Origin of the sequence: Leptotrichia sp. oral taxon 847 (genome assembly GCF_001553645.1) — a bacterium.
Taxonomy (GTDB): domain Bacteria; phylum Fusobacteriota; class Fusobacteriia; order Fusobacteriales; family Leptotrichiaceae; genus Leptotrichia.
Map to the genome: position 1 here is coordinate 1 of NZ_CP014231.1, position 115343 is coordinate 115343.

111 protein-coding genes (1 of these 111 running past the window's edge) are annotated in these 115343 nt (G+C 28.2%); 83 read left to right on the plus strand and 28 right to left on the minus strand.

Going from position 1 to position 115343, the window contains the following annotated elements:
- The first annotated feature begins 214 nt into the window (after nucleotides 1-214).
- From AXF11_RS10355 to AXF11_RS10975, 7 genes are all read left to right on the plus strand, one after another.
- On the plus strand, nucleotides 215-1480 hold the full coding sequence (locus AXF11_RS10355) for a DUF4116 domain-containing protein (RefSeq protein ID WP_082729347.1): 1266 nt from the start codon (nucleotides 215-217) through the stop codon (nucleotides 1478-1480).
- A 13-nt stretch (nucleotides 1481-1493) separates the two neighbouring features.
- Nucleotides 1494-1868 carry a conjugal transfer protein TraD gene (locus AXF11_RS00010; RefSeq protein WP_068153924.1) on the plus strand — a complete coding sequence of 125 codons (375 nt, stop codon included), beginning with the start codon at nucleotides 1494-1496 and terminating at the stop codon, nucleotides 1866-1868.
- A 402-nt stretch (nucleotides 1869-2270) separates the two neighbouring features.
- A complete protein-coding gene (locus AXF11_RS00015; protein WP_197416829.1) occupies nucleotides 2271-3527 on the plus strand; it encodes a DUF4116 domain-containing protein in 1257 nt (418 codons plus the stop codon).
- A 45-nt stretch (nucleotides 3528-3572) separates the two neighbouring features.
- The gene (locus AXF11_RS00020) at nucleotides 3573-4349 is read left to right on the plus strand and encodes a transglycosylase SLT domain-containing protein (protein ID WP_068153926.1); all 777 of its coding nucleotides are present in this window, start codon (nucleotides 3573-3575) and stop codon (nucleotides 4347-4349) included.
- 62 nt (nucleotides 4350-4411) lie between these two features.
- Nucleotides 4412-4966, plus strand: coding sequence for a C40 family peptidase (locus AXF11_RS00025; RefSeq protein WP_068153927.1), 555 nt, complete (start codon nucleotides 4412-4414; stop codon nucleotides 4964-4966).
- Nucleotides 4967-5009: 43 nt separating this feature from the next.
- Nucleotides 5010-6074: a DNA topoisomerase gene (locus tag AXF11_RS10970; RefSeq protein WP_068153928.1), complete on the plus strand. Its 1065-nt coding sequence runs from the start codon at nucleotides 5010-5012 to the stop codon at nucleotides 6072-6074.
- A gap of 34 nt (nucleotides 6075-6108) precedes the next feature.
- A complete protein-coding gene (locus tag AXF11_RS10975) occupies nucleotides 6109-7062 on the plus strand; it encodes a DNA topoisomerase (RefSeq protein ID WP_068153929.1) in 954 nt (317 codons plus the stop codon).
- A 398-nt stretch (nucleotides 7063-7460) separates the two neighbouring features.
- Here AXF11_RS10975 and AXF11_RS00040 read toward each other — a convergent pair whose 3' ends face one another.
- Nucleotides 7461-7718 carry a SemiSWEET family transporter gene (locus AXF11_RS00040; RefSeq protein WP_068153930.1) on the minus strand — a complete coding sequence of 86 codons (258 nt, stop codon included), beginning with the start codon at nucleotides 7716-7718 and terminating at the stop codon, nucleotides 7461-7463.
- Nucleotides 7719-8576: 858 nt separating this feature from the next.
- On the opposite strand from AXF11_RS00040, the gene AXF11_RS00045 reads away from it, so the two are divergent.
- From AXF11_RS00045 to galU, 5 genes are all read left to right on the plus strand, one after another.
- A complete protein-coding gene (locus AXF11_RS00045) occupies nucleotides 8577-10304 on the plus strand; it encodes an ABC transporter ATP-binding protein (protein ID WP_068158057.1) in 1728 nt (575 codons plus the stop codon).
- On the plus strand, nucleotides 10304-12199 hold the full coding sequence (locus tag AXF11_RS00050) for an ABC transporter ATP-binding protein (RefSeq protein WP_068153931.1): 1896 nt from the start codon (nucleotides 10304-10306) through the stop codon (nucleotides 12197-12199). Before AXF11_RS00045 ends, AXF11_RS00050 begins: the two co-directional genes overlap by 1 nt.
- A 709-nt stretch (nucleotides 12200-12908) precedes the next feature.
- Nucleotides 12909-13529: a YdcF family protein gene (locus AXF11_RS00055; protein ID WP_068153932.1), complete on the plus strand. Its 621-nt coding sequence runs from the start codon at nucleotides 12909-12911 to the stop codon at nucleotides 13527-13529.
- A gap of 70 nt (nucleotides 13530-13599) precedes the next feature.
- Nucleotides 13600-14190, plus strand: coding sequence for a hypothetical protein (locus AXF11_RS00060; protein WP_231724712.1), 591 nt, complete (start codon nucleotides 13600-13602; stop codon nucleotides 14188-14190).
- A gap of 30 nt (nucleotides 14191-14220) precedes the next feature.
- Complete coding sequence (gene galU, locus AXF11_RS00065; RefSeq protein ID WP_068153933.1) at nucleotides 14221-15117, plus strand: UTP--glucose-1-phosphate uridylyltransferase GalU; 897 nt, start codon at nucleotides 14221-14223, stop codon at nucleotides 15115-15117.
- Between the two features lie 277 nt (nucleotides 15118-15394).
- On the opposite strand, the gene AXF11_RS00070 is transcribed toward galU, so the two are convergent.
- Nucleotides 15395-15940, minus strand: a complete 546-nt coding sequence (locus AXF11_RS00070; protein ID WP_068153934.1) for a C40 family peptidase — start codon at nucleotides 15938-15940, stop codon at nucleotides 15395-15397.
- A 373-nt stretch (nucleotides 15941-16313) separates the two neighbouring features.
- Here AXF11_RS00070 and lpxC point away from each other — a divergent pair, with 373 nt between their 5' ends.
- The 11 genes from lpxC (at nucleotide 16314) to metA (ending at nucleotide 26772) form a co-directional block, all read left to right on the plus strand.
- On the plus strand, nucleotides 16314-17159 hold the full coding sequence (lpxC, locus tag AXF11_RS00075) for a UDP-3-O-acyl-N-acetylglucosamine deacetylase (protein ID WP_068158061.1): 846 nt from the start codon (nucleotides 16314-16316) through the stop codon (nucleotides 17157-17159).
- Nucleotides 17160-17287: 128 nt separating this feature from the next.
- Complete coding sequence (gene fabZ / locus AXF11_RS00080) at nucleotides 17288-17713, plus strand: 3-hydroxyacyl-ACP dehydratase FabZ (RefSeq protein ID WP_068153935.1); 426 nt, start codon at nucleotides 17288-17290, stop codon at nucleotides 17711-17713.
- Nucleotides 17714-17744: 31 nt separating this feature from the next.
- Nucleotides 17745-18524: an acyl-ACP--UDP-N-acetylglucosamine O-acyltransferase gene (gene lpxA, locus AXF11_RS00085; RefSeq protein WP_068153936.1), complete on the plus strand. Its 780-nt coding sequence runs from the start codon at nucleotides 17745-17747 to the stop codon at nucleotides 18522-18524.
- Nucleotides 18525-18653: 129 nt separating this feature from the next.
- A complete protein-coding gene (locus AXF11_RS00090) occupies nucleotides 18654-19457 on the plus strand; it encodes an LpxI family protein (RefSeq protein ID WP_068153937.1) in 804 nt (267 codons plus the stop codon).
- Nucleotides 19458-19501: 44 nt separating this feature from the next.
- The gene (gene lpxB / locus AXF11_RS00095) at nucleotides 19502-20638 is read left to right on the plus strand and encodes a lipid-A-disaccharide synthase (RefSeq protein WP_068153938.1); all 1137 of its coding nucleotides are present in this window, start codon (nucleotides 19502-19504) and stop codon (nucleotides 20636-20638) included.
- A 24-nt stretch (nucleotides 20639-20662) separates the two neighbouring features.
- Nucleotides 20663-22081: an MATE family efflux transporter gene (locus AXF11_RS00100; protein WP_068153939.1), complete on the plus strand. Its 1419-nt coding sequence runs from the start codon at nucleotides 20663-20665 to the stop codon at nucleotides 22079-22081.
- Nucleotides 22082-22127: 46 nt separating this feature from the next.
- Nucleotides 22128-22760: a glycerol-3-phosphate 1-O-acyltransferase PlsY gene (plsY, locus tag AXF11_RS00105; protein ID WP_068153940.1), complete on the plus strand. Its 633-nt coding sequence runs from the start codon at nucleotides 22128-22130 to the stop codon at nucleotides 22758-22760.
- 9 nt (nucleotides 22761-22769) lie between these two features.
- The gene (locus tag AXF11_RS00110; protein WP_068153941.1) at nucleotides 22770-23804 is read left to right on the plus strand and encodes an NAD(P)H-dependent glycerol-3-phosphate dehydrogenase; all 1035 of its coding nucleotides are present in this window, start codon (nucleotides 22770-22772) and stop codon (nucleotides 23802-23804) included.
- A 30-nt stretch (nucleotides 23805-23834) separates the two neighbouring features.
- Complete coding sequence (locus AXF11_RS00115; protein ID WP_068153942.1) at nucleotides 23835-24659, plus strand: sigma-70 family RNA polymerase sigma factor; 825 nt, start codon at nucleotides 23835-23837, stop codon at nucleotides 24657-24659.
- Nucleotides 24660-24677: 18 nt separating this feature from the next.
- Nucleotides 24678-25805, plus strand: a complete 1128-nt coding sequence (gene dnaN / locus AXF11_RS00120; protein ID WP_068153943.1) for a DNA polymerase III subunit beta — start codon at nucleotides 24678-24680, stop codon at nucleotides 25803-25805.
- Nucleotides 25806-25848: 43 nt separating this feature from the next.
- A complete protein-coding gene (gene metA, locus AXF11_RS00125; protein WP_068153944.1) occupies nucleotides 25849-26772 on the plus strand; it encodes a homoserine O-acetyltransferase MetA in 924 nt (307 codons plus the stop codon).
- Between the two features lie 157 nt (nucleotides 26773-26929).
- Here metA and AXF11_RS00130 read toward each other — a convergent pair whose 3' ends face one another.
- Nucleotides 26930-27508, minus strand: a complete 579-nt coding sequence (locus tag AXF11_RS00130) for a YiiX/YebB-like N1pC/P60 family cysteine hydrolase (RefSeq protein WP_068153945.1) — start codon at nucleotides 27506-27508, stop codon at nucleotides 26930-26932.
- A 210-nt stretch (nucleotides 27509-27718) separates the two neighbouring features.
- Between AXF11_RS00130 and AXF11_RS00135 the strand changes: the two genes are divergently transcribed.
- From AXF11_RS00135 to AXF11_RS10505, 9 genes are all read left to right on the plus strand, one after another.
- Nucleotides 27719-28522, plus strand: a complete 804-nt coding sequence (locus AXF11_RS00135; RefSeq protein ID WP_068153946.1) for an Mrp/NBP35 family ATP-binding protein — start codon at nucleotides 27719-27721, stop codon at nucleotides 28520-28522.
- Nucleotides 28523-28576: 54 nt separating this feature from the next.
- The gene (locus AXF11_RS00140) at nucleotides 28577-29254 is read left to right on the plus strand and encodes a response regulator transcription factor (RefSeq protein ID WP_068153947.1); all 678 of its coding nucleotides are present in this window, start codon (nucleotides 28577-28579) and stop codon (nucleotides 29252-29254) included.
- Nucleotides 29255-29387: 133 nt separating this feature from the next.
- Nucleotides 29388-30026 carry a superoxide dismutase gene (locus tag AXF11_RS00145; RefSeq protein ID WP_068153948.1) on the plus strand — a complete coding sequence of 213 codons (639 nt, stop codon included), beginning with the start codon at nucleotides 29388-29390 and terminating at the stop codon, nucleotides 30024-30026.
- A 440-nt stretch (nucleotides 30027-30466) separates the two neighbouring features.
- Nucleotides 30467-31891 carry a ShlB/FhaC/HecB family hemolysin secretion/activation protein gene (locus tag AXF11_RS00150; RefSeq protein WP_250635733.1) on the plus strand — a complete coding sequence of 475 codons (1425 nt, stop codon included), beginning with the start codon at nucleotides 30467-30469 and terminating at the stop codon, nucleotides 31889-31891.
- A complete protein-coding gene (locus AXF11_RS10980; protein ID WP_250635734.1) occupies nucleotides 31869-32273 on the plus strand; it encodes a ShlB/FhaC/HecB family hemolysin secretion/activation protein in 405 nt (134 codons plus the stop codon). The genes AXF11_RS00150 and AXF11_RS10980 overlap by 23 nt, the downstream gene beginning before the upstream one ends.
- A gap of 130 nt (nucleotides 32274-32403) precedes the next feature.
- Nucleotides 32404-42063, plus strand: a complete 9660-nt coding sequence (locus tag AXF11_RS00155; RefSeq protein WP_231724714.1) for a two-partner secretion domain-containing protein — start codon at nucleotides 32404-32406, stop codon at nucleotides 42061-42063.
- Between the two features lie 16 nt (nucleotides 42064-42079).
- Nucleotides 42080-43174 carry a hypothetical protein gene (locus AXF11_RS00160; RefSeq protein ID WP_068153950.1) on the plus strand — a complete coding sequence of 365 codons (1095 nt, stop codon included), beginning with the start codon at nucleotides 42080-42082 and terminating at the stop codon, nucleotides 43172-43174.
- Between the two features lie 1099 nt (nucleotides 43175-44273).
- A complete protein-coding gene (locus tag AXF11_RS00165) occupies nucleotides 44274-44486 on the plus strand; it encodes a DUF1858 domain-containing protein (protein WP_068158065.1) in 213 nt (70 codons plus the stop codon).
- Nucleotides 44487-44610: 124 nt separating this feature from the next.
- Complete coding sequence (locus tag AXF11_RS10505; RefSeq protein ID WP_156440348.1) at nucleotides 44611-44781, plus strand: hypothetical protein; 171 nt, start codon at nucleotides 44611-44613, stop codon at nucleotides 44779-44781.
- Between the two features lie 217 nt (nucleotides 44782-44998).
- Here AXF11_RS10505 and htpX read toward each other — a convergent pair whose 3' ends face one another.
- The 3 genes from htpX to AXF11_RS00180 all read right to left on the minus strand — a co-directional run bounded on the left by htpX (nucleotide 44999) and on the right by AXF11_RS00180 (nucleotide 47796).
- Nucleotides 44999-45856, minus strand: coding sequence for a zinc metalloprotease HtpX (gene htpX / locus AXF11_RS00170; protein ID WP_082729349.1), 858 nt, complete (start codon nucleotides 45854-45856; stop codon nucleotides 44999-45001).
- A gap of 283 nt (nucleotides 45857-46139) precedes the next feature.
- The gene (locus AXF11_RS00175) at nucleotides 46140-47021 is read right to left on the minus strand and encodes a hypothetical protein (protein ID WP_068153951.1); all 882 of its coding nucleotides are present in this window, start codon (nucleotides 47019-47021) and stop codon (nucleotides 46140-46142) included.
- Nucleotides 47022-47040: 19 nt separating this feature from the next.
- Nucleotides 47041-47796: a tRNA threonylcarbamoyladenosine dehydratase gene (locus AXF11_RS00180; RefSeq protein ID WP_068153952.1), complete on the minus strand. Its 756-nt coding sequence runs from the start codon at nucleotides 47794-47796 to the stop codon at nucleotides 47041-47043.
- Between the two features lie 491 nt (nucleotides 47797-48287).
- On the opposite strand from AXF11_RS00180, the gene infC reads away from it, so the two are divergent.
- The 5 genes from infC to rsmA all read left to right on the plus strand — a co-directional run bounded on the left by infC (nucleotide 48288) and on the right by rsmA (nucleotide 50932).
- Entirely contained in the window at nucleotides 48288-48779 is a 492-nt protein-coding gene (infC, locus tag AXF11_RS00185; RefSeq protein WP_068153953.1) for a translation initiation factor IF-3, read from the plus strand.
- Between the two features lie 44 nt (nucleotides 48780-48823).
- Nucleotides 48824-49030 carry a 50S ribosomal protein L35 gene (gene rpmI / locus AXF11_RS00190; RefSeq protein WP_068153954.1) on the plus strand — a complete coding sequence of 69 codons (207 nt, stop codon included), beginning with the start codon at nucleotides 48824-48826 and terminating at the stop codon, nucleotides 49028-49030.
- A 55-nt stretch (nucleotides 49031-49085) separates the two neighbouring features.
- Entirely contained in the window at nucleotides 49086-49430 is a 345-nt protein-coding gene (gene rplT / locus AXF11_RS00195) for a 50S ribosomal protein L20 (protein WP_068153955.1), read from the plus strand.
- 104 nt (nucleotides 49431-49534) lie between these two features.
- Complete coding sequence (gene hpt / locus AXF11_RS00200; RefSeq protein ID WP_068153956.1) at nucleotides 49535-50089, plus strand: hypoxanthine phosphoribosyltransferase; 555 nt, start codon at nucleotides 49535-49537, stop codon at nucleotides 50087-50089.
- A 15-nt stretch (nucleotides 50090-50104) separates the two neighbouring features.
- Nucleotides 50105-50932: a 16S rRNA (adenine(1518)-N(6)/adenine(1519)-N(6))-dimethyltransferase RsmA gene (gene rsmA / locus AXF11_RS00205; protein WP_082729351.1), complete on the plus strand. Its 828-nt coding sequence runs from the start codon at nucleotides 50105-50107 to the stop codon at nucleotides 50930-50932.
- A 16-nt stretch (nucleotides 50933-50948) separates the two neighbouring features.
- Here the strand turns inward: rsmA and AXF11_RS00210 are convergent, their stop codons facing one another.
- The 5 genes from AXF11_RS00210 to AXF11_RS00230 form a co-directional block, all read right to left on the minus strand.
- Nucleotides 50949-51191: a DUF4911 domain-containing protein gene (locus tag AXF11_RS00210; protein WP_068153957.1), complete on the minus strand. Its 243-nt coding sequence runs from the start codon at nucleotides 51189-51191 to the stop codon at nucleotides 50949-50951.
- Between the two features lie 53 nt (nucleotides 51192-51244).
- Entirely contained in the window at nucleotides 51245-52141 is an 897-nt protein-coding gene (locus AXF11_RS00215; RefSeq protein ID WP_068153958.1) for a tRNA 2-thiocytidine biosynthesis TtcA family protein, read from the minus strand.
- 27 nt (nucleotides 52142-52168) lie between these two features.
- Nucleotides 52169-52519: a pheromone cAD1 o protein gene (locus AXF11_RS00220; protein ID WP_068153959.1), complete on the minus strand. Its 351-nt coding sequence runs from the start codon at nucleotides 52517-52519 to the stop codon at nucleotides 52169-52171.
- Nucleotides 52520-52625: 106 nt separating this feature from the next.
- Complete coding sequence (locus AXF11_RS00225; RefSeq protein WP_068153960.1) at nucleotides 52626-53537, minus strand: toxin-antitoxin system YwqK family antitoxin; 912 nt, start codon at nucleotides 53535-53537, stop codon at nucleotides 52626-52628.
- Between the two features lie 85 nt (nucleotides 53538-53622).
- On the minus strand, nucleotides 53623-54381 hold the full coding sequence (locus AXF11_RS00230) for a hypothetical protein (RefSeq protein WP_068153961.1): 759 nt from the start codon (nucleotides 54379-54381) through the stop codon (nucleotides 53623-53625).
- Between the two features lie 341 nt (nucleotides 54382-54722).
- Between AXF11_RS00230 and AXF11_RS00235 the strand changes: the two genes are divergently transcribed.
- From AXF11_RS00235 to AXF11_RS00400, 34 genes are all read left to right on the plus strand, one after another.
- Complete coding sequence (locus AXF11_RS00235; RefSeq protein WP_068153962.1) at nucleotides 54723-55646, plus strand: cell division protein FtsZ; 924 nt, start codon at nucleotides 54723-54725, stop codon at nucleotides 55644-55646.
- A 93-nt stretch (nucleotides 55647-55739) separates the two neighbouring features.
- Nucleotides 55740-56897, plus strand: a complete 1158-nt coding sequence (locus tag AXF11_RS00240; RefSeq protein WP_231724715.1) for an ATP phosphoribosyltransferase regulatory subunit — start codon at nucleotides 55740-55742, stop codon at nucleotides 56895-56897.
- 35 nt (nucleotides 56898-56932) lie between these two features.
- On the plus strand, nucleotides 56933-57556 hold the full coding sequence (hisG, locus tag AXF11_RS00245) for an ATP phosphoribosyltransferase (RefSeq protein ID WP_068153963.1): 624 nt from the start codon (nucleotides 56933-56935) through the stop codon (nucleotides 57554-57556).
- A gap of 120 nt (nucleotides 57557-57676) precedes the next feature.
- The gene (hisD, locus tag AXF11_RS00250; RefSeq protein WP_068153964.1) at nucleotides 57677-58957 is read left to right on the plus strand and encodes a histidinol dehydrogenase; all 1281 of its coding nucleotides are present in this window, start codon (nucleotides 57677-57679) and stop codon (nucleotides 58955-58957) included.
- Nucleotides 58958-59113: 156 nt separating this feature from the next.
- Nucleotides 59114-59842 (plus strand): hypothetical protein, encoded by a 729-nt coding sequence (locus AXF11_RS00255; protein WP_068153965.1) that lies wholly within the window; start codon nucleotides 59114-59116, stop codon nucleotides 59840-59842.
- 64 nt (nucleotides 59843-59906) lie between these two features.
- Nucleotides 59907-60980: a histidinol-phosphate transaminase gene (gene hisC / locus AXF11_RS00260; RefSeq protein ID WP_068153966.1), complete on the plus strand. Its 1074-nt coding sequence runs from the start codon at nucleotides 59907-59909 to the stop codon at nucleotides 60978-60980.
- A gap of 325 nt (nucleotides 60981-61305) precedes the next feature.
- Entirely contained in the window at nucleotides 61306-61515 is a 210-nt protein-coding gene (locus AXF11_RS00265) for a hypothetical protein (protein ID WP_068153967.1), read from the plus strand.
- An 823-nt stretch (nucleotides 61516-62338) separates the two neighbouring features.
- Nucleotides 62339-63013 carry a DNA alkylation repair protein gene (locus tag AXF11_RS00270; protein ID WP_068158076.1) on the plus strand — a complete coding sequence of 225 codons (675 nt, stop codon included), beginning with the start codon at nucleotides 62339-62341 and terminating at the stop codon, nucleotides 63011-63013.
- On the plus strand, nucleotides 63010-63600 hold the full coding sequence (hisB, locus tag AXF11_RS00275) for an imidazoleglycerol-phosphate dehydratase HisB (RefSeq protein ID WP_068153968.1): 591 nt from the start codon (nucleotides 63010-63012) through the stop codon (nucleotides 63598-63600). Before AXF11_RS00270 ends, hisB begins: the two co-directional genes overlap by 4 nt.
- A 238-nt stretch (nucleotides 63601-63838) precedes the next feature.
- Nucleotides 63839-64504: a hypothetical protein gene (locus AXF11_RS00280; protein WP_068153969.1), complete on the plus strand. Its 666-nt coding sequence runs from the start codon at nucleotides 63839-63841 to the stop codon at nucleotides 64502-64504.
- A gap of 399 nt (nucleotides 64505-64903) precedes the next feature.
- Nucleotides 64904-65188 carry a hypothetical protein gene (locus AXF11_RS00285; protein WP_068153970.1) on the plus strand — a complete coding sequence of 95 codons (285 nt, stop codon included), beginning with the start codon at nucleotides 64904-64906 and terminating at the stop codon, nucleotides 65186-65188.
- Between the two features lie 105 nt (nucleotides 65189-65293).
- On the plus strand, nucleotides 65294-65713 hold the full coding sequence (locus tag AXF11_RS00290; protein ID WP_156440349.1) for a hypothetical protein: 420 nt from the start codon (nucleotides 65294-65296) through the stop codon (nucleotides 65711-65713).
- A 42-nt stretch (nucleotides 65714-65755) separates the two neighbouring features.
- Entirely contained in the window at nucleotides 65756-68074 is a 2319-nt protein-coding gene (locus AXF11_RS00295; protein WP_068153972.1) for a phospholipase D-like domain-containing protein, read from the plus strand.
- A 219-nt stretch (nucleotides 68075-68293) separates the two neighbouring features.
- On the plus strand, nucleotides 68294-69148 hold the full coding sequence (locus AXF11_RS00300) for a histidinol-phosphatase HisJ (protein WP_068153973.1): 855 nt from the start codon (nucleotides 68294-68296) through the stop codon (nucleotides 69146-69148).
- Between the two features lie 128 nt (nucleotides 69149-69276).
- A complete protein-coding gene (locus tag AXF11_RS00305; protein ID WP_068153974.1) occupies nucleotides 69277-70035 on the plus strand; it encodes an SDR family NAD(P)-dependent oxidoreductase in 759 nt (252 codons plus the stop codon).
- 72 nt (nucleotides 70036-70107) lie between these two features.
- Complete coding sequence (locus AXF11_RS00310) at nucleotides 70108-71634, plus strand: bifunctional ADP-dependent NAD(P)H-hydrate dehydratase/NAD(P)H-hydrate epimerase (RefSeq protein ID WP_068153975.1); 1527 nt, start codon at nucleotides 70108-70110, stop codon at nucleotides 71632-71634.
- Nucleotides 71635-71746: 112 nt separating this feature from the next.
- Entirely contained in the window at nucleotides 71747-72751 is a 1005-nt protein-coding gene (locus AXF11_RS00315) for a bifunctional riboflavin kinase/FAD synthetase (protein WP_335338992.1), read from the plus strand.
- On the plus strand, nucleotides 72748-73461 hold the full coding sequence (locus AXF11_RS00320; RefSeq protein WP_068153976.1) for a segregation and condensation protein A: 714 nt from the start codon (nucleotides 72748-72750) through the stop codon (nucleotides 73459-73461). Before AXF11_RS00315 ends, AXF11_RS00320 begins: the two co-directional genes overlap by 4 nt.
- A gap of 104 nt (nucleotides 73462-73565) precedes the next feature.
- Complete coding sequence (murJ, locus tag AXF11_RS00325; RefSeq protein WP_068153977.1) at nucleotides 73566-75068, plus strand: murein biosynthesis integral membrane protein MurJ; 1503 nt, start codon at nucleotides 73566-73568, stop codon at nucleotides 75066-75068.
- A gap of 4 nt (nucleotides 75069-75072) precedes the next feature.
- Nucleotides 75073-75441 (plus strand): PBECR3 domain-containing polyvalent protein, encoded by a 369-nt coding sequence (locus tag AXF11_RS00330; protein WP_068153978.1) that lies wholly within the window; start codon nucleotides 75073-75075, stop codon nucleotides 75439-75441.
- Nucleotides 75442-75551: 110 nt separating this feature from the next.
- Nucleotides 75552-75932 carry a large conductance mechanosensitive channel protein MscL gene (gene mscL, locus AXF11_RS00335; protein WP_068153979.1) on the plus strand — a complete coding sequence of 127 codons (381 nt, stop codon included), beginning with the start codon at nucleotides 75552-75554 and terminating at the stop codon, nucleotides 75930-75932.
- A 120-nt stretch (nucleotides 75933-76052) separates the two neighbouring features.
- Nucleotides 76053-79115: a hemagglutinin repeat-containing protein gene (locus AXF11_RS00340; RefSeq protein WP_068153980.1), complete on the plus strand. Its 3063-nt coding sequence runs from the start codon at nucleotides 76053-76055 to the stop codon at nucleotides 79113-79115.
- A 27-nt stretch (nucleotides 79116-79142) separates the two neighbouring features.
- The gene (locus tag AXF11_RS00345) at nucleotides 79143-79550 is read left to right on the plus strand and encodes a hypothetical protein (protein ID WP_068153981.1); all 408 of its coding nucleotides are present in this window, start codon (nucleotides 79143-79145) and stop codon (nucleotides 79548-79550) included.
- Between the two features lie 279 nt (nucleotides 79551-79829).
- Nucleotides 79830-80732, plus strand: a complete 903-nt coding sequence (locus tag AXF11_RS00350) for a hypothetical protein (RefSeq protein WP_068153982.1) — start codon at nucleotides 79830-79832, stop codon at nucleotides 80730-80732.
- A gap of 26 nt (nucleotides 80733-80758) precedes the next feature.
- Nucleotides 80759-81151 carry a hypothetical protein gene (locus tag AXF11_RS00355; protein ID WP_068153983.1) on the plus strand — a complete coding sequence of 131 codons (393 nt, stop codon included), beginning with the start codon at nucleotides 80759-80761 and terminating at the stop codon, nucleotides 81149-81151.
- Nucleotides 81152-81316: 165 nt separating this feature from the next.
- A complete protein-coding gene (locus AXF11_RS00360) occupies nucleotides 81317-81505 on the plus strand; it encodes a hypothetical protein (RefSeq protein WP_156440350.1) in 189 nt (62 codons plus the stop codon).
- The gene (locus AXF11_RS00365) at nucleotides 81502-82059 is read left to right on the plus strand and encodes a hypothetical protein (RefSeq protein WP_068153985.1); all 558 of its coding nucleotides are present in this window, start codon (nucleotides 81502-81504) and stop codon (nucleotides 82057-82059) included. Before AXF11_RS00360 ends, AXF11_RS00365 begins: the two co-directional genes overlap by 4 nt.
- A gap of 406 nt (nucleotides 82060-82465) precedes the next feature.
- Complete coding sequence (locus tag AXF11_RS00370; protein ID WP_068153986.1) at nucleotides 82466-82756, plus strand: hypothetical protein; 291 nt, start codon at nucleotides 82466-82468, stop codon at nucleotides 82754-82756.
- A 100-nt stretch (nucleotides 82757-82856) separates the two neighbouring features.
- Nucleotides 82857-83291 carry a hypothetical protein gene (locus tag AXF11_RS00375; RefSeq protein ID WP_156440351.1) on the plus strand — a complete coding sequence of 145 codons (435 nt, stop codon included), beginning with the start codon at nucleotides 82857-82859 and terminating at the stop codon, nucleotides 83289-83291.
- Between the two features lie 136 nt (nucleotides 83292-83427).
- Entirely contained in the window at nucleotides 83428-83643 is a 216-nt protein-coding gene (locus tag AXF11_RS00380) for a hypothetical protein (protein WP_068153988.1), read from the plus strand.
- An 18-nt stretch (nucleotides 83644-83661) separates the two neighbouring features.
- On the plus strand, nucleotides 83662-84546 hold the full coding sequence (locus AXF11_RS00385; RefSeq protein WP_068153989.1) for an Imm49 family immunity protein: 885 nt from the start codon (nucleotides 83662-83664) through the stop codon (nucleotides 84544-84546).
- 180 nt (nucleotides 84547-84726) lie between these two features.
- Nucleotides 84727-86523, plus strand: a complete 1797-nt coding sequence (gene lepA, locus AXF11_RS00390) for a translation elongation factor 4 (RefSeq protein ID WP_068153990.1) — start codon at nucleotides 84727-84729, stop codon at nucleotides 86521-86523.
- 63 nt (nucleotides 86524-86586) lie between these two features.
- Nucleotides 86587-87204 (plus strand): 3'-5' exonuclease, encoded by a 618-nt coding sequence (locus tag AXF11_RS00395; protein ID WP_068153991.1) that lies wholly within the window; start codon nucleotides 86587-86589, stop codon nucleotides 87202-87204.
- Between the two features lie 28 nt (nucleotides 87205-87232).
- Nucleotides 87233-90304 carry a DUF3427 domain-containing protein gene (locus AXF11_RS00400; RefSeq protein ID WP_068153992.1) on the plus strand — a complete coding sequence of 1024 codons (3072 nt, stop codon included), beginning with the start codon at nucleotides 87233-87235 and terminating at the stop codon, nucleotides 90302-90304.
- A 140-nt stretch (nucleotides 90305-90444) separates the two neighbouring features.
- Here AXF11_RS00400 and AXF11_RS00405 read toward each other — a convergent pair whose 3' ends face one another.
- Nucleotides 90445-91656, minus strand: coding sequence for an IS256 family transposase (locus AXF11_RS00405; protein ID WP_068153993.1), 1212 nt, complete (start codon nucleotides 91654-91656; stop codon nucleotides 90445-90447).
- A gap of 131 nt (nucleotides 91657-91787) precedes the next feature.
- Nucleotides 91788-92831, minus strand: coding sequence for a hypothetical protein (locus tag AXF11_RS00410; RefSeq protein WP_068153994.1), 1044 nt, complete (start codon nucleotides 92829-92831; stop codon nucleotides 91788-91790).
- 224 nt (nucleotides 92832-93055) lie between these two features.
- On the opposite strand from AXF11_RS00410, the gene AXF11_RS00415 reads away from it, so the two are divergent.
- The 7 genes from AXF11_RS00415 to AXF11_RS00445 all read left to right on the plus strand — a co-directional run bounded on the left by AXF11_RS00415 (nucleotide 93056) and on the right by AXF11_RS00445 (nucleotide 100639).
- Nucleotides 93056-94141 (plus strand): tyrosine-type recombinase/integrase, encoded by a 1086-nt coding sequence (locus tag AXF11_RS00415; RefSeq protein WP_068153995.1) that lies wholly within the window; start codon nucleotides 93056-93058, stop codon nucleotides 94139-94141.
- A gap of 515 nt (nucleotides 94142-94656) precedes the next feature.
- Nucleotides 94657-96252 (plus strand): phosphoenolpyruvate carboxykinase (ATP), encoded by a 1596-nt coding sequence (gene pckA / locus AXF11_RS00420; RefSeq protein ID WP_068153996.1) that lies wholly within the window; start codon nucleotides 94657-94659, stop codon nucleotides 96250-96252.
- Nucleotides 96253-96384: 132 nt separating this feature from the next.
- Entirely contained in the window at nucleotides 96385-97779 is a 1395-nt protein-coding gene (locus tag AXF11_RS00425; protein ID WP_068153997.1) for an oxaloacetate decarboxylase subunit alpha, read from the plus strand.
- 113 nt (nucleotides 97780-97892) lie between these two features.
- Nucleotides 97893-98243: an OadG family protein gene (locus tag AXF11_RS00430; RefSeq protein WP_068153998.1), complete on the plus strand. Its 351-nt coding sequence runs from the start codon at nucleotides 97893-97895 to the stop codon at nucleotides 98241-98243.
- Nucleotides 98244-98271: 28 nt separating this feature from the next.
- The gene (locus tag AXF11_RS00435; protein ID WP_068153999.1) at nucleotides 98272-98658 is read left to right on the plus strand and encodes a biotin/lipoyl-containing protein; all 387 of its coding nucleotides are present in this window, start codon (nucleotides 98272-98274) and stop codon (nucleotides 98656-98658) included.
- Between the two features lie 96 nt (nucleotides 98659-98754).
- Nucleotides 98755-99873 (plus strand): sodium ion-translocating decarboxylase subunit beta, encoded by a 1119-nt coding sequence (locus tag AXF11_RS00440; protein WP_068154000.1) that lies wholly within the window; start codon nucleotides 98755-98757, stop codon nucleotides 99871-99873.
- Between the two features lie 19 nt (nucleotides 99874-99892).
- Nucleotides 99893-100639 carry a biotin--[acetyl-CoA-carboxylase] ligase gene (locus AXF11_RS00445; protein WP_068154001.1) on the plus strand — a complete coding sequence of 249 codons (747 nt, stop codon included), beginning with the start codon at nucleotides 99893-99895 and terminating at the stop codon, nucleotides 100637-100639.
- Between the two features lie 58 nt (nucleotides 100640-100697).
- On the opposite strand, the gene AXF11_RS00450 is transcribed toward AXF11_RS00445, so the two are convergent.
- Genes AXF11_RS00450 through AXF11_RS00465 form a run of 4 tightly spaced genes read right to left on the minus strand, consistent with a single transcriptional unit; the run spans nucleotide 100698 to nucleotide 102881 of the window.
- Nucleotides 100698-101513 (minus strand): YhfC family intramembrane metalloprotease, encoded by an 816-nt coding sequence (locus tag AXF11_RS00450; RefSeq protein WP_068154002.1) that lies wholly within the window; start codon nucleotides 101511-101513, stop codon nucleotides 100698-100700.
- 14 nt (nucleotides 101514-101527) lie between these two features.
- The gene (hisIE, locus tag AXF11_RS00455; RefSeq protein WP_068154003.1) at nucleotides 101528-102184 is read right to left on the minus strand and encodes a bifunctional phosphoribosyl-AMP cyclohydrolase/phosphoribosyl-ATP diphosphatase HisIE; all 657 of its coding nucleotides are present in this window, start codon (nucleotides 102182-102184) and stop codon (nucleotides 101528-101530) included.
- Nucleotides 102185-102187: 3 nt separating this feature from the next.
- Nucleotides 102188-102562 (minus strand): HepT-like ribonuclease domain-containing protein, encoded by a 375-nt coding sequence (locus tag AXF11_RS00460; protein ID WP_068154004.1) that lies wholly within the window; start codon nucleotides 102560-102562, stop codon nucleotides 102188-102190.
- Entirely contained in the window at nucleotides 102555-102881 is a 327-nt protein-coding gene (locus tag AXF11_RS00465; RefSeq protein ID WP_068154005.1) for a nucleotidyltransferase family protein, read from the minus strand. The genes AXF11_RS00460 and AXF11_RS00465 overlap by 8 nt, the downstream gene beginning before the upstream one ends.
- 98 nt (nucleotides 102882-102979) lie before the next feature.
- Between AXF11_RS00465 and AXF11_RS00470 the strand changes: the two genes are divergently transcribed.
- Nucleotides 102980-103237 (plus strand): type II toxin-antitoxin system Phd/YefM family antitoxin, encoded by a 258-nt coding sequence (locus tag AXF11_RS00470; protein WP_015769455.1) that lies wholly within the window; start codon nucleotides 102980-102982, stop codon nucleotides 103235-103237.
- Entirely contained in the window at nucleotides 103227-103559 is a 333-nt protein-coding gene (locus tag AXF11_RS00475) for a type II toxin-antitoxin system RelE/ParE family toxin (RefSeq protein WP_068154006.1), read from the plus strand. The genes AXF11_RS00470 and AXF11_RS00475 overlap by 11 nt, the downstream gene beginning before the upstream one ends.
- A 52-nt stretch (nucleotides 103560-103611) precedes the next feature.
- On the opposite strand, the gene hisF is transcribed toward AXF11_RS00475, so the two are convergent.
- The 5 genes from hisF to AXF11_RS00500 all read right to left on the minus strand — a co-directional run bounded on the left by hisF (nucleotide 103612) and on the right by AXF11_RS00500 (nucleotide 107331).
- The gene (gene hisF / locus AXF11_RS00480) at nucleotides 103612-104367 is read right to left on the minus strand and encodes an imidazole glycerol phosphate synthase subunit HisF (RefSeq protein WP_068154007.1); all 756 of its coding nucleotides are present in this window, start codon (nucleotides 104365-104367) and stop codon (nucleotides 103612-103614) included.
- 59 nt (nucleotides 104368-104426) lie between these two features.
- A complete protein-coding gene (gene hisA, locus AXF11_RS00485) occupies nucleotides 104427-105143 on the minus strand; it encodes a 1-(5-phosphoribosyl)-5-[(5-phosphoribosylamino)methylideneamino]imidazole-4-carboxamide isomerase (RefSeq protein WP_082729353.1) in 717 nt (238 codons plus the stop codon).
- A 119-nt stretch (nucleotides 105144-105262) separates the two neighbouring features.
- Nucleotides 105263-106117 carry a hypothetical protein gene (locus AXF11_RS00490; RefSeq protein WP_068154008.1) on the minus strand — a complete coding sequence of 285 codons (855 nt, stop codon included), beginning with the start codon at nucleotides 106115-106117 and terminating at the stop codon, nucleotides 105263-105265.
- An 84-nt stretch (nucleotides 106118-106201) separates the two neighbouring features.
- Nucleotides 106202-106831: an imidazole glycerol phosphate synthase subunit HisH gene (gene hisH, locus AXF11_RS00495; protein ID WP_068154009.1), complete on the minus strand. Its 630-nt coding sequence runs from the start codon at nucleotides 106829-106831 to the stop codon at nucleotides 106202-106204.
- A 17-nt stretch (nucleotides 106832-106848) separates the two neighbouring features.
- Nucleotides 106849-107331, minus strand: coding sequence for a MarR family winged helix-turn-helix transcriptional regulator (locus AXF11_RS00500; RefSeq protein WP_068154010.1), 483 nt, complete (start codon nucleotides 107329-107331; stop codon nucleotides 106849-106851).
- Nucleotides 107332-107563: 232 nt separating this feature from the next.
- Here AXF11_RS00500 and AXF11_RS10510 point away from each other — a divergent pair, with 232 nt between their 5' ends.
- Together AXF11_RS10510 and AXF11_RS00505 are read left to right on the plus strand one after the other, a co-directional pair.
- Nucleotides 107564-107737 (plus strand): hypothetical protein, encoded by a 174-nt coding sequence (locus AXF11_RS10510; RefSeq protein ID WP_156440352.1) that lies wholly within the window; start codon nucleotides 107564-107566, stop codon nucleotides 107735-107737.
- A 4-nt stretch (nucleotides 107738-107741) separates the two neighbouring features.
- Nucleotides 107742-107942 (plus strand): hypothetical protein, encoded by a 201-nt coding sequence (locus AXF11_RS00505; RefSeq protein WP_068154011.1) that lies wholly within the window; start codon nucleotides 107742-107744, stop codon nucleotides 107940-107942.
- 481 nt (nucleotides 107943-108423) lie between these two features.
- Here AXF11_RS00505 and AXF11_RS00510 read toward each other — a convergent pair whose 3' ends face one another.
- The 3 genes from AXF11_RS00510 to AXF11_RS00520 all read right to left on the minus strand — a co-directional run bounded on the left by AXF11_RS00510 (nucleotide 108424) and on the right by AXF11_RS00520 (nucleotide 111822).
- Nucleotides 108424-108918 carry a hypothetical protein gene (locus tag AXF11_RS00510; RefSeq protein WP_068154012.1) on the minus strand — a complete coding sequence of 165 codons (495 nt, stop codon included), beginning with the start codon at nucleotides 108916-108918 and terminating at the stop codon, nucleotides 108424-108426.
- Nucleotides 108919-109063: 145 nt separating this feature from the next.
- Nucleotides 109064-110581 carry a glutamate--tRNA ligase gene (gene gltX / locus AXF11_RS00515; RefSeq protein WP_068154013.1) on the minus strand — a complete coding sequence of 506 codons (1518 nt, stop codon included), beginning with the start codon at nucleotides 110579-110581 and terminating at the stop codon, nucleotides 109064-109066.
- A gap of 761 nt (nucleotides 110582-111342) precedes the next feature.
- Nucleotides 111343-111822 (minus strand): hypothetical protein, encoded by a 480-nt coding sequence (locus AXF11_RS00520; protein ID WP_068154014.1) that lies wholly within the window; start codon nucleotides 111820-111822, stop codon nucleotides 111343-111345.
- Between the two features lie 190 nt (nucleotides 111823-112012).
- On the opposite strand from AXF11_RS00520, the gene AXF11_RS00525 reads away from it, so the two are divergent.
- Nucleotides 112013-113224: an IS256 family transposase gene (locus AXF11_RS00525; protein WP_068153993.1), complete on the plus strand. Its 1212-nt coding sequence runs from the start codon at nucleotides 112013-112015 to the stop codon at nucleotides 113222-113224.
- 325 nt (nucleotides 113225-113549) lie between these two features.
- Here AXF11_RS00525 and AXF11_RS10990 read toward each other — a convergent pair whose 3' ends face one another.
- The 3 genes in view from AXF11_RS10990 to AXF11_RS00535 are tightly spaced (at most 54 nt apart) and all read right to left on the minus strand, a layout consistent with a single transcriptional unit that may run on beyond the window.
- Entirely contained in the window at nucleotides 113550-113678 is a 129-nt protein-coding gene (locus AXF11_RS10990) for a hypothetical protein (RefSeq protein ID WP_257720975.1), read from the minus strand.
- 54 nt (nucleotides 113679-113732) lie between these two features.
- Nucleotides 113733-114479: a hypothetical protein gene (locus tag AXF11_RS00530; RefSeq protein ID WP_231724716.1), complete on the minus strand. Its 747-nt coding sequence runs from the start codon at nucleotides 114477-114479 to the stop codon at nucleotides 113733-113735.
- Between the two features lie 26 nt (nucleotides 114480-114505).
- A protein-coding gene (locus AXF11_RS00535; protein WP_068154015.1) for an AAA family ATPase crosses the window boundary here: on the minus strand, nucleotides 114506-115343 show its 3' portion. 827 nt of this gene lie beyond the right edge of the window; only the last 838 of its 1665 coding nucleotides appear in the window; its start codon lies off the right edge, out of view — the gene reads right to left on this strand; its stop codon occupies nucleotides 114506-114508.

Here is a 115343-nt window from a genome sequence, read left to right on the forward strand (position 1 = left end):
TATTTTTTTGTTGATATAGAGCATTTAAAAAGGTCATTTTTCTTAAAAATGAAATTTTTTTATAAAATATAAAAATAGGAGATATTGTTATCAATATACAATTTGATGAGAAAACTTTGCCGTGATATTTGAAAAATGATATTAAAGCCTGGGTTAATAGAAATAAAGAAAATAAATTAATTTGGGATTGGAATCCAGATAGGAGTTGGAATTGATGAAAGAAAAAATAAATTTTGAAATTATAGATAAAAAATTAAATAAATATAAAGATGTAAAACTTAATCAGACTTTGCTAAAACAATTGAGAGAAGATTTGGTGTTAAAATGGACTTATAACAGTAATGCAATTGAAGGAAGTACATTTTCATTGGCTGAAACAAAAGTACTTTTGGAAGACGGAATAACTGTTGGTGGAAAGTCAATGAAAGAGCATTTGGAAGTTATTGGGCATTCAGAAGCAATTTATTATGTAGAAGATTTGGTAAAAAATAATACAAAATTATCTGAAAGAGAAATTAAAAATATTCATAGTCTAGTAACAAAAGGAATTGAAAATATAAATTCTGGGCAATATAGAACAGTTCCTGTTTATATAAGTGGAGCAGAACATATTCCACCACAACCATATATGGTAAGACCTGAAATGGAAAAACTGATGTCCTGGTATGAAAAAAATAATGAATTACATCCAATTGAAAAGGCTTCAATTTTACACGGAGAATTTGTAAAAACGCATCCGTTTGTTGACGGAAATGGAAGGACAGCCAGGTTACTTTTAAATTTGGAACTTATGAAAAATGGGTATCCACCGATAATTATTACAAAAGAAGATAGAACTAAGTATTATAGCACTTTAGAAAAAGGATCATTGACTGGAGATTGGAGTGAATTTACAAAATTTGTGAAAGAAAAATGTGAGCAAAGGATCGAATTTATAAATTCATTTAAGGAACAGGAAATTAATCCCCAAAATAAAAATTTACAAAATAAAGAAGAAAAACAACAACTTTTATTATCGGTCTCAAAAAACGGAATGCTTTTAAAAAGTCTTTCTGATAAATTTAAAGATGACAAAGAAGTCGTACTGCAAGCAGTAAAAAATAATGCCTTTGCTTTAGAATTTGCAAGCGATAGACTGAAAAATGATAAGGAAGTTGTAACAACAGCAGTTAAAAAAAATCCTCTGGTGCTTGTTTACTCTAACTTGAAAATGGATAAAGAATTTGTGAAAGAGCTATCTAAAGAGCATTCAAAAGTGTTGATGTACGCTGATAAAGAAGTAAAAAAAGAGATTGAAGCAGAAGAAAAAGATATAGATAGTGATTTAGATGGGCTTACAGATAAGGAAGAAATTTTACTTGGAACAAATGTGTATGTCCGTGATACTGACGGAGATGGCAAGACTGATAAGGAAGAAAAAATAAAAGGCAAAGATCCAAAAATTTCTGAAAAGGATGATAAAGAACGCTCTTTATTTTAAAAAGGATTAAATTATGGATAATAAAGAAAAAGAAATCTTGAAAAAAATAGATGAATTTAATAAACAAATTGAAGAGTGTAATAATGAAATTGAGAAAAGTAAAAAGAAAATAATATCTTTAAAACAAAAATATAGAAATCAATCAAACAAAAGTAGAAGAGAAAGAGCAAGACATCTAATCTTGGTTGGTGCGTTATTAGAAATCGCAGGAATAGATGAAGAAGATCCTGCAACTTTATTAGGATATTTTCTACAATATAAATATTCATCTGAAATAGATTTAGATAAATACCAGTTTCAGGGTTTTGAAGTTATGAAAAAACGAAATGAAGAAAAAGAAAAAAAAAGATTGCAAAGGAAATTAATGAAAAATAAGAATTCAAGATAAAAATCTAATAATTAGCATTAATAGTAGGATACAGAAAAAATGTTATAAAAATAAAAATAATACTTGAAAAAAATCAAAAAATTTAGTATAATATTGTCGACAAGTAGGAGTGTTTTACTCTTGGTTCGCACTATCCCATTGTTCAATGGATAAAAGTGTTGCTTTTAGCAGTTTTTAGGCAGACCTGACACAGGTGGTTTGTATGAACTCTTTTTTAAAAGGGTTTTTTTGGTAAGTTTTTACCCGTCAAATATGTGTTAAAACTGCAATATTTGAATAAAAGAAATCCAAATATATATTTTAAGACTAGATTTATTAAAAATCAGTCTTTTTTTTTGTAAATTTTTTAATATTATTATTGCAGGCTGAATGCCTGTATTTTTTTTAGAAAGAGAGGAAAATATGAGTAAAAATAATGAAAATGAAATTCAAGAAATTATAAAATGGTGGGGTGCCCATAGTCAAAAAATAATTAATATTGAAAGTAAAAATCATAGTTTTGATTTGAAAATTTTAAAAACTAGGCTACCACATTTATTAGGGCTACATTATATGAAAGAAGAACCTGAAAAGGTGACAGGAATTGAATTGATGAAAGAAATATATAATAAAAATTTAAAAAATAAAGATATTTTTAAAAGTATAAAAGAGAATCAAAATGATTTTATATTATTTAAAGTTAAAAATAGAGTTTTTAATTTTAAAAATTTTATGGAAAATTTAGAAAATGCAGAAATTGTGAAAAATACTTCTCAAAATATGCCTGAAATTAAACATTTTATCATTCTTCCACATAAAAATAATAAATATTTTATGTTGGGAGTAGGAAATAACGGAAAGGAAGACTATGTGGGTACATTTATTTTAGACAATGATAGATATTTCAAAGGAAGCAAAATAGAAAAAATAGAAAAAATATATAGATATAAAAATTCAAAAAGTAAGGATAAAATAGCATTTTCTTTCGACAATGAAAAATTGGAAAGTGAAAGAAATAAAATTTTAAAAAAAGTTAGACAAGATGGATGGGAACTGAAAAAACTAGATATTGGATATTCAAATGACAAAAAAATTGTAACAGAGGCTGTAAAACAGGATGGAATGGTATTATCAATTGTAAATAGTAATTTTCAAAAAGATAAGGAAACTGTTTTAAATGCAGTTAAAAATAATGGCTTGGCACTAAAATTTGCAAGTAAAGACATTAAAAGTAATAAAGAAACTGTGATGGAAGCAGTAAAACAAAATTTATCAGCACTACAATATGCAGGTGATAAATTGAAAAATGATAAAGAGTTTATTACTCAAATTATAGAAAAAAATCCAAATGAGTTTGTTTTACAATATGTTGGAGAAAATTTGAGAAATAATAAAGATATAGCCTTAAATTCTGTTAAAAACAACGGAATGCAACTAGCTTTTGTGAGTGATGATTTAAAAAAAGACAGGGAAGTCGTATTGGAAGCGGTAAAAGAAAATGGACTAGCATTAGAGTTTGCTGACGAAAATTTAAAAAAAGATGGACAAATTTTATTTGAAGCAGTAATTCAAAATCCTGAAGCAGTTGAATTTTCAAATATTAGGAAAAAAATTTTTAAAGTAGAAAATCAGGAGAATGATAAAGAAATAAAGAAAAATGAAAAAGATTTTGTTAAATAAAATTGAGGAATTAAATAAAAAGATAGCTTGGAAAGGTGTGAGAAAATGAAAAAAATAGTAATTTTATTAATCGTATTAGAATCTTTAATTATTGTCGGGGAAGGAGTAAAAAAGATTGGATTTGGAGAACAAAATTATAAAAGAGAAATTGGATTTGAAAAGCAAAGAAAAAAAGAAATTGAAATTCAAAAGGCGGAAGAATTAAAAACACAGCAATTATCTAAAGAAAATCAAGATAAAAATGAATATGTGCAAGAAAATACAAACGTAACAGATAATCAAATGTTTGAGGATGATACAGCATTTGTTTCTTCATTTCCTAATGGGGTAAGAAAAACTAAAATTGTAAGAAATATTGAAAAACCACAGATAAAAATGGGGAATTCAAAGTCAAGATTAATTAACTATATACGAACACAAAATAGTAGAATATCTGAAAATGAAATAAAAAGGATATTAAGAGCAGTTTTTGGATACAGTAAGCAATATAATATTAATCCATATTTGGTACTTGCTGTGATGAATACAGAAAGTCATTTTAATCATTCGACAGTGTCAAGTGCAGGAGCAAGAGGACTTATGCAATTGATGTCATTTAACTTTAGAGAATTTGGAGTGGACAATTCTGTTGAAGGAAACATAAAAGGTGGGGTTATGCACTTGAAAAGGGATTATAATAAAACAAAAGATGTTGTAAAAACTTTGGTTTGTTATAACGCAGGATGTGGAAGATTATCAAATAATGAATGGACGAGAATAAAAGAAACCCGCGAATATATTCCAAAAGTAGTAAAATATTATAATAGAATAAGAAATTTATAAAATACTTTCCCACACGTGGGAAAGTATAAATAAAAAAATGAAAATAAATTTAGGAGGAATTTATGAAAAAAGAATATATATTAATAATGTTATTGTTGTCATCAGTATCTTATTCAACAGGAAAAATTAGTTTTTCTGAACAAAGAAAAATAGAAAGAAGTAAAAATATGGAAAAAGAACAATTAGATGTGACAAATAATCTGGAATTGAATACTAGGATAATTTCAAATAATAAACCAAATAGAGAAAGCATAATTAGAGAAAATATTATTAACTTTGCTAAAAGACAATTAGGAAAGCCATATTATTACGGAGCTTCAGGAAATCAAAGATTTGATTGCTCAAGTTTCACCCAGTATGTTTATCATAGTGTGGGAATAGATGTACCTAGAGTTGCAGCAGAACAGGCACAATTTAAAACAAAATTAACACAAGGGATAAAAAAGGGGGATTTACTGTTTTTTGAAACTTTAGGAAAAGGAAGAATATCGCATGTTGGAATTTATATTGGAAATAGAAAGTTTATACATGCCAGTTCAAAAGCTGGTAAAGTAACCGTGTCTGAATTTTCTGGATTTTATGCAAATACATTTAAATGGGCAGTATCAGTGTTGTAATAAATAAAAAAATTTTGAAAAATTAATATTTATTGGGGGAAATATGAAAAAATTAATTATAGCGGAAAAACCTAGTTTAGCGATGAATGTAGTAAAAGCGCTGGGGAAATTTAAAAAAAATGATGGATATTTCGAAAATAATAAATATATTGTGTCTTTTGCATTTGGGCATCTATTTGAAGCAAAAGATGTAAAAGATTATGTTGAAGTTCAGTCGTGGGATGAAATTGAGTTGCCTTTTGTTCCTAGATTTTCTTTTAAAATAAAAGATGACAGTGGAGTTCAAAAACAATTTAAGATATTAGAAAAATTGATTGAAAGGAATGATGTTGATGAAATTGTCAATTGTGGCGATGCAGATAGAGAAGGACAACTTATTATTGATTTAATTATAAAATATACAAAAACCACCAAAAGAATTAAAAGATTGTGGCTTCCGGAACAGACTGAAGAATCAATTAGATGGGCTATGAATAATTTAGAAGATAACAGAAAATTTAAAAACTTATATAATGAAGGTCTTTCAAGAGTTTGTGTAGATTGGCTTCTTGGAATTAATTTAACAGTTTTATTGACAGTTAAAGCTGGTAATTTATTTAAGGCAGGAAGAGTATTAATTCCTGTTGTTAAATATATTTACGATAGAGATATGAAAATTAAAAATTTTGTTAAACAAAAATATTACAATTTGGAATCTAACACAAATAATATTAAATTAAGTTTAAACACCAAATATAAAAAAAATGAATTAGAAAACGCATTAGAAAAAGGTAAGGAGTTAAACAATTTTAAAGCAGTTGTAAAAACTATAGAAAATAGACAAATAAAAAAAAATCCACCAAAACTGTTTTCATTATCAAAATTACAAAGTAAATTGTCGAAAGAATTTAAAATGAATTTTGATAAATCATTGAAAATTATACAAAATTTATATGAAAGAGGTTATTTGACTTACCCAAGAACAAATACGGAATATTTAGCAGTGAATGAAAAAAATAGAGTAAAAGATATTTTGAAAAGTTTGGAAAATGATGAGCTGGAATTTAAAGATACAGCTATCTTTAATGATTCAAAAATAGAAAGCCATAGTGCAATAACAAACAACTAAAATTCCTAATAATTTATCTGAAGATGAAGAAATCGTGTATAAAATTGTAAAAAATAGATTTATGGCTAATTTTGCTAAAGAAAATACGATAGTTAACCAAATTAAAATTACAATTTGTGTTGGAAGTGAGAAGTTTTTATTAAAAGGTGAAAACGTGGAAAAAGCAGGATTTTTAAAATTTGAAAAAATTATATTTAAAAATAAATTACCAAAATTAACTCAAGGACAAGAATTCGATGTTAATTTTGAACCAATTGAAAAATTTACAACACCATCTGCAAAAGTAACTGAAGAAACTTTATCAAATTACCTTAAAAATCCTTTTAATAAAGAAGAAAAACAAGAATTTGAAGACGATGATCAAGCCTATAAATTAATGCTTGAAGGAATTGAAATTGGAACAGAAGCAACTAGGACAGGAATCGTTCAAAAGGCAATAAAAATTGGATATATAAGTTTGAAAAAACAGACATTTTCTATTGAACCAAAGGGAATAAGGTTTATTGAATTACTTGATAAATTTAACATTGACTTGTACAAAGAAAAAAATGTTGAATTTTCAAAAATGTTAAAACAAGTTTATAATCAAAAGATGACTTATAAAGAAATGTTGAAAAAAACCGTTGAAGAGTTAGAAAAAATTGTTGAAGCAAGTAAAATCGTTGAAGTTGAAAATTTTGTTGTACAAAAAGAAGTTATTGGAAAATGCCCAAAGTGTGGTTCAGATATTTTTGAAAATAATAAGAGCTATTATTGCAGTAATTACAAAAATGGCTGTAAAATATCACTTTGGAAAGAAAGTGAATATTTTGATCAAAAAATTAAAATTAGTAAGGCAAATGCTAAAGAATTGTTTGCTGGAAATAAAATTGTTGTAAAATTGAAAAGTAAACAAGGTAAAGATTATAAAGTTTATTTTACTGGTAAATTAAATGGAGACTATTTTAACTTAGTGAAAGGGGAGTTTGTGAATAAAAGGAAAAAGTAAATACGATTCTTACTAAAATTCAGTCGAAAAAATAAAAATTAGAAGAAATTTTAAGTTCAAAACATTGTCTTACGCATGAAAAAATTAGCTTGCAAAGAAAAAAATCATAGTATAAAATCTAAAAAATAAAAAAATTAAAAATAAATATGGGGGCAAAATGGGGGCAATATAATTTAAAAACGCATATTTTATTAAAAAAACATATGTTTAAAATATCACAAACCTTTAAAAATAACATATGATTAAAGAAAATAACTATAATATCAAAGCGGCTGTGTATTTGCAGCACTAGATCAGGGGATTGATTTAAATGAATATAAATATTAAAAATAAAAAAAACTCATTAATAAACGACTGATAATCATTTTAATGAGTTTAATTTTTTTAAATTAAATTATTTAAAATGCTGTAACTGTTGCAAGAAATCCAAAAATAACTCCTGGTAAATTTGCTGCTGATAACGGATAATCTTTTTTTTCTTTTAAAAGTCCATAACTTGTCCAAATAGCACAGTTAACTGTTGCAGCTAATGGTTGTAAGAAAAATGTTTTATGTCCATGTAAATTTCCCATTATTTGCGGAACATAAGATACATACATTATTACAGAAAGTAATGTTCCAAGCCATCCTAAAATTTTTAGATTTTTTTCAGTCATTTTTCTTCCTTCTTTCTTTAACACTCTAGTTTTTTATTTTTTCTATAATTATATAATTATAAAATGTTGAATATTTATCTTTATATTTTTATTTATTCAATGATTATACTACTTTTTATTTAAAAATTCAAGTAAATTTTTACATTTTGACAGAGTAAAATAGTTAGGGGTAAATAAAAAATCTTATTTTAAGTTTTTCATTCAATCCAGAAAGTTACTAAAATAACAATTTTTTTCTATTCCTTTTTTAAGCAGAAGTGCTCATCGCCGCACCCCTGCACCCCGGCAAGGCTCAAGTCATTTTTATGCACTGCCAAAAAACTCGCTTACGGCGGGGCAGTTTTGTCAGCACATAAAAATGCTCCGACGGTTTAAATTTTACTATTATACAAAAGGTGTCGTGATTTTTTTGGAGTAAAGACGACTGTTTGAGCACGTTTAGTGCGAGTTTCGGCTTTGCTTCAAAAAAATGCTTAGACGAGCGTGGGGATTATAAGGGGAAATGGCGGTCCTTTCCCCTTATGTAAAAAAATAAAAAAATAATATTAAACAAAATAACATCTTGTAATCAAAAATAAGCTAAAAAATTTGAAATTAAAAAATCTGCCCCTAAAATTTTTAAATCATCTTTACATTTTTGGTAAAATTAAAATCAAAATTTTTCTAAATAAAAGAAAAAAATTATAAAAGTATAACTTAATTCAAAGTAATAATATGATATAATAGCAAAATAATAAAAAAATTTTTAAATATAAAATTTTAAATTTTAGCAATAAAGGTTGCTAGTTTTTTTTATTTTAAGAAAAAATTTTTTTGGAAAGAATAAAGATTAAAAAGAGTAATTTGAAAGGGGAAAAAATGATAAAAACGTTATTTTCACATATTGGTGAGTATAAAAAAAGTACTTTGATTTCACCAATTTTTATTGTGATAGAAGTTATTATGGAAATGCTTATACCAACTCTAATGGCTTATATTATAGATTATGGGCTAAATAGAGGGGATATGAGTTTTACTTTGAAAGTTGGTGGATGCACGCTGGTTATTGCGTTGATTTCTCTTACAGCTGGAATTTTGGCGGGGAAATATGCATCTTATGCTTCAGCAGGATTTGCTAAAAATTTAAGACGAGCGATGTTTAGTAAAATACAGCAATATTCGTTTACAAATATTGATAAGTTTTCCACAGCTGGACTTATCACAAGATTTACAACCGATGTAAATAATATTCAAATGTCGTTTCAACTATTGATAAGAGCGTTTTGTAGAGCTCCAGTTATGCTTGTTGTAGCAATGTTTATGTCATTTTTAATAAGTCCGAGATTATCCGTTATATTTTTGGTTGCAGTTCTATTTTTAAGTTGTATTTTAGCGTTTATAATGTTTGGAGTTCACCCATATTTTTCTCGTGCGATTAGAAAATACGATGATTTAAACATAAATTTGCAAGAAAACATAAGCGGGATTAGAGTTGTAAAATCTTTTATCAGGGAAAAATATGAAACGAATAAATTTAAAAAAGCTACAAAGGAATTAAAAGAATTAATGCTAAAAGGGGAGCGCATGATAGTATTCATCGCACCAGCAATGCAGCTTACCGTATTTTCGTGTATCTTATTGCTATCTTGGTTAGGGGCAAAAATGATAGTTGTGGGAGATTTGACAACAGGACAGCTGACAAGTCTTTTTGCATATACAACTAATATTTTGATGAGTTTATTAATGATTGCGATGGTTATGGTAAATGTTGTTTTGTCAAGAGAATCAGGAGAGCGAATAGCTCTTGTATTAAATGAAGAGCCAAGTATAAAAAATCCAAAAAATCCTGTAAAAGAAATTAAAAATGGGGATATTGAATTTAAGAACGTAAATTTTAGTTACAGTAACAACCCAAAAGTATTAAATTTGGAAAATATTAATTTGAAGATAAATTCTGGACAGACAATAGGAATAATTGGTGGGACAGGAAGCTCAAAATCAGCACTTGTTCAGCTTATTCCAAGACTTTATGATGTGATAAGCGGAGAAGTTCTGGTAAGCGAAGAAAATGTTAAAAATTATGATATAAAAATACTTCGTGATAATGTGGCGATGGTTTTACAAAAAAATGTCCTGTTTTCTGGAACTATAAAGGAAAATCTTCGATGGGGAAATAAAGATGCAACGGATAGTCAAATTGAGCACGTGTGTAAATTGGCACAGGCAGATGAATTTATTCAGAGATTTCCTGATAAATATGATACTTTTATAGAACGTGGCGGAACGAATGTTTCTGGTGGACAAAGACAAAGGCTTTGTATTGCAAGAGCACTACTTAAAAACCCAAAAATATTAATTCTAGATGATTCTACGAGTGCTGTTGACACAAAAACGGATAAACTCATAAGAAATGCATTTAAAAATGAAATTCCACATATTACCAAAATAATTATCGGACAAAGAATTTCATCGATAATTGACTCTGATAAAATTATAGTTATGGATGAAGGAAAAATTGTAAACTTTGGAACACACGAAGAATTACTTAAATCAAGTCAAATTTATAGAGAAATTTACGAATCACAGACAGAAGGGGGTGCAAAATAATGAAAAAAATGGAAAAAAGTTCAAAAAGATCTCAAATAAAAGGTTTACTTAGACTTTTAAAATACATGTACGAACACAATAAAATTCAGACTATATTAGTTTTTATGTTCATTTTGCTAAGCACTCTTGGAATGGTTCGTGGAACGATGTTTACAAAACAGCTGATGGATAATTTTATCGTGCCAAGTATAAAAAGATACAGGTTATATGGAAACATTGATTATTCGTTGCTTTTAAATATTATTTTTAAAATGGTTATTGTGTATGGCTTTGCAGTTATTTGTACATATATTTATCAGTTAATGATGGTTTACATAGCACAAGGAACACTAAAAAATTTGAGAGACGATGTGTTTGTCAATATGGAAACTCTTCCAATAAAATTTTTTGATACGAATGCACATGGGGATATTATGAGTGTTTATTCGACAGATATTGACACTTTGCGTGCAATGATGGTGGAAAGTTTGTCACAAATGATTTCATCAATTGTTACAATTGTTGGAGTTTTGATTTCTATGTTTATTTTAAATGTCCCTCTTACTTTTTTTGTTATTTTTATGATAATTGTAATGATTTTTACAACAAAAGTAATTTCTAAAAAAAGTTCAAAAAATTATGTCGCTCAGCAAAAAAATATTGGTGTTGTAAATGGATATGTCGAAGAAATGATAGAAGGATTGCGTGTTGTGAAAGTTTTTTCACACGAAGAAGAGGCAAATCAAAATTTTGAAAAATATAATGAGGAATTATTTGAAAGTGCAAATAAAGCGATGAAATATGCTAATATATTAGGACCTGCGGTAGGAAATTTAGGGAATATCAATTTTGTGTTAACTGCGGTTATAGGTTCAATCATTGTTTATAACAACATTGAAGGATTTACTCTTGGTGGACTGGTTTCGTTTTTACAGTTTATAAAAGTAATTAATCAGCCAGTTGCTCAAATTGCACAGCAGTTGACTTCAGTTATACTGGCAGCAGCTGGGTCACAAAGAGTATTTGACTTATTAGATCAGATTTCTGAAGAAGATAAAGGTTACGTAAAATTGGTAAATGCAAATATTGATGAAGATGCAAATATTACAGAAGTGGAAGAACATACTGGAAAATGGGCTTGGAAACATCCCCATTCGGATGGAACAGTAACTTATAAACAACTTTTAGGTGATGTTACCTTTGAAAATGTAACTTTTGGATATAATGAAAATAAAACGGTGCTTTATGATATAAATTTATTTGCAAAACCAGGACAGAAAATAGCTTTTGTTGGAGCAACAGGAGCAGGAAAAACAACAATTACAAATTTGATAAATAAGTTTTATGATATTAATTCTGGTAAAATCCGTTATGATGGAATAAATATAGATAAAATTCACAAATCAGATTTGCGAGCTTCACTTGGAATAGTTTTGCAAGATACAAATTTATTTTCTGGAACAGTTGCTGATAATATTAGATATGGTAAACTGGATGCGACAGATGAAGAGGTGAGAGCCGCTGCAAAATTAGCAAATGCGGATCATTTTATTACTCATCTTCCAAACGGTTATGATACAGTTTTAAGTGGAAATGGTGCAAGTCTTTCACAAGGGCAAAGGCAACTACTTTCAATAGCAAGAGCAGCAATAGCTGATCCACCAGTATTAATCTTAGATGAAGCAACTTCAAGCATTGACACAAGAACGGAAAAGATTGTTCAAGATGGAATGGATAAATTAATGATTGGAAGAACAGTATTTGTAATAGCACACAGACTATCAACAATAAAAAATTCAGATGTAATAATGGTCTTAGATCAAGGAAGAATTATTGAAAGAGGAAACCACGAAGAATTAATTGCACAAAGAGGAACTTATTATCAATTGTACACGGGCGGATTTGAAAATCAATAATTAATTTAAGTTAAATAGATTACAAAAGAAGAATTTCTAAAGTTCTTCTTTTTTTTAAATATTTATTTAGAGCAGAAAAAGATATAAAAATATAATTTTAAATTTTATTATCGGACATTATATTTTTACAAATATCTTTTAAAACCAAAGACAGAGTAAAATATTTAGGGGAAATAAAAACTTCTATTTTAAGTTTCTTATTCAATCCAGAAAGTTACTAAAATAATTTTTTCTTTTTTAAGCAGAAGTGCTCATCGCCGCACCCCTGCACCCCAGCAAGGCTCAAGTCATTTTTATGCACTGATAAAAAACTCGCACTAATCGTGCTCAAACAGTTTTGTCAGCACATAAAAATGCTCCGACGGTTTAAATTCTACTGTTATACAAAAGGTGTCGTGATTTTTTTGGAGTAAAGACGACTGTTTGAACGAAGTGAGTTTCGGCTTTACTTCAAAAAAATGCTTAGACGAGCGAGGGGATTATAAGGGGAAATGGCGGTCCTTTCCCCTTATGTAAAAAATAAAAAATAATATTAAACAAAATAACATTTTGTAATCAAGAATAACTTAAAAAATTTAAAATTAAAAATCTGCCCCTAAAATTTTTAAACCATCAAAACCAAATTATTATTTTGAAAAAATTATATTATGTTGTATAATTAAAAATATAACTACTATTTAATTGTAAAAAATAATAAGCAGGAGATTTTATGAAAAATATAATTTTTACTATTTTAAAGATATTTATTATTTTGTTTTTTTTAATATTTATTCTAGAAGAGTATTTTGTAATAAAAGAGTATAAAAATGATGAAAAATTGATTGATGAGAATAAAAAAATAGATTATGTGATTGTTTTGGGAGCAAGAGTTTATGATGATAAACCAAGTAAATCACTTGTAGAAAGAATTAAAACAGCGAACGAGTTTTTACATGAAAATGAAGCGGCAAAAGTTATAGCAACTGGAGGAAAAGGCGTAAATGAAAAAGTTACGGAGGCATCTGTTATTAAAAGGGAACTTTTGAAATTGGGAATTGCGAATGAAAGAATTATTTTGGAAGATAAATCTCGGAACACTGTCCAAAACTTTGAATTTTCACTTGAAAAAATAAAGAAAGATAACCCAGAAAAAAATAAAAGAAATATTTTAATTGTAACGAACGACTATCATATTTTTAGAGCAAAAAATATTGCAAAATCTTTGGGATATGAAAAAGAAGGGTATAAATTTTATGGGTTGCCTGCAAAAACACCTTTGATTTCTATACCAAAATCGCATTTTAGAGAGTTTTTGTCAAATATAAAATTTTTTATTTTGAGTAAAAAATAAAAATGTTGTGAAAACTCAAAAAATATTATATAATTATGTAACAAGGTAAAAATGAAAGGATTAAAAAAATATGAAAAAATTGATGATATTTTTAGTTATTGGACTTAGTTTACAATCTTTTGGAAAGGTAAATGCTGGCAAAAATGTCATAGATAAACCTGAAAATGAATTGACAAAAGCTAATTCGTGTGGGTTTATGAACAAATCGGATGAATTTTTAACACGAGTTATATCCCAAATAAAATCTGGAAATAAAGCAAAAGAAATCTTTTGTGATTCTGACGGAACTAAAATGGCGTACTATTTGATAGAAAATGGAGATTATGACTTAAATATAGGTGTTGCGATTAAAGTCGACAATACTACAACAAATTCTGATTTCAAAGAAACTTTTTATAAAAAGTTAGATGAATATAAAAATCTTTTGAAATTAATTGATAATTCAAAAATAAAAAAAGAAAATCTTCCAAATAACGAAATTGTAAGATTTTATGGACAAATAGATGAAAATAAATTTTTCGTAATAGGTAAATTAATTTACGATATGAAAACGAAAAAATACAGAATGGTAGGAAGCAGTCAAGGAAAAGAACTGTTTGACAGAATATCGCTATTTGATCGATTGGATTCTGTGACTTACAGTGATGAAATTTATTTCTAAATAAAAAAATGAGTTTTAAGGAGAAAAGTTATGAAAAAAATCAGAAAAGCCGTTATTCCCGCAGCGGGACTTGGAACGAGGGTACTACCTGCAACAAAAGCACAACCTAAGGAAATGTTGTCAATTGTCGATAAGCCAGCACTACAGTATTTAGTGGAAGAATTGGTTGAATCGGGAATTGAAGAAATTTTGATTATCACTGGAAGAAATAAGGTTTCGATTGAAAACCATTTTGACTATTCCTATGAACTGGAAAAAACATTGGAAGAAAATGGAAAAATGGAATTGTTGAAAGAAGTAAATAAAATCTCTGAAATGTCTAATATTTATTATGTAAGGCAGAAAAGACCACTTGGACTAGGACATGCGATAAGCTGTGCCGAAGCTTTTGTTAGAAATGAGCCCTTTGTCGTACTTTTAGGAGACGATATTATATATACCGATAAATCAAAAGGTGAAGTCCCTGTAACAAAACAGTTAATTGAAAAATATAATGAGTTAAAAAGTGGAAACATTTTGGGAGTGCAGGAAGTTTTGAAAAAAAATGTTTCAAAATATGGAATTATTAAGCCTAAAAAACAAATAGATACAAAAACTGTAATTGTAGAAGATTTTATTGAAAAACCTTCGGTTGAGGAAGCACCAAGCAGATTGGCTGCTCTTGGACGATATGTTTTAGAGCCAGAAATTTTTTCATACTTAAAAAACACAAAACCTGGAAAATGTGGAGAAATTCAATTGACAGATGCCATTTTAGCAATGAAGAAAGATAAAGATAAATTATACGCTTATAATTTTGATGGAAAAAGGTATGATACGGGGGATAAGTTTGGAATGTTTGTAGCAAATGTGGAATTTGGACTTAGACATCCAGAATTAAAAGAGAGAGCGAGAGAATATCTAAAAGAATTAGTAAAAAAATTATAAATTTTTAAAAAGGAAAAATATTATTTTTTTTAGAATATAAAAGACAAGAAGAATCTTAAAAAGTTAAGGTTCTTTTTTTTAAAATAAAAAAATAGAGATAGTAACTAAAAATGTAGATACTATCTCTTTTCCAAAGTTTTTATTTTTAATTTTCAATTTTACAATTTTGAAAATTATATTGATTTTTTGTATACCGATTGTTTTATAAGTATCAGTTTAACTTACTATAAATATTATGTAAAAAATAAATTTTAAATTAAATACAAATTGTTACTTTCTAACTAAATGGATTAATTGCCCATCTAAATGTTTTGTTATAAAAATCACTGTCTAAGCTAGAAACCATTACTCTTCTACCTCCAGAAGAAGCGTGAATAAACTGGCTATTTCCCATATAAATTCCTACATGTGAAATTCTACCTCTTCCAGTTGTTTCGAAAAATACTAAATCACCTTTTTTCATGTTCATTGAAGAAATTCTTGGTTTATATGCAGCTTGCGAACTTGAAACTCTCGGTAAGTTTACATTAGCAGCTTTTTTGAATACATAACCAACGAAGCCAGAACAATCAAATGTATTTGGTCCTGTAGCACCCCATACATATGGTGAACCTAATTTAGTCTGTGCAAAAGAAATAACTCTATCTCTAACTGCATTTGAAGAAGGACGACTAGCGTAACTATTGTAATTGCTTACAGGTCCCACCTCTCTTTTTATAGTTAAATTAGTGTTTTTATAATGATTCTTGATTGTACTCTCTAAGTCTGCAAAAGATACTGCAGAAATAAGCAAAGCTCCAGCTAGTATCAATATTTTTTTCATTGTAACCTCCTATCTACCTTTGAACTTTGGTATAATCATTATAGCAATACCCTCTTTTTATATTATTTGATAAAATATATTTTTTTCTTTGAAAAAACAAGTGTTATATACACAGTGTAGTAAAAAATACTGGTTATAAAAGGGTTATAATGAACGCAAAATTTTTAAAAAATTTTTAATAATTAAACAAAAAACTTCGCATATAAAAATTAAAGTATTTTTATTTTAAGAATTTTGTATAAAAATATTCTAAACAAGTAAAAAAATATACAATTGAAAAAAATCGTAAAAAATGTTAATATTGTTCTTGTAAAGATTTGTTTTGGCAAAATTTTTTGAAAATTTTAATATAAAAAATGATGGAGATTTTAAAATGAAGAGAAAAACGATAAAAAATCAGGTTAAAGTTAGTGGAATTGGACTTCATAAAGGGAAAGAAGTGAAAATGGTGTTAAAACCTGCAAGTCAAAAAAATGGAATTGTTTTTAAAAGAATGGATATTAGCGATAAAGATAATATTGTAAAAGTAAATTATAAAAATTTATTTGATTTGGAGAGAGGAACTAATGTTCAAAATAAAGATGGAGTAAAAATTCATACAATTGAACATTTTATGTCGGCTCTTTCGGTTTGTGGAATTACTGATATTCTTGTAGAAATTGAAGGAAATGAGATGCCAATTTTGGATGGAAGTTCAGCCCAATTTGTAGAAAAAATTAAAAGTGCTGGTATTTTAGAACTGGAAGAGGAAATAGAACCTTTAGTTATAACAGAACCTATAATTTTTTCTGATGAAAAAAGTGGAAAATATGTATTGGCACTACCATATGATGGATTTAAAATTTCTTATACGATAGATTTTAAACACACATTTTTAAAATCAGAATATTTTGAAATTGAAGTGAATTTGGAAAATTATGAGAAAAATATTGCAAGTTGCAGAACTTTTGCATTTGATTATGAAATAGAATTTTTGAAAAAAAATAATCTTGCACTTGGAGGAAGTTTAAAAAATGCGATTGTAATTGGAAAAGACGGACCATTAAATGATTCTGGACTTCGATTTGAAAATGAATTTGTGCGACATAAAATTTTGGATATAATTGGGGACTTATATGTTTTAGGAACACCAATAAAAGCACATATAATCGCAATAAAAGCGGGACATTTTGTAAATGCAAAACTGACTGAAATGATTGCAAAAAAATTTGGGATGTAAAAGAATTTATATTTTTAAAATATAAAGTTTTTAAATAAAAAATTTTATTAAAAAAACTTGTAATTTATTAAAAAATAAAATATAATATAGATAATTTAAGTTAAAAAGATAATTAGGAGGAAAATAAAATGGAAACAGTTATGAATATAGAAGATATTATGAAAATATTGCCACATAGATACCCATTTTTATTGGTAGATAGGGTGATAGAAAAAAACGGGACAGATAGTCTAGTTGCAATTAAAAATTTAACTATGAATGAGGAATTCTTTCAAGGACATTTTCCAGGAAAACCTGTTATGCCAGGAGTTTTGCAAATGGAAGCACTTGCACAAGCAGTGGGGCTACTTATGTTAGAACCAGGTAAAATACCTTTATTTATGTCAATTGACAAATGTAAATTTAGAAAACCTGTTGTACCTGGAGATCAATTGAGACTTGAAGTAGAAAAATTAAGTGTGAGAAGAAACATTATTGTTGCTAAGGGAAGATGTTTGGTTGATGGTGCCGTAGTGAGCGAAGGGGAATTAAAATTCGCAGTAACGGATATGTAAATGCAAATAAAAAATGAAGAGGTATTGATTTATGAGTATAAATAATATACACCCAACGGCAATTGTTGATCCAAATGCTAAAATAGGAGAAAATGTAAAAATAGGTCCATATTCAATAATTGGTCCTGAAGTTATAATAGGAAATGGAACAGTTATAGAATCGCATGTTGTAATCGAAGGCGAAACTATAATAGGTGAAAATAATTATATCTTTTCTTTTGTATCAATCGGAAAAGTGCCGCAAGATTTGAAATTTAACGGTGAAAAAACAAGAGTTGTAATTGGAGATAATAATAAAATTAGAGAATTTGTTACAATTCACAGAGGAACAACAGATAAATATGAAACGAGAATAGGAAATGATACACTTGTTATGGCGTATGTTCATATTGCGCACGACTGTATTATCGGAGACCATTGTGTGTTAGCAAATGCGGCTACTTTTGCAGGTCATGTGGAAGTCGAAGATTGGGCGGTTGTCGGTGGACTTACAGCGGTGCATCAGTTTACGAGAGTCGGAAGACATGCCATGATTGGTGGATGTTCAGCTGTAAATCAAGATGTGGTCCCATATATGCTGTCAGAAGGAAATAAAGCAAGAGCAGTATATATCAATATAGTTGGGCTTAAAAGAAGAGGATTTTCTGAAGAGCAGATAAAAACTTTAAGAGAAGTTTATAAAATAATTTTTAAGAAAAAATTGAAACTGGAAGAAGCATTGCAAATTTTGGAAAAAAATTATAAAGATAATGGAGATGTAGTAAAATTAGTTGAATTCATTAGAAAAAGTAAAAGAGGAATCACAAGATAGAAATTTTTAATCAGTTAAATGAATATAAGTTTTCTCAGAATAAATAATTTAGAAAATAAGCTAGACATATTTATTTTGGGTTAATTTTTTTATAAATTTATATTTGGTATTTAACAAAAGGAATGAAATATGGAAAAAGTGGGATTAATTGCCGGAAATGGCAAGTTGCCAGAATTATTTTTAAATGCTTGTCAAAAGAAGGGAATTGAGTTATTTTGCGTCTATTTGTTTGAAAGCGTTGAAGAAAGTGTAAAAAATTATAAAAATTCAGTAAAGTACAGTGTAGCACAAGTTGGTAAAATTATTTCTTATTTTAAAAAAAACAATATTTCTGATTTAGTAATGTTGGGGAAAGTTGAAAAAAATCTTATTTTTTCCAATTTAAAATTTGATTTAACAGCGACTAAAATTTTACTTTCGACAAAAAATAAAAAGGATAAAAATATACTAAAAGCAATAATAGATTATATCGAAAGTGAAAATATAACAGTTTTACCGCAAAATCATTTTCTTGATGAATTTATGGCAAATGATAAAGTTTACACGAAGACAAGTCCTGATAAAAATGAGAAAAAAACGATAGAAATTGGAATAGAAGCTGCAAAAATGTTGACAAGTATCGATGCTGGACAAACAGTTGTCGTAAAAAATGAATCGGTTATTGCGCTTGAAGGAGTTGAAGGAACGGATAGGACAATTTTACGAGGAGGAGAACTTGCTGGGAAAAAGTGTATCGTTGTGAAAATGGCTAGAAATGATCAAGATTACAGAATTGATATTCCGACGATTGGGCTTGAAACTGTAAAGAAAGTGGCGCAGATAAATGGACGAGGGATAGTTATCGAAGCAGATAAAATGATGTTTATTGACAAAGAAGAAGTAATTAATTTTGCAAATAAAAATAAAATATTTATAGTGGGAATTAAATTTTAGAAATATTCAAAAAATTTATTTTTCAAAAGAAAATAGGTAAAATTATGGAAAAAAATAGAAAAATATTTATTTCTTGCGGTGAAATGTCGGGAGATTTGCACGCTTCTTACATTGTGGAAGAAATGAAAAAGAAAGAAAATCTTGAATTTTATGGAGTTGTTGGAGATAAGTCCATCGCAGCTGGAGTAAAAGTGATAAATCATATAAAGAATAACGATGTGATGGGATTTGTGGAAGCTATAAAAAAATATTGGTATTTTAAGGAAAAATCAAAAGAATATATTAACTTTATAAAAAAAGAAAAAATAAAAACAGTAATTTTTGTTGATTTTGGTGGCTTTAATTTAAAATTTTTTGATTTGGTAAAAAAAGAATTACCAGATGTAAAAACGATTTATTACATTCCTCCAAAAGTTTGGGCCTGGGGGAAAAGTAGGATTAAAAAATTGAAAAACTTTGATGAGGTCATTGTGATTTTTCCTTTTGAAAAAAAATATTTTGATAAAACAATTGAAAATTTTGGAATTAATTCAAAAAAAAGTTTAAAAGTTCAGTATTTTGGAAATCCATTTGTTGATAAATATAAATTTAGCGAACATTTGGGAGAAAAAATTTTACTTTTGCCGGGAAGCCGTAAGCAGGAAATTGAAAAATACTTGCCTGTGATTTATGAAGTTTTGATAAATCCGAAAGTGAAAAATGAAAAGTTTATAATGAAACTGGCGGATAAGTCGCATATTAAATACATCGATGAAATGGAGAAAAAATTTAATATGAATTTTAGAAGTTTAAAAAATTTGGAAATTTCATTTGAAAAAGTGGAAAATTTTAGAGATGAGTGTAAATTTTGTATTGCAACTTCAGGAACTGTTACATTTGAAATGGCTCTTATGGGGCTGCCTGTCATAGTAGTCTACAAAACTTCTAAAATAAATGCTTTTATAGCAAGAAAAATCGTTAAAATAAAATATATTACTCTGACTAACTTAAATGCCAAAAAAGAAATTTTTAAAGAGCTGCTGCAAGAAGATTTTTCATCTCAAAAGATTTTGGATGAAATGGAAAAAATGGAAAAAAATAAAGAAAAAATTGTACAAAGTTTGAAACTGGAAAAAGAAAAATTCGGAAATTGTGGGGTTCTAAAAAGAATCTCAGAGTATCTAATTTCTAAAATTGGATAGTATACTAAAAAAAGAGGAAAAAATATGGGAAAACAAGATGAATTATCAAATAATTCAATATTAAAATTATTTGTAAAATATTTTATTCCGACACTGATAGGTTCTGCAGTAGTTGTTTTGTACAATATTGTGGACAGGTTTTTTGTCGGGAAGATTAGTGAAAAAGCGCTTGCTGGTGCTGGAATAGCATTTTATATAGTTATGCTTATAATTGCTTTTTCAATGTTAATTGGAGTTGGAGCGGGGACAATTATTTCGCTTAGATTGGGGCAAGGTAAAAAAGGTGCGGCAAAAAAAGTTTTAGGAAATACAATTACAATGTTTGCAGTTTTAGGTATTTTTTTATATCTTGTGCTAATATTGAATATAAACACTATTTTAACGTATTCGGGAGCAAATAGTGAAACTTTGCCATATGCAAAAGCATATTTACAAATAATTATGTTTGCAATATTACCGCTTTTTTACTCTTATGGACTGACTAATGTCTTAAATTCAGTAGGAGCACCTAACGTTGCAATGTTTTCAATGTTAATCGGAGCAGTTGTCAATATTATTTTAGATTATGTGGCAGTTATGATTTTACATACTGGAATTGAAGGTACAGCTTATGCAACATTGATAGGAAATGTGCTGTCGGCAGTATTTGTTTTATATTTTTTAATAGCGGGGAAATTTCCTTTTAAAGTTAATTTATTTGGGTTTAAGTTGGAAGAAAAAAGTAAATTGGTTTTGCAATTTAATAAATTAAAGTTGGATAAAAAGATTATAATAGACATTTTATCAATTGGAATGTCGCCATTTTTACTACAAGCCGCAAGTTCTCTTGTGGGAGTGATTACAAATAAAATTGTGGATATAAATGGCGGAACTTATGGAGTTGCAATTATGACTATTATAAATTCATATTTGCCGCTTATGACGATGAGTGTCTATTCGGTTTCACAGGCAATTCAGCCAATTGTGGGGTTTAATTATGGAGCAAAAAATTATGAAAGAGTTAGAGAATCACTACTTACAGCAGTGTATGCTGGTGTTGGATTGTCCGCAATATTTTGGGCAGTTGTAATGATTTTTCCAAAAGAAATGGTTTTATTTTTTAATGAGAAAAGTACGGTTTCTGCTTTAAAGGAAGGGGAAAAGGCTATGAGAATATATTTTTCTCTTGTAATTTTGTCGTCTTTTGGAATCATTATACCGAATTATTTTCAAGCAACAGGACGTTCTAAATATTCTGTAATTTTAAATTTATTGAGACAGGTTATCATCTTTTTAATAGTCGTTATAATTTTTTCGAACATATTTAAATTAAATGGTGTCTGGTATGCACAGCCATTTACGGATTTTGTATTTTTTATAATACTTGCTGTGCTTTGGTATAAAGAAAATAAAAAGATGAAAGATTTAACTGCTGCAAGAGAACAAGAGAAAATGAAAAAATAGCAATTAAAGAAAAAATAGAAAATTAATAAAAAAAGAGGTAAAAATTATGAGAGTAATAATACTTATGGTGATTTCTTATTTGCTGGGAAGTATTCCAAATGCACTTTGGATTGGGAAAGTTTTTTGTGGAATAGACGTGCGGGAACATGGAAGTAAAAATACAGGTTCTACAAATGCAGCTCGTGTCTTAGGAGCAAAATGGGGGCTTTTGACGCTGATTTTGGATATTTTAAAAGGACTTGTTCCGACATTGATAGCAGTTAGTTTGAAAATGGACTTTTTTCAAAATCTGACAAATATTAAAAATATAGATTTTGTATTAGTTGGAGTTTGTGCTATATTAGGACATATTTTTTCTATATTTTTGAAATTTAAAGGTGGAAAAGCTGTTGCTACAACACTAGGAGTATTTGTGATACTTGTACCAAAAGCTATATTATTTTCAGCAATTATATTTTTTATAGTTTTTGCAATTTTTAGATATGTGTCGCTTTCTTCGATTTGTGCAGCAGTATCACTTCCGATATTTATATTTTTGATGTATAAAAGTATTTGGATTTATACATTTTTAGGAATTTTGATAGGAATTTTAATAATTTTAAAACATAGAAGCAATATTGAGAGATTAAAAAATGGGACTGAATCGAAATTTAATTTAAAAAATAAAAGTGGAAAGTAGGTAAGAATAATGTTAGAAAATAAAAAAAATATATTAGTTATAGGTGGTGGAAGCTGGGGAAGCTGTCTTTCAAAGTTATTGGTTGAAAATGGTCATAATGTTTATTTATGGGAGTATAACGAAGAAAATAGAAATGTTATGAGAACTACAAAGACAAATCCAAATTTTTTGAAGGGAATAAAATTGCCAGATGAGTTAAATATTGTGGACGATTATGGAAAGGTTTTAACTGATGAAAAAAAATATGGAAAAATAGATATTGTGTTACTTGCGACGCCAACACAATTTTTACGAGGTGTTTTAAAAAGATTGAAAAATTTCTTGAATTATAATATAATATTAGTAAACGTTGCGAAGGGATTAGAAATTTCTACTAAAAAGAGAATTTCTGAAATAGTTGATGAAGAATTAGAAAATAAAAATTATAGTTATGTTTTATTAGCTGGGCCTACTCATGCGGAAGAAGTGGCACAAAGGTTACCATCGGCAATACTTTCGGTCTCAAAAGATGAAAAATCGGCAAAGATTGTACAAAAGACGTTTAGTAATGGATATTTCAGAGTTTACACAGGAACAGACTTAATGGGAGCCGAACTTGCTGGAGCATTAAAAAATTGCCTTGCAATAGCAGCCGGAATTGCTGACGGTATAGGTTATGGAGATAATACAAAAGCTGCGCTTATCACTCGTGGAATAAATGAAATGTTTGAAATTGCAAAATATTACAATGCGAACCAAAAAACATTCATGGGACTATCTGGACTGGGGGATATTATTGTAACTTGTACGAGTCGTCATAGTCGAAATAGATACGTGGGAGAAAAATTAGGAAAAGGAGAAAAAATAGAAGATATAATAAAGAATATGAAAATGGTGTCCGAGGGAGCTGAAACAATCAAAGCACTTTACAAAATTATAAAGGAAAATAATTTGAATGCACCCATTTTTACTGCACTTTATGAAGTTATTTACAAAGGAAAACCAGTGGCCGAGTTAGAGAAGACATTTATGAGTAGAGATTTAAAATCAGAATTTTCAAATTAAAAAATTTAAAGAAAAAATCGGGAGTGTGAAATGGAAGACAACAACAATTTAAATTTGATGTCGTTATATTTAAGTGATATTCAAAAGTTTGATTTACTTTCAAAAGAGGAAGAGTATGATTTATTAAGACGAATAAAAGAAGAGAACGATGAACAGGCAAGACAGTTATTAATATTATCAAATTTAAGATTGGTGATAAGTACTGCCAAAAAATCTCTGGGAAATGGACTTCCATTAATAGATTTAATAAGTGAGGGGAATATAGGATTAATAAAAGCCATAAATAAATTTGATTATGAAAAAGGTCATAGATTTAGTACATATGCGGTTTGGTGGATAAAGCAATCCATAAAAAAAGCGATTATAAATATTGGTCGGGATATTAGAATACCGTCGTATAAATATGAGCAATTATCCAAAGTAAATAAAGTTATGAAAGATTATATGGCAACTCACGGTGAAATGCCGTCAACAAGTTACATTGCCAAAAAAATTGACTTAAAAGAAAATAAAGTAGTTTTACTTATGAATGAATTTCAAGATATGGTTTCATTAAATGAAATAGTAGGGGATAATATTTTTTTGGAAGACGTTATAGGTAAAAACGACGATGTTGAAGAAAAAATTATAAAAGAAGATCAGTTATTAGAAATGCGAGAATTACTTAACAATGTTTTGACTGAAAGGGAAAAGAAGATATTGGAGTACAGATATGGACTTTACAACAATAGAATTTATACTTTGAAAGAAATTGGTAAAATGATGGGAATTACTCGGGAAAGAGTGCGTCAAATAGAAAAAAAGGCAATAACAAAATTAAAGGAGCATTTGAAAAAATACAAAGACATATTATAAAATTAAAGAGGTGAAATTATGCTAAATATGACAGTCGACAGAAAAACATTGTTAAAAGCAATTAACATTGTCGCAAAAGCTGTAACAGAAAATAAAATCAGGGAAGTTTTGTCTGGAATTTATATTGAAACTTTTGAAAATAAAGCGGTTTTAAGAGGAACAGATTTGGAATTGTCAATAAATACTGAGATTGAAGCCAAAATAACGGAACACGGTAAAATTGTAATAAAGCACGAATTGATTGAAGAGTTTTTAAAACAGATTTCTGATGAAAAAATTGCGCTTATAGAGGAAGATGGGATGCTAGTGATAAAAACGAGTGCAACTGATGCAAACTTTTCGTTGTATGACGCAGAAAATTATCCGATTCAAACAAAACTTGAAACAGGAGTGGAATACACATTTCCAAAAGAAAAATTGTTAAATTATATCGAAAATGTAAAAATTTCAGCTGCAACTGATGCAGAAAATTTAGCGGTAAACTGTATTCGTCTGGAAATAGAAGAAAATAAATTAAAGTTAATTTCATCGGATACATACAGACTTACATACATTGAAGAAAATTTGGAAGAGAGTGAACAAGGTAAAGCAAACTTAAATGTTAGCATTCCGCTAAAAACAATTGACGGACTTGTAAAAATTATGAAATTGGTGGAAGAAAATGAAATAATGTTAAAATCAGATGGTTCAAAAGTTTATTTCAAATTTTCAAATGTAGAAATCTTAACAAGGACAATAGATTTACAATTTCCAGATTATAAATCAATTTTGAATAGTTCTAAGCATGATAAAAAGGTACTTTTAAACACAAAAGATTTTTTGTCAGTTTTAAGAAGAGCCTCAATTTTTGTAAAAGAAAATAAAGAATTTAGAAATGGCGCTGTTTTTAAATTCGAAAATAATAAATTAACACTTACAGGGACAAATGATAGCGCAAGAATAAAAGAAGAAATAATAATCATTCAGGAAGGTGAAAATTTAAAAATTTCATTAAACGTAAAATTTTTGATTGACTACATTTCTACAATACAGGGAAAAGTAACAGTTTTAGAATTGTTAAATGACAAAAGTTCTGTTATTATAAAAGATGAAAGTAATCCAAATTCACTTTATTTTACGATGCCATTATCACTTAGGGAAAGTTAATTTTAAATTTTGGTAAAATATTAATGCGAAAGGGGAATACACAATGCCTATAAAAATACCTAATAATTTACCGGCAGTAGAGATTTTAGCAAAAGAGAATATCTTTGTAATGAAAGAAAGTAGAGCATTGTCGCAAGATATTCGACCTTTAAAATTTATGATAGTAAATTTGATGCCAACTAAAATTGAAACAGAAACTCAACTGTTAAGACTACTTAGTAACACACCACTTCAAATTGAAGTTACATTTTTAAAAATGGCTTCGTATGTTTCAAAAAATACTTCAAAAGAACATATGGCAAATTTTTATAAAACATTTGATGATATTAAAAATGATTATTTTGATGGTCTGATTATAACAGGAGCGCCTGTGGAAAATTTGGAGTTTGAAGAAGTGATTTATTGGAATGAGCTTACCAAAATTATGAAATGGAGCAAAAAGCATGTTTACTCGACAATTTCAATTTGCTGGGGAGCACAGGCTTGCCTTTACTATCACTACGGAATTAAAAAATATAAATTAGAAAAAAAGCTTTTTGGAATTTATCCGCTGAAAATAAAAATCTGTCATACGATGCTGCTTCGTGGTTTTGATGAAATCTTTAATATGCCACAGTCAAGACATACGGAAGTGAGAGCCGAAGATGTTGAAAAGGTTCCAGAATTAGAAATACTGGAAAAATCAAAGGAATCTGGTGTGAGTATTGTAAGGACTGTAGATAAAAGAAATGTCTTTATTATGGGACACTTGGAGTATGATAGAATGACTTTGGCAAGAGAATACGAAAGAGATATGAAATTGGGTAAAAAAATAGAGGTACCGTTTAATTATTATCCTAATGATGACCCTACAAAAGTTCCACCTTTTGTCTGGCGTGGACACGCAAATTTGTTATTTTCAAATTGGATTAACCACCACGTGTATCAAAATACTCCATATGATTTGAGAGAATTGGAAAAATTTTGATAAAATAAAACTGACCTAAAATTATTTAAAATTTTAAGCCAGTTTTTTATTACAAACAGTTGCAGATACTGGCATTTGTAACTCCTAGTAATTCTACTTTAATAAAAAATTAATTAATAAAAAAATAAAGTTTTGGAGAAATTTTTTAAAATTTGTTTTAAAAAACAATATTTTCAAGAAGTTTAGAATTCATAATATCGTACGGCATAACCATTCCGCCACCATTTGAATCGAGATTTATGATCTTTCCTACCTTAAGTCCTGCTTTTTTGAATACAATGTAAATAAATTGCGAGCAGTACAGTCTTTTGTCAAAATTTTTATTAAAGGTTATTCCGTATGGTTTTGTAATGGTTTCATCTATTTCGTGAAATAGAGCGTTTTTAAAGTTGTCATCTATATTTTTTAATCTAAATACAGCAACTTGCCTTTTTAAATTTTGCCACGCATAAATTGGACTTTCACTGTAACCAATTGAATACGCTGGAAATTCTACAATCTTTTTATGTTCATTTAAAACTGCGGCGTGTCCCCACATAGAACGTAACGTTGGCCTTTTAGATAAAATAAGAATATCACCAGGCTGTAATTTATCCATATTTTGAATTATTTGTTTTGGGGAGTACCATTTGTATTTTGAAGCTGATGATTGCGCATGTAAAGTTAGCGAAAACATCAAAAAAAGAAAAAATAGAAAAATTCGTTTATTATAATTTTTAAAAGTTTTATTTTTCATATGTAAAAAATCCTTTCCCAAATTTTATATCAATATTATATAAAAAACTAAAAAAATAGTCCAGTATTATTTTATAAAATTGAAAAAAAGAAAAATTAAAAAAAGATACAAATTTTAAAAAAAATAACTTGAGTTTTTATTAAGTTTATGGTTTAATTAGAGTAGAGAAGTTTTAAAAACAATAAAATTAGGAAGAAAGGAGGAAAAGTTATGCCAGATAAGAATGCTATTTTGCTAGAGAGGAAGCAAAAAATAGATGTTAAGATGGATAAAGTAAAGCATAAGATAGCTGTGATGAGCGGAAAAGGTGGAGTTGGTAAAACAACAACAGCAATAAATTTAGCTTATGGATTATCAATTAAAGGATATAAAGTAGGGGTTTTGGATGCCGATTTGCATGGTCCTAATGTTCCGATTATGTTCGGAGTGGAAGGAAAAAAGCTTTCTAAAATTTCAGTGCCATTTAAAATTTCAGATAATTTATGCATTTCTTCACTAAGTTTTTTTATTCCTGATAATGATCCTGTCATTTGGAAAGGTCCACAGAAAATGACCGCTATAATGGAATTGCTAGAAGGTGTTGAGTGGCAGGAATTAGATTTTTTAATTATTGATTTGCCACCTGGAACAGGAGATGAAACATTGGCGATTGCACAAAATATAAAAGGTGCAAGTGCATTGATAGTTTCAACACCTCAAAATGTTTCGATTCTGGATTTAAAAAGAGCACTAAAATTTGCAAAATTAATAAATTTGAATGTTCTGGGAATTATTGAAAATATGAGCGGATTTGTTTGTCCCAACTGTAATAAAGAAGTAAATGTATTCAAAAAAGGTGGAATAGAGGCAGTTGCAAAAGAAACAAAAACTGATTTTTTGGGTTCTGTCCCGCTGGATGCCAATATTGTTGAATCAAGTGATAATGGATTACCGTTTATCTCAAATGATTCGTTAGCGTCAAGAAAAATGAACGATATTATTGAAAAAATTATAAAAAAAGTAAATAATAATTAATTTAAAAAACAAACAAAAAAATTTCAAATAACATAAAGAAAGCGAGAGAAAAATATGAAAGTACTAGTATTTAATAAAAATGAAAAAACAAGAATGGTAGTTGGACAACTATTAAAAGAGTTGAGTTTTAATGTAATATTGGCAGAAACAGAAGAACAATTGCTGGATTCTATGAAAAATGAAGCGTTGGACATAACATTTTTAGATACAAATTCATTCGAAGATTTTCAGCATTCAATCGACAGTGTGTTAAAATATAAAAGACAGAGCTACATAATATTATCAATAGAGCAAGATGACAGATATTCAAAAACGGAAGCGCTATTAAATGGAATCGATGACTATGTTTATAATGATTTTAGACTAGAAGAAATTTCGGCAAAATTTAAATCAATAGTAAGAATTTTGAATAAAAAATTAACAGAAGACGAAATGGGAATTTTAACAGCATATGATTTGACATTAAATCCAGCAAATAGGGAAGTGAAAAGAGCTGGAAATGAAATTGAATTGACAAACAAGGAATTTTTGTTACTTGAGTATTTTTTGAGAAATAAAAATAGGGTGCTTACAAGAACAATGATTTCAGAGAAAATATGGGATATTGATTTTGTTTCTGAAAGTAATATAGTGGACGTTTACGTAAATTTCTTAAGATCAAAAATTGATAAAGGCTATGATGAAAAAATCATAAGAACTGTAAGAAGTGTGGGTTATATAGTAAAAGAATAGCAAATTTGGTTAAAATATTTTCTTTTTTGAAAAAATGTAATAATAACAAAATAATAAAAAATATAAAATTTTATTGATTTTATAAAAATAATATGTTAAAATATATTACATAAAAAAAAGGAAGTGATACTTAATGTTTAAACAAATAAAATTAGCATATGGTTTTAATGCATTAGAACCAAATATTGATGCAAGAACAATGGAAATCCATTATGGAAAACATCATGCAACATATACAAATAATTTAAATGAAACTTTAAAAAATAATGCACCAGAGTTTTTGGAAAAACCAATTGAGGAAATTTTGAAAAACTTGGATGCGTTGCCAGAAGCAATCAGAGGAGCTATTAGAAACAATGGTGGTGGATATTATAACCACAATTTGTATTTCGATATAATGGGACCTAATGCTGGTGGAAAACCAACTGGAAAATTATCTGAAAAAATTAACGAAACATTTGGAAGTTTTGAAAACTTTAAAAATGAATTTTCAAAAGCTGCGGCTACAAGATTTGGTTCAGGATGGGCTTGGCTAGTAGTAAATAAAGATGGAAAATTAAAAGTTGCTTCAACAGCAAATCAGGATTGTCCACTGATGTCAAATGTTATGCCTTGCAGCTGTTCACAAGGAACACCTATTTTGGGAATTGATGTTTGGGAACATGCATATTATTTGAATTATCAAAATAGAAGACCTGATTACATTTCAGCATTCTTTAATGTAATTAATTGGGATAGAGTCGCTGAAAGATACGAAGATGCAATTAAATAGTTAGTTAAAATGGTTAAATAAATAAATTACTGGGGTTGGATTGATTTTTAATTCAATCCTTTTTTTGATTAGTTTATTTTAAAAGCTGCAATTCATCTTTCAAAAGATTTTAGCTATTATTCTTTAAATTGTTTAACATATTTTATGCTTAAAAATTATAAATTAATTGGTACATACATAAAAAAATTTGTAGTAGCAAAATGATAGTGTAAAAATTTTAGGGGTAAATTTTAATTTCAAATTTTTTTAAGTTATTTTTATTTATAAGATGTTATTTTGTTTAATATTATTTTCCCATTTATACGATAGTATGATTTGGACTATAAAAAACTCAAAGTAGAAATTTTTCTTTTCCCTTAAATATTTTACTCGCGTCTAAAATTTTTAATTGACATTCCTTCTGATTTATGTTAAAATTATTTAATTTATATTAGTAGGAGGTGAAAAATATAAAAAAATATATAACAATACTAATTTTTTCTCTAGCTACTATTAATTTTTCAGCACCTGTTGATGATGCTACTAAAATTTTAGATATTCAGCAAAGACAACAAGAGCAGGAAAGAAGCAGGATGGAGCAGCAAAAAAGTCAAGAAGAATTTGAAAATACCAGATTTAATGATGTTCCAAAAATTGATAAAGATAGCAACTTTGATGATAAAAATTCTAAAAAGTTTTTGATAAATGAAATTGATATTGAAGATAAAGACAAACTACTTTCTAAGAAAGAAAAGAATAATATAATTAAAAAATATGAATATTTGGAAATGGGAAGCAGCGATATTCAAAATATTCTGGTTGAAATTACTAATAAATTAGTTTCTAAAGGGTATATTACAAGTATTGCGACAGTTTCAGATAAAAATGATTTGACCACAGGAACTTTAAACTTAAAAGTTGTCGCAGGGAAGATTGAAGATGTCAGAATTAATTCTGGCAATGGACTTGATAAATATAAGGAATTTTTTATGTTCCCTAAAAACAGAGGGAAAGTGTTGAATATAAGAGATCTGGATACTGCTACGGATAATTTTAACTCTATCGGCGCTAATAATATGAAGATGGACATTGTTCCTTCAAGCCGTGAAAACTACTCAAGAATTGAAGTAAAAAACAGATTAAAGAATAAGTATACTGTTGGAATTTTGACTAACAACTATGGGGACGATAAGCAGAACGGAATTTGGAGAAGAGGTATAAACCTTAATATTGACAGCCCTCTTGGCATTGGGGACAACTTCTATTTCACATATATGACAGTTCCTAAAAAAGATCCTGACAGAAGCTGGAAGAAAAACATAGAAGATTTAGCTCCGGGAGAAATTTTACCAATTGGTCCAGTTGGTTATGATCCTTCAAACGGAGATACATTGCCATATAAAAGACGGCTTGATATGTTTAATTTTGGATATACGATGAAATTTAGAACATATACTTTAAAACTTAGTTCAAATAAAAGTATTCAGGAAAGCAGTTTCTATTCAGGAAATACAGTTTATGATATGTACTCATCGAGTCGGACTACACAAGCAAATTTGGAAAAAATATTGTTCAGAAATCAAAAGAGCAAAGTAAGTTTTGAAGCGGGGATAAAACAGAAGCATAATCAGAACTATTTGGAAAAGTCAGTTCTATCAAATAGAAAATTGTCAATAGGGACAGTTGGCTTAAATACAACGACATCTCTATTTAGCGGTATTCTGGGAGTAAATTTAGGATATGAAAGAGGACTTAAAATTTTTGGAGCAGAAAGGGATAATGGAAAGCTGGATATAAATCCAAAGGCTCAATTTGATAAATATACTCTTGATGTAAGCTACTATAAGCCTATTACGAATAAATTTGTATACAGGGCAAATATTTAACAGCAGTTATTCAAATGATGTGCTTTACGGAAGCGAAAGACAGACAATAGGCGGTGTAGGAAGTGTCGGAGGATTCAAGAATGATACGATACAAGGGGATAAAGCAGTTGAAATTGACAATGAGATTTCATACAATATTCCTATAAAAAAATTTGCAATAATTTCACCATATTTGAGTTATGGATATGGAACGGCAAAATATAACAAGGATAATTCAAAATATGCAAGAGGACATGTAACAGGAATTACAACAGGATTAAGGCTTAATACAAAATATCTTGATTTTGATTTTGGATATGCAAAGCCAATGGCACATTCAGATTATTTGAATCCTAAAAAGCAAGATATATACTTTAGTGGAAATATGAAAATTAGTTTTTAAATTAATTAAAAATTTTAATGAAAAAGTGTTTAAAAATATTATTTATTAAATATTAAAATCAGTTGAGAATTTTTTTAATCTCAAAAAGAATTTAATTGAAGAATTTATTAATATGAAAGGAGAAGACAGATTGAAAAGTAAGGTTTTAAGGAAGTCGATTGCATTCTTATTGATGTTGTCAATGAATATGAGCAGCTTTGCAGCAAATCTTGAACTAGATCCTAACTCAAGATACAATACAAAACTTGACATGTCACGAAATGGAACTCCAATCGTTAATATTTCTACTCCGAATGGTCGTGGAATAAGTATTAATGAGTTTCTTGACTACAATGTCGGTCATGAAGGGCAAGTGCTTAATAATGCTGATAACATTGGGCGTAGCCATCTTGCCGGGATTATTAATGCTAATCCGAATTTGGCTGCCAACCAGGCTGCAAACTTGATAATCCTTCAGGTAAACGGGTCTAACCGTTCAGATATTGAAGGGTATCTGGAAGCTTTGAGCCGTCAGAAGGTAAATGTGATTTTGAGTAATGAAAATGGTATTTACTTAAATGGTGCGGGAACCATTAATATTAGAAATTTTGTTCCGACTACAGGAAGAGTAAAGCTTCAGAATGGAGACTTCGTAGGAATTGATGTTGAAAAGGGAAGAGTCGTGATAGGCTCAAATGGGTTTGACGCATCGACTACGGATTATGTCAATGTAATTGCAAAAGCTCTTGAATTGCAGGGAAGTCTTGTCGGAAACAAGGTTGATGTAACTCTTGGAGAAAATACAGTTGATAAAAATGGTGCAGTTACTTCAAAGCACGGAATAAATTCTGTTGCAATTGACGCAAGTAAACTGGGTTCGATGTATGCAGGGCAGATCAGCATAATCAGTACTGATAAGGGTGCAGGAGTAAACTCAAGGGGAATTGTTTACTCAAGAGATAAAAAACTTGAAATTACAGCAGATGGGAAAATTAATGTTGCTAAAATTAAAGGGAACGGTATTGAAATTAATGGTACGGAGTACGATCAGGCTGAACTTGCCAGTTCTGATAAAGGAATTAATATCAATGCTAAAAATATTAAGCTAAATGGAGAAACACAGGCAGCTGGGGATATTAATTTAAATGGGAATACTCAAAATAACTCTAAAATATATTCTGAAGGGAATTTTAATACAGGAAGTCTTTTGAATACAGGCGATATTAATGTTGCTGGGAATTTTAAGGCTGATGATTTTAAAAATGTTTTGGCAGCTGTTAATACAGGTGGAAATTTGAATGTTAAAAACTTGGAAAACAGTGGCAACATTCAAGTTTCTAAAAGCACAGGGATTGACGGGAAGTTAAATAATTCAGGTAACTTGACTTCTATAGACAAAATAACTGTAAAAAATGATATTTTAAATTCCGGAAATATTTCAACTAATGGAGATTTGTCAAGTAAAAATGCAGTTTCATCAGGTATAATTGTTGCAAATAATTTTACAACAAGTAATTTGCAGAATGATGGAAAACTCTTTACTAATGCGGATTTGAAAACAAAATATTTCAAAAATACTGGAGAAATTTCAGCCGTTGGGAAAATATCAAGCGACAGTATGGTTTCAAGTGGAAGCATTAGAACAAATGAAGCTCTTGATATTTCAGGTGATTTGGATAATGACGGAACTTTACAGAGTGCTAAAGATATTACGGTTTCAAGTAACATTAAAAATAGCGGTAAAATTTATGCTGGCGGAAATTTATCAGGAAAAGATGCTGTTTCAAGCGGGAAAATAGTTTCTAAAAATTTAAGAGTGAATGACCTTAAAAATGATGGAGAAATTTTTACAAATGAAGATCTTCGGGCTAAAAATGTTACGAATACTGGTAAAATAGCATCTGCTGGAAATATTTCCACAAATGATTTGAAAACTTCAGGAGGCATAAAATCTAATAAAAAAGTTACAGTTTCAGGGAAGCTTGAAAATGATGGGGATTTGGAAGCTGTAGAAGATATAAAGGTTTCAGGAAATGTAAGAAACACTAAAGAGATAGCGACAAATGGTGATTTTTCTGGTAAGAATGTGGTTTCAAAAGGAAAAATCATTTCTAAAAATTTTGAATCCCATGATTTAGAAAATGATGGAAAAATTTTGGCAGATGGAAAAGTAAAAGCTAGAAAAGTTAAGAATGCAGGAGAGATTTCAGCTGCTGAAGATGTATCTACAGATGATTTGAAAACTTCGGGAAGAATTTCTGCTAAAAACTTGGAATCTGAAGATTTGGATAATGATGGTAAAATTTCTTCAAATGAGAATGTAAAAGCTAGAAATATTAAAAATACTGGAGAAATTCAGGCTGTAGGATCAATATCAGGAAATAATTTAAAAACTTCAGGAAAAGTTAGGGCAAATAGAAAAATTACAGTTTCAGGAGAACTTGAAAATGGTGGGGATTTAGAATCAGGAAAAAGTCTGACTGTTTCAAAAAATATTAAGAATACTGGAAAGATTGCTGTAAATGAGGATATTTCAGGGAAAGATACTCAAAATTCAGGAACTATGTATTCTAAAAATCTTAAAACTGATAATTTGAAAAATGATGGAAAAGTTGAAGTTGGAAATGATTTGAAGACGGCGGATATTGAAAATACTAAAGATATTACAGCTGTTGGAAAAATTTCAGGAAAAAATGTCAATAATTCTGGGAAAATTTTGACTAATGGAACATTGAATATTAAAAATGTTAAAAATATTGGAAAAATTGCCGCAGGAAGTGATGTTACATCGCAAAGGCTTGAAAATTCAGGAGTTCTGGCAACAAATGGGAATATTACGACTTCAGATTCAATGATCAACAGCGGAAATATTGAAGGCAAAAATCTTGATATAACTGGTTGGGAATTCACAAATAGCGGTAAAATATCGGCTGACAACATTAGGGCAAGAGTTAATGACACTAAAAATAATGGAAGTATTTCTTCAGCAAATGACATTGATTTAACGACAAATACTTTAACAAATACAAAAGAAATGCTGGCAGTAAACGACATAAATTCAAATAATGCGACAGTTTCAAATTCAGGGAAAATGGCTTCAAATGGTAAAATACTGCTAAATAATTCGAGTATTACAAATATTGGACAGATTTTGTCTGGAGAAATTTCTATGCAAAATGCGAAAAAATTTGATAATACTGGAACTGTAAAAGGGAATAAGACAGTTCTTACAACTGACCAGGATCTAAATCTGGTTGGAAATCTGCATGGAGAAAGTTTGCTTGAAATTTCAGGAAACAACATTACAAACAATGGAAATACGACAGGGGCGGGGCTTATTAAAATAAGTTCTAATGATTTTACAAATAATAAGGAACTGGCTTCAAATGCTGTGATTATTGATGGCCGTGGGAATGTTGTAAACAATAATATGATTACTGGAAATGATGGTAAAATTAATGGAAACAGCATTACTAACAATGATTTGATTGCTTTTGACAATTATCTTGAGATGAATGCTAAAAGTAAGGTCTTAAATAATAAAGATAAAAGTATTTATGGTGGAAATGCTCTGATAATCAAAGGTTCTGAAATTTTGAATGATGAAGGTGAGATTCTTGGTGGAAATATGGACCTGAATGCTTCTAAAATCACTAATAATGTTGGAACTGTTCAGTCAACTGGGGATATTTTTGTTACTTCAAATGATTTTCAGAATATCGGAAGAGTATCAAATCTTGGAAGCTATGAAAAATACTATGAAACTTGGGATGGAATAAGATTGTCTGAATCCGAAGTTGCCAATGAATGGGTATTTAGTGAACCTGATTTTCAACATTCAAGCAGTCATAGGTCAAGTGTGAAAAGACATCAAAAAAACTGGCTTGAAGAGATGATAAAAAAACATACTGGAAATTCCAAAATAAACTCATTAATGTTTTCAAAATATCCTGATGTTGCACGTTCTAAATTGTATCAGAGAAGCAAGACAACTAAAACAAATACAACAGAAGTACCTGGTAATATGCTGACAGGAAAAATTAAAAGTAATGCAGATACGGAATATGGTAAAATAATTGCAAGTGGAAATATCATAATTAATTCAGGGAATGTTAAAAATAGGGACAGTTTGATTTCAGGTGGTGGACTTGTTGACATAAATGCAACTAATTTTGAAAATTCAGTAACTTTAGGAAATGCTGTTCAGCTAAAAAATGGACAGGAAAAATTGTATCTAACTTATAGACATGGAAGCAGAAAAAGTTCTGCAAATGGAACTTACAATAGATATTTAGAAAATGGTGGAATCGGATATGAAAGTGGACAGCCTTCCATCATTGAAGGGGCTGTAGTAAATGTAAATGCTCCAAATATCATAAAAAATTCCATTGAGGCAGGAAATGGAAAAGTACTGAATAATGGTGGGGCAACTGGTAGAGCCTTGATTTCTTCAAATTCAATAGGAATTAACAAGGGTACAGGTTCAGCAAATGGAGCGGTTCAGGTTGCTGGAAATGCTTTACTATCCAAAGTAAATAGCGGCTTTAATGGAAATTTACAGGTTAATGGCAGCAGCAATAATAGTTTTGACAGGGCAATACAAATTTCAGGGAATAATTCAGTTATTCAAAATATTAAAAAAACTGGAACAATTGATGTAAACCCACTATTAAGCAGTGCAATGTTTACGATGAATATGAGTCCATCTTCAAAATATCTTCTAGAAACTCGTTCAAAATACATAAGTTTAGGTCAATACTATGGAAGCGACTACTTTACTTCAAGAGTTGGGTATTCGGAAATTTGGGACAGAAGTAAAAGATTAGGAGATGCTTTTTATGAAAATCAATTGCTAACAAGAGCTTTAAATGAAAAGCTTGGAACAAGTTTTTTAAATGGAAAGTCTAATCAGGAATTGATTCAGTCAATGATGGATAATGCGGCTGATGAAAAGGCAAGGCTTGGTCTTGTTGTCGGTCAGGCATTGACTCAGGATCAGATAAATGCCCTGAATGAAGATATTATCTGGTATGTCTCAAAGGAAGTGAATGGAGTCAGTGTTTTGACACCGCAAATTTACTTATCGAGCAGAACTAGGGAAAGCATAAGCGATGACACTAGAAATAGAATTGGTGGAATAAATGGAACTTATGTCAAGACTAAAGATTTTGTAAATGACGGGACAAAATGGGGTAACGGCGGAGTTACCTATGTTGAGGCAAATACTGTGAGAAATGAGACTACAACAAATCTTCTTTCTGAAATTTCAGGAGATAGAACTTTCATAAGTTCAGTTGGAAATATTGAAAATATCGGCGGAAAGATAAAGGGAAATGAAGTTGTAGGTTTAATTTCTGAAAATGGAAATGTAATCAACAATACAACCAAAAAAAAAGTAGGATTCAATAATGGCGAGTTTGACAGAAGCTGGCATGAAGAAATAGGTTCAATTGGGCAAATTTCTTCAAATGGCTTAACTTTTATTAAGGGTAACAGCTATGAATCAACAGGAGGAATTCTAAACACAAATCATCTTGAACTTGATGTAAATAAATTCAATGTATCGGCATTGTCTTTAAGCGGTGAAGATAAATTTGGTAAAGGCAGCAATAATTACACAAAATATGGCGCAACAGAACATTTAGGCGGAGAAGTAACTGCAAATTCTACTTCAGGAAGAATAGGAAATTTGAACCTTGCAGGCTCAGCATTTATTGGCGGAGATACACAAGGTCTGAAAATTGGGAAAGTGAATGTGGAATCCGCTGTAAACAGTTACGACTTGGAGTCAAAACAGACAAGTAAGAATATGGTTTCTAAAAGCAGTACATACATAAAATCTCATCAGGAAGAAAATGTCGCAGGAAATCTACAGCTTAGCGGAGCAAGAATCGAAGGAAACTTGACAGGAATTGGAAGTAACATTGATTTAGGTGAAAATACCTTTGTTGGTGGGAAATTGACAACAGATTCGAGAGAGCTGCACAACAGTTTTTATGAAAAAAATACATCCAGAGGATTTAGTGCAGGAATTAGTCACGGAACAGCTTCATTAAATTATGGAAAATCAAGCAGTACCTATGATGAAAAAGATACGATAAATGCCAAATCAAATTTAAGAATTGGCGATGGAAGTGTGCTAAATAACGGAGCGGAAATTACGGCAACAAATTTTGAGTATGGAAATATTCAAATTAATAATGGCGATGTAAAATATGGTGCAAGAATTGACACAAGGGATGTAAAAACTACTTCAAGAAGCAGTAATTTTGGTGTGTCAATTGGAATAAACAGTCCGATTAAAGATAGAATTGAACAAGCAGCTGGAGCTGTAAAGCAAGCTAGAAGGGGAGATACAATAGGTGGACTTGTAGCGGGAGTGAACTCTGTAACTGGAACAGTAAATGGAATGTCGCAAAATATATCAAGACTTGACGGAAATCGTGCTACAATGCAGGATATTCAAGCTGGAAATTTTAAAGTAAATAATGACTTTTATGTAAGTGGCGGAATAAATGCAAGATTTAATACTTCGAGATCAAGCAATAACTCTCATACTGAAAGTGCCGTAGTTACGACAATGAAACCAATGAATGAAAATTCAAGCATTACCTACAACAATGTAAACAACATAACTTATCAGGGAACACAGGCACAAGGCGGAACATTTATCTACAACAATGTTAAAAATATTCAGAAGGAAGCAGTAGAGCTTCATAACAGCTATAGTTCCAAAAATTCAGGATTTGGAGCAGGAGTAAGTGCAGGAATAGGTTCAAATGGACAAATTAAGCCAAGTAGTATAGGCGGAAACGTTTCTGCAAATAGAAGTAATTTGAATACAACTGAAACTATTTATCAGAATGGTAATTTTCAAAATGTAAATGAAGTTCACAATAATACTGGTACAATGACACTTTCAGGATTTAATCAGGAAGGCGGAAGAGTTACAGGTAATATCGGCAAACTTGTTGTAGAAAGCAGACAGAACACAAGTACGACTACTGGAAGCAGTAGTGGAATAGGAATTGGAATAAGTGCGAATGGAATGCCAAATTCCGTAAATGTAAATGGAAGCAGAACAAGCGGAAGCAGAGCATTTGTAGATAATCAAAGCAGCTTTATTGTTGGAGAAGGAAGTAATCTTCATGTTGGTACAGTTGAAAATACTGGAGCAATTATTGGAAAACAGAGTGAAAATGGTACTACATTTAAAGTTGATAAGTATGTTGGCCACGATATTCAAAACTACGATACAATGACAACAACTGGAATTTCAGTAGGGACTTCATTAGGAAAATCTCCTAGAGTTACAAACATCGGATTTAATCAAGATGACAGGGATAAACAAGGAATTACTAGAAATACGGTAGTTGGAAATGTAGAAATAGGAGAAGCTTCTGGAAGTCCAATAAATAGGGATGTTACAAAAGCTAATGAAGTTACAAAAGATGAACATCATTCTACGAATGTTAATATTGAGAGCCAGACTATTGAATATGCTACTAATCCAACAAAATTTAAAGAAGATTTGGAAGTAGCAATACTTGAAGGAAAAGCGACAGGTGAAACAGTTTTAAAAACAATAGAAAATCTTGTAAATGGTGGAAAAGAAGACATCGGAGATCCTGAAAGAAGAAGCTTAAACGAAATCAAGGAAGCTGTAATAAGGGTTAAGACAGCACCTGAAATGAATTTGATAGCAACAGGAGATTTAAACTCGCAGGAAGTGCTGGATACTTTAAAAATAAATGGAATAGAAAAATTTAATCCTGATGATCCTGATTTGCCAGAAAATGTAAGGGCAAGACTTGATGAAGTAAGAAAAAGTGGTGGAGAAATCGAAGCATTTTATGATAAAACGACAAATAAAATATTTATCAATGAAAATGTGGAAGATGGCGAAACAAGAGCGTTGGTTGCAAGAGAATGGAAAATCTCTGAAGATTTAAAAGATGGAAAAGGAAAAGCAAATGATGAAGGTCAATTAAAAGCGACTGTTGCAGGGGAACTGGCTTATGATGATATGATGAAAAGGGCTGGGGAAGGTAAGACTCGAAGTATTAATACGGATGACCTTAATGTTGGGGTTATGGATGAAAATAGTGAAATTACTGCTGATTTTAATAATAAACATGTTGATAAATTTTTTGGTAGAGTCGGTTCTATTTTGAATAAAGTTAGAAAAGGAGATATTAAAGGAGCTTATAAAGAAGCAAAACAAACGAAACAGGATGTAACTAGGGTTCTAAATAATGATATTAAAACTGTATTGAAAGGTGGACCTGCTGCTAAAAAAACAATAAAGGAATCTGCAAATGCTACTGTATATGCTATAAAAAAAGTAGCACCAAAATCTACTAAGAAATCTCCACCAAAAAGGAAAAAAAGACCTGTACATAAAACAAAAAAAGAGCAAGAAAAAGAATTCATTGAACATATGAATAGCATAGCTCGAGGATACTATGAAAATGAACCTAAATACTCAAAGTCGGCGGATAAAGTTGGAACATTAACATTTATAGTGGCAAATCAGAACATAAAAATAGGCGATGGAAGTAGTAAAGTATCTGATGAAGTATTCGCAAAAGCAGCAAGTTCTACAATTGGTCAAGTAGTTGCTACTGGAAATTTCAAAATGGTACCGACAAAAGATAAAGAATATGAAAATAATAATAAGGGTGTTCAAAAACAAGTAAAAGCCGCTAAAGTAGAAGCACAAAGAAAAACAAGAAACTCTAAAGATAAAGATTATTATGTCAGAGTAGATGGAAAAAATAAAACTGTAACAGTAGAAGAATCTAAAAGACCTAAAGGTTATGGAAGTTATCTTTACAAATCTCTAGTATTAGATCCCATAGAATCGTTTCATAATTTTCATGAAGCAGAAAAATCAGCATTTCATGGAAACATTGGTGGAGCATTTAAAAATACGTTGAAAGGAATAGGAAACTTAACAAGTCCACTTACATTAGGAGTAGGTTCATGGGCTGGAGATAATTATGCAAGATTTAAACCAGAAGAAGTACAATATGGAACAAGAGAAGAGGTATTAAAACGTAAACAAACTGAAAACTTATTGGTTTCAACACCAATAGATATGACAATAGGTTTTGCAACTTCTAAGATACCTGTAAAGAAAATAACTTCTAGTAAAATTAAGAATCCTGTTACACGAACAACAACCACAGAGAGTAGAGCTACAAGAAAAGGAGCGACAGTTCTTGAAGAAGGACATTATTATAAGTTACAACAACAGAAAAATATTGAAAGTACAGGGCTGCCTAATTACAGTATAAAACCATTAACAGATATAAAAGATCCTGCATTAAATGTAGACAAGATAAGAAATTATTTACAGGAAAATTCAGGAGATTATATCAAAGGTAAATATGATGTTAAAGGTATATCTGTTGCAACGGCAAAAGTAACAACAAAAGATGGCAAAGTAGAAAATATTTTATCAGTCAGCGGTAAGGCATGGAATGGAAATGCTCCAAAAGAAGTTACTATTAATAATGTGAAGTACAAGGTTATTATTAAGGACAGTGAATCAGTAAAGACATATACAGGGATTTCTCGAAATGGGAATAAAGTACGGAATCTAAACCATGCAGAGAAGAAACTGGCAAGTTATATTCAGGATAATTATTCAGGTAAGGAAGTAAAAGTAGATATTGGAGTACAGAACACATCTATAAAAAATTCAGGTATGTGTCCAAACTGTAATTCTTCAATGTTTGATTTTGCAAAAGATAATCCTGATATGAGAATAACCATTTATGAAGGAACAACAGGAATAAATCCGTAAGGGAAAGGAAGATAAGATGAATAAAAGATATATGGATATACTAAAAGAATATCTAAAAAAAAACGAAAGAAAGGCAATAGGATACAGTGAAGAAGAAATAACTAAAATTGAAAAGCTATATGATATAGAAGCAAAAGGAGATTTCAGGGAGTTCTTAAAATATGCCGGAAGATGTGATGGAGATTTACTGGGAGATGATCCTATTATTTTATATAGACAAACTTGGAACATAGATTCCTATTTAAGGATGAACTATTTTGGATTTATAGATGATGAAGATTTTGAAGAAAAAGTATTTTATGATGAACTGAAAAAAAAGCCATTCATATTTTCAATAGAAATGGAAAACTATTATTTTTATATAAGGACAGCAGATGATGATTTAAAGGTATACTGTTTTGATGAGAATGAAGAAAAGATAAAGGATACTGGAATGGATTTTAATGAATACATGGTTGATTTAGTAGAAAGATACACTCCTGAATTAAAACCTACACTAGATTTTTCGACTGTAGGAGAACTTTTGGTACAGTGTGATACATCTGAAAAAAGAATTACAGGATTAAGGGAAATAAGGGAATATATATCTTCAGAAAGAAAAGAAAACAAAGAGCTTTTTATCCTTCTTGAAAGATATCTTGAAAAGAACAGGAAGGAATTTACAGGATACAATGATGATGAGATAAGAGGAATAGAAGAATTATATGATATAGAAGTGAAGGGAGATTTCGGGGAATTTTTAAGTATAGCAGGAAAAAGTTTGGGAGGATTATTAGGAGAAGAAGAACTGTCATTATATAATGACTGGAGTATAAGAGAAAGAATAGTGTTACAATATGATTTTCAGGAATATGTACAAAAAGATAAATTTCGTGGAAAAGGAAGAGATGGTAAACCTTTTATAATTGACTTAAAAAGTAATTCTGAATACATTTTTATAACTACAAGGGATAATGATTTAAAAGTATATCATTACAGCAGAGAGAACAGGACTTTAAAGGAAACAGGAATGAATTTCAGTGAATATGTTGCAGATTTAATTAAAAGATATAATCCGGAACTTGAAGAGTTAAAAGATGTTTCAGTATCTGGAGATATTATAAACATATAATAAAGTTTTCTTCATTTCTGAGTGATAGTTTAGTGAAAAGCTAAAGAACTGTTATATTAAAATAATACAAAAAAGTTTGAACTTAGGAAATAAAAAGAAAGGTAAGTTAATAATAGAGGGGATTGGAGTGTACCCAAAATCTTGGACAAATAATTTGAAAACTTGTTTTCTATTTATTAAAACTTAGTTTAAGAAAAGTAATTTGAAAAAAGTACATAGATGAATTTAAAATGTTAATTTTAGAATTATTAGAAGAAGGAAAAATAGAAATTATAAAAAAATAAAGCTATATTTTCAAATAATCGTTGTTGTAAAAGACAGCGGTTATTTTTTTTCTATATTACATATAGTTTGAATTTTTAAAACAACTTTTTACCCAACAGATTCTATAAAAGTAAAAAAAAATGAAACAATATTGATAAGAGTGTCCGGAGAAATATATAATCTTTTGAGAACATAAATTTTTTTATATAAATTCCTAAAATTATAAATGGACACTCCCTTTTTTTTATTTATCTTTCCAAAAATTTTGAAATCAAATCTTTAACTTTTTCATTAAATTCTTTACTTAAAAAATAGTCTTTTACTTCTTTCTGAATACTGGAAAGTCTAGTTGCAGATTCCATAATTTTAGTAACAGGATTTTCTTTTCCTGAACTGAATTTTTTTCTATTCCTTTTTTAAGCAGAAGTGCTCATCGCCGCACCCCTGCACCCCGGCTAGTCTTCGACATTTTTATGCACTGCCAAAAAACTCGCTTACGCTCAGACAGTTTTGTCAGCACATAAAAATGCTCCGACGGTTTAAATTTTACTACCATATAAAAAATGCTTAGACGAGCGTGGGGATTATAAGGGGAAATGGCGGGCCTTTCCCCTTATGCAAAAAATAAAAAAATAATATTAAACAAAATAACATCTTGTAATCAAGAATAACTTAAAAAATTTAAAATTAAAAATCTGCCCCTAAAATTTTTAAACCATCGTTTAAAAGAAAATTATTTGACTTAATAATCGTTATTTGTTATACTATAAAAAAGTAATAATTTTTAAAATATTTGAAATTCAAATTAAATTTAAGGAGATGAAATATAATGTCAATGCCAAAAGTAACAACAGATATGAATATTATGGAAGCGGTAGAAAATTATCCTATTATTGCGCAGGTTCTTATGAGATATGGACTTGGATGTGTAGGGTGTATAATTTCAAGTGCTGAAACTCTTGGAGAAGGGATTGCAGCTCATGGATTAAATCCTGATATTATTGTTGAAGAAGTAAATGCAATATTGGAAAAACAGGAAAATATGTAAAAAAGTAATTTTATAAAAAAAGATTGTCCTAAAAGTTAACTTTTAAGACAATTTTTTTTACATTATTAACAAAAATCCATAAATAATATTTGTAAGTAAAATAATCCCAACAAAAATTCTGTTTATGAATTTAAATATGCTTTGTGAATTAAATGTAAATACCAAAGTCATATTTATAATAGAATATATCAAAAATAATAGTGAGAAATTTTTAAATATAAAAAATTTTGAAGTTTTTAGCAGCATAAAAACTGGGGGAAGTAAATATTTGAATGAATTACTGAAAAAAGTGTAGAGAAAAATGACTAAAACTTCAAACAGTAATGTCGAAATTGTTACTCTTTCCGCAAATTGAGTTCTATTTTGTCTTAAAAATAATAGTGATAAAATAGAATAAAGTCGTACAAATATTAAAAGTAACGATAAAAAAGCAAATGTACTAATCATAAATCAAATCTCCATCTTATATTTTATTTCAACTTTCTTTATAAAAAAATAAATTTAGTTGATTTTTATAATAAATTTTGTTGTCTTGCCATTTTTTCAAGTTCTCTTATTCTATCTTCAGTTGCAGGGTGAGTTTTAAAAAGATCTTGAAATTTACTAATGCCTGAAAGTGGGTTAATTATAAACATATTAGCTGTTGCAGGATTTTGGTTTTCCATTGGAATGGCATGACTGTAATTTTCCAATTTTATTAGGGCATTTCTTAAATATAGCGGATTTCCAGAAAATTCAGCACCAGCTTCATCAGCCATAAATTCTCTTTTCCTTGAAATTGACATTTGAATAATCATTGCAGCTATTGGTGCTAGTATAGAAACGAGCATAGCTAAACCAATATTGTTATTTTTTCTTCTGTCATCTGAATTTGAAAAATATGGCAAAAATCTCGCAATATTTGCAATGGCACCTGCAAAAGTTGAAGCAATGGTACTGATTAGAATATCACGATGTTTTATATGACCAAGTTCATGTCCTAGAACTCCTGCAAGTTCGTTGTCGTCCATTATTTCTAAAAGTCCTTGCGTACAAGCAACAGCAGCATTTTGAGGATTTCTTCCAGTTGCAAATGCGTTTGGCTGTCTTTCAGGAACAATATATATTTTAGGCATCGGCAACGAAGCATTTTGTGCTAATCTTTGAACAATTCTATATAATCTTGGATTAGTAGCATTTGTAACCAATTGTCCTCGATATGCTTTTATGACCATTTTGTCGCTAAACCAGTAGCTGTAAAAACTCATTGCACCTGCAATCAAAAGACCAATTAAAGCACCTTTTTGACTTCCTAAAAGTCCACCAATAAGTGTGAATAAAAAGACCAAAGCAAACATCAGAAACCCTGTTTTTAAAGTGTTTATAAACATAGTATACTTTTCCTTTCATTTTATTACATCTTATTATAATATATATTTGTTTTTTAGTCAATTTTCCCATGAATATTTGATAGAGTAAAATATAAGGCAGGACAGTCTTTTCTGTATGAAAATTCTCAGGCGACTTAAATTTTATTATCGTATAAAAATGTCGTGATTTTTTTGGGTAAAGACAAGTGTTTGAACACGGTTTAGTGTGAATTTTGTCTTTAAGTTCTTATTCTGTCTAATAAAAAATATGCACTTGATAAATTTAAAAGTGCATATTTAGAGTTTAAGATTTTAACATTTTTTCAAAAATAATAGATTTTGTCAGTTTATATAATAAAATCATTAAAAGTACAGGAAAAATAATAGTTGTGAGTAAAATTATTCCTATTATGATCGGTGTATTTTCCATTATGCTTTGCGAAATATTGTTAATTTCTTTTGAAAAATTGTCAATTTTTTGTTTGGCGCTATCTATTTGACCAGGAATGTTAAAAATACTTTTGCTTTGATCTAAAGAAAGCATACCGTCTTTTACATTATTTAGTTTTTCCAGATTTTGGTTTAGTTGAGCAATTGCTGGAGTCTTGTATTCTGTTTCAAAATAATTCGAAATCAGAGAATTTACAAAAATTGTCCCGGGAATAACAATATAGATGTAAATCAAAATAAAAAAAGAATATTTTGAAATCTTTTTTAATATTTCAGTAAAACTATTTTTGAAAAAAGTATATGGTAAAAAAGAAATCAGTGAAGTAAATATAAGTATTGTAGCCAATTTTACACGAAAAATTTCGTGATAAATATTTTGAATTTTTAAAATTACAACACTTGCTAGTGAAACTTTCCAAATGATATTTATTAAATCGTAAACAGGCTGAATTATATCTCCAACTTCAATTTGCATTCCTAAAATCATATTTACATTGACAGTACTCCCTTCGATGACATCAGCCGCACCTTTTAAAAGTGAAAGTGTCAAAAATAGCTTTTGTGATTCTTTATAGGTTTTTTCCAGATATGGTCGAGTCAAATTTTTAAAAAAATCAAAAATTGTATGCTCAAAAATTTTATCCATTAACCCAAAAATACATAAAAGCAGTCCTAAAACAATTAAACTTATTATAATTAAATCTTTCTTACTAAAATTTTTTTTATTTATTTCCAATTTAACATCACCTCAATAATTATTTTATTTCTAAAAGTTTTCTTACAACATAAGATGCAAGAATAAGTCCAGCGGTTCCTGGCACGAATGCATTACTTCCTGGAGTTGATTTTTTTGGCATTTCATTATTTTTTCTAAATTCTGTTGGCATTTCTTCTTTAAATAATTCGGATTTATCAGGAACAAGAGGCACCTCTTTAGAATAAACAACTGGCACATCTGTAATTCTTTTCTTTTTTAAAATACTTCTAATCGTTCTAGCCATTGGACAAACTGAAGTATTTTTTATTTTTGCTATTTCGATCATCTCTGGATGCATTTTATTTCCAAAGCCCATAGAAGATATAATTTTTATTTTGTTTTTTACACAAAATTCAATCAAATTTATTTTGCTCGTAATGACATCAATAGCATCGATGACAAAATCATATTTTTGATTTTCAAATATTTTTTTCACATTTTCGTAAGTGTAAATTAATTGTTTTATCAATTTCACTTCACATTCAGGATTTATGTCGTAAATTCTAGCTTTCATCACTTCCGTTTTAGATTTTCCAACTGTGCTGTGAAGTGAATGAAGCTGTCTATTTATATTAGATTCTGAAATTTCGTCAAAATCGACCATCGTAATATGACCGACTCCGCTCCTTGCAAGTGCTTCAACTGTGTAAGATCCAACTCCTCCAATTCCAAATATAATAACTTTTGAATTTTGTAATTTTTGAATATTATTTTTTCCAACTAACATCGCAAATCTTGAAAATGTTTGATTCATCTAACCACCTCCCTTTTTTTATTTTAAATTTTCTCTATTATATCACAAAATTTTAAAATGTAAAGATTTTAAAATAAAAATATGAAAGTTGCAAAATAAAAGAAAAGTTGTAAAATAAAAACAAAAAAAATTGTTGCAAAAATATAAAATGTATGATAAAATTACTATGTAATATTAAATTAGAAGTAGAAATGTTATTTCTCACCTTTCCATCATATGTTTGAAAACTACTTTTAGATGAGTTAGGTTATAGTTATTTTTTTAATGTTTATTTAAGTATCGTATTTTTTGATACGTGAATTTTAATAACTATTTTGAGCAAGATGTTTCTTATATCTTGTTTTTTATTTGATTAAATTCTAATTTTAAAAAATTTAATAAATTTATCTAGTAAATTTTAGAGTAATTTGAAATCAATTGCTAAATAAGTTTAATATAAAATTTAGGAGGTGTTCTTTATAAGAGGAACTAATAAATTTGATGAACCTAGAATGAACGAAAGAATTAGAGCAAAAGAAATAAGGGTAATTGGTGATGATGGAACGCAATTTGGAGTTTTATCTGTTCGTGAAGCTTTGGCGATTGCAGCAGAAAAAGAGCTGGATTTAGTTGAAATTTCACCAAATGCAACACCACCTGTCTGTAAAATTATGGATTATGGAAAATTTAAATATGAGAAAACGAAAAAAGACAAAGAAAATAAGAAAAAACAAAAAAATGTTGTCGTAAAAGAAATTAGAATAAAACCTCATATTGATGAACACGACAAAGCAACAAAAATTTCTCAAATTAAAAAATTCATAGAAAAAGAGCATAAAGTAAAAGTTAGCTTAAGACTTACAGGTAGGGAAAGATTACATGCAGATTCAGCAATTAAGGTGTTAGATGAATTTGCGAGCCATTTTGAAGAAAATGCAGTTGTTGAAAAAAAATATGGAAAAGAACAAGTGCAAAAATTTATTTTATTATCGCCAAAAAAATAATAAAATTAAAATTGAATAAAAGAGCAATTTAAGGAGGAAAAAAAATGCCAAAAATGAAAACACATAGAGGAACAAAAAAAAGAGTAAAAGTTACAGGAAGTGGAAAAATTTCCATAAAACATTCAGGAAAAAGTCATATTTTAACTAAAAAATCTCACAAAAGAAAAAAACGATTAGGACAAGATGCAATTGCTCCTAAAGGTGCAGAAAGAAAAATTAAAAAAGTTTTAGCTGGACAAGAAGGAAGATAATTAAAAAATAAAAGATTAGAAATAGGCTGAATTAAGAAATCAAGGAGGAAAAAAAATGCCAAGAGTAAAAACAGGAATAATTAGAAGAAAAAGACATAAAAAAGTTTTAAAAGAAGCAAAGGGTTATAGAGGAGCAATAAAATCAAATTATAGAAAAGCTAATGAAGCAGTTAAAAAAGCGATGGCTTATGCAACTGAACATAGAAAACAGAAAAAGAGAAAAATGCGTGAATTATGGATAATAAGAATTAATGCTGCTGCTAGACTAAATGGAGTTTCTTATTCTAGATTTATGAATGGACTAAAAAAAGCTGGTATCGAATTAGATAGAAAAGTCTTAGCTGACTTAGCGTTAAATAACCCTGCCGAATTTGCAAAATTGGTAGAAAAAGTTAAATAATTTAAATAAGGGGCAGAAAGTTGCTCCTTTTTCTATATTTAGAAATTGATAATGGAAAAAGTAAAATATTTTGAAATAAATAGAAATTAAGTTTAAGGAGAAAAATGAATAATAATTTGGAATTCGGAATAAAAAAGCAATTGATAACTAAAGAAGAAATTGTAAAACGGATAAAAGAATTAGGAGAAGAAATAACTAATGACTTTAAAAATGAAAATGAACCGCTAATAGTAATCGGACTGCTTAAAGGTTCAGTGGTTTTTATGGCTGATTTAATCAGAGAAATCAAGTTACCACTGGAAATTGATTTTATTGAAGCATCAAGTTACGGAGAAGGAACTCACACCACTAGAGAAGTTAAAATTTTAAAAGATTTGAGAAGTACGATAAGTGGGAAAAATGTGTTAGTTGTGGAAGATATAATTGATTCAGGTTTTACATTAAAGAAAATTTTGAAGATTTTAGGCAGCAGAAATCCTAAAAAAGTATCACTTTGTACACTTTTAAATAAACCTGAGAGAAGAGAAGTGGAAGTGACGGTTCAATATATTGGATTTGAAATTCCAAATGAATTTGTTGTTGGCTATGGATTAGATTTTAATGAAAAATATAGAAATCTTGAATATATAGGAATTGCAGAACCATCAGTTTTTGAATAATTTAAAGGAGAAATATTGAAAAAAATAAAAAAAGATCAAAATGAAAATTATAGTGCCAAAAAAAAATATGGACAAAATTTTTTGAATGATAATTCATTATTGGATAAAATTTTGAATATGGCGAATATTGATAAGAACACAGAAGTTTTGGAAATAGGTCCAGGATTAGGATTTTTGACGGAAAAGTTAATAGAAGGTTCTAAATTTTTGACTTCATTTGAGATAGATAGCGATTTGATTCCAATTTTAAATAAAAAATTTAGGAGATATGAAAATTTTAATTTGATTCATAAAGATTTTTTAAATGTGGACTTGTCCGAATCCCTAAAAGATAAAAAAGATGTAAAAGTGGTTGCAAATATTCCTTATTATATTACTTCGCCAATTATAAACAAATTAATTGAATACAGGGAAAGTATTTCTGAAATTTATTTGATGGTTCAAAAAGAAGTGGCAGAAAGAATTTCGTCCAAACCGCACAGTAAAAATATGAGTTTACTAACTCATGCAGTGCAATTTTATAGTGAAGCAGAATATTTATTCACAGTTCCAAAAGAAAAATTTAGTCCTGTTCCAAAAGTAGATTCAGCTTTTTTGAGAATAAAAATTTTGAAAGATAAAAGATATGAAAATCAGATTTCAGAAGAAAAATATTTTAAATATTTAAAGGAAGCATTTTCTAATAAAAGAAAAAGTATTTCAAATAACCTGATAAAATTGGGATTTTCGAAAGATTTCGTAAAAAGATGTTTAAAAGAAGCAGGAAAAACGGAATTAGCTAGAACAGAAGAATTTTCTGTGCAGGAGTTTATTGATTTTATTAGAATATTAAATAAAAAATAACAAAAAAGGCTTGGAATTATAATACTCCAAGCCATTCTCTTTTTTCAACAACTTTGATAAAAACATCATGCTCTTTTAATTTTACTAAAACTTTGTCCATATCATCTAAAAAAAATGAATTTGTAATTATTTTGATTAAACCGTTTTTATTGTCTAAAGTTCTGACATTCCCAATGCCATCGTATGCTTCCACAATTTTGTTAATAAAATCAATGTTTTCTTTTTTTGTTTGAATAATATATTCCCAACTTTTCAAAATTTATAAATCCTTTCTTTTTCCTTTTTAAAAAGTTTTTTATGAAAGTCAATTTTTTAATAATTTTCTAAATATGAATGTTTACCAGTAGAATCTTTCCAACCCAATATTTTTTCTAAATTAACATTTTGCATTGAATGAACGATTCTTTTTTTTATATCAGGGTTATCTTTTATTAATTGTGCAATTAATTCTTTTGTTTCACGGCGTTTACTTGATGTTTTTGAAGCTGCCACTGTGCAACCACAATTCATCGGAAGAATTCCATTATTTTTTACCCATTTTATAATTGATTTTTCTTCAACGTAAAATAGTGGACGAATTAATTCAATATCATAGTTGTCAGATTTTAATTTTGGTAACATTGTTTCAAATTTTCCCATATAAAACATACTCATTAAAGTAGTTTCAACGACATCATCAAAATGGTGTCCCAATGCAAGTTTGTTGCATCCTAATGAAACTGCTTTTGTGTAAAGGCTGCCTCTTCGCATTTTGGCGCACATATAACATGGATAGTCTTTTGCAATTCTTTCAGCAACTTCAAAAATATTGTCCTCATAAATTTCGCAAGGAATATTTAAGTGATTTAAGTTCTTTTTCAAATTTTTTAAATTTACTTCATTAAAACCAGGGTTCATTGAAATAAAAACAACTTCAAAATCTGTTTTACTGGCTCTTTTTAATTCTTGAAATAATTTTGAAAGTAAAAGACTGTCTTTTCCACCAGAAATTGCAACTGCGATTTTATCTCCATCTTTTACCATTTCATATTCTTTTAATGCGTGAATAAATGGTGACCACAGTTCTGAGCGATACTTTTTTTGAATGCTTTTTTCAATAATTTCAAGTGGCTGGAGAGGAACAATTGGCAAAACTGTTTTGCAAACTGCACTTCCGAGTTTTGTACTTGCAACGGAGCCATTTTCATTTTTTAAGTTTTTTAAATCCATTAAATAAAACTCCTTGCTTTAAATTTATTATTTTTCAAATTCACCTGTTTGACCATTATTTGCTTTTTGTATTAAAAAATTTACAAGTTCTTTAAACTTTGAGTCGCTAATATCTTTAGTATTTTGTGTGTTTATAAACTTTCTTGAAATAGCGAGCGACTGATCTCTAAATGACGGATTATCTATTGAGTATAATTTTCCTTGTGAATTTTTTTTGTCGTACTGAACACCAATGACTTTATTTTTTTTAACTATTAATTTTACAAATGTCGTGTAATTTCCATCATATTTCTTTTTAACTGAATATGTTCCATCTTTTAGTTCTGAAAAAGTTAAGATGCTTGTAAAAAGCAAAATAAAAACTATTAATTTTTTCATTTAAAAGACCTCCTTTAAAATATAAAAATAATTTTTAATTATTCTTAAATATATTATAACATATTTTAAAAAGAAAGGCAAAACTTTTTTATTTTTTTAAAATTTTTTAATAAAATCCTTGAGTATCAGTTACGTAACCTTGGTTGTTATAGAAACTCCAGTTTCCATAAGGTTTATAGTTTCTTAATGTACCTTTTGCTTTTACTTTTCCGTTGCTGTGATATTGGACAAAATTTCCGCTTCCATTAGATAATTTTATTTCTCTCTCTACTGAGCCGTTTCTGTTGTAACCAACAACTTGATAGACCATCCCGTTGTTGTAACTTTCAATTAGTCTTTTTGAACCATTTTCATAGTTCCAAGTCCATTGACCGTTTCGTAAATTGGAAGCATAACTTCCTGTCATACGGACAGTCCCGTTTGAATAATATGAAGTGACAGGTCCGTTCAATCTTCCGTATTGATAGTTACTTTCAGAAATTATAACACCGTTTGAAACTTTTATTTCTTTTCCATTTTTTGAATTATTTATGTATTCAACTGAACCTGCGGGTCTTCCAAACTCGTCAAAATCGTAAGCCATACCATTTAGAGAACCATTTTTGTAAGTTCTTATTGTTTTTGAGTATCCATTTCCATAAAATTCGATTTCTTCACCATTTTTATTGCCGTTCGTATAATTTGTAACTTTTAATAAATTTCCGTTATCAAAGTATAAGTACATTGCACCGTCTAAAATTCCATTTTTATAAGGTCTGATGGCTTTAATTGCTCCAATTTCATTGTATTCAATGTAATTTCCTGTAAAAGGTTGACCTGTTTCTCTTATTGTAGCGGTGTTGTCAGAAACATTTATATTTGAAATTGTTCCATAATATGAAGACATCGCTCTTGAAGATTGGCTTGTATACTCACTAGTCCTTTTAGCTCTGATATTTGTGCTGTAGGCGGCAAATGAAAAACTGCCTACTACTAAAAATGAAAGCAAAATTAATATTGATTTTTTAAACTTTAGCATTTCGTTCCTCCTTCTATTCTGTAGTATATTATAACAAAAAAAAGTTATAATTAACTTAGATTTTTAAAAACAAAATCAGTAAAAACTAAGAAATAGATTTTTCTTCTTCGATATTTTTTAAATCCATATAAAGAACATTTAGAAAAATCAACGTCGTTAAATCAATCAAAATTAAATTGAAGATACTTGAAAAAAAAGTTAAAATAATTCTAAAGATTAATCCTAATGTCTGAATATTTGCTGTCAGTCCATAAATAAAGCTAATTGGTAAAAGTATAAAAGAAAAAAATACAAGAAAGATAATAGATGGAAGTAATATTCTAAGACGATTTCCTTTACACAAATGGAAATTATACTTTAAAGTCTGGATAAAATTTAAATCTCTTAAAAAAACTAAATGTATAAAAAATAAAGAGTTAAATATAAAAAATAAAGCAAGAACGATTCCTAGTAATTGAATTTTTGTTAGAATAATAATAAAATCTAGTAAAAAGGTAATACCTATTAACCAGATAAAAAAGAATAAAAATCTTTTTAGCGTTTTAAAAAAAGAAATTTTTTTCCCATTAGCTTCAATAAGATTGCCAATTTTTTGAATACCAATCGAATTTATAAATATTTGTAGAAGAAATATAAACATAATTATAAAATCATTAATTTCTAACTGCATATACTTCATACAAGGTAAAATAAATTGTAAAATTAAATAAGAAACAAAAAAGAATAGCACAAATTTTTTCTCTTCTTTTAAAAAATATTTAAAAATATCAAAAGAGTCGTTAAAATATTCGCTTATTTTTAAATATCCCTTGTCTAATTTATTTTTTAAATTTTCAAAATTCATTTTAATTGTCTCCTTTCGTGTTTAAATTTTTAAAATATTATACCATATTTTTATAGATAATTTCTAGTGTTTAAGTTAGATTAGATAGTGTAAAAATTTTAGGGGTAGATTTTCAATTATTAGGACTATTTATTTTTAGTTAAAAAACTAATATTATTTTATACATAATATTATCGGACGTTATTTATTATATAAAAAAAAATTACAAACTTCAAAACAAGAACTACATAAATTTTATTTTATTAAGTAAAAAACAATAGACAAATAGTATATATTTTTGATAAAATGTAACAGTAGAAAAAATAAAAAAAATTTAATCAACACAAGGAAAGGAGGGTAAAATGAATAAGGATATTATGAAAACCAAAATCATTGGAATTGGCGGAATGGGAATAAATTTTGTTAATTATATGATAAAAGAAAAAATTAAAAAAGTTGAATATATAACGATCGACACCAATTTTAAAAATTCTGAATCAAGTTTAGCTAATCAAAAAATTTTTTTGGATACGAAAATTATCAATTGTACAAGAGAGCAGGCGGAAAGAATAGCATTTCAATGTTATGATCAATTTTATAACCTTTTGAAAGGAACAAAAATTTTATTTTTAATTTCAGGGGTTGGTGGAGCGACTGGAAGTGGGATTACACCTGTTATTTTGGAAGTGGCTAAAAAGCTTCAAATATTTACGATAACAATTGTGGCAAGACCATTTTTTCTAGAAGGCTTTGATGTGATGAAAACTGCTAATAATGGAATGAAAAAAATAGACAGTCTGACGGATAGTTTGATTATTATTCCAAATGAAAAACTGTATAATTATGTTGATAAAAAGGAGCCTTTAAACTCAGCTTATTGGCAAGCTAACATGCTTATAAAGGAGGGAATTGAAAGCATTGTGAGTATATTAACAGAAGTGGGTCTTATGAATATTGATTTACTTGATGTAAGGGCGGTGCTTGATGGCTCGCGAGATACGATTATTCGTGTGGGAGAGGGTTTTGGAGAAACAGCAGTAAAAAGTATTTTGTCGCAAATAGAGAAAAAAAATTTATTTGAAGGACAGATTCAAGATGCGAAAAGGGTTTTGATAAGTTTTATAACGGGAAATGAAGCACCTTTGTCAGATATACAAGAAATTATTCAGGGGGTAACTGATATTATAAAAGACAAAAATATTAAACTTATCTGGGGAATAATAATAAATCCTAGTTATGAATTTAATAAAAAAATAAAAACGGTTATAATTTCGAGTGAACAATAAAAGGAATAAATTTTTATGATAAAATAAATTTGTTTATTGTTTTTAATAAATCTTGAAAAATAAAAGGTTGTAGCATTGACAGGAAAGGAGTGTGTGATAGTAATTTATCATACTGGAAAAATGAAAAAATATATTAACAATATGAGCAAAAAAAATATAGTTTTATTGAATTTACGAAAATTATATGATTCTTATGGTTATAAGAAAATTTCTCTTCCAAGTTTTGAAGAATACGATTTGTATAATGAAAACAAAGACTTTATTTTAGGAAATATACTTACAATTATGAATCCAAGTGGAAATTTATTGGCACTTAGACCTGACATTACTCTTTCAGTTGCAAAAAAAATCTCAAAAGAAAAGACTCTAAAATATGATAAAGTTTATTATCAGGAAAATATTTACACGACTTCAAAATATATTGGATATAACGAAAAAGAACAGTTGGGAGTTGAACTTATCGGGAAAGAAACGTTGTTTTTGAATTTTGAAATTGTGAGCCTTGCACTAAAAAGTTTGGAAATTATGAGTAAAAAAAATATGCTTGTCCTGTCTCACGCTGGATTTATTTCTTCAATTTTTGAAAATTTGGAACTTGAGTATGAAATAAAGGAGAAAATCTTTGAGTATATTAACAATAAAAACGCTCATGATATAAAAGTAATTTTGGAAAACAATAAAAATATTTCAGATGAAATGAAAAATCTTATTTATGAATTGCCAAATTTATCAGGTAATATGGAAGAAATTGGGAAAAAATTATCCAAATATGAACTAAATCCTAAAATTGTGAAAATTTTAGCAGAACTAAAAAATTTGTATGATTTGATTATTAAATTTTATAACAATAAAAAAATTATTTTTGATTTTTCGATTATTAAAAATTTGAAATATTATAATGGGATTATTATGCAAGGGTTTATTGATAAAATTCCTAATGCTGTGCTAAGTGGTGGAAGATATGATAAATTGTTTGAAAAATTTGGAGTTGATACTGGAGCAATTGGATTTGCTATTGTCACTGATAATCTTAATGAATTTTATAAAAATGAAAATCAGAAAGACTTTGATATTTTGCTTTTGTATGATGAAAGTGATTTTGAAAAATTGGCTGAGATCGTCGATAAACTGGTAAAAGATGGCAACAGAGTGAGAACTCAAAGCATAATTTGTAAAGATTGTGATTTTGAGATTTTTAATTATGATAAAAAATATATTTTTGAGAATGGAGAATTGAAAATTGAAATATAAATTTTTGATGGAAATTTGATGGAAAGGTGTGAAATATGTTAAATATAGCACTTCCTAAAGGAAGACTTGGGAATAAAGTTTATGAATTATTTGAGAGTATTGGATATGACTGCGATGAAATAAAAAGCGACAACAGAAAATTAATTTTTGAAAATCCTGACAAAAAAATCAGATTTCTTTTGGTAAAGCCGTCAGATGTGGCGGTTTATGTGGAAAAGGGGAGCGCTGATATAGGGGTTGTCGGAAAGGACATTTTGCTGGAAGATAATCCAGATGTCTATGAACTTTTGGATTTGGGATTTGGAAAATGTAAATTTGGAATTGCTGGTCCTATTGATTTTAAAGAAAATTTTGACAGACCTCTGGTTGTTGCAACGAAATATTTTAATGTGTCGAAAAGGTATTTTGATTCAATTAATAGAGATGTGGAATTGATTAAATTAAATGGTTCAATTGAAATTGCGCCGATTTTGGAACTTTCTGATGTGATTGTCGACATTGTGGAAACTGGGACAACTTTGAGGGAGAATCATTTGAAAGTGTTGAATTTTATTGGAGATATAAGTGCGAGACTTATTGCGAATAAATCAAGTTACAGATTTAATCATGATAAAATAGAAAATATTGTGAAAAAAATAAAAGATAAAATAGATAAATAAAAAAGATTAAAAAATTTAATAATAATTTTAGAAAAAAAATAAAAAGTAATTGTAAGAAATTTTATTTAAAAAATTTTAAAAGAAATTTATAAAAAATGAATTTTTGATGGAGTGATAAAAATGATAAAGACGATTGAATATTCAGAAAATTTGAATTTTGAAAAAGAACTTGCTAGAAGCCAGTTTTCTTATGACGATGTAAATGAAACTGTGGAAAATATTTTAAAAGATGTAAAAAAACGAGGTGATAAGGCCCTTTTTGAATATACTAAAAAATTTGATAAAGTGGATCTAAAAACATTGGAAGTTTCTGAAAAAGAAATTCAAAAAGCGTTTGACACAATTGATAAAGAACTTTTGGAAGTTATTAAATATTCACATGATAATATTAAATTATTTCACGAAAGACAAGTTAGAAATAATCTTATTGTAAAAAAAGAAAATGGAATAAGTTTAGGTCAAATTATTAATCCGATTGAAAAAGTTGGACTTTATGTACCTGGAGGAACTGCCGCTTATCCATCAACTGTTTTGATGAATGCCGTTCCAGCAAAAATTGCAGGTTGCAAGGAAATTATAATGGTCACACCGCCAACTTCAGATGGAACAATTTTACCATCGCTTTTAGTTGCTGCGAAAATCGCTGGAGTTGACAGAATTTTTAAAGTTGGTGGAGCACAATCAATTGCTGCACTTAGTTATGGAACAGAAAGTATTCCAAAAGTATATAAAATTGTAGGACCTGGAAATATTTATGTTGCAATGGCTAAAAAGATGGTTTACGGAGAAGTTTCAATTGATATGATTGCAGGACCAAGTGAAGTTTTAATAATTGCCGATGATAGTGCAAATCCAGTTCATGTAGCAGCAGATTTACTTTCTCAAGCGGAGCACGACAAATTAGCAGCTAGTATTTTAGTTACAACTTCAAAGGAACTTGCTAAAAATGTTGCAGAACAATTGGAAATTCAATTAAAAGAGTTGGAGAGAGAAGAAATTGCAAGAACTTCGATTGAAAATCAAGGTAGAATTATTATTACAGAAACAATTGATGAAGCGATAAAAATAAGTAACGAAATTGCTCCAGAACATTTAGAACTAGCGGTATCTAATCCTTTTGAACTTTTGACAAGAGTAAAAAATGCGGGTTCAATATTTATGGGACATAACACGCCTGAGCCACTGGGAGATTATTTAGCAGGACCTAATCACACACTTCCGACAAGTGGAACAGCTAAATTCTCGTCACCATTATCAGTTGATGACTTTATAAAAAAATCTTCATTTATTTATTATTCAAAAGAAGGTCTTGAAGAAGTGAAAGATAAAGTTATAAAATTTGCTGAAAGTGAAGGTCTTACAGCTCATGCTCGTTCAGTTTCGAAAAGATTTGAGAAATAAAATTAATTATAAAAAATAAATAATTATATAATTTATTATCTAAATTTAATTTAAATAAAAATGTTAGTGATAATTGATAATTTAAAAATAAATTAGATTAAATTATATTGAATTAGATTGTATTAGATTAGAGATTAGAAAGGAAAAATTTGAAAAATGAAAAAAATATTTTTGGGACTGTTTATTTTAGGAACACTTGGAATGGCTCAGCAAAACTATGAAGTTTATGTGAAAAATGGGGTTAAAATTTCTCAAAGTGAAGCGGATAGAGATAGTAAAGAGATTGATAAAATCATTAATGATAAGATTATTTCAAGATATAACAACGAAGGAAAAAAGGTTTTAATGGAAAAGTCAAAAAAGCTTTATGATGAATATATGGATGGTTTAATGGATAACATGGTAAAAAACGCTCCAAAAAATCAACAACAGTCATTTAAAGAATTTTTAAGAAGACTTAGTGAAATTATGAAACAAAATGTTTTTGGTGAACTTGATAAAATGGATATTTCTATCAAGGAAATTTCATTTTTGAGTAAAAATAAAGCTAAAATTAGCATATTGGCTAAATATAAAGACATGGATGATCTTGACTCTGACAAAATTATTGATGAAGCATTTAAAAAATCTGGAATTACAGATAAAGATACTGAACATTTTGAAAAAATTAGTAAAGTAAAACTTGATAAATTTTATAAATATTTTGAAGATAGAGTAAAAGAAGAAATAAAAAAAATTGATTATAATGAAGATACTACAGAAATAGAAATTGAAAAAGTTGATGGAAAATGGCAAGTAAATTTTGATTATAATGATTTGATAAATGAGACATTAAAAAATTTGGAAGATAGTTTTGAAAGTATGAAAAATGACATTGACGATTAATAAGGAAATTTATCTGAAATAATAGATAAAGTAAAGAAAAAAATAAAGAGGGAGAAATTGTAAAATGAGCAAATTTTGGAATGATAAAATAAAGGAAATAGAGCCTTATGTTCCTGGAGAGCAGCCGAAAGACAAGAAATATATTAAACTTAATACGAATGAAAATCCTTATTCGCCGTCAGAAAAAGTTATAGAAAAAATAAAATCTATGAATTTAAAAGATTTGAAACTTTATCCAGATCCAGATGTTTCAGAACTAAGAAAAGTGATTGCTGAATATTTTTCGCAAAAAATTGCTGAAAAATTTACAAAAGAGCAGATTTTTGTAGGAAATGGCTCAGATGAAGTGTTAGCACTTGTTTTTATGACATTTTTTAACAAAGGCGACAAAGTTTATTATCCTGATATAACTTACAGCTTTTACCCAGTTTATGCAGATTTATTTGATTTAAAAGAAGTAAAAATTCCGTTAAACGAAAATTTTGAAATTGAAATTGATAAATATTTTGGACTTGATGGGCATATAATTATTACAAATCCGAATGCACCGACTTCGATTGCATTGAAATTAAATGAAATAGAAAAAATAGTAAAAAATAATCCAGCTCAGTTGGTTGTTATTGATGAGGCTTATGTCGATTTTGGGGCAGAAAGTTCTGTTAAATTGGTGAATAAATATGACAATGTTCTTGTTGTGCAGACATTTTCAAAATCTCGTTCATTTGCAGGAATGCGTTTGGGATATGCAATTGGCTCAGAAAATATAATAGAAGGGCTTAACAGATTAAAATTTTCATTTAATTCGTATACAATTGATAGAATTTCGATTGAAGCTGGGATTGAATCATTTAAAGATGATGATTATTTTGTAAAAACTAATGCTAAAATTATTGAAATACGGGAAAAAACTGTAAAAAAATTGAAAGAATTGGGATTTAAAGTGTTAAATTCAAGTGCTAATTTTATATTTATTTCACATAAAAAAATTTTTGCAGGAGATTTGTATAAACAGCTAAAAGATAATGGAATTTTGGTTAGATATTTTGCAAAAGATAGGATTGATAACTATTTAAGGGTTACAATTGGAACAGATGAGGAAATGGAAATTTTTATTGACAAATTGAAAAAGTTATTATAGAAATAGAGTAGTATAAGACGGAATATTCAATAATGGTAAAAAATAATATTAACCATAATGATATTTTGTAACCAGAAAAAAATATTGAAACTAAAAATTTAGAGATAAATTTTTACACTAAAAAAAATTTTTTTAGATAAAAATAATAAAAAGTATACTGTATGTATAAAGCGACAAATGCAATATTTTTGCTACTTTGTTAGAGTATATAACTATTTCTAATATTTTAAAATTAATTAAATTTTATTATTTTTTAAAAAATTTTTAATGCAAAAAACAATTAATTATGATATAATTAAGAAAAAATGAAATAGGAGTGACTTATATGAAAAAAATAGCTTTAAAATCAATTTTAGTTTTAGGAGTCCTTAGTATGATGCAAGGATGTGCTAGTGTTAATTCAGATTCACATTTTTCTTTTAGAGCGAAAGGTTACAAAACAAAAGAAGAAATGGAAAAAAGTGGTCAAATGAATGACAATGTTACATGCGTAGTCGACTATGCAGGAGTAAGCTGGTGTAAAGAAGACAAGTAGTTTCATTGTATCAACAAACCTATTGAGTATTTTTTAAAGGAGATAATTTATTTCTCCTTTTTTATTTTGAATAAATTAACAAATATATTCAAATAAAATATTGAAACACAGTGCTTTTTATGATAACCTTTAAATTTAGATTGTTAAAAAAATTTGCCTATTTCTTAAAATATTTTAGTCATTTCTAGGTAATCGATGGTTTAAAAATTTTAGGGGCAGATTTTTTAATTTCAAATTTTTTAGGTTATTTTTGATTACAAGATGTTATTTTGTTTAATATTATTTTTTTATTTTTTTACATAAGGGGAAAGGACCGCCATTTCCCCTTATAATCCCCACGCTCGTCTAAGCATTTTTTTGAAGCAAAGCCGAAACTCGCACTAAACGTGCTCAAACAGTCGTCTTTACTCCAAAAAAATCACGACACCTTTTGTATAATAGTAAAATTTAAACCGTCGGAGCATTTTTATGTGCTGACAAAACTGTCTGAGCGTAAGCGAGTTTTTTGGCAGTACATAAAAATGTCGAAGACTAGCCGGGGTGCAGGGGTGCGGCGATGAGCACTTCTGCTTAAAAAAGAAAAAAAAATTTTAGTAACTTTCTGGATTGAATGAAAAACTTAAAATAAGATTTTTTATTTACCCCTAACTATTTTACTCTGTCCTAGGTAATCAAAAATCTTGAAAAAGAATAAAAAATAGATTATAATTATAATACTTACAGTTATAAGTCTAGAAAATATAATAAATTGAAAGAATAAAATTAAAAATTGAAAGGAAAGATTTTTGGAAGAATAAAAACTAAATTCAGAAAGGGAATTAAAATGGAAATACAAAAAGAGCTATTTTTATTACAAGATAAGGAATATGCAAAATTTTCAAATAAATTATCGCCTAATGTTGCACAGGATACAATTATTGGAGTGAGGATTCCTGAAATAAGAAAATTGGCTAAAAAGTTGATTAAAAATAATGAATATCAGGATTTTTTGAAAGAACTTCCACATAAATATTATGATGAAAATTTGTTACATGGAGCGATAATTTCAGATATTAAAAATTTTGATAACTGCATTGAGTTACTTGATATTTTTTTACCGTTCATAGACAATTGGGCAGTTTGTGATACAATTTCTCCAAAAATTTTTAAAAAGAATAAAGTAGAATTGATAAAAAAGATAAAAGAGTGGACTAATTCAGATAAAACATATATTTGCAGGTTTGGTATAGAAATGTTAATGACACATTTTTTAAATGAAGATTTTAAAAAAGAATATTTGGAAATGGTTGCTAATATTCATTCTAAAGAATATTATGTGAATATGGTAATCTCTTGGTTTTTTGCAACAGCGCTTGCAAAGCAATGGGATTCCACGGTAGTTTATTTGGAAAATGATAAATTAGATGTCTGGGTTCATAATAAGACGATACAAAAAGCTCGCGAAAGTTTTAGAATAACGAAAGAGCAAAAAGATTACCTGAAAGGATTAAAAAGATGAGAAAATCAAGAATTGAAAGAAATACATTTGAAACGAAAATAAAAATTGAATTGAATATTGATGGAACTGGGAAATATGAAAATAATACTGGTGTTGGTTTTTTAGATCATATGCTTGATTTATTTGCAAAACATGGAAGATTTGATTTGAAAGTACATTGCAACGGAGATACACAAGTGGATGATCATCACAGTACGGAAGATATTGGAATTGCACTTGGGAAATGTTTTTACGAGGCTTTAGGTAATCTAAAAGGGGTTAAAAGATATGGAAATTTTCTTTTGCCAATGGATGAGGCACTGACATTGATTGCAGTTGATTTGAGCGGAAGATATTTTTTGAATTTTGATGTGAATATTCCGACTGAAAAAGTTGGGACTTTTGATACAGAGTTGGTGGAAGAGTTTTTTATTGGATTTACACGGAATCTGAATGCAACACTACATATAAAGAATATGGCTGGAACAAATTCACACCATATTATTGAATCGATTTTTAAAGGAGTTGCCAGAGCTTTGGCAGATGCTGTGAGTATTGATGAAAAGTATAAAGATGAGATTCCGTCGACTAAAGGAGTATTAGTTTAATCAAATTTATTAACAGCTCAAAATAATTTTTTTTCTAGTCAAAATATTTTTTTGAGTGTCATGCGTAGCACTCAACTTTTTTTCTTTATAAATAAAATATAAAATAGAATCTGATTAGTTTGAATAGCTAAAAATCTTGAAAAAAATAAAAAAATAGATTATACTATTATAATTAAAGTCATTAAGAAAAGCAAAAAATCAAAAAATAAATAGATAGAAAGAAGAGGGAAGAGAAAAAATGAAAAAGATATTATTAGGATTATTTATTTTAGGAACATTGGGAATGGCACAAAACCATTATGAAGTTTACATAAAAAACGGAGTAAATATTTCACAAAATGAAGTTGATAACGCTAGCGATCAAATTAAAGGAATTGTTGATAAAATGATTAGTGACTTTGAAAATCATGACAAAAAAATTATGCTTGAAAAATTTAAAATTATGATATCAAGAGAAATGAAAAACGATGATGACTATAAAAAATTTAGTGCAAAAGATAAAGAATTTTACGATAGAATGAATAAAATTATAGCAGATGGAATGATAAATAGCTTAGATAAATCTGTTAAATATATTCCAAAATCTATTTCTTTTACAGGAAAAAATATAGCTAAAGTGGAAATAACAGAAATATCGCCTGATTTTGAAAACGAAAATAATGATAGTGATGAGAACTTTAATAATGCACTGGAAAAAGCGGGAGTTACAGATGAAGAAATGGAGAATTTAGAGCATATTAGTGATTTAAGTGATCAAAAAAAAGAGAGATTTTTTAAATATCTTAGAGATGAAATAAAAAAAGATTTGACGGAAACTACAGTAGAGAGTCGTATTCTTGAATTTAGAAAAGTAAATGGAAAATGGCAGACAAAAGATGAATTATATGAAATACCCCAAATTTAGACAACAATTAAATATTTAAAGCGATAAAGTAAAGATTGAATAACAGCAATATTTATAAATGACTAGAAGATAAACTTAAATAGGAGAAATTAAAATGGAAATACAAAAAGAACTATTTGCACTTCAAGATAAAGAATATATGAAATTTTTAAGTAAATTAACGCTAAACATATCAGAGGATACAATCTGAAGAGTATTATGTGAAAATGGTAGTTGCTTGGTTTTTTGCAACGGCACTTGCAAAATAGTGGGATTATACAGTAATTTATTTAGAAAATAACAGATTGGATGTTTTGGTGCATAATAAGACGATACAGAAGGCCCGAGAAAGTTTGAGGATTTTGGAAGACAAGAAGGGGTATTTGAAGAGGTTGAAAAGAAAGAAGGAGAATTAATTTAATGAAAATCACAAAAGTTATGTTTGTAGGATTGATTTCTTTGTTGTGTTCAATAAATTCATTTACAAATACAAATTCTGAAAATGATTTTAAAAAGTATGTACTAGAAAAATTAAAAGAAATAAAAAAAATTGATATTTATAACAATGATACGACTACTAAATATCACAATAGGAATGAAGAAAATTCAAAAAGGTCTGAATTAAAAAAATTTATAATTGATAATTTTCCTGAAAAAAGTAGCGAATTATTAGAAAAAAATAATGAAAGTTGGGATGCTGTTTGAAAAAATAATATTTCTTTTCTTGATGATTTAAAAAGAAAATATGGCTTTAATACGAATTTGTATGAATTTTATAGAGAAGAAGATAATAAGAAAATAAAAAAATTAATGGAGTTAGCTATAAAATTAAAAAACAAAAAAAGTTTATCTTTTGATCAATTGAGAAAGTCAAAAGAAGAATATGAAACGGAGAATAAAAAAATGAATGATAAGTATACTGAATTACATGATTTAATGGGAGATGAATATGTAGATTATGGTGGAACGATTGGTTATGGATGCTATCCTAGACATTATTATAGCAATTTAGAAAATTTTCAAGAAAAATGGTTAAAATTTAGAGAAGATGAAGCATTATTTTATTCTGAATTGACAAATAAAAAAGATGAGAAAATTTATTTTGGAAAACTTTTTGAAATAACAAAAAAACAGAACGAATACTTTCAGGATATTATAAATAGTATAAAAAAAGCGATAGATATAAAGAAGAAAAATATAAAAGACAAAATATTGAAATTTGGGAAATAACGAATACTAGTAAAAAAGATTATGCAAAAGAAAGGAGATAAAATGGAAAAAGAATTAAAATCTGAAACTTTATTTGAAAAAGAAAACGCAAATATTAAAAAGACTGAAAATTCAAAAGTTAAAAATACGCTTTTTACTATTTTAAATGGTGAAAGAGTTGATTTAGAAATTGAAGAGATTTTCGATAGTAACAGGTTTTATGAGATAAAGGCTGTTACGTTTTCGGCTGAGGAAAGTTTTTTGAATAAATATTTGACTCTATTTAAAAGTGTTGATTTGATCATCGGAATACAAGATACGGATGTTCAAGCTAGGGGATTAAAAGCACTAAAAAATGAGACTAAAAATTTGATTGAAAGTCAGAAGCGGATTATAAAAAAAGAGCAAATTAGATTTTTTGAAAATCTTTCAAGAGAAAATCAGGAAAATTTTATCAATGAAAGGTGGAAATTGAAAGTTCCAATAAATTCGACAATTCACAGTAAATTTTATCTTTTAAAAAATGACTTTGAAACAAGATTGATTTTAGGGTCAGCCAATTTATCATTTCAGGCTTTTTCAAACAGCAGAAATCAATTTGAAAATATTGTAATTTTTGATAATTCAGAATTATTTTTTCAATTTGAGAAATATTTTAGTGAAATTAACGCCACTTGTACAGATTTTATTACTTCGGCTTTGAAAAAGAAAGCACAAAATAAAATTGAAATTATGAAAGAAAATAACAGTAAAAATCAAGAAGAAACGTTTTCTGTGAGATTTACACAAGATGAAAGTGCTAAATTACAAATTGACATTTCAAAAGACGTTGTTAAAAAATTTAACGACGTTATTGTCAAGGAAGAGGACAGCATTGCTTTTCCAATAATTGAAGAAATAAAATCGATTGATGAAAAGCAGAAAATAATTGAAAGCGAAAAAAAAGAAGAGTTTGAGGTTGAGAAATTTGCTTATGAATTGTCGATTAATACGATTTCACGACAGGCTAAGAAAAAAGAGAGTATGATTGTAGCACCCGAAACATTTGCAAAAAAGATAAAACCTAAACTTGAAATTAAAATTGCACCGAAATTAAATCAAGCGACTCCTGAAAGAGAGTTGTTATTTTCAAAAGACACTGACCGTGGCTTTGGACGTTCAGGACTGTATATTGAAGAGAATGGAAGCACAAAACCTTTTGGGCAAAAAGCTGGAAAAGAAGAAATTCAAAATTCTATTGAAAGTATCGTAAGATTGATTGATAACTATAAAAAGTATGTAATTGACTACAATGATAATTATGGTTCAAGAATTATTGAGATTATTTTGTATACGTTTACTTCGCCCTTTATCCAAGATATTAGGTTTAAATTGGAATCCGATTCAGAAAAATTAGATGTTCCACAATTTTTGTTTATTGGAGGAACTGCTGGTTCAGGAAAAAGTAATTTATTACAAATTTTACAAAAAATGCTGGGACTTTCAAAATCAAAGCCTATTTTGTACAACAACATTATTCCGACAGGAAGAACGAAAAAAGCAGATACGATAACACAAATTCAATTGTGGATGAATGAAAATAACGTGGCTCCAATTTTGATTGACGAAATTGATGAGGAATTTTTTTCAAATAAAGACAGAGGAAATAACTTAATTGTAAATGTTTCAAATCTTTCTACTTCAAATTTTGATTTCACACCTTGTTTTATTGGTACGACAAATGCTTTGGAATATTCACTGCCACAACGGGCACAAAGAAGATCATATTATGTGAAAAATGATAAAGTTTTTGATACGGAGCTTAAGAAAAAATCTGTGAAAGCGTATACTGAAGTACTAGAAATTATTAATGACACTCTTTTTCAAGATTTCGTTATTCGATTTGCAGAAAAGTTGACAGATGATAATTTGAGCTGGAAAAATTATTCGCTACATTCTTCGACTGGATTGATAGATTTCCTTTATTGGTCACGTGAAATTTTTAAGGAGTATTTTAAAATCGCCGGAATTGAGTTGCCAGCGTGGTTTCCTGAAACTAGATATGATGATACTGTAGAAAATAATCAGTCTTTATGGAGAAAATTATATGAATATAATCGTCAAGATTTTAAAGTGCAAAAAGAAAAAGGTGTATATTTGTTTAGACTAAAAAGTTTGGATAGTGAAGAAAGCCAGAGTAACAGATTCGGGACAAAAATCCTTCCATCGACAAAATATTTGAATGCGTTATCGCAAAAATGTAAGAATGATAACAATTCTTCGGACATTATTGAGATAAAAATAAAAGAATTTCACAGATGGATAGAAGTGCCTATTCCAAAGGAACTAGAACCTAAAAAAACGATTTTTAATTTCTTTAAAAAAAATAAAAATGAAAAATAAATAGTGGCATAATAGCAATATATAAAAAAAGATAAAAGTTAGTTGATTTAATCTAATATTATTTAAAATAATTCAAGAAAAGCAATTTGAAACAAGTATTTACATATGTTATAATAAAACTATATAAAATTTTAAATTAAGACAACAGATAAAAAATTCCAAAAATTGAATTACAAATTTTTTATTTAATAGAAATTTTAAAGAAGGGATTAAATAAATATGGAAAAGCAGAAAAATATATCTTTTCCGTCAAATTTACACGGACATACAACTTATTGTGATGGGAAAAATAAAGCTGAGGAATATATCTTAAAGGCAATTGGAAAAAATTTTATAAGTATTGGACTTTCAGGACATTCTTATGTTTATTTTGATAAAGAGCCCAATATGTCTTTGGATGGCACGCTTAAGTATATTGAAGAAATGAAATTTTTAAAAGAAAAATATAAAAATAAAATACAAGTTTACATTGGAATTGAAGCTGATTTTTATTCAGGATTTAATCCAAAAGTTGATAAAAATTTGGGACTTGATTATAGAATAGGTTCAGTTCATTATGTAAAAGATAAAGTAAAAGACGAATATTACTGTGTTGACGCCACTCCAGAAATTTTGGCTTATGCAATTAAAAATTACGATAATGGCGATGAAAAATCTTTAATTTTAGCATATTATAACAATATTATTGAAATGATTCATACTCAAAAGCCAGATATTTTGGGACATTTAGATTTAGTGAGAAAGTTTAATAGCGATGGTAGATATTTTGATGAAAATTCAGAATGGTATAACAGAAAAGTTGACGAAGTATTAGATGAAATTGCAAAAGCTGACATAATTGTAGAAATAAATACGGGTGGAATTTCAAGAGGATGGACTAAAACACCATATCCAAGTGTTTCGATATTAGAAAAAATTTTTAAAAGAAATATTCCAATCACACTTTCTTCAGACGCACATACCGTAGAAAATATCGACTATTATTTTAGGGAAAGTGTAGAAATTGCTAAAAAAGTTGGATTTAAAAGTCTTAAAATTATGAGAGATGGGAAATTTTACGATTTTGAAATTTAGGTTTAATTTTTAAATAAGAATTAGATATTTGAAAATAATTTTTATAAAAATCAATTGAATTTTTTTACTATAAAATATATAAAAATTTTTATAAATAATAAAAAAATTTAATTTAGAAGGAGAAAAAAATGTCAAGAAATGTATTTATAACAGGAGCATCAAGCGGAATTGGAAAAGCGATTGCCTATTCATTTGGAAAAAATGGCGACGATTTGATTTTATGCGCCAGAAGAATTGGAAAATTAGAAGAGATTAAAATTGATATTGAGAGAAGATTTGGAGTGAATGTCTATATTTTTGAGTTGGACGTAACGAAATATGAAAAAGTTTCAAAAACTGTGAAAAAGATTTTGGAAAAGGTTTCTAAAATAGATATTTTGGTAAATAATGCAGGACTAGCTTTGGGACTTGATAAATTTCAAAATTATAGCATTACGGATATGGAAATAATGATAGACACCAATGTAAAAGGACTTTTGTATGTAAGTCGTGAAATTATACCAAATATGGTGGAAAATAATACAGGGCATATAATTAATATGGGTTCGACAGCTGGAATTTATGCTTATGCAGGAGCGGCAGTCTATTGTGCGACAAAAGCGGCAGTGAAATTTTTAAGTGACGGAATTAGAATTGATACTATTGACAAAAATATCAAAGTAAGTACGTTACAGCCAGGAATTGTTGAAACAGATTTTAGCAAAGTTAGATTTCATGGGGATAAAGATCGGGCAAAAAGTGTTTATGCGGGAATTGAAGCATTGAAGCCGGAAGATATTGCAGATGTGGCGTTATATGTCGTAAATCAGCCAAAACACGTTCAAATTTCGGATGTAACGATAATGGCGACTAAGCAAGCTACAGGATTTATGGTATATAAAAAATAATAATTTTAAAGCTATGTAAAAAAATTTTTTGTCTAAATGTTTTAAAATAAAATAGTAATAGAGAGGGTAAAAATGTTAATCGGAAGCAATAAAACAACTAGATTGATTGACCGTTATGCGATAGATAATTTAAAAATACCAAGCATCGTTTTGATGGAAAATGCAGCAATTGATTTTGTCAGTGAAATTGATGACGAACTTGACAATTTTTTGATTGTCTGCGGAAAAGGAAATAATGGTGGCGATGGATATGTGATTGCACGGCAGCTTTGGTCAAAAGGTAAAAAAGTGAAAATATTTGGAGTTTCTTTTGAAAATTTGAGCTGTGATTGCGAAATTAATTATAACATCTGTAAAAATATTGGAATTGAGATGTCAAATGATATAGAAAAATTAAAAATTTGGATTTTACAAAGTGAGTGTGTAATTGAAGGAATTTTTGGAACAGGGCTTAATTCAGAAGTTAAAGGAATTTACCAAAAAATTATAGAAATTGTAAATAAGTATTCAAATCAAAAAAAAGTTTTTTCCATCGACATTCCGTCAGGTATAAGTGGAGATAATGGTGAAATTATGGGAACATGTATAAAGGCTGATAAGACCATTTCATTTGTAACTTATAAAAAAGCTTTTTTGAATATGAAAAATGCAAAATATTTTGGAGAAATTGTAATTAAAAATATTGGACTAAATCAAAATTTTTTGAAAAGTCTTGTAAACGAATATTACTTAGTAAAAACGGATATGAAAAGTTGGCACAAAACTCGGGACATAACTTCTCACAAGGGAGATTTTGGAAAAGTATTAATTTATGCAGGAAGTAAAGAATTTTCTGGTGCAAGCGTTTTAACCTCAAATTCTTGTGTTCGAGCGGGAGCAGGACTTGTTACTCTTCTGACAGCGGAAAATATTTTAAAAAATAACATTTTGTCTGAAGTTATGCTTTTAAATATAAACAATTCAGAAACAACTTCTGACGTTGATTTTGAAAATGAATTAAAAAAGATAGAAAATAATATTTTAAATTCAGATGTAATTGCAATAGGCCCTGGAATTGGGAAAACTAAGAAATCGTTGATGATTTTAGAAAAATTATTAAGTTATAAAAAAAATGATAAAAATAAAACGATAAATTTGGTGCTGGATGCGGATGCACTAAATTTAATTTCAGAAAATCCTAAATTATTTGAAAAAATAGAAAATCGTGCAATATTTACTCCACATATTGTAGAATTTTCAAGACTTTCAGGATTATCGCCAGAAGACATTCTTTTAGATAAATTTACAAAAGCAAAAGAATTTGCAAAAAAATATAAAATAGTTTTGCTTTTAAAAGGAAAAAATACGATAATTACTGATGGAAATAAACTTTTTGTAAATAGTACAGGAAACTCGCATATGGCAAATGGTGGAATGGGAGACTGTCTTACTGGAATCATAACTTCATTTGTTGCACAAAATTACAGTTTAATTGAAAGTGCTTGTGTTGGAGCTTTTTTGCACGGATATATCGGAGATGAGCTCACAAAAGGGCAATATATCGTAAATGCAAGTCATATTATTGAAAATATTTCAAAATATATGAAAGAAATTTTTTAAGATGAATAATACTTGAAAAGTAATTTAAAATAATGTAAAATTATAAAGTCCAATAATATTTTTATGTGAAAAATTTATTGATTTAATTTTATTGTAGAAAGTTGAACTAAAAATGGGTATAAAAATAATTACTGAAAACTGTAATAATGTAATTGAGTTTTTAGAATTTAAAAAAAGTGAGAATATCACTTGTTACAATTTAAGAGATAACTTGAGTGAATTTAAAGAAAATGGAACAGTTGTAATTTTAGGAAATTTTGATGGAGTTCACAAGGCTCATAAGAAAATTTTGCAAAAAGGCGTAAAAAAGGCACAAGAAAAGGGATATAAGACAGTTGTTTATACATTTAACGAGTATCCAAACAAAAAGCACACAAGGATAACAAATCAGTCCGAAAAAGCTTTTATCATGGAAAAAAATGGAATTGATTACTTGTATTTAGAGGAATTTGAAAAGGTCAGAAATTATACTCCTGAAAATTTTGTGGAAAAGATTTTAATCGAAAAATTAAATGCAAAAGAAGTTTTGTGTGGCTTTAATTTTACTTTTGGTAAAAAAAAATCAGGAGATGCTAAACTTTTAAAGTCAATTTTGGAAAAAAATGGAATTAATCTTAAAGTGCAGGAGCCAGTTTTAGATAATGAACTGGAAATTATTAGCAGTACGAATATACGAAAGTATATAAAAAAAACAAATTTAAAAAAAGTAAAAGAATTACTTGATCACAATCTTTTGATTTTGGGAAAAGTTGTGCACGGAAAGCAGCTTGGGAGAACGATCGGTTTTCCAACGGCAAATTTGAAATTTGAAAATAAAGTTTATCCAAGTTTTGGAGTTTATGGCGTAAAAATTTATTTTTATGAAAATGGGATTTTTAAAACTTATGCAGGGGTTATGAATATTGGGAGAAATCCTACCGTCGACAAAGATAATCTTAGCGTAGAAACACATATTTTTGATTTTGACGAAGATATTTATGGAAAATATATTTTGATCGAAATTTTTGAGAATATCAGAAAAGAAGTTAAATTTAATTCGCTTAATGAATTAAAAAATCAAATTAATAAAGACAGTATATATTGGAGAAATAAAGTTAAGGAAATGAATGGATTATGATAAAAGATACAATTAATGTAAAAATTGACAATTTTGAAGGACCTTTGGATTTACTCATTCATTTGATTGAAAAAAAGAAAATGGACATTCATAAAATCAATATTTCTCAAATAATTGACGATTATTTGGAGTATATCCACAGTCAAAAAGAAAAAAATTTGCGAATAAAAGTGGAGTTTCTTGTAATGGCTACGGATTTAGTGGAAATAAAGGCGTATTCGGTTCTGAATGAAAACAAAAAAACTGAAAAAGTTGAAAATTTAGAAAAAAAGATTTTGGAATATAAGTTATTTAAGGAAATTTCTCAGCTATTTGCAGAAAAAGAAAATGAATATAACATCAGTCATTTAAGAATGGGAAATCAAAATTTTAAAGACAAAGTTGTAGAGTACGATATCTCTAGTTTGACTTTAGAAAATTTGATTTCAAGTTTTAAAAATATCTTAAATTTAAAAAATAAAAAAATATCTGAAGATGAAAATATGAAATTGAATTTGGAAGAGGAGTACACCACAAAAGAAGCTCATTTTGAAATTACAGAAAGCATAAAAAAAGAAAAAAAAGTTCTGTTTAATCATTTATTAAAAAATAAATTTTCAAAAATACGGATAGTAACAATGTTTTTATGTATTTTAGATATGTTCAAAAACGGTGAAATTGATATAATAGTGGAACAGAGCAATTTTTTTGTAAAAAAAATTATTCAGTGATTTTTTTACTTTTTAAAAGCAAATTTCATATAAAAGAGGTGATTTACCAAAAGGATTATGCGTTATCCATAAAAATGCAAATTTATATTTTAAAGGAAATTTAAATGTTTAAATCTAGTTTTATAGTAATGATAATAAATATGTTAAGCCGAATTTTAGGACTTATAAGAGAAATGATTATCGGAAGTGTTTTTGGAGCAACAGGAATGACAGATGCCTATGTCAGTGCCACAAAAATTCCCAATTTTTTTACAACATTATTTGGAGAAGGTTCACTAGGAACAGTATTTATTCCTATTTATAATCGTGGAATGGCAGAAAAAGGAAAGGAAAGAACAGATGACTTTGTATTTTCACTTTTAAATTTAATAGTTGCATTTACATCAACACTTTCGATTATTATGATATTTTTTTCCAGACCAATTTTAAAAATAACGACAGGTTTTAACGACCCGCAAAGATTTGAAGCAGCAAATATATTGCTAAAAATAGTAGCTTTTTATTTTTTATTTATTGCGTTATCTGGAGTTGTATCTTCACTATTAAATAACTACAAAAAATTCGCAGTTTCGGCATCAATGGGAATTGTATTTAATTTGACAATTATAATAGGAACTTTGCTATTAAAAAATAAAATGGGAATTTATGGACTTGGAATAGCTTATTTACTTTCTGGAGTTTTTCAGTTAGTTATAATGTTGCCACAATTTTTTCAGATAATGAAAAAATATAAATTTATTTTAAACTTAAAAGATGAATATGTAAAAGAAATGTTTGTTTTAATGGTTCCTACATTAGTCGGAATCTTTGGATATCAAATAAATGAAATCGTGGACAATAGATTTGCAACTTCGTTACCTGCAGGAACTGCAAGTGCCTTAAATTATGCAAGTAGACTATATTTACTTCCTATTGGAGTTTTTGCAATTTCATTGGCAGTCGTAATTTTTCCGACACTCTCAAAAGCAGTTGTAAAAAATGACAATAGAACAGTAAAAAGAGTTATACATCAAGGATTATATATGTTGTCTTTTCTAATTGTCCCATCTAGTGTTATTTTATTTGGTTACGCTAAAGAGATTGTAACTCTGGTTTATAAAAGAGGACATTTTACTGACAGAGCTGTAACTGTTACTTCAGAAACTTTACAATTTTATGCTCTGGGACTTTTATTTTTCTCTACAATACATTTGCTTACGAGAAGTCATTATGTCTATAAGGATAGGAAATTACCAGTAATTTCATCATTTACAGCAATATTTATAAATATAATACTGGATGCGTTATTATACAAACAGTTTCAACATAAAGGACTGACATTTGCCACATCATTTTCTGCAATGGTAAACTTTATAATTTTATATATTTCGTTAGATAAAAGATATGTAAAATTAAGAAATTTAAAATATATCGCAATTTTAGGTGTAACATTTGTAACTTCAGTAATTTCATATTGGATTTCAAGTATGTTAAAATTTCAAAATAAATTTGGAATTGTAATAAATTTGGTGGTATTTGCAGCAGTATATTTAATTATCTGGTTCATTTTGATTTACATTTTCAGAAAAGATCTGATAAAAAGATTTTTAGGAAATAGAAAATGGTAAAATTATGATAAAAGAAAAATTGAGATATACAAAGACAGGAAAAAGAATAGAAATCTATGAATTTGAAGCAAAGCTACACCAAAAGGTCGTGATGGACAAATTTCAGTTTGAGAATCATATTTTGGTAAAACATCCAGAAATAACGATTGATATAATAAAAGAAGTGCTTAAAAATCCCGATATGGTAACAAAACAGTCAAAATCAAAAAAAGAGCATTTTTATCAGAAAAAAATAAAAAATTTGAATTATTTTGTTGTAATTTGTCAAAATCCAAGCATAAGAAAATTAAGATTTGTCGTAACAGCTTTTATGACAAAAGATACAAATTTTTTAAAAGAGAAAAATAAATATGTGAGATATAAAACAAAATAAATTGAGCTTAAAAAATTACATTCAAGTTCGACAAAAAAATAAAGATATTGTATTTATTATAAAAATTATTAATTATGAAAATGTAAAAGATAGAAGGAAGAGAGGAAAAAATGTTTAAAGAATTTAAAGAGTTTATTTCAAAAGGAAATGTGTTAGACTTAGCAGTTGGTGTTATTATTGGAGGAGCTTTCGGGAAAATTGTAACTTCTTTAGTAGATGATATAATTATGCCAATTGTAGGACTTATCATAGGAGGAATTAATTTTTCAGGATTAAGTTTTAAAATAGGAGATGCGACTGTAAAATATGGAATGTTCATCCAAAACATCGTAAACTTTTTAATCATCGCATTTTCTATATTTTTAGTAATAAAAGCGGTAAATAAAATGAGAAGAATTAACCCTGAAAAAGAAGAAGCGCCAGTTGAACAAAAAAAATCTAATGAAGAAATTTTGTTAACTGAAATAAGAGATTTGTTGAAAAATAAATAAAGTATTTAAAGTTAAATTTTTAAAAATCAGAAAAAATCCTATTGAGGCAGAAAATGGATTAAAACTGAACAATAGTGAAGTAAACAGTATCTATGATGAAAAAGATATGATAAATGCCAAGTGAATGAAAATTCAAGTATAACTTACAACAATGTAAACAACATAACTTATCAGGGGACACAGGCACAAGGCGGAACATTTATCTACAACAATGTAAAAAATATTCGGAAGGAAGCAGTAGAACTTCATAATAGCAACAGTTCAAGAAGTTCAAATTTTGGAATAAGTACGGGAGCGACAATTGGATATGGCTACAGAACACAAATTACTGGAAATGGTGGAAGTGTTTCTGCAAATAGAAGTAATCAAAATACAACTGAAACTATTTATCAAAATGGTAATTTTCAAAATGTAAATGAAGTTCACAATAATACTGGTACAATGACACTTTCAGGATTTAATCAGGAAGGCGGAAAAGTTACAGGTAATATCGACAAGCTGGTTGTAGAAAGTAGACAGAACACAAGCACGACAACTGGAAGCAGTAGTGGAATAGGAATTGGAATAAGTGCGAATGGAATGCCAAATTCCGTAAATGTAAATGGAAGCAGAACAAATGGAAGTAGAGCATTTGTAGATAATCAAAGCAGCTTTATTGTTGGAGAGGGAAGTAATCTTCATGTTGGTACAGTTGAAAATACTGGAGCTATTATTGGAAAACAGAGTGAAAATGGTACTACATTTAAAGCTGATAAGTATATTGGCCACGATATTCAAAACTACGATACAATGACAACAACAGGAGTTTCAGTAGGGAGTTCATTAGGTAGATCTCCTAGAGTTACAAATATCGGATTTAATCAAGATGACAGGGATAAACAAGGAATTACTAGAAATACGGTAGTTGGAAATGTAGAAATAGGCGAAGCTTCTGGAAGTCCAATAAATAAGGATGTTACAAAAGCTAATGAAGTTACAAAAGATGTGCAGCATTCTACGAATGTTAATGTTGAGAGCCAGACTATTGAGTATGCTACTAATCCAACAAAATTTAAAGAAGATTTGGAAGTAGCAATACTTGAAGGAAAAGCGACAGGTGAAACAGTTTTAAAAACAATAGAAAATCTTGTAAATGGTGGAAAAGAAGACATCGGAGATCCTGAAAGAAGAAGCTTAAACGAAATCAAGGAAGCTGTAATAAGGGTTAAGACAGCACCTGAAATGAATTTGATAGCAACAGGAGATTTAAACTCGCAGGAAGTGCTGGATACTTTAAAAATAAATGGAATAGAAAAATTTAATCCTGATGATCCTGATTTGCCAGAAAATGTAAAGGAAAGACTTGATGAAGTAAGAAAAAGTGGTGGAGAAATCGAAGCATTTTATGATAAAACGACAAATAAAATATTTATCAATGAAAATGTGGAAGATGGCGAAACAAGAGCCTTGGTTGCAAGAGAATGGAAAATCTCTGAAGATTTAAAAGATGGAAAAGGAAAAGCAAATGATGAAGGTCAATTAAAAGCGACTGTTGCAGGGGAACTGGCTTATGATGATATGATGAAAAGGGCTGGGGAAGGTAAGACTGGAAGTATTAGTACAGGAGAGCTTAGTGAGGCTGTTATGGATGTTAATAGTGAGGTTACATCTGACAATGTATTAGGTTGGATAGGTGCTCAGTATAAAAAAGTAAAGAAAAAAGTAGAAAACTCTCCTACGTATAAGAAAATTAGAAAAGAAATACAGAAAATTCAAGATAATCCTATTGGTTATGCGAAAAGTTTAGCAGAGCAAGGAAGTAACCACGCTGCACATAAGTGGACGGTAACAAAAAATAATGCAAAAAAATTCTATAACAATGTAGCAGGATTTATTACAGGAGAAAATAAAAATGTAACTAGATCAAAAAATGCAAAACTGGATGACGCTAACAAAAGAAGTGAAAATGAAAGAAACAAAAGAGATAAACGATCACAAAATAATTTTATCGCCGAAACAAAAAATAAAGTAGCAAAAAAGAATAGAGATAAAGAAAGTAAGAAAGCTATAAATTCTTTAAAAGAACAAATTAAGGCGACAAGAGATCCTAAAAAGAGAAAAAAATTGCAGGATCAATTAGAAATTGTAGAGCCACATACTTTTCGAGAAGGATTAAAATCAGCTGGAAAAGTTTTAAAAGACACAGTTGCTTCAGCACCATTTATACCAGTTGTAGAAAAAGTAGGAAAAGTTGTATTAGCTAGTCCATCATTGACAGTAGGAGGTTTATTTCTTTTAACTTCACAAAATATGGGAACTAATGATCAATTTCCCCCCCACCTAAAAAACTTAAATAATGAAAAATATTCCTTGAAAGAAAGTGAATATATAAAAAATAATTATCCATATTATTATAAAGATTATGAAGTTTCAAAAAAGACAACAACTAAAAAAAATACTTTTGACAAGAAAAAAATTGATTTAGAAATTGCTGGAAAATACAGTGATAAATGGAAAAAAGAAGAAAATGCTAGGGCAATAGGTGAAATAGCAGGTGGATTTTTAGGCGGGGCAGTAGCAAAGGGCATTTCGAAAACTATTGTTAAAAAAAGTGAAAATCTTAATATAGGAAAATTATTTGAAAAAGTCAAAACTGCACCTGTGGTCAAGAATTATTATAATGTTATAGGGACGACTAAAGAAGAAAATTTTAAAATCAGAAATATAACGTCTAAATATGACGATTTCTACGGATATGAATACAATGCCTATACAAATCCAGGACCATTAGCAGAATTAAATGATCATCCCCATTTGAATTTTTATGGTGGTCGATATAACAGCAGAGTTTTGACAGAAGATACGATTTATTATAGGGCTGGAGATGCTAATAACAAATATGGAAGATATTTTGTCGAAACTCCACCAAAATCAGTAATTCAAGTAAGAATGGATACAGCAGTTAAGCCTTATTGGACTAATAAACGAACTGGAATGTGGGAAAAAAATGATTTAGGAATAGATATATCAGGAAAATCAAAAATAGAGAAGATATATACAGTTAGAGTGCCAGCAGGAACGGTTATATATGAAGGTCCAGTTGCACCACAAGGTGGAATGTATTTAGGAGGAATGGAAACAAATCAGATATTTTTACCTGATACTAGACTGCCAGGAATTGAATTTTTTGAATATGTTAAATAGAATAAATATGATTAGGAAGTGAAAAAATTGGAAATATATTTAAAATTAAAAAAGACAATAGAAAATTTTTTGGAAGTAAGAAAAAATTCTATTCAGGAAATGAAATTAAAAGAATCAAATGGATTAAATATTCAGTATTATTTGTATTTAGTTAATTGTTTAATATATGAACAGCTAGAGAAAATTCCGAAAAATTTTAAAGATGAATTAAAAGAAGAAATATTAAACTGGACAAGATATAGAGCTAGTTATGGGAAATATGATCCTTTAGAAGATTATAATCTTTTAAGCGATTCTTATGGTTGGGACGATAAAGAAAAAATGGAAAAATTAAGGAAAATTAATGTAAAATTATCAGAACTTATAAAAGATATTACAAAAATAAGTACAGAAATATTAGAGAATAAACTTTATCCTTTTGAAGATTCAGAATAATTTAAATATTAAACAATTGACTGAGCTTTTATTTGTGTAACTTCGACTGTTTGACAGACGATAGGACGGAGTTTCGGAGTTATGCAAATTGGAGATTGAGTGCACGCGATGTGAAACGTGAAATGGCGCCCTTTTCACATAAAATGATAAATTTACTTCAAATGATAAAATAATCCAAAATCTCCTTAAAATTAATACAAATTATGGTATTATATTAAATAATAACTTAATTAACTGGTAAATGGATTAAGTTTCGTAGGTTCAATAGCAACTGCACCTGTGAGGGCGGCACTTAAACCTGTAGCGACTTCTGCAAAAGCAGAAGCAACGGTGACAAGATATGATAATGGCTACACACAAAGAAACACGTCATCGCCAGTTTATGACAATGGATATGCACAAAGGCTGGAAACAATCAACTACACGAATTCATCTGTTGTATACGATGCAAGCGAAAAAGTGTATCGCTATGCACCACAGCCATCAAATTGGAACATAGGTGTGGCAAAATCAATTACTTCAACTGGAAATACATATAGCTACGTACCACAGGTGCCAGGACTGTCGGAACCGTTAAGAACAGGCATAATACCGCTTACAACCCCTGAAAGTTATAAGGCGACAGAGCAGATAACAAATACTGTAAGAAATACATTTGGAGATGAAACAAAAGGAAAAAGTCTCTTTGAAGATGGAAACTTTACATCGAAATATAATGATTTCTACGGATATGAATACAATGCCTATACAAATCCTGGACCTTTGGCAGAATTAGAACAAAATAATAATTTTTATGGAGGAAGATATAACAGTAGAGTTTTAAGAGAAAATATAGTTCTATATAGAGCTGGTGAAAATGGTCCAAAAAAAGAATTGGGACAATATTTTGTCAAAACTCCACCACAGTCAGTAATTCAAGTGAGAACTGATACAGCTGTTAAGCCTTACTGGCCTGATAAAAGAACTAATGTTTTTTATGTGGATGAAGAAGGGAAAACAAAAGTTTATAAATCTCCTATTGAAAAAGTATATGCAATTGAAATACCAGCAGGTACAACAATTTATGAAGGACCAGTAGGATATCAAGGTGGGATGTATCTGGGTGGAATGGAAACCGAACAAATATTTATACAAGAGCCTTGGAAAATACCAGGAATTAAAGTCTTGAAATATCCAAAATAGTTAAAAATTAAGGAAGGAAATATAAAATGGAAAAATATGTAGAATTAAAAAAAGCAATAGAAGAATTTTTAGAACTAAGAAAAAATTTAAACAATAGAAAAGATATTAAAGAGTCACATAGTTTATCCTTAATAAGTTATTTATGTATAGTTAACTATTTAGTATACGGAAAAATTAGCAGATTTCGTGAAGATGTAAAAAAGGATATAGAAGAAGAATTTCGAAAATGGAGTCAAAATTTAGGAAAATTTGATCCATTGTTAGATTATTATTTTGTATCTGTTACTTCAGACGGAAAAGATTCAGAAAAAAATGAAGAAATAAGACAAATTAATATAAAAGTTGGAGAATTAACACATAAAATAAAAAAACTTAGTATTGAAATTTATATAAATGATCTTATACCTTGGAGAAATTAAATAAACTTGAAGCATACTGCACCCAAAATTTAGCTAGAAGTCTAAATTTATATATAATGAAGCTGAGGGACCTGATAGGGAACTCGGAGAGGACGACAGACGGAATAAAGAGAATACTGAAACATACTGAAGAGCGTGGAAGCGGAAAGTGCTGTACAGAAGTTCATGAGGATAGGATACGTTGACACGAAAGGCAAGACACAGCAGCAGGTGAAGCAGGAGGAGGATAAAATAAAAAAAGAAGCAGCTAGAAAGGCAATGAATAAAGCATTAAAAGACATGGAAAAATCTCCTAATGATTCTAATAGAGCAAAAGGACAGCCTAGTAAAGGAGGAGGAAATAAAAAAAGATGATGACAGAAACTTTTATAAATGAAACTTATGGAATAAATGGAATAACAAGAATATCATTAAAAAAAATAATAAAAGTATTTTCATTTCCGAATGAAATAAATATAAAGTTTTCTAATAAAAAAAAATCAATAGATATAAAGTTTATTTATGATGGATTAGAAGTCTATTATATGCTGTATTTTTTTTCAGAAAATATTGAAAAACCTGAATATCAAACATTATATTTTGATGTAAAATATATACATTTAAATGATGATAGCATAAAAATAGGTGATGAAATAAAAACTGTAATTCCAAAAATAAAAAAATATTTAAAAAGAAATAAGAAAAATATAAACTTTGAATACGATGAAGATAAATATACAGGGAGATATTTATTTGATAATAAAAATATTGATATATTTTTTGAAAAATGCAGAAATAAAAAAATTGTTGATGGTATAATGATAAGCTTACCTTATGAAGATATTTTGCCAGAAAATAAAGATATTTTAAATGAAATAGAAGATATTATAGAAATAAAAAATAAAATTGATAATCTTTTTTGGAAATAAAGAAATACCTTCATAGGAAAATACGATCTGTTAAATTTATTCCTTTTTAGAGGAATACTACATATGAATAATCAATATATTAATTTTTAAAAGTTTTATTTCAAATAAAACAAAAATTGTAAACTTGTTTTAATAGCAAATTAAATTTTAAAATAATCGTTGTTGTAGAAGACAGCGGTTATTTTTCTCTCATTTTTAGACATTCCAAATTAACAAAAAATTTTGATTATCTCAAATTCACCCATATAACCTCTACAAGCCAAAATTTTTATTTAAGGCATTTTTATACCGAAAATTGATTTTTTGAACTGTATGTATGTTATATGGGCTTTTAAAATGATATTTTTTAAAATTTATAATAAAAGTTAAAAGTTTTAATTTCTTTCTTTAAAGCAGACATTTACATTTGTATGTGATTAATGCTAAAATAATAAAAAAAGAATGGAATATTGACATGACAAACAGGGATTTCTATATCAATATAGGAGCAAATGTCAGATATTCTACTTTTAATAATAATTTTTACACAATTGGAAATATTGAAATAGGCGAAGCTTCTGGAAGTCTGATAAACAGAGATGTTACAAATGAAATTTTTGCTAATGAAGTTTTAGGACATTTTTATACTTTTATGCAAGTTGCGTTGAAAGCAAAAGATAAGAAAGGATTATTTGATAAAAATGAAATTAAAAAATAAAATACAACGGTTATTATTAATTTTATTATTTATATTTAATTGTAATTTATTTTCTTCAAGTTATTTATCTGTTAGTTACTATGTGGGTGGAAATGGTTTAATGAATGTAAAAGTTTCGTATAAAATTTATGATAACAAAATAGAAGTAGAATCATATATTCGAAACAAATTTTTATATTCAATAGAAAGATCATATAAAAAATATCAAGATAAAAAGAAATTAGAAAATTTAATAAAAAATAATGACAATCTTTTAAAAAAAGAAAATTTTAATTTTTTAAAAAGATGTATAAAAAATTGTAAAAAAACTAATACAAATGTTGTATTAACAGCAGAATTTATAGAAGAAAAAATGCCTGAATTTACAAATTTTTTGGTCTATAAAAATGAATTATATGAAGGGAAAAATATAAAATTTTACAAAATAAAATTTAAAAATGAGGAATATTTAATTTTTGATGATTTAAAATTATATAAAAATTCAAAAATAAAAAAAATACTTTTGGCGTTATCAGGATTAAAAAATTATAATTAATATAATCAATTGTTAAAGTAAATTATGTAAAATTATCAAAAATTCCAAAACAGATGTATACGCTTTTGTCAAAATATTTAAAAAAACTGGAGAAATTTGGGTACTTGATAGTAAACAGATTGCAAAATCAGGAAATATGAGTGTATCAAATAAAGGGGCAGGTGGAGCTAGACAAATGTCTCCTGACTGGGTAAGAAATGTATCAAGTAAACTAGACAAAAATAATCCAGTAAAAAAAGCAATTGATGAAGCAATAGATAAAGGAAAAATAAATACTGGATTAGTAGGAATTGATAAGAAAACAGGAGAGTTAATTTTTATTCCAACAAGAATTACTAATATAAAAAAATAATGAAGAGAGGAAAAAACTATGAAAAACATATTAGCAGGAGAGAAAAAATACAAAAAAGGGTACATAAAAGTTAGTCATGAATATTTAGATGAAGAGGCTGAAAAAAGAAGATTAGAATATATATCAAATAAAAAAGGGGATCAGTTTGGATGTATGTGGACTTTTTCTAGTGATTATTGTGGTATATCATCTAAAAATTTATTAATAGAGAAAAATATTGAAAAACATAGATTAAATTGCTATATAGGTGGGAAACTAAGAATACTCTCTACAGGTAGATCAAGTATGCTTGTTACTCACCCAACTCAAATGTTTGAAATGTTTATGTCTAATAATCCAGATTTTATAACATTTTTCAAAAATAATATTGATATGATAATGCCTGATGATTATGATAGTAAAAAAAATAAATATGGTTATTTAAAAAATGATTATGGAACATTTTTCTTAATTCGTGTAATTCTTCATGCAATAAGAGGAGATTTTGAAGAAGTCAAAAAAAGATGTACTGTATATTTGAAAAATCCATTGAAAGACAGTTATTATAAATATGGGGAACTGCACTATGAATTTTTAGGTGCTTTGGCAGATAAAGATATTGATGGAATGAAAAAAGCGATAGACGGGATGATGGAACAAAAAGTGGCAAGAAAATTTTCAAATGATAATAATCCAAACTATGAATTTTACTTGCATGTATATGTCATAATATACGCCAAAATAGCATTATATCACGGAATAGACTTGGAAATTGACAATGAAGTAGCACCAAAAGAATTAATAGACATAACTCCGCTTGAAAAATATGAAGATCCGTATGATTTTATGAAAGATTTTGATTTGGCAACAGTAACACCGAAAGAATGGAAAGAATGGAAAAATAGCTGGAATTTGAATTTATAAAATTTTCAAATAATCGTTGTTGTAAAAGACAGCGCTTTTTTTTCTTACATTAGTGAATTTTTGCAAAAGACGAATTGCAGATTTATAAATACACAGTTGTTTTTGAAAAATAAGTATGATAAAATAATACGAAGAAGATAAAAAAACATTAGATAAAAGATTTAATTAATTGGAGGAAAAATGTTAAATCAAAAAAACAAAAGAAATTTTTCTATAATTGCACATATTGATCATGGTAAATCAACAATTGCTGATAGATTATTAGAATTTACTGGAACGGTAACAAAAAGAGAAATGGTTGACCAAGTATTAGATAGTATGGATTTAGAGCGTGAAAAAGGTATAACGATAAAGGCCCAAGCTGTTACACTTAATTATAAAGCTAAAAATGGTGAAATTTACGAATTAAATTTAATTGACACTCCTGGACATGTGGATTTTATTTACGAAGTTTCCCGTTCACTTGCAGCATGTGATGGAGCGCTTTTAGTAGTCGATGCAGCTCAAGGGATAGAAGCGCAAACTTTAGCAAATGTTTATTTGGCTTTGGAAAATGACTTGGAGATACTTCCTGTAATCAATAAAATTGATTTGCCGTCAGCTGACCCTGACAAAGTGAAACTGGAAATAGAAGATGTGATAGGACTTCCAGCTGATGAAGCAGTTCTGGTTTCTGGAAAAACTGGAATTGGAATTGAAGATTTGTTAGAAGCGATAATTGAATATATTCCTGCGCCAAAAGGTGATGTAAATAAACCGTTAAAAGCGTTGATATTTGATTCTCACTATGATGATTTTAGAGGAGTTATCACATATATTAGAATTGTTGACGGAAAAATTTCTAAAGGAGATAGAATTAAAATTATGTCAACTGATAAAGAATTTGACGTCCTTGAAGTTGGAATTTTTTCACCAAAGATGAAAGAAACGAAAGAATTGACAGTCGGGTCAGTCGGATATATCATCACAGGAATAAAATCAATTAAAGATACACAAGTTGGAGATACGATTACTCACATTGATAATCCTACAGATTCGGCACTGGAAGGATATAGACCAGCACTAAGTATGGTTTTTGCTGGAATTTACCCAGTTTCCACTGATGATTATGAAGATTTGAGAGAAGCTCTTGAAAAATTACAGTTAAATGACGCTTCTTTGTCTTATGCGCCTGAAACATCACTTGCATTGGGATTTGGCTTTAGATGTGGATTTTTAGGCCTACTTCATATGGAAATCGTTGTGGAAAGGCTTAGACGAGAGTTTAACATTGACTTAATTTCTACAGCTCCGTCAGTTAAATATCACGTAACATTGGAACAGCAGCAAATGCAAGTTATAGATAATCCCGCTGAATTTCCTGAAGGGAAAAAATATATTGAAGAGCCTTATGTAAAAGGTACAATTATTGTTCCAAAAGACTATGTTGGAAATGTGATGGAACTTTGTCAGGAAAAAAGAGGAACTTTTTTAAATATGAATTATCTTGATGAAACGAGAACTATGATTAGTTACGATTTACCACTTGCAGAAATCGTAATCGATTTTTACGACAAGTTAAAATCTCGAACAAAAGGTTACGCTTCGTTTGAATATGAAATGATTGGCTACAAAGAATCAGATTTAGTAAAAGTTGATATTTTAGTCAGCGGAAATCCTGTGGATGCTTTTTCATTTATCGCACATAAGGATAATGCTTATTACAGAGGTCGTGCGATAGTTGAAAAATTAAAAGACGTAATTCCAAGACAACAATTTGAAATACCACTTCAAGCTGCACTTGGAACAAAAATAATTGCAAGAGAAACAATAAAGGCACTTCGTAAAAATGTTCTTGCAAAATGTTACGGTGGAGATATTACCCGTAAGAAAAAATTGTTAGAAAAACAAAAAGAAGGAAAAAAACGGATGAAAGCGATTGGAAATGTTGAAATTCCGCAAGAAGCATTTTTATCAGTTTTAAAATTAAATGACTAATTTTTGAATAAATATTTGAATAAGATAAAATAAAATAGAAGAAAAAAGAGAAAGAGAAAAAAAGTGAATAAAGATAAAAATTTAAATAAAAATATTATATTTTTTGATGTAGAGACAAATGGATTTCAGGGAAGTTCTGTTTTATCTATGTCAGCAATAAAAGTAAATTATAATTTTGGAAAAAGTGAATGGTTAAAAGTTTCAGAATTTAACCGTTTTTATTTTAGAGAAGAAGACGAAGAAATGAATGAAGGGGCAATTAATGTAAATGGACTAACTGACGAAGTAATTGCACTTGAACGAAAAAAACTTAAAGATAAAATAGGAGATTATCCTTTGACTTTTAAAAAAGATATGGACAATTTTTTTATGTTTTGTCAGGATACTGACCATTTTGTAGCTCATAATATAAAGTTTGACAGAAGTTTTGTGGATTTTTCACTAAAAAATCAGTTTGATACAATGAAAGAAAATATTGATATTTTAAAAATTGAAAACGACTATGGAAATTATAAATGGCCAAAACTTATTGAATGTGCTAAATATTATAAAGTTCCATTTGAAGAAAATCAGTTTCACGGAAGTTATTACGATGTTTTAATCATGTTTAGAATTTTTTATAAAATGACTAAAAATGAAATTTCTAAAAATCGAATATTTGATTTTTTGGAAAAAGAATGATTAATATAAATAGGGGATCTGTTTTAAAATGAGTATACTTTTGCAAAAAGATGATCTGAATTTAAAAAATGAAAGTCAAAAAATTGTAGAAATTAAAGACTATGAAGAAAAATTAAAATTTGAGTTAATTGAGTATTTCTCAAAAGAAATTTCTTTTTTAATAAAAGATGGCAGCTATCAAGATGCTATAGATTTTGTTCAAAATAGACTAAATATTCGTTTTGAAATTCCATTAAAACAGAAAGAAAAAGATATAACAGGAAATTTAAACGAGCTTATTTTAAATGAAAAGACAAAATTCAAAAATTTTTTTATCTATTTAAAAAATGAATTATTAAATTGTAAAAAATTTCATTTTATCGTGAGTTTTATAAGATATTCAGGACTTCAAATACTTTTGAGTACATTGGACGAACTTGAAAAAAAAGGAATCAAAGGTGAAATTATAACTTCTGTTTATTTAAATATAACAGATTCAAAATCACTAAGAAAACTTCTCAGTTACAAAAATATAAAAGTGAAAATTTATAATAATTCAAGCGAGAGTTTTCATACAAAAGCGTATTTATTTGAAAAAAATAAATATCATACTTGCATAATAGGTTCTTCGAATATTAGTCAAAGCGCTTTGTATTCTGCAGAAGAATGGAATGTTAAACTTACAGAAAGTAATTTTTTTGAAATTTATAAAAAATCAATTTCACAATTTAAAAATCTTTGGAATAGTGACAAAGCCATTGAACTCAGCGAAGATTTTATTTTTGAGTATGAAAATTATAAAAATAATTTGAAACTTCAAAAGACCTTTGATTATAGAAAAGTAAAAAATAATAAAAATTATTTTGAACCGAATAGTATGCAAAAAGAACTTTTGGAAAAGTTAAAAAATACTAGGAAATCAGGGAATAAAAAAGGACTTGTGGTTGCTGCGACTGGAACTGGGAAAACGTATCTTGCAGCGATGGATATAAAAAATTTTTTTGAAAAGAAAGAAAAAAAATTTTTGTTTTTAGCACATAGAGAAGAGCTTTTGGAAAATGCGATTTTAGTTTGTAAAAAGATTATGAAAATTGGAGAAAATAAAGTTGGAAGAATTTTTGGAGGAAAAAAAGAAACTGAGAAAAAAATTATTTTTGCAACTGTTCAATCGCTTCAAAATAATTATCTTGAATTTTCTAAAGATTATTTTGACTATATTGTAATTGATGAATTTCATCATTCAAGTGCCAAAAGTTACACAAAAATTCTAAATTATTTTAATCCAAAATTTCTTCTGGGCCTTACTGCAACACCTGAAAGAATGGATGGAAAGGACATCTTAGAACTTTGTGATTATAATTTAGTTGGCGAAATGGGTTTGAAACGAGCAATGGAACAGGATTTACTTGCACCTTTTCACTATTTTGGAATAAATGACGAAACATTTGATTATGAGAAAATTCCTTACAAAAATGGAAAATATCAAGAAGATATTTTAGTTAAAAATTTGTTGAATAATAAAAGAGTCGATTATATAATTGAAAAAATAAAAAAAATCGGATTTGATGGCGAAAAGATGAGTTGCATAGCATTTTGTGAAAATATCAACCACGCTAATTTTATGAATAAAAATTTTAATAAAAATGGATATATTTCAGAAATTTTAACTTCAAGAACTTCAAAATTTGAAAGAGAAAAGATTTTAGAAGATTTTAAAAATAAAAAATCTGAAATTTTGTGCGTTGTAGATATTTTAAACGAAGGAATTGATATTCCAAATATAAATTTGCTTTTATTTTTAAGACCAACTTTTTCTTCCACAATTTTTACGCAACAAATTGGACGAGGACTTAGAAAATGTGAAAATAAAGATTTTGTGACAATTATAGATTTTATTGGAAATCATAAGAAAGATTATATCATTGCAAAATTTTTTTATGAAGAAATGTTAAACAATAAAAATATTTTGTATATCAAAAAAGAAAAATTGATAAAAGAAATAAAAACTAATTTTGAAAGTGTTCCAATGGCATCATATGTCGAACTGGATAGAATTTGTCAAGAACGAATAATTAATAAAATAGAAAAAATCAATTTTAATTCCAAAATAATGTTAAAGGAAGCATATGACAGCTTTAAAAATGAAATCGGAAAAAATGATGACGAAATTTTAGAAATTTTAGATTTTGATAGAAATATTGAATTATTTATCGAGTTAAGCTCAAAATACGATTCTTTTTACACAGCGCAAAAAAATTTAGAAAGTAATTCAATTGATGAATTAAATTTTTCAAATATCGAATTTTTATCATATTTAGAAAAAAAATTAACTTTGGTTGAACCTTTTACTTATTTGATTGTTGATTTATTTTTGGATAAAAAAACAGAAAATATTACAGAAAGTGATGTTTTGAAAAAATATAAAAATTATTTTAATATTTTGGAATTTAAAAATACTTATTTAATAAAACGAATTTTAAAAGAATTACTAGAAGATAAAATTTTAGATTTTGAATCAAATTCTGAATTTAAAAACAAAAAAAATTATAAACTTTCAAAAAAATATAAAGATAATTTTTTTAAAGATAAAAATTTTTTGAAAAGATTAAAACAGCTCATAATTTTAGGTTTGTCGGAATTTAAAAATAATGATATTAGTCAATTTAACGAAAACATCTTAATAAATTACAAGGAATATAAACGAATTGAGTTACAGATTTTGCTGGATTCAAAAGTTCCAAAAGGAAGCTGGAGAGCTGGATATGCAAATACTGAAAAAGATATTTGCCTTTTTGTAACTTACGACAAATCTCATATTTTACAAGAAAATTTAAAATATGATAATTCGCTACATTCAGATGACATAATTCAATGGATAAGCCAACCCAAAACTTACCACACCTCAAGTGTCGGCCAAATGTTTATAAAACACAGAGAAAAAGGTATAAAAGTTCATATTTTTGTAAGAAAATTTGCATTTTTGGACAATAAAAAGACAAACCCATTTATTTATCTAGGAAACGCAAATTATTACAAAAGTTATGGCGACAAGCCAATGACAATACTTTGGAAACTAAAAAATAAAATTCCTTTTGAAATAATTAAAGATGTAGTCATATAAAAATTATAAATAAAAATAAAATCGAAATATTTAAACTAAAGATTTATTAAATAGTTCAATTTTATTTGAGAGTGTCCAGAATTTTGTGTAAACTCAAAATATAATATATGGTACAGGATGGTATTTTTATCATCCTGTTTTTAAATCCTTCCTTCAAAATAAATACTTAACTGAGAATATATTTCTCCCCAGCCCGGTATTCTTCCAGTCCATTTCCTTGTTGCTTCCTTTAAACTTAAATATACTGACTTCATCAATGCTTCATCTGTCGGATAAAGTGATTTTGTCTTCGTATACTTTCTTAATTGTCTGTTTAAGCTTTCTATCGGGTTTGTCGTATATATCAGCTTTCTTATCTTTGTATCATATTTAAAGTATGTTGTCAACTCATTCCAGTTACTTCTCCAGGAATTAATTACTGCCATATACTTTTTACCCCATTTTTCTTCTAGTTCATCCAGTTTAAACTCTGCCTGTTCCAGTGTTGGTGCATTGTACATTTCTTTTAAGTCTGATGTAAATTCCCTTACATCTTTGTAAGATATGTATCTTATGCTGTTTCTAATTTGATGAACCACACATTTTTGAATTTCTGTCTTAGGGAACACCGAAGATATTGCTTCGCTGAACCCTTTTAAATTATCAACAGACATAATTAGTATATCCTGAACTCCTCTGTTTTTTAATTCATTTAAAACATTTAGCCAGTACTTGCTTGATTCATTTTCTCCTATCCAAAATCCTAAGACCTCCTTTCGCCCTTCCTTATCTATTCCTATAGCTAAATATACCGCCTTTTTAACAACAACTCCATCTTTTCTTACGCTGTAATGGATAGCATCCATAAAAACTATTGGGTATACATCCTCAAGCTGTCTAGACTGCCATTCCCTAATTTCAGGTATAATTTTATCTGTAATTTTACTGATCATAGATGGCGAAACATCAATTCCATAAAGATTATTGAGATGGTCCTCGATATCTCTATTGCTCATTCCTTTAGCATAAAGAGAAAGAATCTGTCCTTCAATGCCAGTAATTTCTCTTTGATATTTAGGGATGATTTGAGGCTCAAACTCAGCATTTCTATCTCTAGGAATATCTAAATCAAGATTGCCATACTCACTTCTAACAGTTTTCTTGGAATGTCCATTTCTAGCATTAGAAGTAGTCTTATCTTTCATAGAATGTTTAGCATACCCCAGTTCATGCTCAATTTCAGCTTCAAGCATGGTTTGGATAGTACCCGAAAGCAAATCCTTAAGCATATCCTTAATATCATTAGTATCTTTAATATTGTAATCCTCAATCAGTGTTTTAAAAATTTCGTTGTCAATTTTCTTTTTAGTCATAACAAAAACCTCCAAATATTATACAGTTATTTTACCATATATTATCTAGAGGTTTACACAAAAATTTTTACACACCCTTTTATTTTTTTATTTTTCTTTATTTTTTATAAATTTTTTAAAATTTTGTTGCACTATTTTTTTACAATAGTTGCATTAATTACAGCATACAAATTTTTTGCATCTTTTTCAAATTTTACACTATATTTATAACCTTTTTCAGTTTTTTCAATATTTTCAGGTAATTTATTCAATTCAAGTCCATTTTCTGCATTAATTAAAATAATTTTTAAATTTCGTATATTTTTTGAAGGTTTATTTTGAAAAATTACATTTATATCAAGATTAATCGCTTTATTTTTTTTAGCCAATATTTTTTCTTTTTCAGTTTCAGATATATCTGTAACTTTTGAAGAAATTTTTACAATTTCAGGATTTTCTGGAGCTACTCCTTCGCTATTTGTAAGTATCAATATTTTGTCATTTTGTCTATTTGCATTAGATATTTCAAATACAATTTTTTCAAAATTCTTAATATCTTTCACTTTCACATTTTTTGCCTTTAGATCCAGTGTGTTTCCAGTTATCACATCAATAGGTGCAGGTTTATTATCCTTCACATTTATATTACGGCTTCCTCTTCCTCCAAAGAGTATACTTTCTTTTCCAAACAATACAGAATTGCCTTCTATTACAATTTTATTATTTATGACAGAACCTCTATGGCTATAACCACCATAAACATTGCCACCAATTTTTGAATTACCTTTTATTATTATTTCATTGTCACTAACTACTGAATTTTGTCCAGCGCCACCATAAACACTTCCACCTCTTACTGTTTTTACTCCATCTCTTTCCCAAAACCCATTTGTTGCAAGAACTCCACCATTAATAATTACCTTATTATTTTTTATTTCAGGAAATTTATTGTTGTTGTCTTCCACTGCTCCAAAAACACGTTCAAGAGGCTTTCCACCTGAATTAATATAAACAGTATTTCCTTTGGCACTTGAAGAAATACCAAATGAATTTTCCAGTTTTACAAATCCTAACGCTTGAGTAGCTTTATTATCTTTTGGATATGTTACTATTTCCTTTGCAACAAGACTCGTACTCAGCATTGCAATCCCTGCTAAAACAATTAATCCTTTTTTTAATTGACTTCTCATTTTCATAATATCCTCCTAAAAAAGTATTTTTTCTAAATTAAATTTTAAACACAAAAAATTTAATCTTAGATAAGTTTAAATATATTTTACTCCTAATTAGTTTGAATGTCAATTATTAAGTTAATAAAAATATTTTTAAATTTTTATAATCCTAAAAAATTATTCTTTTTATTACAAAAAAAATATGATATAATAAAATTGAAAAATATTAAAACAAGGAGAATCTTAAAATGCCAGTTTATTACAATGCGGATAAAAAGACTTGGTATACTACGTTTTATGCAAAAGATTATAAAGGTATAAACAAAAAATATAAAAAAACTGGATTTAAAAAGAAAAAAGATGCACAGCAATATGAATACGAATTTAAGTTAAAAATTTCAAAGTCAATGAATATGACTTTTAATTCTTTATACGAAATATATTTCGATGACTATAAAAAAAGATATAAGCCAACTACGGTAAATACAACGCAGACTCTTTTTAGTACACATATTTTACCTTTTTTGGGGAAAATGGAGCTTTGCAAAATTACTCCTTTTGTAATTCGGGAATGGCAAAATGAAATACTTGAAAAGAAAAATAACAATAAAAAACTCAGTGAAAATACGAAGTCAAGTTTATTTTCTGCACTAAAAAGTTTATTTAGCTGGGCTGTGAAATATCAGGGATTAAATGAAAATCCATGTAAAAATTTAGGCTCATTTGGAACAAAAAAAAATCAAAATGAAATGAATATTTGGTCATTTGAAGAATTTGATATATTTATAAACAAATTAAACGAATTTGGGAAAAAATATTTTGTAGAAATGATGGCTTTTAAAACATTATTTTGGACCGGAATGAGAGTTGGTGAACTTATGGCTTTAACATTTGGAGATGTAGATCTTGAAAATAAAATGATAAATATCAATAAGACACTTTCAAAAGTTAAAGGAAAAGTTTATATTACTGCTCCAAAAACTTTAGGTTCAAAGAGAAAAATTTTAATTCCGGAAATTTTATTAAATGATTTAAAATACTACTTCGAGAATTTTGATATTGTATCTACAAAACGAATTTTTGAAATAAAAACTGCAAGACTTCGATATATTTTGACAAAGTTTACAAATGTGCTAGGCTTAAAAAGAATAAGGATTCATGACTTTAGACATTCCCACGCTTCATATTTGCTTTTTTTGAAAGCTGACATTACAGCAATAAGCAAGCGATTAGGACATGACAATTTACAGACGACAATAAATACATATTCACATCTGTATAAAGATGCAAATACTCAATTAATTGACAAAATAAATAACACAAAAATAAAATAATTTTTATAAAATAGAACTTTTCTAGAACTTTTTTAAATTTTAAAATACATCCAAAAGCCTAAATTAATTTAATTAAATACATTTTTTCTATTTATGTTTGACATAAATAGAATTTGATTTAAAAAAATTGACGATAAATTTTTAAAGATTTTTTCGTTGATTTTTTTTATAATATTTTTTGATTTTCAAAAAATATTATATCTTCATATATCGATTTTAAGGACAAATTTTTCTTCCGTTCGATATCTAAGTCAAGATTTTTATTTTTCTTCCTAAAACGGCTTTATTTTGGAAATTTAAAAATTTTACTATTTTTTTATGAATATTATGACTTCTTTTAATTTAAAAAATTGAAAAAATGAAAAATTAAATTTTATTCAATATTGACTTTTCATAAAAATGTGCGATAATATTATTGTTAGAAAAAATTAAGATGGATATATAAATTTATTAAATTAACATTATCTAAATAATTTTTTTGAAAACGCGTAAAGAAAATATACGGAGGAGATATTATGAAAAAATTGACAAAAGATTTGGAAAAGATGGGAATAGTTAATATATCAAGAATTTATAGAAATTTGGCACCAGCTGAACTTGTTGAGCATGCACTGGAGAGAAAAGAAGGGATGTTATCCAAAACTGGTGCTTTGGTTGTACAAACTGGAAAATATACAGGACGTTCACCTAAAGATAAATATATAGTTGATACGCCGCAAATTCATGATAAAATTGCTTGGGGAAATGTGAATAAACCTATTGAAAAACAAAAATTTGAGTCCATTTATAGCAAATTGATTGCATATTTACAAAATAGGGAAATATTTATATTTGATGGAATGGCTGGAGCTGATCCTGCTTGCAGAAAAAAATTTAGAATTATAAATGAACTGGCGAGTCAAAATTTATTTATTCACCAGTTATTAATACGTCCAACAGAAGAAGAATTAAATGACTATGGACACGCTGACTTCACGATAATTGCGGCTCCTGGCTTTAAATGCAATGCCAAAATTGATGGAATAAATTCGTCGGCTGCAATAATTATCAATTACGAAGAAAAGATTGGAATTATTTGTGGAACTGGATATTCTGGGGAAATTAAAAAGAGTGTTTTTTCAATAATGAATTTTGTAATGCCTGAAATTGACGTTCTGCCGATGCACTGCTCTGCTAATATGGATCCTAAGACAGGAGAAACTGCGATATTTTTTGGACTTTCAGGAACAGGGAAAACTACGCTTTCAGCAGATCCTAACCGTAAATTAATAGGTGATGACGAACACGGTTGGTCAGATCACAGTATTTTTAATTTTGAGGGTGGATGTTATGCAAAATGTATAAATCTTGATCCTAGAGACGAACCGGATATTTTTAACGCAATAAAATTTGGAAGTTTAGTGGAAAATGTTGTGATGAATCCTAAAACACGTGAATTTGATTTTTTTGATAAAAGTTTAACTGAAAATACAAGAGTTGGTTATCCAGTTGATCATATAAGAAATGCTCAAATTCCAGGAATTGGAGGAATTCCAAATGTTATAATATTTTTGACTGCGGATGCTTTTGGTGTTTTGCCGCCTGTTTCTAGACTTTCAAGAGATGCTGCCATTTATCACTTTGTAACAGGATTTACTTCTAAATTAGCTGGAACGGAACGTGGAATTACAGAACCACAACCTACATTTTCAACATGTTTTGGAGAACCGTTTATGCCACTTGATCCGTTAGTTTACGCTGAAATGCTAGGTAAAAAAATAGAATTGCACAATACAAAAGTATTTTTAATAAATACAGGATGGTCTGGAGGCCCTTATGGCGTGGGAAACCGTATAAATTTGGAGTACACAAGGGCAATGGTTACTGCAGCGCTAAATGGAGAATTGGATGAAGTAGAATACAGACATGATGATATTTTTAATGTAGAAATTCCTCAATATTGTCCAAACGTTCCAAGTGATTTATTAAATCCAATGGACACTTGGGCAAATAAAGACGCATATGATGCTGCGGCTAGAAAATTGGCAAAAATGTTTAGAGAAAATTTTTTAGAAAAGTATCCACATATGCCAGAACATATTGTAAATGCTGGACCAGCGTTTTTTGAATAAATAAGAAAAGACAGTTTAGTAAAATTCAAACTATTTTCATATAAAGTATATATTTTTTAAATTTAAAAAGTTTGAGTGCACTATAACTGTCTGTTTTAACAATTTGTTTACTAAACTAAAAGGAGGATTTTTATGAAAGTAAAAATAACAGAAACATCACTACGAGATGGGCATCAATCACTTATAGCAACGAGAATGACAACTTCTGAAATGCTTCCAATTATAGAAACTATGGATAAAGTTGGATATTATGCAATGGAAGTTTGGGGTGGTGCCACTTATGATGCAGAAATTAGATTTTTGCACGAAGATCCTTGGGAAAGGCTCAGAGAAATTAGAAAAAGAGCTAAAAATACTAAATTACAAATGCTTTTAAGGGGGCAAAATTTATTGGGATATAGACATTATGCTGACGATGTCGTTGAAGAATTTGTAAAGTTTTCTATAAAAAATGGCATTGATATTATTCGGACTTTTGATGCATTAAATGACACAAGAAATATTAGAAAAGTTGTTGAAAGTACCAAAAAATATGGTGGAGACAGTCAACTTGCAATTTGTTATACGATAAGTCCTGTTCACACAATAGAATATTATAAAAAATTGGCACTTGAAATGCAAAATATGGGAGCAGATTCTGTTGCAATAAAAGATATGTCAGGAATTTTGCTGCCAGATGTTGCTTATAAACTTGTAAGCGAACTAAAAAGTATTTTAAAAGTACCACTTGAGCTACATACTCACGAAACAGCTGGAATGGCTGAAATGAGTGTTTTAAAAGCTATTGAAGCTGGTGTAGATGTTGTAGACACTGCAATTTCACCTTTTGGAGGTGGAACATCTCAACCGCCCACAGAATCACTTGTACGAGCATTGCAAAAAACGAAATATGATACAGGATTAAATCTAGAACTTTTAAAAGAAGTAGCGGAATACTTTAAACCAATAAGAAAGAAATATATTGATAACGGAACATTAAATACTAAAGCTCTGGGAATAGAGCCTAATATTGTGGAATACCAATTGCCAGGTGGAATGCTCTCAAATTTGTTATCTCAGTTAAAAGCACAAAATGCTGAAAATAAATACGAGGAAGTTCTTCGAGAAATTCCGAAAGTTCGTAGAGATTTGGGATATCCGCCATTGGTTACCCCAATGAGTCAGATGGTTGGAACTCAAGCTGTCTTTAATGTTTTAACTGGAAAAAGATATCAGATGATTCCAAAAGAAATTAAAGATTATGTGAGAGGAATGTATGGGAAATCGCCTGTTCCAATTTCTGATGAAATAAAAAAAATCATAATTGGGAATGAAAAAATATTTACAGGAAGACCTGCCGATTTGTTAAAAAATGAATATGAAATAATGAAAAAAGAAATTGGAAATTTGGCAAAATCCGATGAAGACGTTTTAACTTATGCCTGTTTTCCACAAATTGCAAAAGAATATTTAGAAAAAAAATATTCAAAAGAAAAAACACAAAATAAAGAAAAAATTGAAATTCATAACATTAATGTGATTTTTTAAAAATATTTTCGGAGTACAATAAATTATTTTGTTGATGTTGCTTTTATGAAAATAGTTATATTTTTGAAAAAATTTAATTTGAATAAAATTTTTTGAAAGGAATAATTTGAAATATGAAAAGTATTTTATTTGGAAATTCAGCTGTGTCGTTTGGAGATGCAATCTACATTACCATTGTAAGTATGTCAATTGTTTTTTTTATATTGCTGCTAATTTCATTCGTATTGTCATTTTTTAAATATTTTTCAAATAAGGAAAATCAGAATGTTGTAAATGAAAAAATAAATAATGGTAACACTTTAAAAAATTCAGAATCCAAGAATTTAAATACAAATGAAAAATTCAGTATGGAAAAAGTAAAAGATGAAACAATGCTGGTAGCTTTACTGACAGCTCTCATTGACGCATCTGAAAATAACGAAAATTGTGAAATAAAGGTAAGAAATATAAAGGAAATTAAATAAGATTGAAATGCAAAGGGGTATGACAAGTATGATTAAATTATATAAAATCAAAATTGGAGAAAAAGTTTATGAAGTGGAAGTGGAAGCTGTTAACGAAAAAGAAGGTTCTATTTCAACTTCGGTTAATTTAAATAATGAGAAAAAAATGAAGGAGGAAAATGATTTTACACAAAATGAGAATAAAAATTCTATTGAGGATGGAGAAACAATAAAAGCCCCTATGCAGGGACTTATTGTAGATGTAAAAGTTAAAGCTGGACAAAGGGTAAAAACTGGAGATGAAATTGTAATTCTGGAAGCTATGAAAATGGAAAATCCCATTGTAGCTCCTAAAGATGGAACTATTAGCGCAATTAAAGTATCCAAGGGAGATAACGTAAATTTTGATGATATTTTGGCAATATTGTCTGAATAAATTATTGTTTGAAATTTTATAAAATATTTTAACTTTATTAATTATAACAATAATTTAACCTATGAAAAGCTCTCTAAAGAAAGGAATGGTTTTAATATGGAATTACTAAAAATCCTTTATGGAACGACAGGACTGTCAATGATAACTATAAAACAGATTATTATGATAATAATCGCTTTAATTTTATTATATTTGGCAATAAAAAAACAATATGAACCCTATTTATTGCTTCCGATTTCCTTTGGAATGTTGCTGGCGAATTTACCTGCTGTGGCAAATGAAGGACTTATGGAAAAAGGAGGACTTTTGTATTACTTGTATCAAGGGGTTAAACTTGGAATTTATCCACCATTAATATTTTTGGCAATAGGTGCGAGTACTGATTTTGGGCCTCTTATTGCAAATCCAAAAAGCTTGTTACTGGGCGCTGCTGCACAATTTGGAATTTTTGTGGCATTTATCGGAGCAATTTTGCTTGGACTAACAGGAAAAGAAGCTGCTTCAATTGGAATTATTGGAGGAGCTGACGGTCCCACTGCTATTTACTTAACTACAAAACTTGCGCCTCATTTACTAGGTTCAATCGCTATTGCAGCTTATTCCTATATGGCTTTAGTTCCAGTAATTCAACCACCAATTATAAAATTGCTTACGACGAAAAAAGAAAGAATCGTGGAAATGACACAACTTAGATTTGTAAGTCAAAGGGAAAAAATAATCTTCCCAATTGCAGTAACAATTATTGTAATTCTTTTGGTTCCATCATCAGCTCCGTTAATTGGAATGTTAATGCTGGGAAATCTTATAAAAGAAGTTGGAATAGTTTCAAACTTGGTTGAACATGTAAGAGGAGCATTGTTATATTGTATTACAATAGTTTTAGGAATGACAGTTGGTGCAACTGCCAATGCGGAAAATTTTTTAAGCCTTACAACAATAAAAATTATTATTCTAGGATTAATTGCGTTTTCTTTTGGAACAGTTGGAGGTGTATTATTTGGAAAAATAATGTATAAATTTACAAAAGGAAAAGTAAATCCAATGATTGGTGCAGCAGGAGTTTCGGCAGTTCCTATGGCAGCAAGAGTTGTTCAAAAAATAGGACAAGAAGAAAATCCCAAAAATTTTTTATTGATGCATGCAATGGGACCGAATATAGCTGGAGTAATAGGTTCAGCAGTTGCAGCAGGAGTTCTTTTGATCATATTTAGATAAGAAAATAAGAGGAGATAAAATGAAAGAAAATATAAAAATATATAAATTTGATACAATCGATTCAACAAATGATTATTTACGAAGAGATCACAGTAATCACGAGGAATTTGATGTTATTTCCGCTGGTATTCAAACACATAGCAAGGCTCGTAGACACAATGATTGGGTTTCGCTTGAAGGAATGGCTACGTTTAGTTTCTTTTTAAACGAAAAAAAAGAGATAAAAATGGAAGATTATTTAAAACTGCCACTCCTTGCTGGACTTGCTGTAGTAAAAGGGTTAAAAAAAATTGAGAATTTGGAATATAAATTTAAATGGACAAACGATGTTTATTTAAAAAATAAAAAATTATGTGGAATTTTGATGGAAAAAGCAGATGATGTTTATATCGTGGGAATCGGTATAAATGTAAACAATACTTTACCAAAAAATTTGGAAAATAAAGCTATTTCGTTAACTCAAATAAAAAATAAAAAATATGAAATTGATAAAATTATTACAAGTATTGTATTAGAATTCAAGATATTATGTAGAAATTTAGAAAACGGATTTTGGGATGAAATTTTAAATCAAATTAATGAAATAAATTACTTAAAAAATAAAAATATTGAATTAAAATTTGGAAATAAAATTATTTCAGGAATTGCTCAAGAAATCAATAAAGAAGGAGAAATCGAAGTTTTAATCTCTCAAAATGAAGCACAAAAAGATAAGATTGAAAGTTTCTCTGTTGGGGAAATTTTTGAAAAAATTAAGATATTTTAAAAGTCACAAAATCAATTTTAACAAAATAAGTCAATTTCAAAAAATGTATCAAATTATTTTATATATTTGATACATTTTTATATATCTTTTTATAGACAATAATAAAAGCAACTAGCGAAAAAACAAATATTAAAATTTCTGCCGATGTTAAATTTGTTAATATTTTGGCCTGATAAAAACCTGCAATTGTATCAATAAATACATGTAATAAAATAGCTATCAAAAACAATGATTTTTTATTTTCAAAATGTACCCCCAAAAAAACAAGTATCGAACAAGTTATGTGCATTAGTATCGCACCAATTCTTTCAATTAATGAGATTCCTAAAGTTCCAAAAGAGATAGAAGCTATTAATTGAGGTATTGCTTGCAATGATTTAAGTTGAACTTGATTATTGCTTTCCTGTTCCAAAAATTTTACAAACTGTCCTGAATTAATCATTTGAGCAAATACTAGACATTGTATACCAGCAAAAGTAAGTATAAATATCATTTCAATCCCACTATGTCCTATCCCATATGAAATAGCAGTTTTCTTATTTTTTCTTCTCTTTAATAAAAACCTGAATGCAACAAATCTTCCAGTTTCTTCAAATATTCCTGCAAGTAGTGCCGAAATAATTACAACGAGCCATTTATTACTTGTAATATAATTACTAATAGGATTTTTAATTTGGAATAAAAATATTTTTGGTATAGATTCTAAAATAATTGCAAATAGAATAAATGTTGCAGCTCCAGTAAATATCGTTGATAGAGGCTCTTTTGATTTAATTTTCCATATTGTAGTAATTATCACAGGTATAAGTATCCCAAGAATAATCATTAAATTTATTGAATTAATCGTATTAATTCCAATTGTTTCATAATTCATAAAAAATCACCTTTCTAATTTTTTTCTCCGCCCATTTTTTCCTGTTTTACTTTGTGATCAATCACATGTCTTTTAGCAAGTTCATCTTTCACATCTTGAATAGTAAGCCCCTGTTCAATCATTAAAACCAAAGTATGATAATATAAATCTGCAATTTCATATCTCAATTCATCATTATCGTTATTTTTAGCACCGATTATAACTTCTGTACACTCTTCCCCAACTTTTTTTAGAATTTTATCAAGCCCTTTTTCAAACAAATAAGTCGTGTACGATTTTTCACTTGGATTAATTTTTCTATCTTTTATCAATTCATAAAGTTTTTCAGGTGTAAAACTGCTATAATCTTCCGCTTCAAACATCGAATTAAAAAAACAGCTCTCAGCGCCAGTATGACAGGCAGGCCCATCCTTTTTCACTTCCACAAGCAAAGCATCTGCATCGCAGTCATATTTTATTGAAACAACATTCTGATAATTTCCCGAAGTTTCTCCTTTTAACCAAAGTTTTTGTCTACTTCTACTGAAAAAACAAGTTTTCTTATCTCTTAAAGTTATTTCTAGACTTTCTTTATTCATATACGCAAGTGTCAGCACTTCTTTTGTATAATAATCTTGTATTATTGCGGGAACAAGCCCTTTTTCGTCAAATTTTATTTGTTCTATATTCATTTTTTACCTCTTTTCTAATTTTTCTCTTAACACATAAATATATTTTAGCAAATCTTCCATTTCAAAAATAGAAACTTCATAAAGCATTTCCAAACTAGTTCCCCAATATTCATGAATAAGTCTGTTTCTCATTCCTTTTATATTTTCCCAATAAGAATAATTTGAAAAAGTCTCTATTAAAATATTTTTATCTAATTTTTGAATTTGTGAAACAGCTTCACCTATTTTTTCTAACTGTCTTTCTATATAACCAATTGTCTTCCTATCATTAATAAACCCTTCAAATGAAATTTCTGAAACCTCATCTTGTATTATATCAATACATTCTTCAATATCATAAGTAAATTGTAATATGTTTCTTCTTCCTTTTTTACACATAAATTACACTCCGCAAAATTTCTTCCTTTATCTCATCTTTGTATTTCTGAACTTTCGGATTTTTAAATTTATATTCAAACATACTTTCATCAACTAAATCTACTTTTTTTTGAAAAATTTCTTCCAATTTTTTATGTAAACTACAAAAATTTTGATACATTCCCTTCTTAAATTCCATTTTTACAAGAATATCAATATCGCTATCATTTGTATTAATATTTTTTGAAAAACTTCCAAAAAGACCTAATTTTAAAATCGAATATTTCTCTTTATTAATCTCTTTTAGTTTTTTTAAAATTTCTTCTTTTCTTATATTCATCTTTTTGTCCTTTCTAAAAATTCAAAATTTAGTTTTATTGTGACATAATTTATGGTATAATATAGATATAAATAATACATAAAGGAGTGTGTTTACTTATGAAAATTATCCCTATTCGTGATTTAAAAAATACAGTCGAAATTGAAAAATACTGTTCCGAAGAACAAGGGCCTGTATTTATAACTAAAAACGGTTATGGACGCCTAGTTGTAATGGATATTGAATATTATGAACGAACTATGCGTGAAATTGAAGAAGCAAAACTTCTGCTTGATGGAATAAAAGATGTTCAAAATAACAATATTTTAGACGGCAAAAATACTATTAATGAATTAAGAGGTAAATATGGAATCTAAATATTCTTATCAATTTACTAAAAGTGCTAAAAATGATTTAGAACAAATTCTTCATTACATCAAAATAGATTTAGGCAATCCAACAGCTGCATTTTCTTTTATGAATAAATTTCAAGAAGCTGTTAGTAATATTCAATTATTTCCAAACAGTTGTCCAAAAGTTATAAATAAATTTTTATCTGAATCTATTATTATTAGAAAAAAATTGATTAGCAACTACGTTTTATATTATTCTGTAAATGATAATTTAAAAAGTATAATTATTTTGCGTATTGTTTTTAGCCATAGAGATATAGACTCTATTTTTAAAAATAAAAACTAATGAGAGATTATCTTATCTCTCTTTTTTATTTTAAAATTAAATATCAACTATATCAAATCCTCATTTCCACTCCATTATCCCTCAAATACCTTTTCAGCTCCATAATTTCCACTTCTTTAAAATGAAAAATCGAAGCCGCCAGCCCTGCATCAATTCCTGATATTTTAAATAATTCCTTAAAATGTTCCATATTTCCAGCTCCACCTGATGCAATTATCGGAATTGATAATTTTTTAGCCAAAATTGATAAAAGTTCTAAATCAAAGCCAGTTTTAACGCCATCCGTATCAATACTGTTCACGACAACTTCCCCAGCGCCGTTTTCCTGCCCCTGCACAAACCACTCTATCGCATCAATTCCAGTATTTTCCCTGCCACCTTTTGCAAAAACTTTAAATTTTCCATCAACTCGCTTTACATCGACTGACAAAACAACACACTGATTTCCATATTTTTTTGCAGCTTCTTCAATTAATTTTGGATTTCTTATTGCTCCTGAATTGACACTCACTTTATCTGCCCCCGCTTTTAGCACTCTGTCAAAATCATCTAGTGTGTTTATCCCGCCGCCAACAGTAAGTGGAATAAATATCTGACTTGCCACTTCCTTTAAAATATCAGTAAAAAGCCCTCTTTCCTCAACAGTTGCTGTAATGTCATAAAAAACAAGTTCATCTGCACCAGATTTATTATAAAACTTTGCTAACTCAACAGGATTGTCAACCTCTTTTATCCCAGTAAAATTAACGCCTTTTACCACTTTCCCGTTTCTCACGTCCAAACAGGGAACAATTCTCTTTGCAAGCATTTTTACACCCACTTTCTTTTAATATGCAATATTTATTTCATTTGAACAATTTCAAAATATTATTTGCTAACTTCTAACACTTCTTTCAAATCAAGATTTCCAGAATAAATCGCTTTTCCAACAATAGCTCCATAAACTCCATTTTCATTAAGTTCCTTTATTTCATCTAAAAATGTAATTCCGCCTGAAGCTATAATATCTGATTTTACTATTTTGGACAACTTTTTATAAATTTCAAGATTTGTACCATTTAACATTCCATCTTTTGAGATGTCAGTATAAATTATTGTTTTTACTCCGATATCCGATAATTTTTTGCAAAATTCAACTGAATTTAATTCAACAGTTTCAGTCCATCCCTTTACAGCAACTTTTTCATCTTTCGCATCCACAGAAACTGCGATTTTATCTCCATATTTTTTCACCATTTCTCTTAAAAACTCTTCATTTTCAACAGCAATCGTTCCCAAAATAACTCTATTTACACCAAGTTCAATATATTTTTTTATTCTTTCTTCATCACGGATTCCGCCACCAACTTGAACAAAAAAATCACTCTTTTCTACAAGTTCCTTTATAACTTCATAATTCTTAGTATTTCCATCTTTTGCCCCATCCAAATCTACAATATGAAGATTTTTTGAATTATTCTTATTAAAGAAATCCAAAACTTCGACAGGATTTTTAAAAAACACTTCCACTTGATTATAATCGCCTTGTTTTAATCTAACTGCCTGTCCGTTATGTAAGTCTATCGCTGGGAAAATTTCTATCATAATTTAATCTCCTTAAAATATTATATACTTTTATTTTATAACTCTATTTTTTACGTACTGCAAAATTTATCAAAAAAAGTTAGGTCATTATTCTAACTTTGATAAAAACTCTCAAAATATTAATCAAGCATTCTTATTTTATCCAGATTTTTTTGAAATATTTTCTTATTATTGTAAAAATTATTTTTATTCGCCTTTGCCAGTTCTGATTTTATATACCAGTTTTGATATCTATTGTAATACAATATTTCTTCACTTGGCTTATTTTTTCCTTCAAAATTTTCATAATAAAAATCAATTGCATCCTGCGTACGGTTCTCATTTAAATAAAAACTTATCGCAAACCATCCCATAGTTAATTTATATGCCCACGCCTGCTCGTCAGAAATATGTGATTCTTCCGTTTTTGTTTTATCATCGCACATTTTCATAATGGAATTTAAACTTGCAAGTGCTGCTTTCTCATCAGTTTTCAAAACATTCCAAATGGCATCTTCTCCTATTGCATATGTTACAGCAATTCTAGTGATTAGATAATCAGGATATTCTTTTTTAAGTTTTTCATAATTTTTATCAAACGCTGCTGTATCTCCTTTGTTAGAATAGTACATATTTGAAAAAAATAATTTTGACACTTCATAAGGATTATATTTTTCATACCGCTTTAAATTATTTAATTTTTCAGCATCACTTTTTCCAAGTGCATTATAAATATTTATCAAATTTTCTGATAATACAAAATTTTTCTCATTCTTTTTCAGCAATTCTTCAATTTTTAATGCCAGATTTTTTACTTTTTCCCTATCAGGTTCACTCACTACATTAGGTATTTCTTTATCCAGTTCTATTGTTTTTACTATTATTTCCTGAGAAACTCCTAATTTTGACAAATCCTGCCTTATCATTTCACTTCGGCTTTTAGCATTCATTTTCACTGCTACAAGAACACTCATCAATAATATTATCTTCTTCATAAATACCTCTTTTCCAATAAAAAATAAATTATCAAAACCAACCCAAAAATGAATAAATTAAGTAAAATAATTACAATTTCACTTTTACTTTACTAATTCTCCCCAATTTTTCAATAACTTCAATCCAGTATCACCGCTTTTTTCAGGATGAAACTGCATTCCATAGACATTTTCATTTTTTACAATTCCAGGTATTTTTGTTCCGTACTCTGAATATGTGACAATGTTTTTCATATCAGTTTTTGCAAAATATGAATGAACATAATAAACATATTCATTATTGTCTACATCTTTTAAAATTTTATCATCCTTAAATCTCTCATTTATAATTAAACTATTCCATCCCATATGAGGTATTTTCAAATCAGAGTTTTCTGGAATATATTTTTTTATCTCCTCAACAGTTCCATTTATAAGCCCAAGCCCTTCATATTCACCATATTCATAACTTTTCTCAAAAAGCATTTGCATTCCAAGGCAAATTCCTAAAAACGGCTTCCCATTTTTCGCTTCACTTATCAAAGTCTCTTTTAGCCCGTATTTTTCCAAATTCCCAACAGCATCTCTAAAGGCCCCAACTCCTGGCAATATTATCCCCTTAGCATTTTTTATCTCTTCAATATCGTTAGTCAGCTTTGTATCCAGTCCGACATAGTTTAAAGAAGAAAGTAAGGAAAAAAGATTTCCTACTCCATAATCAATCACTGCTATCATAAGTAAAAAAATCCTTTCTATTTTATTGTTTGTTCATTTGTTATTTTCTTTAAATTTTCAGTTATTTTATGCAGCTTTTTAACCAAAAAATCATATTCTTCAAAATTATCACAAATATCTATTCCAATTGAATTTGCACAATTTGAAACCTCATTTATAATATTTTCTTTTTCAAATTTTGTCTTTTCTGTAAGATGAACAACAAGCTGCCTTTTGTCATTTTCAGGATGTTCTCTTGTAATCCAGCTTTTATCTTCCAGTCTTTTCAAGAGCGGAGTTAAAGTATTACTTTTCAAATCTGTCTTTTTGCTTAACTTTCTCAATGTCTGATGATCTTCTTGCCACAATTCCAGCAAAATCACATATTGAGGATAAGTAAGCCCAAATTTTTTCAAAGCCTTCTGATAAAATTTGTTATAAGTCCTGTCCGCTTCATAAATTGCATAACACAATAAATTTTGTATATTTTCATATTTCTTTTTATCTGTATTATTATTCATTCATTCTCCGATCTTCGATTTTTTAATTTTTTCATTTAGTTAAAAATTTACTTATGTACATTTATTATACAATTTTATTTTAAAAAAAACAATAAAATAAATCTTTGTATTTTAAATTTAAAATTTTTTAAATATGTGTTGATAAATATAAATTTTTCTGATAATATAATCTTGAAAGATTAATCATTAACGATTAAATATAAATTTAAATGTTGAAAGAAGGTAAAAAATAATGAACTATAATTATGATGTAATATTTATCGGTGGTGGCCATGCTACGATACACGGAGCAAATATTTTAAATGCTACGGACAAAAAAGTTTTGATTGTTGAAAAAAATAGAATGGGTGGTACTTGTACTACTTATGGATGTGATCCGAAAATACTTTTGGATGCCCCCCTTTGAAATAATGGATCAGGTTGCTCATTATGATAAAAAAGGAATTGCTGAATTAGATGAAATTGCAGCCAAAATTAATAATGGCTTTGTAACTAAAAATATGATTCAAGAATTTATTCTTGGAGAAAAAGAACATTTTGACTGGGTTAGACAAGATGTTAAACTTATCAAATTAGTTGGTTTGGAAAATTATATGTTAGAACAATTATAATAATTCATAATTTACAATATAAATAAAAAATACGAATAAAAAAGAGCTATCTTACAATTCAAGATTGTTCTTTTTTTATAATTAAAAAAGACCCTATTTTTTTAAATAAGACCTTTTTGCTCCCCTGCCAAGGAACACAATTTTACATTATTTTTAATATAATGTCAATCCTTTAGTTAATTTTAAATTTTTTATGTTTCAATAATAAATTTTATAATTTATTTAAAAAAATTTTTTAGTGTTTCATAAGATTATATTTTACTTTAACTTTCTTTTTTCAAAATGCCATTCCAGTAATATACAATTTTTTTACTCCATGTTCTTTTAATAAAATAGGATATTTCTTATCTTCAATTTGACATAATGCTTCTTCTGCTTTTTACCTAAGCTCTTCTTCAGTTTTAGCCACTTTAAACTCAAATATATATTCAATATTTTATTTATCGATTCTAAAGCTTTGTCAAAATTTAAAAATGAAATTTTATTCGTAATTTTTCAAAATATCTTTTAAGTTTTCAGAAGCGTAAAGATAAACACTTATAAAAGTATGATTTTCCATTCTATATATTTCAATTGCCTTTTTTGAATTGTACATTATCAAGGTTCCGTTATGCTCTTTTACATTTAATTTCTCTTTTAAAACTTTACTCGCATTATTTTTGTAATCTTCGATTATTTTTGCATGTTCCTCATCTGTCGTAACCGAATCAAAAACTGCTGAAAATAACTGATTTTCGTCGAAAGCAAAGCTATTTAACTGTCTTTTTATACCCAATGGATCCTCCACATTTGCATAATAATAAACAGCATAATCGCCATTATCATGTGAATTTGATAGTGGCTTACTTTTTACAATATTTTTTAGTTCATTTGGAGAAATTCCAAAATTGATTTTATTTGTAACTTTTGCATTAGTAGTATTTGCAAATACTGTTACTGAAAATAGCATCATCATAAATAATAAAAACTTTTTCATTTTATCACTCCTAATAAATTATCTTTAAAATTAATTCAATAATAAGTATACTATATAAAAAGCAAAAATCCTAATTAAAATAAAATTAAATGATTAACATAAAAAAAGAGAATTTAATATTAACAATTCTCTTAAAAACATTTTTTTATAATTTTCCCAAAATATTATTTACTCTCTTCAAAGTTCTCTCTTTTCCAATAATCGCAATTACAGTGTATAAGTCTGCACCTCTTGTTTTTCCTGTAATAACTGCTCTAAGTGGCATTAACACAGCTCCAGGTCCTTCTCCAATTTCATCTTGTAATTCATGCAAAACTTGTTTTGCTTCATCTTCTGAAATTTCTTCATTCAACGCATTAATTTTTTCAATAAATAATGCAATCGCTTTTTTACCAGTTTCAGTTTCTACTGATTTTCTGAGTTTTTCCACCGATTTTCTAGCTTTGCTGTTCATTCCTTCTTCAACAAATGGAAGTTCAAACTCATCTTCAAAATAAATTGAAGAATTTATTGGCAACTCTTTTAATGTATGTGAGCCTTCTCTATTTATTTCCACAATTCTTTTTAATTTTGAAAATTCTTCATCTGGCAAATTTTCATTTTCATAATAACCAGCTTGCACAAAATATGGAATAGCCAATTTTGTCAACTCATCCAAATCTTTCATTCTCATATGATGATTATTTACCCAGCCTAATTTAACCAAGTCAAACACTGGGCCTCCAAGCGAAATTTTATCAAAAGAGAAATTTTGTATCATTTCATCAATAGTAAAAATTTCCTTGTTTTCCCCAAAGCTCCATCCCATAAGTGCAAGGAAGTTTAGAAGTCCTTCTTTCAAATAACCTTCTTCTCTGTAATAATTCAATGAAACTGGATTTTTTCTCTTAGAAATTTTAGTCTTATCCGCATTTCTCAAAAGTGGCATATGATACCATTTAGGCTCATCCCAACCAAACGCTTTGTACAATTGAATATGTTTAGGTGTAGATGAAATCCATTCTTCAGCTCTAATAACATGTGTGATTCCCATCAAATGGTCATCCACGATATTAGCCAAATGATAAGTTGGGAATCCATCAGATTTTAATAACACTTGATCGTCAATTTTACTGTTTTCAAATCTAATTTCTCCTCTTAATCCATCATTTACAATAGTTTCCCCTTCATAAGGCATTTTAAGTCTAATAACATAAGGCTCACCAGCCGCTAATTTTGCTTCAACTTCTTCTTTTGACAAATTTCTGCAATGACCGTCATATCCAGGTGCTTGTTTCATTGCAGCTTGTCTTTCTCTCAATTTTTGCAATCTATCAGGTGTACAGAAACAGTAATACGCTTCACCTTTTTCCACCAGTTTTTTGGCATATTCTTTATATATTTCAAATCTTTCTGATTGTCTATAAGGACCTCTATCCCCACCAACATCTGGGCCTTCATCATAATTAAGTCCAAGCCATTTCATCGCATCAAAAATTTGTTGTTCCGAATCTTCAGAAAATCTTGTTCTATCTGTATCTTCAATTCTCAATAAAAAATCTCCACCATTATGTTTCGCAAATACATAATTAAAAAGCCCAATGTAGGCAGTTCCCACATGTGGATCTCCAGTCGGAGATGGTGCTATTCTAACTCTTACTTTTTTATTATCACTGTTTGACATTTTTTTCTTTTTTCTCCTATCTATTTGTTGTTCTTTTTATATTATATAATAAAATGAATTATTGTGCAACAACTATTGTGCAAATTGACAGAGTAAAATAGTTAGGGTTAAATAAAAAATCTTATTTTAAGTTTTTCATTCAATCCAGAAAGTTACTAAAATAATTTTTTCTTTTTTAAGCAGAAGTGCTCATCGCCGCACCCCTGCACCCCGGCAAGGCTCAAGACATTTTTATGCACTGCCAAAAAACTCGCACTAATCGTGCTCAAACAGTTTTGTCAGCACATAAAAATGCTCCGACGGTTTAAATTTTACTACCATATAAAAGTGTCGTGATTTTTTGGGAATAAAGACGACTGTTTGAACGAAGTGAGTTTCGGCTTTGCTTCAAAAAAATGCTTAGACGAGCGTGGGGATTATAAGGGGAAATGACGGTCCTTTCCCCTTATGTAAAAAATAAAAAAATAATATTAAACAAAATAACATCTTGTAATCAAAAATAAGCTAAAAAATTTGAAATTAAAAAATCTGCCCCTAAAATTTTTAAACCATCTGTGCAAATTCCAAATTTAATGGGTTTTTATGTATAAAGTAATTTAAAATCTAAAAAATTTAATCAGAAATCTTATCTTTATAGAATATATAAAAATAAGTTCTATCCAATAATTAATTTTTTAGAAGAACTAACTTTAAAAAACGATACTTTGAATTTGAAAAGCAATTTAAATTAGAAGAAAAAAATACAGTCTATGGATATATTCTCATTTACTATCACTTATTTCTTTAATAATTTTTTGACATATATTATGATCTCTTACTTTAATATTTACATGATCTTCATAACCACGAAACTTAAAAATTGTATCCCAGCTTTCACAATTATTATTATAGAATACAATTTCTTCATTTTTATCATTGTAAAAATAATATTTTTGATCAAAAGAAATATCATAAGGATAGGTTTTTTTAAAAATATTTGAAAAATTTAACTCCTTTAGGAAAATATTTTTTAAATCTTTAGAATATACAATTTCCTTGCCATTTTCTGAGTAATAAATTTTTGAATTTTTTATTTTATTCCTAAAAATAGAAACTTCTTTATAGTATGATAACACTACTGAAGTATAATAAAGAAAATATATCCCAATAAATAAAGAAAATATAAGAATCATTATTTTTTCTAAATTTTTTAAAAGAAATATTTCTTTTAAATTAATTATTTTGAAATCTAAATTTTTCAAATAAAAACCATCACTCATTATATATATTATAAAAATAGCGATAAAGGAAAAAATTTAAATTTTATAAAAAAAGAATACTATAAAGATTATTATTAAAATACAAAGTAATATTTGGGTGTGTAAAAATTTTTGTGTAAACCTCTAGATAATATATGGTAAAATAACTGTATAATATTTGGAGGTTTTTGTTATGACTAAAAAGAAAATTGACAACGAAATTTTTAAAACACTGATTGAGGATTACAATATTAAAGATACTAATGATATTAAGGATATGCTTAAGGATTTGCTTTCGGGTACTATCCAAACCATGCTTGAAGCTGAAATTGAGCATGAACTGGGGTATGCTAAACATTCTATGAAAGATAAGACTACTTCTAATGCTAGAAATGGACATTCCAAGAAAACTGTTAGAAGTGAGTATGGCAATCTTGATTTAGATATTCCTAGAGATAGAAATGCTGAGTTTGAGCCTCAAATCATCCCTAAATATCAAAGAGAAATTACTGGCATTGAAGGACAGATTCTTTCTCTTTATGCTAAAGGAATGAGCAATAGAGATATCGAGGACCATCTCAATAATCTTTATGGAATTGATGTTTCGCCATCTATGATCAGTAAAATTACAGATAAAATTATACCTGAAATTAGGGAATGGCAGTCTAGACAGCTTGAGGATGTATACCCAATAGTTTTTATGGATGCTATCCATTACAGCGTAAGAAAAGATGGAGTTGTTGTTAAAAAGGCGGTATATTTAGCTATAGGAATAGATAAGGAAGGGCGAAAGGAGGTCTTAGGATTTTGGATAGGAGAAAATGAATCAAGCAAGTACTGGCTAAATGTTTTAAATGAATTAAAAAACAGAGGAGTTCAGGATATACTAATTATGTCTGTTGATAATTTAAAAGGGTTCAGCGAAGCAATATCTTCGGTGTTCCCTAAGACAGAAATTCAAAAATGTGTGGTTCATCAAATTAGAAACAGCATAAGATACATATCTTACAAAGATGTAAGGGAATTTACATCAGACTTAAAAGAAATGTACAATGCACCAACACTGGAACAGGCAGAGTTTAAACTGGATGAACTAGAAGAAAAATGGGGTAAAAAGTATATGGCAGTAATTAATTCCTGGAGAAGTAACTGGAATGAGTTGACAACATACTTTAAATATGATACAAAGATAAGAAAGCTGATATATACGACAAACCCGATAGAAAGCTTAAACAGACAATTAAGAAAGTATACGAAGACAAAATCACTTTATCCGACAGATGAAGCATTGATGAAGTCAGTATATTTAAGTTTAAAGGAAGCAACAAGGAAATGGACTGGAAGAATACCGGGCTGGGGAGAAATATATTCTCAGTTAAGTATTTATTTTGAAGGAAGGATTTAAAAACAGGATGATAAAAATACCATCCTGTACCATATATTATATTTTGAGTTTACACAAAATTCTGGACACTCTCTATTTTGAAGGAAGGATTTAAAAACAGGATGATAAAAATACCATCCTGTACCATATATTATATTTTGAGTTTACACAAAATTCTGGACACTCTCTAATATTTTTTTCTTACACATCTCAATTTCTCCTTCTATTTGAATTTTAAACTTTTTCTGACAGTTCTTCCATTAATTCATTTACATTTACTTTTCTAGTATAAACGCATTGTTTTTTCTACTTCTTTCATTTCTTTTTATTATAAACGTTCTCTCATCTAAAAATTTTTTTTAAAGTCTTCAAACATTTTTTGAACTTCATTATCATTATAAATATCTTTATAGGCAACAACAATAATTTCAAGTTCTTTTAAAAAATTTTCTTTAGAAATTATCTCGACATTCATTTCTTCTCTAGAGTTTCTGAATCTTTCTTCTTTTAAATCATTAATATTTTTATATTACAATAATGCAACATCACTTTTTTCAAGTTTTTCTTTGTATTGAAACCCTACTATACCTCTACTATCATGATATTCTAATTCAATATTTTTATATTCTATTTCAATTTTATTTTTCAAAATATTTATAATAAATTTTTCTAAGTTCGTTTTAGGCAATGTATACTTTTTTTCTTTTTTATTCAAAATTTCTTTTAATTTTCCTTCTTTTAATAAAAACGAATAAAATTTTTTTAATATATTGATATCCCAATAATTGATATATTTCCTATTAAAGTTTATGAAATTATAATTATAAATATTTTCTTTTTTGTTATATTCAATCAGAAAATTTCTTAATTTATCTCTATTAAAAAAATCATTTAAATCAAATTTTATCTTATATTTTTTCAAATTATCTGTATATTGTGTATAATTATACAATTCTTGTTCAATAAAAAGCATAAAATCACTATAATCTGCCATATTTTTTAGATAATATAAATAAAAATTATAAAATAACTCCTCATACGAATAATATACTCTGATTTCCTTAGCTTCATTTAGTTCTGCTATGTACAAAGAACTTTCATTACTAATATAATAACCATAATTTTCAATAATACTTGTTTTAACTTCTCCACTTTTATAAATTTCAGAAATTAAAAAAGCAAAATTTCCTATTTCATTTACTAAATTATTAAAAAAATCATATTTATTCATTTTTAAATTTTCAAAATAATTATCTTTTATTTTTTTTAAGCTCACTTTATTTCCCACCTTTACTTAAACCTCTATTTAAAAACAACCTTCACTTCTTTCCCATAAAACGCAACCCCAATCTTCAAAATATTCTTTATCCCTCTTGCCTTAAGCTTCGTATCATATTTCTTCTCATCAATCTGTTTCAACGCCTTCTGTGCTCTCTCTTCCATCCCCTTTTTCGTCTTCGATATTTTAAATTCCATAAGATACGCCTTCTCATTGCTTTTTATCGGAATCATCGCAAGGTCATATCTCCCATATCCACTCTCATCATTTGAAATAATTTCATATTTCCCCATCAAAAATCCAACAAGTCCTATCATAAACACCTGATAAATCTTCTCCATTTCCTTGTCCAAGTCAAAATGACTTAACATATTTATCATTATTTCTCCCAATGTCTTCTCAAATTTCTTAATATCTCCATTTTCAAGTGCTTTTATCAAAATATTAGTTTTCACTTCTGTTCCAAAAAATCTATTTAAAAACATATTCCCAAAATATTTTCGTATTTCCTTGTTTGGAATTCTCAAGTTATAAACATCTGTATATTCTGAAGTTACATCTATTTCCTTCTGCTTTTCATCTTTTGTCAAATACCCACTGTATAAGAGTAATTGCCATATCTCATCATCATTATTTAAAAGACTTTTTATCGTAGTTCCATCCGAAATATATTTTTCAATACTTTCTCCATCAGTAAACCGTTTTAAATCATCATAAGCACTTTCTCCAGCATGATCAAGCATATTTTCCAGAAGTGTATTCCCTGAAACATTTGCCCAGTATGCCTTAATTTCTTTTTCTCTTACATAATTTACAATAGACCAGGGATTGTACACTTTACTTTCTCCAAAAATATACCCA

Bases quoted from the DNA above. Each gene is read 5' to 3' on its own strand.
- AXF11_RS10355 (WP_082729347.1), top strand. From the start codon at position 215: ATGAAAGAAAAAATAAATTTTGAAATTATAGATAAAAAATTAAATAAA.
- AXF11_RS00140 (WP_068153947.1), top strand. From the start codon at position 28,577: ATGAAAGTACTAGTATTTAATAAAAATGAAAAAACAAGAATGGTAGTT.
- AXF11_RS00465 (WP_068154005.1), bottom strand. From the start codon at position 102,881: ATGAATATAAGAAAAGAAGAAATTTTAAAAAAACTAAAAGAGATTAAT.
- hisB (WP_068153968.1), top strand. From the start codon at position 63,010: ATGAGAAAATCAAGAATTGAAAGAAATACATTTGAAACGAAAATAAAA.
- AXF11_RS00225 (WP_068153960.1), bottom strand. From the start codon at position 53,537: ATGCTAAAGTTTAAAAAATCAATATTAATTTTGCTTTCATTTTTAGTA.
- AXF11_RS10990 (WP_257720975.1), bottom strand. From the start codon at position 113,678: ATGAATGTCGAGATAATTTCTAAAGAAAATTTTTTAAAAGAACTTGAA.
- AXF11_RS10970 (WP_068153928.1), top strand. From the start codon at position 5,010: ATGAAAAAATTAATTATAGCGGAAAAACCTAGTTTAGCGATGAATGTA.
- AXF11_RS00040 (WP_068153930.1), bottom strand. From the start codon at position 7,718: ATGACTGAAAAAAATCTAAAAATTTTAGGATGGCTTGGAACATTACTT.
- AXF11_RS00145 (WP_068153948.1), top strand. From the start codon at position 29,388: ATGTTTAAACAAATAAAATTAGCATATGGTTTTAATGCATTAGAACCA.
- AXF11_RS10510 (WP_156440352.1), top strand. From the start codon at position 107,564: ATGAACTATAATTATGATGTAATATTTATCGGTGGTGGCCATGCTACG.
- lpxC (WP_068158061.1), top strand. From the start codon at position 16,314: ATGAAGAGAAAAACGATAAAAAATCAGGTTAAAGTTAGTGGAATTGGA.
- AXF11_RS00525 (WP_068153993.1), top strand. From the start codon at position 112,013: ATGACTAAAAAGAAAATTGACAACGAAATTTTTAAAACACTGATTGAG.
- AXF11_RS00215 (WP_068153958.1), bottom strand. From the start codon at position 52,141: ATGGATTTAAAAAACTTAAAAAATGAAAATGGCTCCGTTGCAAGTACA.
- AXF11_RS00115 (WP_068153942.1), top strand. From the start codon at position 23,835: ATGGAAGACAACAACAATTTAAATTTGATGTCGTTATATTTAAGTGAT.
- AXF11_RS00020 (WP_068153926.1), top strand. From the start codon at position 3,573: ATGAAAAAAATAGTAATTTTATTAATCGTATTAGAATCTTTAATTATT.
- AXF11_RS00135 (WP_068153946.1), top strand. From the start codon at position 27,719: ATGCCAGATAAGAATGCTATTTTGCTAGAGAGGAAGCAAAAAATAGAT.
- AXF11_RS00255 (WP_068153965.1), top strand. From the start codon at position 59,114: ATGAAAAAAATATTTTTGGGACTGTTTATTTTAGGAACACTTGGAATG.
- AXF11_RS00450 (WP_068154002.1), bottom strand. From the start codon at position 101,513: ATGAATTATGAAACAATTGGAATTAATACGATTAATTCAATAAATTTA.
- lpxA (WP_068153936.1), top strand. From the start codon at position 17,745: ATGAGTATAAATAATATACACCCAACGGCAATTGTTGATCCAAATGCT.
- AXF11_RS00405 (WP_068153993.1), bottom strand. From the start codon at position 91,656: ATGACTAAAAAGAAAATTGACAACGAAATTTTTAAAACACTGATTGAG.
- AXF11_RS00315 (WP_335338992.1), top strand. From the start codon at position 71,747: ATGGGTATAAAAATAATTACTGAAAACTGTAATAATGTAATTGAGTTT.
- AXF11_RS00415 (WP_068153995.1), top strand. From the start codon at position 93,056: ATGCCAGTTTATTACAATGCGGATAAAAAGACTTGGTATACTACGTTT.
- AXF11_RS00045 (WP_068158057.1), top strand. From the start codon at position 8,577: ATGATAAAAACGTTATTTTCACATATTGGTGAGTATAAAAAAAGTACT.
- AXF11_RS00060 (WP_231724712.1), top strand. From the start codon at position 13,600: ATGAAAAAATTGATGATATTTTTAGTTATTGGACTTAGTTTACAATCT.
- rplT (WP_068153955.1), top strand. From the start codon at position 49,086: ATGCCAAGAGTAAAAACAGGAATAATTAGAAGAAAAAGACATAAAAAA.
- AXF11_RS00055 (WP_068153932.1), top strand. From the start codon at position 12,909: ATGAAAAATATAATTTTTACTATTTTAAAGATATTTATTATTTTGTTT.
- AXF11_RS00230 (WP_068153961.1), bottom strand. From the start codon at position 54,381: ATGAATTTTGAAAATTTAAAAAATAAATTAGACAAGGGATATTTAAAA.
- AXF11_RS00490 (WP_068154008.1), bottom strand. From the start codon at position 106,117: ATGAAGAAGATAATATTATTGATGAGTGTTCTTGTAGCAGTGAAAATG.
- gltX (WP_068154013.1), bottom strand. From the start codon at position 110,581: ATGTCAAACAGTGATAATAAAAAAGTAAGAGTTAGAATAGCACCATCT.
- AXF11_RS00380 (WP_068153988.1), top strand. From the start codon at position 83,428: ATGAGTGTATCAAATAAAGGGGCAGGTGGAGCTAGACAAATGTCTCCT.
- AXF11_RS00290 (WP_156440349.1), top strand. From the start codon at position 65,294: ATGGAGTTAGCTATAAAATTAAAAAACAAAAAAAGTTTATCTTTTGAT.
- AXF11_RS00445 (WP_068154001.1), top strand. From the start codon at position 99,893: ATGAAAGAAAATATAAAAATATATAAATTTGATACAATCGATTCAACA.
- AXF11_RS00090 (WP_068153937.1), top strand. From the start codon at position 18,654: ATGGAAAAAGTGGGATTAATTGCCGGAAATGGCAAGTTGCCAGAATTA.
- AXF11_RS00070 (WP_068153934.1), bottom strand. From the start codon at position 15,940: ATGAAAAAAATATTGATACTAGCTGGAGCTTTGCTTATTTCTGCAGTA.
- metA (WP_068153944.1), top strand. From the start codon at position 25,849: ATGCCTATAAAAATACCTAATAATTTACCGGCAGTAGAGATTTTAGCA.
- AXF11_RS00510 (WP_068154012.1), bottom strand. From the start codon at position 108,918: ATGAAAAAGTTTTTATTATTTATGATGATGCTATTTTCAGTAACAGTA.
- AXF11_RS00330 (WP_068153978.1), top strand. From the start codon at position 75,073: ATGATAAAAGAAAAATTGAGATATACAAAGACAGGAAAAAGAATAGAA.
- dnaN (WP_068153943.1), top strand. From the start codon at position 24,678: ATGCTAAATATGACAGTCGACAGAAAAACATTGTTAAAAGCAATTAAC.
- AXF11_RS00460 (WP_068154004.1), bottom strand. From the start codon at position 102,562: ATGTGTAAAAAAGGAAGAAGAAACATATTACAATTTACTTATGATATT.
- hpt (WP_068153956.1), top strand. From the start codon at position 49,535: ATGAATAATAATTTGGAATTCGGAATAAAAAAGCAATTGATAACTAAA.
- AXF11_RS00400 (WP_068153992.1), top strand. From the start codon at position 87,233: ATGAGTATACTTTTGCAAAAAGATGATCTGAATTTAAAAAATGAAAGT.
- AXF11_RS00130 (WP_068153945.1), bottom strand. From the start codon at position 27,508: ATGAAAAATAAAACTTTTAAAAATTATAATAAACGAATTTTTCTATTT.
- pckA (WP_068153996.1), top strand. From the start codon at position 94,657: ATGAAAAAATTGACAAAAGATTTGGAAAAGATGGGAATAGTTAATATA.
- rpmI (WP_068153954.1), top strand. From the start codon at position 48,824: ATGCCAAAAATGAAAACACATAGAGGAACAAAAAAAAGAGTAAAAGTT.
- AXF11_RS00305 (WP_068153974.1), top strand. From the start codon at position 69,277: ATGTCAAGAAATGTATTTATAACAGGAGCATCAAGCGGAATTGGAAAA.
- AXF11_RS00385 (WP_068153989.1), top strand. From the start codon at position 83,662: ATGAAAAACATATTAGCAGGAGAGAAAAAATACAAAAAAGGGTACATA.
- hisA (WP_082729353.1), bottom strand. From the start codon at position 105,143: ATGATAGAAATTTTCCCAGCGATAGACTTACATAACGGACAGGCAGTT.
- htpX (WP_082729349.1), bottom strand. From the start codon at position 45,856: ATGTTTATAAACACTTTAAAAACAGGGTTTCTGATGTTTGCTTTGGTC.
- AXF11_RS00375 (WP_156440351.1), top strand. From the start codon at position 82,857: ATGAATGTAAAAGTTTCGTATAAAATTTATGATAACAAAATAGAAGTA.
- AXF11_RS00475 (WP_068154006.1), top strand. From the start codon at position 103,227: ATGGAATCTAAATATTCTTATCAATTTACTAAAAGTGCTAAAAATGAT.
- AXF11_RS00265 (WP_068153967.1), top strand. From the start codon at position 61,306: ATGAAAAAAATAGCTTTAAAATCAATTTTAGTTTTAGGAGTCCTTAGT.
- AXF11_RS00025 (WP_068153927.1), top strand. From the start codon at position 4,412: ATGAAAAAAGAATATATATTAATAATGTTATTGTTGTCATCAGTATCT.
- hisD (WP_068153964.1), top strand. From the start codon at position 57,677: ATGATAAAGACGATTGAATATTCAGAAAATTTGAATTTTGAAAAAGAA.
- hisIE (WP_068154003.1), bottom strand. From the start codon at position 102,184: ATGAATATAGAACAAATAAAATTTGACGAAAAAGGGCTTGTTCCCGCA.
- AXF11_RS00050 (WP_068153931.1), top strand. From the start codon at position 10,304: ATGAAAAAAATGGAAAAAAGTTCAAAAAGATCTCAAATAAAAGGTTTA.
- lepA (WP_068153990.1), top strand. From the start codon at position 84,727: ATGTTAAATCAAAAAAACAAAAGAAATTTTTCTATAATTGCACATATT.
- plsY (WP_068153940.1), top strand. From the start codon at position 22,128: ATGAGAGTAATAATACTTATGGTGATTTCTTATTTGCTGGGAAGTATT.
- AXF11_RS00300 (WP_068153973.1), top strand. From the start codon at position 68,294: ATGGAAAAGCAGAAAAATATATCTTTTCCGTCAAATTTACACGGACAT.
- AXF11_RS00165 (WP_068158065.1), top strand. From the start codon at position 44,274: ATGCCAAAAGTAACAACAGATATGAATATTATGGAAGCGGTAGAAAAT.
- murJ (WP_068153977.1), top strand. From the start codon at position 73,566: ATGTTTAAATCTAGTTTTATAGTAATGATAATAAATATGTTAAGCCGA.
- AXF11_RS00310 (WP_068153975.1), top strand. From the start codon at position 70,108: ATGTTAATCGGAAGCAATAAAACAACTAGATTGATTGACCGTTATGCG.
- hisC (WP_068153966.1), top strand. From the start codon at position 59,907: ATGAGCAAATTTTGGAATGATAAAATAAAGGAAATAGAGCCTTATGTT.
- AXF11_RS00470 (WP_015769455.1), top strand. From the start codon at position 102,980: ATGAAAATTATCCCTATTCGTGATTTAAAAAATACAGTCGAAATTGAA.
- lpxB (WP_068153938.1), top strand. From the start codon at position 19,502: ATGGAAAAAAATAGAAAAATATTTATTTCTTGCGGTGAAATGTCGGGA.
- AXF11_RS00270 (WP_068158076.1), top strand. From the start codon at position 62,339: ATGGAAATACAAAAAGAGCTATTTTTATTACAAGATAAGGAATATGCA.
- AXF11_RS00365 (WP_068153985.1), top strand. From the start codon at position 81,502: ATGATGACAGAAACTTTTATAAATGAAACTTATGGAATAAATGGAATA.
- AXF11_RS00110 (WP_068153941.1), top strand. From the start codon at position 22,770: ATGTTAGAAAATAAAAAAAATATATTAGTTATAGGTGGTGGAAGCTGG.
- AXF11_RS00180 (WP_068153952.1), bottom strand. From the start codon at position 47,796: ATGAATCAAACATTTTCAAGATTTGCGATGTTAGTTGGAAAAAATAAT.
- AXF11_RS00235 (WP_068153962.1), top strand. From the start codon at position 54,723: ATGAATAAGGATATTATGAAAACCAAAATCATTGGAATTGGCGGAATG.
- AXF11_RS00360 (WP_156440350.1), top strand. From the start codon at position 81,317: ATGAGGATAGGATACGTTGACACGAAAGGCAAGACACAGCAGCAGGTG.
- AXF11_RS00410 (WP_068153994.1), bottom strand. From the start codon at position 92,831: ATGAAAATGAGAAGTCAATTAAAAAAAGGATTAATTGTTTTAGCAGGG.
- AXF11_RS00160 (WP_068153950.1), top strand. From the start codon at position 42,080: ATGAATAAAAGATATATGGATATACTAAAAGAATATCTAAAAAAAAAC.
- AXF11_RS00295 (WP_068153972.1), top strand. From the start codon at position 65,756: ATGGAAAAAGAATTAAAATCTGAAACTTTATTTGAAAAAGAAAACGCA.
- fabZ (WP_068153935.1), top strand. From the start codon at position 17,288: ATGGAAACAGTTATGAATATAGAAGATATTATGAAAATATTGCCACAT.
- AXF11_RS00015 (WP_197416829.1), top strand. From the start codon at position 2,271: ATGAGTAAAAATAATGAAAATGAAATTCAAGAAATTATAAAATGGTGG.
- AXF11_RS00100 (WP_068153939.1), top strand. From the start codon at position 20,663: ATGGGAAAACAAGATGAATTATCAAATAATTCAATATTAAAATTATTT.
- AXF11_RS00355 (WP_068153983.1), top strand. From the start codon at position 80,759: ATGGAAAAATATGTAGAATTAAAAAAAGCAATAGAAGAATTTTTAGAA.
- hisH (WP_068154009.1), bottom strand. From the start codon at position 106,831: ATGATAGCAGTGATTGATTATGGAGTAGGAAATCTTTTTTCCTTACTT.
- AXF11_RS00505 (WP_068154011.1), top strand. From the start codon at position 107,742: ATGGATCAGGTTGCTCATTATGATAAAAAAGGAATTGCTGAATTAGAT.
- mscL (WP_068153979.1), top strand. From the start codon at position 75,552: ATGTTTAAAGAATTTAAAGAGTTTATTTCAAAAGGAAATGTGTTAGAC.
- hisF (WP_068154007.1), bottom strand. From the start codon at position 104,367: ATGCTTGCAAAGAGAATTGTTCCCTGTTTGGACGTGAGAAACGGGAAA.
- AXF11_RS00425 (WP_068153997.1), top strand. From the start codon at position 96,385: ATGAAAGTAAAAATAACAGAAACATCACTACGAGATGGGCATCAATCA.
- AXF11_RS10505 (WP_156440348.1), top strand. From the start codon at position 44,611: ATGAATTTAAATATGCTTTGTGAATTAAATGTAAATACCAAAGTCATA.
- AXF11_RS00500 (WP_068154010.1), bottom strand. From the start codon at position 107,331: ATGAATAATAATACAGATAAAAAGAAATATGAAAATATACAAAATTTA.
- AXF11_RS00220 (WP_068153959.1), bottom strand. From the start codon at position 52,519: ATGAAAAAATTAATAGTTTTTATTTTGCTTTTTACAAGCATCTTAACT.
- AXF11_RS00430 (WP_068153998.1), top strand. From the start codon at position 97,893: ATGAAAAGTATTTTATTTGGAAATTCAGCTGTGTCGTTTGGAGATGCA.
- AXF11_RS00440 (WP_068154000.1), top strand. From the start codon at position 98,755: ATGGAATTACTAAAAATCCTTTATGGAACGACAGGACTGTCAATGATA.
- AXF11_RS00320 (WP_068153976.1), top strand. From the start codon at position 72,748: ATGATAAAAGATACAATTAATGTAAAAATTGACAATTTTGAAGGACCT.
- AXF11_RS00435 (WP_068153999.1), top strand. From the start codon at position 98,272: ATGATTAAATTATATAAAATCAAAATTGGAGAAAAAGTTTATGAAGTG.
- hisG (WP_068153963.1), top strand. From the start codon at position 56,933: ATGTTAAATATAGCACTTCCTAAAGGAAGACTTGGGAATAAAGTTTAT.
- AXF11_RS00285 (WP_068153970.1), top strand. From the start codon at position 64,904: ATGAAAATCACAAAAGTTATGTTTGTAGGATTGATTTCTTTGTTGTGT.
- AXF11_RS00010 (WP_068153924.1), top strand. From the start codon at position 1,494: ATGGATAATAAAGAAAAAGAAATCTTGAAAAAAATAGATGAATTTAAT.
- AXF11_RS00280 (WP_068153969.1), top strand. From the start codon at position 63,839: ATGAAAAAGATATTATTAGGATTATTTATTTTAGGAACATTGGGAATG.
- infC (WP_068153953.1), top strand. From the start codon at position 48,288: ATGAACGAAAGAATTAGAGCAAAAGAAATAAGGGTAATTGGTGATGAT.
- galU (WP_068153933.1), top strand. From the start codon at position 14,221: ATGAAAAAAATCAGAAAAGCCGTTATTCCCGCAGCGGGACTTGGAACG.